We start from the raw sequence: 115,343 nt of genomic DNA, 5'->3' as shown, positions 1-115,343 counted from the left end.
GCGGCGCACCTGGCGCAAGTCCACCGGCAGACACAGCCGCCGCCTTCTCACAGCGCACCTGTCCATGAAAAGCCGGCCGGCGTGGACATGCAGGAACAGGCGCGGATCGCGCAACTCCAGCAGCATGAACAGCAAGCACAGGCAGCGCGCGAACAGCAACAGCGCCTCGCGCAGCACCACGCGCAGTTGCACCGCCAAGCCATGGAGGCGCAGCAACACGAACACGAACAGCGCCACAGCCAAGACCCCCGGTTGCATCAACACGAACAGCGCCAAGCGGGCGAGACGATGTTGTACACCCCGCCGACACGCCCACCGCGTTCGGATGAGCATCTCCAAGACTTCCGTCACCCGGACCACCCGCTCCACGCACGCTATACCCTGTTCAAGGACGCCCTCGCGCAGTCCCACGCCGTACCCAGGAATGGCGACAAATTACCCTACGGCCCAGAGCAGCAGGAACGACTGGCTGCCGCGTTCACCAATACCCTGGGCATCGATAAGAATTTCGAACACAGCATCAAAGGCTTCAAGCAACACGAAGGCCAATTGCTGGCATACGAAAATCCCTTCTCGGTGTACGAGAAAAGCAAGGTGCTGCGGATCGATCCGCAGCAGGCGTTAGCGCAATCGCCCGAACAGCATGCCGCCACCTGGCGGGCACGGGAAGCGACCCATGCACCGGCGCCGCCAAGCCGTGCCATCGCCCCTGTGGCGATCACCGCCGAGGATATGCGCCATCCGGCGCATCCGAGTCATGCGCTGTTCGAACAGGCGCGCGATGCCATTGCCGATGCGCATGAACGCTGGGGTCGTCCCGTGCCGGATGCGGAGCAGTTGGACCGCCATGCGGCACAAGTCGTCGTGGAGACGCGCAAGTTTGGCCATACCGAAGTTGACAAAATCTACCTGGACATGCCGCAAGGCCATACGACTCAGACGCCGAATTACCTGGCGAAATCCCACGGACAGCTATGGGCGCGAGTCGATGCGCCGCAACTGACGCAAGCGCCGGACGTGACCCAGGCTAGCCAGCAATTGCAGAGTGTGGAGCAGCAGCGGCTCGCCGAGCAGGCGATGCAGGCCCAGCGCGCGGCGCAGATGCAAGGGCAGGGCATGGTCATGAAGCTGTAGGCGGCAACCGTAGGCTATACAGGCAACACCGCATGGACGAGCATGCGCCAAGCCGCATTCCTCACACCCGATTTCCACCGATTCCCCAAGGACGACTCCCTCGATGAATTCGCGTACCAAAGGCATTACCGCCGTCATCGCGTTGCTACCCGTTGCCATCGCTGGGCTGTATCTGTCTGGCTTTTTGGTGCTGACTCTGCTCGGAGAACACGCACAGGTCCAACTACTGACCTATTGGCGCTATTGGCAGGTGGTCGATCAGCCTGCGTGGCATCCGTATGCGCCGAAAATCAAGCTGGCGGGTATCTGCGGCTTCGGTTTGCCCGTGATGCTCTACCTCATCATGGTGTATGCCATGTTGCGGACGAAGGCGCAGGAGTTGTATGGCAATGCGCGCTGGGCGCGCAGAGACGATCTGTCCCGGCACGATGTGCTGAAGGACGATCCGCGTGGATTGATTGCCTGCCGCTTCGGTCGCCGCTTCATCCGCATCCAGTCCAAGCACTTGTTGCTGGCGGCCAGTACCCGTGGCGGCAAGGGCGTGAGCGTGGTCATTCCGAATTTGTTGGCATGGCTGGAGTCGGCGGTGATCCTGGACGTCAAGCGCGAGGCATGGGAAAAAACCGCCGGCCAGCGCGCCAAATACGGCCAGGTGTATATGTTCGATCCGTTCAGTGATGACGGCAGCACGGATCGTTGGAATCCACTGGGCTACGTGCGCCTGGACCCGAACCATCGTAACGGCGACATCGTCGCCATCGCCTCCACGCTGTACAAGGAGATGAGCGGCGAGAATCCGTTCTGGCCGGCAATGGGCCGCAAGACCTTTGTGGCTGCCTGCGAATGCCTGTTTGACGATTATGCTTCCAAGAAGGGGACTGCATTTGAAACGGGCTTGCCCACACTTGGGGGCGTCTATCGGCTGCTCGCCGGCGCACACCTCAAACCCGGTCAGTCGATGCAGCACTACCTGGGCGAGCTACTCAGGCAGCCCACGCTCGGCACGCATGCGCGAACCGGCCTGAACAACCTGGTCGGCCTGGCGCCGGAGACGTTCACCTCCGCCATCGAAACGGCGCTGGCGCCGTTGAACATTTTCAGCAACCCGATTGTGGACGCGGCGACCAGCGCAAACGATTTCGACTTGAGCAAGTTGCGCAAGACCGTCCAGTCCATCTACGTCGGCGTCAGCCCGGCCAAGCTGATCGAAGCCAAAGGGGTGTTGAATCTGTTCTTCGAACAGGCGATCAAACTCAATGGCCGCGAACTGCCCGAGCACAACCCAGAACTGAAATACCAGTGCATGTTCATGCTCGACGAGTTCACCGCGTTGGGCCGGGTGGAGATCGTGCCGGTGGCCGTCGGCTGGGTGGCTGGCTATGGCATCCGTATCGTGATCGTGATCCAGTCGATTGCGCAGCTGGAGTCGGTCTATGGCGCCGACACAGCGCGCGGCTTGATCACCAATCTCGGCGTGCGGATCGTGTTCACTCCCCGAGAGCAACGCGATGCCGAGGAATATTCGAAGATGCTGGGCGAGACCACCGTGCGCCGTCGGCAGCGCACGCAGTCATACGGCCCAGGCAACAGCCACAGCTATACCGAGGTGCTGGATCGGCGTCCGCTGATGAATCCGGATGAGGTGAAGGGACTGGCGCCGGACAAGGCCATCGTGTTCATCGAGGGGATTGGCTATCCGATCCTGGCGAACAAGATTTTTTACTACAAGGACAGCTACTTCAAGAAGCTGTTGCTGAAAGCACCGCAGGTGCCTCGGCTCGCGCTGGGCGGAGCGTAATCACGTGAGATTTTTCGGTCGAGGGCCTGCTGACCTCAAACAGCGGCTGGATGTCCTGGAAAAGGCGTTGGCTGAGCAACATGAGCGCACGCATTTCCTAGAATGTCGTGAGTCGCTGTCGGGTAGGCGTGGACAGCGCACAGAAACCACAGTGTATAGGGGGTACATGAGGATTCCGAGCACTGCCCGCGCCCGCCCGACGGCGACGCAGTCGTTTTGTTAGATACTCTTATTCTAAAATCCGCTTATATAAAAGGAATTAATTAAATGAATGATTGTCGTCCGAATGAATTATTGGCAGGAATGTGCAAGAGAAAAATCGCTCGCTATATTTTATATTTTGTGGCGATTATTTTTTTGATCCCATTGGTTGCAATCGCTCAGTCTGGTGGAAAATATATAGTCTGTGGGACGGCGGAAAGCTGTCTTTCTTTCAACGACTTTGCCTCGGCTTATGCAACATTTGACAAAAGATTTCCCACCTACTTTGACACAGCATCATATGGACAGGGAGTGTGGATTGGACATTGGGCTGTCCCACTTAGGGGGCCATCAAGCATACAGTACATGTATGGATATGAGCCTGATGAGGCGGTGTATGGGCTTCAGTTTGCGACCGAGCAGGAAGATATTGATTATCTAATTGAGTATGATAAAGAACACTCCGGGTATACGCCTACCGACATTCAGGTTATGGGAAGTTATCTGGATGCACCTAACTTCGCATCAGCATCCATCCAGAGAATTGATTTTGTCAATATAAATGACAGGCGGCGAGTTGAGATTTCACACGATAATGGCGTGAAATTAATTTATGACATCGGCAAGCATGGCGTCATCACTTGTCCGGATGGTTATTATTCTGACATTCCGAGTTGGCAGCACAACCTGAATTACGTATGCAGGACCACTTACGCACCAACTATTTCAACAAAGGTGGTGCAGGTAAATAGTTGTCCGGTCAATGGGCAACCTTGTTTCCCTGGGACCGGAGACAAGGCGCGCTTCGAGAAAGATCTAGATTTCCCATCTGGTGCTTTTGTCCGTAACTATCATTCTATGCAGCAAACAAGTGTGCACGGAATGGCACGTGGCTGGACACATAGTTATGGGCAGAGTTTGCTGTTTTCGGGATATGAGGTGAGTGCTATAGATGAAAAGGGTAATATTGAACCCTATGTTATGACAGATAATGAAGGTGGGAGCGGATATTCTGTGTCGACTCCAGGCAGAGTCATCAATAAAATTGGCGGCGAGTATCGAATGGTGGATACTGGAGATCTGATCAAGACATTCGACATCGACGGAAAGTTGATCCGCATCGAGTCCATATCGACACCTCAAAAGAACGCAACACTCGCATACAACAAAAGTGGCCGACTTGAATCTGTGACTGACGCCGTTGGGCATCAGCTGCTATTCAAATATAGCGATGATGGAGAAATGGGGTTGCTGACTGAGGTAGACTCAAGTGATGGACAGTCCGTCACTTATGACTATGACAGCGCGGGCAATCTTTCCGCCGCTAAAATAGCAGACTACAAGCGAGACTATCACTATGCTGACGCTGGCCAGGCGCCAGGGCTGACACCTCACCACCTCACGGGGATTTCCGAGAATGGGGTAAGTTATGCGGCCTTTTCCTATGACGCCAAGGGTAGGCCAATTAGTAGCACCTTAAACAGCTCGAATAACAGTCTGGCCGACACGACAAACATCGAATACGACGACTACTATGGCCATGCAACGGTTACGCGGCCAAGCGGAGAAAGAAGACTATACGATTATGACGGCCCCGATGTCTATATTATGAGTTATGGCTCGAAAAGCTATCAGTATTATTATCAGTTGTACCAAAACTACAATTGGCTAACGGGATATAAAGACCCCAATGGAAACTTCACGGATTATAGTTATGCGAATTCATTCTCATATCCTAACGTCTTCACTGAAGCTTCAGGTACCGAACAGCAAAAAAAGACGACCATTGAGCGTGATAATTCCATGCAGGTGGTTCGTTCAGTTGTGGAAGGCGGCGCTGACTCATCCACAAGACGCCTGAGTACTGCCAAACGAGACGACACGGGCCGTACGTTGGCCTATTGCAATTACGACAATGGCGTATCTGATGATAGTTATGTGTGTGGAAGTGCTGTAAACGCCCCGTCGGGTGTGCGGCAAACTACACTTCAATACTGCCTAGGCAGCGACATCGATGCCGGACGCTGCCCGTTGCTGGGAGTTGTGACGTCTGTCGACGGCCCTCGCACCGACCTCAACGACACCACCAGTTACACCTACTACTCCAGCGACGACAGCGCCTGCGCCACATCGCCGACCACCTGCACGCACCGTAAGGGCGAATTGTGGAAGGTGACCAATGCCTTGGGCCAGGTCACAGAGTACCTGGCCTACGACGGCGCCGGTCGCCTACTGTCGGTGAAGGACACCAACGGTGTGGTAACCGACTACACCTACCACCCGCGCGGCTGGCTCACCGCCCGCAAGGTGCGCGGGAGCGACGACAGCACCGAGAGCGATGACCGCATCACCCGCATCGACTACTGGCCGACCGGGCTGGTCAAGCAGATCACCCAGCCCGATGGTGGATTCACTGCCTTCACCTACGACGGGGCGCATCGCCTCACCGACATCGCCGACAATGCCGGCAACACGGTCCACTACACCCTGGACAATGCCGGCAACCGGCTCAAGGAAGACACCCTGGATGCATCGGGCACGCTCAAGCGCACGCTGTCGCGGGTGTACAACCAGCTTGGTCAACTTGCCACACAGGCCAGCGCGCAGGGCAACCCGACCGACTTCGGCTACGACGCCAACGGCAACATCACCACAATTACAGACGCGCTGGGCCACATCACGCAGAACCATTACGACCCGCTCAACCGTCTGGCGAGCACGCTACAGGACGTGGGTGGCATCGCGGCGCAAACTACGTTTGCCTACGACGCGCTGGATCACATCACCCAGGTCACCGACCCCAAGGGGCTGAATACCACCTATGCCTACAACGGTCTGGGCGACCTGACCACGCTGACCAGCCCGGACACCGGCACGACCACGTACACCTACGACAGTGCGGGTAACCGCGCCACGCAGATCAACGCGCGCAAGCTCAATACCGGCTACAGCTACGATGCGCTGAACCGGCTGAGCAGCGCGGTGTACCCGGATACGCGCTTGAACGTCAGCTACACCTACGACATCGCCCCCAGTACCTGCGCCAGCGGCGAGACCTATGCCATCGGTCGCTTATCGCACATGCAGGATGGCAGTGGCGGCACCGATTATTGCTACGACCGCTTCGGTAATCTGGTGCGCAAGGTGCAGACCACCAACGGCAAGGTGTTCGTACTGCGCTATGCATACACGCAGAGCGGGAAATTGAGCCAACTGACCTATCCCGACGGCGCCGTGGTCGATTACGTGCGCAACGCACGAGGCCAGACCACGGAAGTGGGTGTGACCCCATCCGGCGGCACACGCCAAGTGCTGTTGACCAAGGCCACGTATTATCCGTTCGGCCCGGTGGCTGGGTGGAGCTACGGCAATGGTCGCCCGATGCAGCGCGTGCTGGATCATGATTATCGTCCGCAGACGATTACTGACACGCGCCGCGATGGTTTGGCGGTGGGCTTCGGCTTCGACCCCGGAGGTAATCTCAGCGCATTGACCGCGCCGGGCAATACTGCGGCAGTGGTGAGCCTGGATTACGACGCCCTGGGCCGGCTGACTGCATTCAAGGACGGCCCGACCGGCACGGTGATCGACGGCTACACCTACGACGCTACCGGCAACCGATTGAGCGCCAAGGTCAACACCATCACTCAGACCTACGCCTATCCGACCAACAGTCATCAATTGAGCAGCGTCGGCAGCACCGTGCGCAGCTACGACGCGACTGGCAACACCACTGCAATCGGTGGCACGGCGGAGCAGTTGGTGTATGGCGCCAACGGCCGGCTGGCACAGGTCAAGCGCAATGGCGTTGTGGTCGCCAACTACGCCTACAACGGCCATGGCGAACAAGTGCGGCAAGTGGGCAAGACCAACACCTACACGCTGTATGATGAAGCCGGCCATTGGCTGGGCGATTACGACAGCAATGGTGCTGCAGTTCAGCAAGCGATCTGGCTGGACGATCTGCCGGTAGGCGTTGTGGTAAAGAAGAGCGTGAACTACATTGAGCCCGATCACCTGGGTACACCACGCGCGGTGATCGACTCGGTGCGTGACATTGCAATCTGGCGCTGGGACATGAAGGGCGAAGCGTTCGGCAACACCCCGCCGAACCAGGACCCGGACAAGGACGGCACCGCATTCGTGTTCAACCTGCGCTTCCCTGGGCAGCGGTACGATACGCTGAGCGGGCTCAACCAGAACTACTTCCGGGATTATGATACGAGCGGTGGCCGCTATGTGCAGAGTGATCCGATTGGGTTGGTTGGTGGTCTCAATACCTATGCATATGTCATGGGGAATCCATTGATGTACACCGATGCTGGAGGGTTAGAGGTCCAAGTCTGGGCGCGGCCTATTAATATTAATGGGCCTCTTAGTTTTCTGAATGATTCGGGTGTTGAGCATTGGTGGTTTAAAACTGATACGGCCGAAGCAGGTATGGGTCCAGACAATGGTGACGTACCTGGTCAGGCTGCTCCAGATATGCCTTTCTCGGCTACTCAAGTCGTTGATCATACTGGTGAGTCGGAGAAGCCAGGGTCTCATCAGCTTCCTATACGTGGATTGCCTGTGGATGAGGATTGTGTTAATAAAAAAATTAAAGTTGGATTGAAAACTGGCCCATTTATTCCATTTGCTCATGATTGCCACATGTTTGTTAATGATGTGCTTGAGCAATGCAGAATTGTTGATCCGGCACACAATTAAATTCAACAGGTCAATGGGTGAAGCGGATGGCGATATATTATTAGGGTTTGGATATGAATAAATATCTGATTTTGGCGGTTTCTATAATTTTTTTTCTTATTTCATTGGTGTTTGTTGCGTGGTCGATACAGGCTGCGTGGTTGACATTTTTCGCTCATGATAAGGCGGTTGTCCAAGAGCTTTCAGTTCGTTTTTATATCAGAGGTGGGATTGGATTTTTGTTTTTTATTGCATCAATTTTTATGGGCTTCAAGGCATTAAGAGTGCGGAGGTATAATAATTCCTTTAAATAATAATTGGCTTGATTTTCAGTAACTTGCATGCGGCCGCCTGTCTCAGGTGAGCCGCCAAGCCACCGACATCTTGCCGTACCAGGCGCGGGATGAAGTTAGCGATGGCCGCTCAGATGTTCACTAAATCCTGGTAACTCAAGATTCAGTTCGATTTGACGAGCAATTAATATAAATTAAGATGCATAAATAAATGATGGGGATTTAATCATGAGGCAATGGGGAGGCATCATTACTGCGTTTGCAGGATTATTAGGTACCGTATTGGCATTTTGGCAGTGGTGGGGCGCCCCTAAAGGAAATTTGCGTGCCTCTATATCCGTTAATCAGTTCTTATTGCCACCAAATACCTCAGAAGATCTTGTGGAGGCTCTCAAGCTGAGGTTAGCCGAGGATGTCAGGAACGCACTTCAAGATCCTAAGGCGATGGATGCAAGGATGAGGATAGGTCATTATAAGAACGACATGCCAAGTCTTGATGATATCTATACAAAAAATATTTTGTCAGATATGATGTTGTCTTGCATGGTGCAAGTTGTAGTGGAAAACACGGGTGATGCTCCTTCTAGGAATATTGTGCTTCGTCTTCCTGAAAAGGAAAAGGAAATTCTTATAAAAAAAGAAGATGGAGCATATGCGTCTATTGAAAATGAGCGAAATATTAAACTGGGGGAATTGAGGAAGGCCGAAAAACTACTGTATGGTATTGGGATTATTGTACATACATGAATTTAATTGCTGGTGCGGAATTTTCTATATCTGTTACTGACGATGTTGCTGCCGGATCTGTCGCGGTAGTGGCGCCTATGCAATACGATCAATATGAGAATATTATTTTTCGCGAAGGGTTTCATATTTTATATGCGTACTTCCTGCGGTTCTACTTGGCATTTTTCTGATTTATGGATTTACTTTTCGGCGGCGGAAACGGTCTGATAAAAGTCAGAATAATGGAGGGCAAGCGGGCACGGAAGATAAATCTTCTTAAGTCGCAAAATCACTACTTTTTTCTATAACTCCCTGGGTCTATTGAACCGCCCCGGTTTCCGCGGAGGCTGTTTGGTTTAAGTCAGGCCGCCACGGCGGCGGTCTGACTGGCGAGTTGCCGGTAGTAGTTTGCCTCGGCCTCGGCTGGCGGGATGTAGCCGATGGGTTGGAGCAGGCGTTGGTGGTTGAACCAGGACACCCACTCCAGCGTGGCGAATTCGACGGCCTCCCTAGTTTTCCAGGGTGCCCGGCGGTGAATCAGCTCGGCTTTGTACAAGCCGTTGATGGTCTCTGCCAGCGCGTTGTCGTAGCTGTCGCCCTTGCTGCCTACCGACGGCTCAATGCCGGCCTCGGCCAGCCGCTCGGTGTAGCGGATGCTGACGTATTGCGAGCCCCTGTCGGAGTGGCAAACCAAGCTGTCATCGCGCTCAGGTTGCCGGGCATACAGGGCCTGCTCCAAAGCATCGAGCACGAAGTCCGTGCGCATAGAACTGCTCACTCGCCAGCCTACGATGCGACGAGCGAACACGTCGATGACGAAGGCCACATACAGCCAGCCCTGCCAGGTTGAGACGTAGGTGAAGTCGCTGACCCACAGCTGGTTCGGCCGCTCGGCACGGAACTGCCGATTGACCCGGTCCAGCGGGCATGGGGCCTTGGCATCGCCGATGGTGGTGCGCACGACCTTGCCGCGCACCACGCCGCGCAGCCCCATGCTGCGCATCAACCGCTCGACCGTGCAGCGGGCCACGACGACGCCTTCGCGTGCCAGTTGCCGCCACACCTTCTCGGCACCGTAGACCTGCATGTTGGCTTGCCAGACGCGCTGAATCTGCGGCATTAGCCGCTCGTCGCGTCTGGCGCGGATACAGCGCCTGCTGGGCTCGCGCAGTAGCGCGGCATGACGTCGATAGGCCGACGGGGCAACCTGCAGAACCTTGCAGAGCGGCTCGACCCCGAAGGCATTGCGATGCTGGTCGATGAAGGCCTTCACGACTTCAGTCGGCGGTCGAGCTCCGCCTGGGCGAAAAACGCACTGGCCAGCTTCAATATCTCGTTGGCCCGGCGCAGCTCCTTGACCTCGCGCTCGAGTTCCTTCATCCGCTGCGCCTCGCTGCTCGTCACGCCCTCACGCGCACCGGCATCGACCTCGGCGCGCTTGACCCATTCGTTCAGGGTCTGCGGCACGCAGCCAATCTTTGGGGCTATGGATTCAATGGCCGCCCACAGCGATTGGTACTCTCCGCGCTGCTCCTGCACCATCCTTACCGCGCGCTCGCGTACCTCGGGCGAGAACTTGTTCGACTTGCTCATGGCTCAATCCTCTCAGAGTGTTGAGCCTCCGCGGAAACCGGGGCGGTTCACCTACCAACGTTAGGATCCCAAGTCCATAGCACGCTAACTACGTTCAAATCCCCTAAGTAAATCCCAATCGGTGACATGCCTGTCGTATTCGGATTGTTCCCATTGCGCGGCATGGACGTAATGGTCGACAATCTCGCTTCCTAGCACCTCGCGGAGCCAAATCGAGCTCGAACTGATATCGATGGCAGCTCTTAGTGTTTTCGGGATGTCCGGCAATCCCGTGTCGCGATATGCGTCGCTCTTGCACGGCTCGCCCAATGGCAGTTTCTCGTCAATCCCCGCCAAGCCGGCTGCAATCAGTCCGGCGAACGCAATGTAGGGATTCATATCGGCACCACCAATGCGGCACTCGACGCGCAGATCATCAGAGCCATGGCCACAAACGCGTAAGCCGGTCGTTCGATTGTCACAGCCCCATGCGATCTTAGTGGGTGCGAACGTGTCAATCTGGAATCTTTTATAGGAGTTGATGTAGGGTGCTAAAAGGAGAGTAATATCACCCGCATACTTAAGGATTCCAGCCAGATAGTTCCTCATTATAATGGACATTCCCTGCGGTTCTGCTTCGTCATAAAATAGGGATCGGCCATCAGACGACCATAGCGACGAGTGCACGTGGCTGGACGACCCTGCATAATTATCGTTCCATTTCGCCATGTAGGTGATCGACTTGCCGTGCTGTGCTGCTATTTCCTTGCTGCCGTGCTTGATGATTGTGTGCTGATCGGCCATCGACAACGGGTCTGAATGCCGGACATTGATTTCTCCCTGGCCAGCGCCTCCCTCACCCTTTGTACATTCAATTGCGACTCCAGCGCCATATAGACCTTTTCTGATCGGACGCATGACGCACTCCTGTCGCGTTGTCGAAAGAATATTGTAATCCTGATTATAACTTCCAAATATCTTTGGAAAATTATAATTTTTTCTTGAAATTTCGGAGTAAGACTCGTCGAAAAGGTAGAATTCAAGCTCCGATGCAAAACAGGCACGCATTCCGCGGTCGGATACCCGGCGTAACTGCCTCTGCAAGATATGTCTGGGCGATTGCGCCACTGGCTCGCCGTTGTCATTGTAGACATCGCAAATCACCAATGCCGTTGCGTCCAGCCACGGCAGCAATCGCAAGCTGGAAAAGTCAGGCCTGAGGAAGAAATCGCCGTAACCCGCACTCCAGCTGGCATTCGCGTAACCAGGCACCGGGACCATTTCCATATCATTGGCCAATAGATAATTGCAGGCATGGCCTTGGTCGTAACCGTGACGAACAAATGTAGCGGCATGATAGCGTTTTCCCATGAGCCGGCCTTGCATGTCGACCATGCATACCAATATCGTATCGATCGCGCCGGACGCGACCAAATTCCGGAGTTCATCGAAGTTCATAACAGATTACCACCGCTATTTAAATAACTGCTGTATATATGAGAGTCCCACGAGAGCTACGCATCTGCTGGTGGTAATTCATCGACATCGACCGGCCATGTCCATATCCGCCAAGGACGTTTTATACATATGGCTGATCCAGTTCTCAAACAATAAAAGTGCATGACTGCGCCATCGATTCGTCGGTGGCAGATAGTGGCAATCGTTTGGAAAATAGTTCCTGGGTAGCTGAATGTTTCTTTCTGTGCCAAGATCGCGGAAGTATTCGTCTGCAAGGGTATTCGAATCGTATTCGATATGATTAAAGAAATGCAAAGTATGATGCTTAGGATCGCTAAGCAAGCAAAGTCCGGTATCGAGCGAATCAATGAGAACGGAGACGCCGCTATCAACAGGGATGTCGGCGCGACGCATTTCCGTCCAGCGCGACACAGGAATGTAAAGTTCGTCGGAAAAACCTTTCAAGTAAGGGGATCCGCTATCATAGATATGATGCTTGAATACGCCGAATAATTTCTCTTTCAAGACGTACTTTGGCACCCCATAGAAAAAATACATAGCAGCTTGCGCACCCCAACAGATGTTCAAGCAACTATGTACGTTGGTCTGCGTCCACCGAAATACTCCAGTGAGCTCATCCCAGTAATCGACGCTGCGGAAAGGGATTTTCTCAACTGGCGCACCGGTTATTATAAATCCATCAAATTTCTGATTATTAATATTCCGCCAGTCCTCGTAGAATGATTTCAAGTGTTCGACAGGTGTATTTTTCGATGAGTGGCTGGATATCCTGACAAGCGTCAACTCGACCTGGAAGTGGGTGGAACCCAAAAGGCGCGCTATCTGAATCTCGGTATTGATTTTATTTGGCATTAGGTTAAGCAACCCCACGCGTATAGATCGGCACTGCGGATGGATCATTGCTTCATCTTCTAAGACCGTGATGCCTTCGTTTTCAAGAACACGACCTGCCGGTAGCCCTTTAGGGATTATTATTGACATGAGGTTGGGGCCCTCTTCAACGAACGGCCTGCATCAGCCGTTTCTAGCATGAGAAATCTTGACTCAGTCAGGAAAGCACCAGGAAAACGGCGACAAGCAGATAGATCGCGCCGGTTACCCGGCTTATATTACGTTCGTTCCTGAAAAGGGTGCGTGCCCTTTGTGCAAGCAACGCATATCCACCATAGATCAAGAGAGAAATAAGCAGTCCCGCCAAACTCAATGCAATTGCTTGGTGCATGTAAGAATAGTAAGGACTTATAAAACTTGGATAGGTAAGCAAGGTGGCTAGCCATCCCTTGGGATTAGTTAGGGCGACAAGTGATGAATCGATGAACACCTTTCTCGGACTAGAATCGATTATTTCCGTGCTGTGATGTTCCGGTTGGGACAGAAAAGAGGCCAAACCAAGGAACGTGAGATAGATCGCTCCTATAAAACGCAGATAACCGAGAAGCGATGAGTGCTCGTGAATGATCAAGCCGACTCCAGAGAGCGCGACAATCGCGTGAATCGCAGTAGCCAGTCCAAAGCCCAACGAACAGGGAGCTATAATCTTATGGCCATACTTGAGAGCTTGAGCCACGACAAATGCTACGTTCGGTCCCGGCACAGCGACCGCGCAAGTGAACGCAATGGCGAACAGAATCATCAGCTGGAGATCCATTATCTTGCCACTGTATTATGTAAAGTTGGACAGGCTTCAATCTATTGCCTTGCAGAAGGATTCCGAATTATTTCCGACATGCCGCCTCGCTTCATATGCCTGGCAAGCATCGCCAAAGAGGTGGAATATTTTCTGACTCACGGGATCGTGCCCGACATGCCATTCCGGATGCCATTGCACTCCGAGCTGAAAAGTCGAGGAGCGACAGGAAAGTGCCTCGACGACGCCATCGTCAGCGATGGCCTCGACTCGAACCCCGGGTGCCGGCTCCGACACTCCCTGATTATGAAGCGAATTAACTTGGAACCGATCCTTTCCCTCTCCGAGGATATCGGCAAGTAGTCCGTCGGGAACGATCCGAATTCCGTGCGATGGCAGATACTGTTGATCGCGGGGTACGTGCATGGGCTCGCTGTGCACTATGCCAAACTCCGTGGCCGGCAGATGTGTAACAAGCGTTCCGCCTTGCTGGACATTCATTTCCTGTAACCCGCGGCAAATGCCGAGGATCGGCATATCTAGCTCTCTTGCGATCGACAACGCGACGCACGACAGGCGATCCCTAGGCCGGTCTCGTTCCCTAGGGATAACGTCGTCGTCGGCACGTTCCCAACGGCGCTGTCGTCCATCGAAGATGTCTGCATCGAGATTTGATTCGTCGCCAGTCAAGACTAGGCCGTCTAGACGATGCATCAGGTAACGAAATTTTCTAAGGCTTGCCTCCCAAGAAAGATTCCCGTCCACAGTCGGAAGAATAACGCATTCAACAGCAGCGTAGGTATCAAGGGCCTCAATGTAGCGTCGTCGCAACCTGTCACGATGAACGCCATCATCGATATGGCGATTTGATGTCACTCCAACAATAGGTCGAATCACGCAATCGGAAACATGTTCCATTGTGTATGTGCTCCGGATCATTTGCGCAGGCTAATTTCGTAGAGGCGACGGTTCCGATCAAGCAATTGCGAGATCACGCTTGGCTGCCCCTCGGGGCCGCGAAAAAATAGACCTCCCCAGGATTTTCCAATATTTGCATATGTTGGCTCGCGCATTCGAATTTTCTGTGCTTTTTTTAACAACCAGAATGGGACCGCCGGCGAAAGATGGTGCTCAAGATGGTACTCATCGTAATTGACGCCGAACAACAAGCGCTCTATAAATCCACCTTTCCTATTCCTTGTCAAATAAACATTTTCCACCTCACTTTCACACATGGGCGAGTGCTCAGCCAGCTCGGTGAACCAACCCAATACCTGAAACGTGGTGAGATAAGGAATTAACCAAAAAAACACAAGCAGGTGTAGAGCATTTGCTGCAGTAAAGCCAGCAACTGTCGCTATCCAGAACGCCGCGAAACCGTACGAATCGATAAGGACGCCCCGCTTATCGACGATCTTCTCCTTATCTCCCAAAACAAAGAATCGGTTACTCCATAGATAGCTCAAGTAACGAAACGTGGCCCCACCGAAGATCGCTTTCCAGACAATAAAGGATTTGTACTCGCGAGGCTCGCGAACCGTATAAACCCCGGATTTGATAAAGAACTTCAAGTCAGGATCTTTCTCCGGATCACCAAGGTGCGGATGATGTAGATAGACATGGGATACGCGATATGCCCAGTGCCGCTGGAATATAGGGTAAGCTGCGAACGTCGTCCCGAGGAAGTTGTTCCATACTCTATTCTTTGCTAGTATTCGGTGCGCCGCATCGTGTGAAATCGTCGTCAGCCCGCGCTGGTGCGCGCCAATGATTAATAATGCCAATGGGTAAAGCCACCAGCTGAGTTGAACCGTCGCAACTGCGCAGGACACCATTATCGCGTAGTCTTTAATTATGTATAAAGCGCCGGTCATATTGTCGGGACGCAAGCCAGCCAGCTCACGCATGATTTCGCGAGAAAAATGGAATGTGTCGAATCGCTTATTTCTGAGCGCCCAAGTATTCTTTATTTCCATGATATTTCTCCAGGCTAATCAGCCATTAAATGGCATCAAGACCGCGTTTAATATCATTAATTATGTCATCAATATTCTCTATACCGACGCAAAGGCGGATCGAGCCATCGAATATTCCAGCTGCCTCACGCTGAATTTTAGGAACGGTAGTATGAGTGGTCGAGACCGGATGAGTCACGAGCGTGCGTGCATCCCCCACATTCGACACGTGATACATGAGACGGATGTTCTGCACGAACTTTCTGCCTGCAGTCTCATCGTCCAACTCGAACATGATCATTGCGCCGTAGCCGACTTGCACATCGACTAGTTCATCTACAACGTCTCTGTCGCGTCCAGCAGCAAGGCCGGGATACGAAACGCGTCTGACCTTGGGATGAGCTTCCAGGAAACTGGCAACCAACGCAGCGTTCTCGCAGTGGCGCTGCATGCGCAGGCTTAGTGTTTCCAGACCTTGTATCAGCTGAAAGCTTGCGAATGGGCTGATTGCCGCACCTGTATCGCGAAGCCAAGTCATACGTGCTTTCAAAAGATAAGCACTATTCCCTAAGTCTTTCAGAAGGCGCACAGCATCTCGCCAGCATATGCCGCCATGCGCCTCGTCAGGGCCATTTAGCAGTGGGAAGCGAGAAACATCATCAAAAGCAAAATTTCCATTGTCGACGACTAGTCCTCCCAGTGTGGTGCCGTGGCCACAGATGTACTTCGTTGCCGAGTAAACGCTGATGGCGGCGCCCAGCGCCCCGGGCCTGCACAAAAGCGGCGTTGTCGTGTTGTCAACCACGAGGGGAATGCCACGCGCCTTACCAATTGCGGCAAGCGCCGATACCGGCAAGGGAATGACACAAGGATTGGAGAAGACCTCGCCGAACAACGCGATGGTCCTGTCATCGATTTGCCTCTTGAAGGATTCTGGCTCCTGCGGGTCAGCCGATCTTGCTTCAATGCCTAAGCGCTTGAAGGTATTGAACAGCAAATTCCAAGAATTTCCGTATAGATACTTCGAAGTAACCACGTTATCGCCCGGTCGACCGCTGCACAAGTTCACCAGCGCAAGAAAGGTGGCGGCTTGTCCGGAAGCCACGGCAAGCGCATCCGCTGCGCCATCCACCCGGGCGTATCGGCGCTCGAGGACGCGAGTGGTGGGATTAATGATCCGAGTATAGGTGAAACCATCGCGCTTTACATTGTAGATATCCGATACGCCGGCCAGATCATCATTGAGCTCATAAGCCGTGGTCTGGTAGATGGGAACGGCAATAGCGTTTGTGACTGGATCGTGCCGATACCCTGCGTGCAAAACGGCTGTTTCCGTCAAAAAGTCTTCTTCGTGAGTGCGATATGACATCAAACAGCTCCACCTGCAAGCGCAGGATTTGCAGATGTCGCTTCTACCAGGCGGCGTTTGTGATCTTCGAAAAAATCACGGAACGCTGTCGCTAGAGTGAGTATCCATGCCGGTTTGATTGCGCCTATACAGCCGATTCTGAAGCTTCGCGTCTGAACATGGAATTTTGCATAGATGTAGATATTGTAGTTTACAAGATGCCGATAAAATTCATCGAAATCCTCTTCGGTATCAATCACTCCTTTCGCGGTGAGCGCCAAACATACCGGGGATCGTGCCATGGCACTTAGTAACGGAGCAGCGTATCGGCCGGTTGCACGGATGATCTCTTCTCGCACCAAACAGTACCGCCTTCTGCGATTGGCTACACTTTCAAGGGTCAACAGTTCGAGCGCCTTGGTGCATGCCTGTACCACATGAGTAGGAGGAGTTGATCGCCACTCTCCCGTCTGCTCAAAGCTTTTCCATTGGTCTCGAACATCCAGGACGAAAGAATTGACCGGATTTGTTCTTTTTCTTCTCAGCAGGGCCAACCTGGCGATCACTAATGAAATACCAGGCGGCCCTTCGATGCACTTGTTGCTTGAAGTCACAAGAACGTCGAAAGGTGTAATTTTTACACTAATATCGACTGCGCCAAAAGAGCTCATCGCGTCTACAATCGTAACAATTCCATATCTTTTTGCCAGATGGACAATTTCATTAAGCGGATTGATGACACCAGTTGTCGTCTCGCAATGAACGAAGCAGATATGGGTGATCGCGCGATCTTTATCAATATATCCCGCTATATCGGCGACAGAAAGTGGCTCATCGCTAGGAACCTTCATGCTGATGGCGCTTATTCCGCGTAGTTGAAGTATTTTCAGAATACGCTCGCCATAGATGCCGTTTATGCATACAAGCGGCTTATCGGACGGACAAATAAAGGTTGCTAACGCCGCCTCGATACCGTATGTTCCACTGCCTTGAATAGGTACAACCGAATGCGAGTCCTGCCCTTCAACTAGGTTGATCGCTAGGTTGCGCATCAAGGCAGTCATGATCCTAAAGCTTTCGTCCCTTGAGCCCATGTCAAATTGCATCTGCGACTTTACCTCGTCGCATAAAGCCAAAGGACCTGGTGTCAATAAGAAATATTTCTCTGGACACATATAGAAACCTCAATATATATAGAATAGGCTCATTTAGCTCACTACGCTTATATCGCCTATAACTAGTGGTGATGAGGAAGCTAGCTGACGACGATGATGTCTATTTAGGCTACCTCGAACAACCAAGTCGTAGTCGGCAGCATATCGGCCTGCTGCAATCGCGCCAGACCCAACAGGTTATGACCGGAAAATTCAGCCCGATCACCACCTTCGCACTTGCTAAGCCGAGCGTGCGTAGACACTTGCAACCTTGTTGCGTCAGTCGCGCGAACGCGTGTTCGACAAACACCCGATCTTTCGCAATGCGATGATTGCGCCGCTGCTGTGACTGGTTCAAAGTCCTGCCGCGTGTGTCTTTGTGCTGGATATCCACCCGATATCCCTCTTCCTTCAGCCGGGCTTCACGGTCTCGGTCGGCATAAGCGCTATCGGCACGAATCGTGCGCGCGGTATTACCTGTATCCAGCAAACGCTCTAAATACCGGCTGTCATGTCCGTTCACGCTGCTGACCTCGTCCACGCGGATAAATCCCCAGCGACGATCGACATTGGCGTGCAACTTATAGCCGTAATACGAGTTGCCGTGCTTGCTAGTCCGCGTGTATCCACATCCTTCTGCGCGACCTTGGCATCACTCCACTGCCCTGGAATCTCGTCCTGCTTGATGCGTGCGTTCTCCTCGCGTGTGTTGCGCTGGATTGGTGCGCTGACAATGGTGGCGTCGATGATTTGCCCTCCACGGGCAATGTAACCGGCGCACACCAGTTGGCGGCTGATCGCCACACTGATGTCGCCCATCACGTCCTTGTCCTTCAGGCACTCGCGCCATACCCAGATCGTCTTCGGATCTGGCACCTTGCCGCTGCCCTTCAGACGAACAAACAGCACGAAGTTAAGCCGATTCAGCAACTGATACTCCAGCGCGTCGTCGGAAAGGTTGTACAGCTGCCGCAAAAGCAACAGCCTGACCGTTACCTCGGTTGGCCACGCTAGCCGGCCACCTTTAGCCTTGGGTCCCAGCGCCAGCTTCTCATCCACCACATCGGCAATCCGGCCAAAGTCGATATGGCGCGACGACAATGCCAGCGGGTTATTGAACTGCAGGCGCTTGGCATCGCGTTCTTCACCGGCAGACAAACTGATCATTTGTGTCGCTCTCCGCTGGCATCGCACCAGGTCAATGGTGATAGAGTGCTGAGGTTTTTAGAGAAGCCACTTATTTTATTTAATATAATCCATATTAAACTATGCAAACGATGTTTCATCGGCCGATTCGGATCATACCCTGCGCATGAGCTGACGCAAGGAAATTTAGCCGACACAAAAATGAAATTTTTCTATAAAACTCACGTTACTATTTTACAAGTATCTTTTGGATTTTATATGAGATATACATCTAGGAAGTATTTTTTAAATTTTATATGAGATATGCATCTAAGGAAGGTCTGAACAAGCGACCGTTGTTCTCGCAGGTACTCAGACCTGCTAACAATTTCGCGTCCTTGTCGTCAAAAGTCGCTTCCCAACGTCCATCCGTCGGGCCGTCGCCGGCCCGATCACCTTATTTTCCGATTTCCAGCGTAAGCTCCCCTGACCTGCACCCACTGAGCCGTACCAGTTAAAGCTGTAAAGTCCGTCATCCAAGAGGACGGACATGAAAGAAAAGCAGATTCACTACCGAGCAGATCATCGGATTCATTAAGCAAGCCGACGCGGGCATGGCCGTCGCCGAGTTGTCACGTCAGTACGGCTTCAGCCCGGCCAGCTTCTACCAATGGTGTTCCAAATACGGCGGCATGGAGGCCGAAGACGCCAGGTGCCTGAAGGACCTGGAGACGGAGAACCAGCGGCTCAAACGACTGCTGGCCGAAGCGCATCTGGACATCGAAGCGCTGAAGGTCGGCTTCGGGGTAAAACGCTAGCCCCGCAACGCAAGCGCGAGGCAATCCGGCGCATGCGTGAGCTGATTGCGATCAGCGAGCGCCGGGCTTGCCGCCTTGCCGGGTTGTCGCGCGATGCGTTCGGCCATGAACCTGAGCCAGCGCCGGCCACACAAGTGCTGTCGGCCCGTCTGGTCGAGCTGGCACAGACCTACCGCCGCTTCGGCTATCGCCGCCTGCACGATGTGCTGCGCCCGGAGTTTCCGCGCGTGAACCACAAAAAGGTTTACCGCTTGTACTGTCGACTCCCCGCAAAACCCGAGATATAACCGAATGGCCCCGGCGCATTCTCGATGGTCATCGTGATACGGTACGCTTGGGTAGGGTGCGGGTTTTTGCGGTAGATGGGGTCGCCATCGGCATTCGCCTGCGCCGCGCCTATCTTGTCAGGTGTGGCGCTCATGGGGTTGCATCCAGTCAATAAAAGGCAAAGTAGAAGAATGCTGTGCGTCTTAGGCTCCATTCACGTCACCGTGATGAGTTGTGTCGCCTGCATGGTGGTGTACATACTTGAAAATCTCCGAAATTTCCATATTTCTCGGTGGTGTATTCTCCTTGATGTTGCGAGTGGGGCTTAGTACGCGGGCGTGGTAATTAAAGTCTCTGGAATATTTGTTTGGTGCAGTTACTGTAGCCAATCACGCATTCACTTCCTGGATTTTTCTTCTTGCACTCTATCATTGCCTTACTACTTGTCTCCTCAAGGGAGGGACCAGAAGCGAAACTACTAAAGCCGGCCATCAGCAGCGCGCGGCCTTTCTGCTCGATGGCTTCCGTGTCGCGCGAGCCACATGCACCGCATCCAGCATGCTAAGCGCCAATTGCGTGTAGGTGAGGTTCTCGTCGATGGCGTCGGCGGCGGTGCTGTCCTTCTGGCCGGTGAACAGCCAATGGATTTCTTTATCCAGACCGTCGGTCATGGTTTTATGCAGCAGTGTGCCGTTGGCGCCGATGCCGGCGGCAATGCCCAGGATGACCGACACCTTGCCGGCCTTGATCATGGTCGCCATGGCCGATTCGCGTAATTGTCCGCTGGCGATGCGATAGCCCAGCAAGAGCACCCAGAAAGTGGTGGCGGTCAACGCGATGACGCTTATCCACTGCATCGCGCGGGCCATCACGTCCATGCCGAAGGTGGCTATCTGATTGCTGAGGTAGTTGTTGATCAGCCGGAAGAAGACGTAATCCCCCAGGCTGGTGTCTGCAAGGGGGCGTAACCAGCTCATCGATCCGTCGAACATGCTCATGGCCATGCGCCTTTATTTGAGAGTGGTAAACGAAATCTAGTTAAGGTGGTGATCCGTGGGGCAGGCGCGCTGCCAGTGCGGCCTTGGCACGATCCGACCCAGATGCAGCGTGCGCGGCAGGTGCCTGGCGCAATGGGCGCGCCGGGGACTGGCGACATAGGTGAGCGCCCACGGCCGACTAGGATCAGGTACGTTCGGGAACCGATTCGGGCTGGGATACCTGCTCAAGCCATGGTCCTTATGAGCAGGTGGATGCCGTTGTACAAACCGTTTGATAGTGGATACGGCATTGTGCCGAGGCTGTCAAACGCAGGCCCATCCTGGTGATGCAGCGCGCGCTCATGTGTCCGGCACTGGATCACAGTGCCCACCGCCATGCTGACGCTGCCGGCAATCAACCGACACGGTTTGGCGTCTGCGGTCGCTGACAGGGGCTCAGGCATGCCAGGGCTTCCCAGTAATCGTATACGGCGCGAAAAGCCGGCCACCCTGCCGGCCTGACGGGGGCTCTTCTACAAGGACGAGGGTACGCGCAGATGGCACACGACGATCCGAGGGATACGTTCCCCTATGACGCGGCCGCATCCCGTGGGGTGCCGCCGAAACCGCCGAGGAAAATTTCGAGTGCACCGCCACCGCCGCCTACGCTTTCGGGCAGGGGCGTGGGGCCGCCACCATTGGGTGAATCCAACCTACCTGCCGTGTGTTGGGACTTCTGGAAGAACATGGCATTTGTACGCTATCAGGAGGCCTGCCTGCTCTCGTGTGGCGTCGATCCGCGATGCATCCGAAGCGGGAGTGAGTTTGACAGGCCGCTTCGAACCAAAGTCGAGCAACGCATATAACGCATATAAGGTTGCGGAATCGCATCTTGGGTTAGGGCTGGCGACCCATGAGTTACACGACTACTTACCCGACCAGGTCAGGCTCGTCGAGTTCCGCGCTTGGGGTGAGTCCTTGCCGGCCCCTTTTACCTTCCCCGAAAGCTTCCCCAGGGCATTGACGCGGCCTGAGGCAGTGCTATCCGAGCCGACCAAGCCTGCTGGTATGCTGGCCGTGGGGCGAACACGAAACTGAGTTGCTTAGGCATCTAGCTGCCGTTGGGGAACGGTTTTGGAAGCGATACGACCCTGCGGATCCGACCACTGCACCGACCAATCAGGTCGTTGCGGATTGGTTGAAGGGGCGGGGTGTGGCCGAAAGGAATGCGCAAGTCATGGCAACTCTGCTGCGCGCCGACAGTCTCCCGACCGGGTCGAGGAAATAGTTCTCGTCACCTACCTGGATTGGTGTTTTTAAGGGGTTTTGTGTGACTTTGAGGGGTTCCCGACACCCACTGGGTGCCGGGTACTGCGCCTATTCAAGCCGCTTCTCGTGAGTAGCTTTCTCCATACGCTGCATTTCGCAGTACCGCAAGGCATCTCGCCTGTGGTGACTGATACGCCCGGGATTCCCTAGACACTCAGGATCCTCGTTGCGCGCAGCGCCGTTCGAACTCTACAGGCGACAGATCGCCATTGGAACCATGGCGGCGCTCGGGGTTACATGACGCGGCGCGAGTGCATGGTCGGGTTAGAGGTGGGGCTTGCGTGGCCTGGCCGGCAATCGCGGTCGCGGGCAACAGACACGTTGCGCCCAGGGCAGTATCCCTGCTATAGTGACCCTCTTGTCCAGCAGCCACCTACGGTGCGAGCCCATGAAGGCCGACATCCATCCCCAATACCGCGACGTCGTATTTCACGATGTCACCTCCGATTTCAAGATCCTGACCCGTTCGACCATGTCCTCGAAAGAGACCATCAAGTGGGAAGACGGCGTAGAATACGCCTTGATCAAGGTCGAAATTTCCTCGGCGTCTCACCCGTTCTACACGGGCAAGCATAAGATGATCGACACCAGCGGTCGCATCGATAAGTTCCAGAAGCGCTACGCGCGCTGATCCCACCGCCTATGTGTCATGCGACGGCTGCGTTTTGCGCGGCCGTTTTGCTATGCGTTTCATGCATTGTCTTTCCGATGTGATGGTGACGGTGTCATGCTCCAGGCCGGGCATGGCGAGGATGTAACGTTGTGTTGCTTTCTTGCTCATGTTCTGCGGCGCGAGGGATGAGCACGCCACAAATGCTGCTGTGCAATAATGCGTCGATCCATGGTAACGACCGTGGACTTTCTTCACGCGTCTGTTCGCAACGTATCGGGCAGGCGCCTTCCATCGAGGAGCGCACACTGTGTCCGATCTTGATCAGGTCACGCTGAATGCCGGCGACAAGTCGGTCGTTCTGCCGGTACTCAAACCCACCTTGGGCAACGATTGCGTCGATGTTTCCAAGTTGACCAAGGAAACCGGTCTCTTCACCTACGATTCGGGCTTCACCGCCACCGCCAGTTGCAAATCGGCGATCACCTACATCGACGGCGACAACGGCGTCTTGTTGTACCGGGGTTACCCGATCGAGCAGTTGGCCGAGAAGTCCAACTTCCTTGAGGTGGGCTATCTGCTGATGAACGGCGAGTTGCCCAGCGCCGACGAATTCAAGAAGTTCGAACACGAAGTGACGCATCACACGATGATGCACGAGTCGCTGAAGAACTTCCTGGGCGGTTTTCGCCACGACGCGCATCCGATGGCGATGTTGGCCGGCTCGGTGGCTTCGTTGTCGGCGTTCTACCACGACACGCTCGACTTGAACGATCCGGAGCAGCGACGCCTGGCCGCGATCCGTCTGATCGCCAAGGTGCCGACCATCGCTGCCGCTGCCTATCGTTATTCGATCGGCTGGCCGATCCGCTACCCGCGCAACAACCTCGGTTATGTCGAACGCTTCCTGCATCTGATGTTCGAGGTGCCGAGCGAGCAATTGCAAATGAATCCGGTCGTGGCTAAGGCACTGGATCTGTTGTTCATCCTGCATGCCGACCACGAACAGAACGCATCGACCTCGACCGTGCGTCTGGTCGGTTCCACCGGCGCCAATCCGTACGCGTCGGTTGCTGCCGGCATTACAGCGTTGTGGGGTCCGGCTCACGGTGGTGCCAACGAAGCCGTGCTGAAAATGCTCGAGGAGATCGGCACTGCGGATAACGTCGAGAGCGCCGTGGCAAAGGCCAAGGACAAGAACTCCAGCTTCCGTCTGATGGGTTTCGGTCACCGTGTTTACAAGAACTTCGACCCGCGCGCCAAGATCATCCGCGAGATGACCCACAAGGTGCTGGGCGAACTGGGTGTCAACGATCCGCTGCTGGAAGTGGCGCTGAAGCTGGAAGAGGCGGCGTTGAAGGACGACTACTTCGTGCAGCGCAAGTTGTACCCGAATGTCGATTTCTACTCGGGCATCATCTACAAGGCGCTCAACATTCCGGTGGAAATGTTCACCGTCATGTTCGCCATCGCCCGTACTGTCGGCTGGGTGTCGCATTGGTTGGAGCAGCAGGTCGATCCGGAAATGAAGATTGGCCGTCCGCGCCAGATCTACACCGGTTACGACAAGCGCGACTACACCAGCGTCGGCAAGCGCTGATCGCAGCGTCGCTGTGGTGTATCTCTGAAACGCCCCACGTTGTGGGGCGTTTTTTTGTATCTGGTAGCGGCGATGATTCGACGTGAACGTTCCTGCTGGGCGTACTTTGCAAGGCAAGTGGGGCGAGGCGATGTCGATGACGAAGCGCCCAGGCTTGGCGGTGTAGACGGCGGGTTTGTCAGGCGCGTTGCTGGTTCTCGGCGAGATCTTGTTCGATGAGCAATTGCCGCAACTGGCTTGCGGAAGCGCGCCGCATCGGTTTTTCGTAGATCTGCGACAGCGGTGCCTGACGCAGCGCGTCGTAAGGCAACACGGTCAGGTCGAAAGTCAGATCCTCGGCGCTGAATAGCCACACCGGGAAGTCCTCGCTGCGCTCCCGATCCAGGCGTAGCCGACGGCTGCGCAGTTCGGCCGGAATACGCTGTTCCTCAAGAAAACGCGCGACCGCTTCCGTATCGTCGCTGTGCAATTGTAATTGCACCGGACTGTTCGCATCGGCGGTGCCGTCGTGCACTGGTCCGGTCAGGCGGGGAACGAATGCGTGCAGAAACTCCATTGCGCGCAGTGCCGCCTCGCGCCGCCGGCGTAGGCCATCGGCATGGCCGGGGCCGGCGAACAGGCGTTGGTGCTCGCGTAACGCGTCTTCGATTTCGCTGTTGCGTGGCAGTGAGGCGTCGTCGTGGATGCCGAGGCGTTCGGCAGCTTTCAGTTTGGCTTGGTGGAAGTCGCGGATACCGCTTTCGGCCATCAATCGCGCGGCTTCGTGGGCCAACTGGCGGCGGCGTTCGTGCGAGCGGGTTCGGGCGTGTTGCCGAGCATGATGCATGATGCGTCTCCCCTCAGAGCCTGGCCCGACTGTACAACACTCCCATGAATATTCGAGTGCAGTCGCAACGGCATCGGATCCTGCTGCTTGCAGCGGGCGCCGCAGGTTCGCATCGCCCGCGCTGACAGGGGGGGGGGGGCTGTCAGCGCTGGTTCACTGCGCGAGGTGAGCAGCGCAGGGGTCAGAAGATGTCGAATGCGGCGTCGTCTGTCTTTTGGTTCTGCAGGCTCTCGTCGAGCTGTTGGATATGGTCCATGTCTTCGGCCTTGACCCATTCGGTGGCGCCGTTGAGGGTGGCCTGGACCATGCCCGCCGGTGGGTCGTTGCGGACGATTGGTTGGTCCTTTAGCGCTACGCGCATGTAGTCGATCCAGATCGGCAGCGCCGCCTTGCCGCCGTATTCGCGATAGCCGAGCGAGCGGTAGTCGTCGCGACCGACCCAGACCGTACTCACGTAGGGGCCGCCGAAGCCGGAGAACCATGCGTCGCGATGATCGTTGGTGGAGCCGGTCTTGCCGCCGACGTCTTCGCGGCCGAGGACCTTCGCGGGGGTGCCGGTGCCACGTTGGACGACGTCGCGCATCATCGAGATCAATTGGTAGGCGATGCGCTCGTCTATCACGCGTGGCGCGACCTTGGCTTGGGCATCGACGGCTGGCGGGGGTTGGTTTGCCGCAGGGCTTGCGGTGGCCGTCGCAGTCGACTTGGCGGCCGGCGGCGGCGCGGCGGCGCCGAAGTTGAAGCCGTCGACCACTTGGTTGGCCGGGGGCGCATGACTGCCGATGCTGCCGCAGCTGCGGCACGCGGTCGCCGGGTGTTCTTGGAACAGTACTTGGCCGTCGCGGTCGGTGACTTTGTCGATGATCCAGGTGTCCACGCGCGAGCCGCCGTTGACGAAGGTCGCATAGCCGCGCGCCACCGACAGTGGGGTCAGCGATGCGGTACCCAGCGACATCGACAGGTTCGGCGGCAATTCGGCCTCCTGGAAGCCGAACTGGCTGATGTATTTGCGTGCGAAGTCCACGCCAATACTGTCCAGCAGTCGCACCGAGACCAGGTTGCGGGATTGCACCAGCGCTTCGCGCAGCCGCATCGGGCCGCGGAAGGCGCCGTCGTCGTTCTGCGGCGACCAGGTCTTGCCGCGGCGGTCGCGGAACACCACCGGCGCGTCGAGCACGATCGAGGCCGGGTTGAAGCCTTTTTCGAACGATGCCGCGTACAGGAACGGCTTGAAGCTGGAGCCGGGCTGGCGTCGCGCCTGGGTGGCGCGGTTGAACTTGTTGCCGGCATAGCTGAAGCCGCCGACCATGGCGCGCAGCGCGCCGTTGCTTGCATCCAGCGACACCAGTGCGGCCTGGGCGTGCGGGATCTGAGTGAGTTCCCATTCGCCTGGCTTTTCGCCTGCCTGGATGCGCACCAGATCGCCGCGCTTGAGCAGGGTCGCGGGGCTGCGTCCGGTCCAGCGGCTGGCCGCGACCGGCAGCACCACGTTGGTCTTGTTGGCGAGCACCACAGTGGCGCTGCCGTCGCTGCTGGTGGCCGCGACGATGCTCGGCAGCATCCCGCCTTGGGCGTAGATCCCGGCCAGGTGGCTGGCCAACGCGGCCGTGTCGGCCGTGGCGGGTATCTCGAAGTGCTTCTCCACGCCATGCCAGCCATGGCGTCGGTCGTAGACCACCAGGCCCTGGTGCACCGCATGGGTGGCTGCGGCCTGCAAGGTGGAATCGATCGTGGTGAAGACGTGGTAGCCCTTGTCGAGCACGTCGCCACCGAAGCGCGCAATCATTTCCTGGCGGACCAATTCGGCCACGTAGGGGGCATCGACCTCGACCGGGCGCTCGTGCGGCGTGGCGTGCATCGGCACCGCCTTGGCTGCCTCGGCCTCGGCCGGTGTGATGAAGTCCAGCGCCTCCATCCGGCTGATCACATAGTTGTCGCGGCGCTGCTTGGCGCGTTCCGGGTTGCTGATCGGGTTGCCGCTGGAGGGAAACTTGGGAATACCGGCCAGCGAGGCCATCTCGTCCAGGCTCAGTGCATTGAGCTGCTTGCCGTAGTAGTACTCGGCGGCTGCGGCAATGCCGTAGGCGCGGTTGCCGAAGAAGCTTTTGTTGAGGTACAGCTCGAAGATCTCGTCCTTGCTCAGTTCGGCTTCGATCTTGCGCGCCAGCAGGATCTCGGCCAGTTTGCGGGTATAGCTGTACTCGGAACTGAGGAAGAACTGGCGGGCGACCTGTTGAGTGATGGTGGAGCCGCCCGGCACGCGTTTATCGTTGGTGGTGGCCAGCAGCCAGACAGCGCGGGCGATACCTTTGTAGTCCACCCCGCCGTGCTCGTAGAAGCGTGCGTCTTCGGTGGCCAGGAACGCTTGTTTGAGCCGTTCAGGCACATCCTTCATGGTGATCGGATAGCGTCGGGTCTCGCCGAACAAGGCCATGAGCTTGCCATCGCTGGCGTAGACGTACATCGGCTCCTGCAGTTCGACCTTGCGCAGCGTCTGTACATCGGGAAGCTTGGATGAGACAACGTAGTACAGCCCGCCGACAGCGGCGGCTCCGACCAGGATGAGCAAGACCAGCGCTGCCAGCGCCCAGAGCAGCCAGCGACGAAAACGGGGCATCGCGAGAGATTCCGATTGCAGATTTCTTGGGCGCAGAGTATAGAGTACGCCGGGGAGCGGCTGGGGTCGTTTCTGGGGATGCGAAGGGTCTCCCGCCGGAGGACATGCCGTGACACGGATCACGACATGGCCTGGGTGGTTGCCAATTGCAAAAAAATCGTTGTTAATTGGCCGGCGTAATATTCTCGTCCAAGTGCCCGTCGGCAGGGGAAAATCCGTGGGGCTTATCCCGAAAAGTCAGCAGCCGCTGATCGGCATCGATATCAGTTCGACTGCGGTCAAACTGTTACAGCTGTCGCGTAGCGGCAACCGGTTCCGTGTCGAGCATTACGCCGTCGAACCCTTGCCCCCAAACGCCGTGGTCGAAAAGAACATCGTCGAGGTCGAGGCGGTGGGCGAGGCGATTCGTCGCGCCGTGACCCGCTCCGGCACCCGTGCCAAGCATGCCGCTGCGGCTGTTGCCGGTTCGGCGGTGATCATCAAGGTGATCCCGATGCCGGCCGAACTGGACGAGAACGAGCTGGAAGCGCAGGTCGAGCTGGAGGCGGTGAACTACATCCCATACCCGATCGAGGAAGTAAACCTGGATTTCGAGGTCCTGGGTCCCGTCGCCAACAATCCGGAGATGGTGCAGGTGCTGCTGGCCGCGTCGCGCTCGGAGAATGTCGAGCTGCGCCAGTCGGCACTGGAGTTGGGCGGTCTGATTGCCAAGGTGATGGATGTGGAGGCCTTCGCGGTCGAGAACGCTTTTGCGCTGGTGGCCAGCGAGCTGCCTGTGGCCAGCGACGGTATCGTCGCCCTGGTCGATATCGGTGCGACCATGACCACCCTCAACGTGCTGCGCGGCGGGCGTAGCCTCTACAGCCGTGAGCAGGTGTTCGGCGGCAAGCAACTGACCGACGAAGTGATGCGTCGCTATGGGTTGACCTACGAGGAAGCCGGTATGGCCAAGCGCAAGGGCGGCCTGCCGGAGAGCTATGAAATCGAGGTGCTGGAGCCGTTCAAGGAGGCGACGGTGCAGCAGATCAGCCGTCTGCTGCAGTTTTTCTATGCCGGTAGCGAGTTCAATCGGGTCGACCATATCGTATTGGCGGGCGGTTGCGCAGGACTGGCCGGGTTGCCGGAGATGGTCGAGGAACAACTGGGCGTGGCGACCATCGTTGCCAACCCGTTGGCGCAGATGACCCTGGGGCCAAAGGTCCAGGCGCGTGCGTTGGCTCAGGATGCGCCGGCCTTGATGATCGCCACCGGCCTGGCGCTGAGGAGCTTCGACTGATGGCGAAGATCAATCTGCTGCCCTGGCGGGCAGAGCGGCGCAAGCAGCGCGAGCGTGAGTTCTACGGAATGCTGGGTCTGGCCGCGGTGGTTGGGGTGCTGTTGTCGCTGATGATCTGGTTTTACTACGACCGCCAAGTCAGTGGCCAGAATGTGCGTAATGCCTACTTGCAAGCCGAGATCGATAAGGTCATGGCGCAAAACAAGGAAATCGACAGCCTCGATGAGCAGAAGCGGCGTTTGCTGGCGCGCAAACATGTCATCGAAGAGCTGCAGGCCAAGCGTTCGCAGATGGTGCACCTGTTCGATTCGCTGGTGCGCACCATCCCTGATGGTGTGGTACTGACCTCGGTGAAGCAGGAGGGCGACATCCTCACCTTGGAAGGCCGTGCGCAATCCAACGCTCGGGTCAGCACCTATATGCGCAATCTCGAAGGCTCGGGCTGGATGACCAACCCGGAACTGTCCGTCATCGAGGCCAAACCACAGGATAAGACGGTCAAGGGGCCGATCGTCGACGCCAAGGCGTTGCCTTATGTGTTCACGCTTAATGTCAAGCTGCCGGTTCCCGGCGACAGCGCGGATGCGGCTCCAGGCGACCCCGGGCGAGCATCTGGAGCGAAGACCTCGGTGCCGACACCGGGCGCCAAAACGGCGTCTCCGGCGAATGCGCCTGCCGGTGCGGTCGTTGCGCCGATGCCGGGTGGGGCCTCGCACGCGGCCATCGCCACGTCAACGCAACAGGGGCTGGCGTCATGAGCAAGAAATTCAATATCAAAGACCTGGATTTCAACAACATCGGCAATTGGCCCCAGCAAGCCAAGATCGGCTTCTGCGTCTTGTTGACGGTGTTCATCCTGATTGTGTCGTGGTTCCTGCTGATTAGCGGTAAGAGCGATGAATTGCAGTCGTTGGAGCATAAGGAAACCGAGCTGCGCGCTTCGTTCGAGAAAGAGCAGAGCCGTGCGGTGAATCTGCAGCCGCTGAAGCAGCAATTGGTGCAGATGGGCCAGGTATTGCAGCAAATGCTAAGGCAGTTGCCGAGCAAGACCGAAATGCCCGATCTGATCATCGATATTTCGCAGACCGCGCTGTCTAGTGGTCTGAGCAATGAGCTGTTCCAGCCGGGTCCGGAAGTGCCGAAAGAGTTCTACGCGGAAAAGCCCATTGCGCTGCGGATGGTCGGGAGCTACCACCAGTTCGGCGCATTCGTCAGTGGCGTGGCCTCGTTGCCGCGTGTCGTGATCCTGACCATGCACGACATCAACCTCAAGCCACGCGACAAGGCTGGTGGCAGTGGTGGCCGGGGCGAACTGGAACTGTCCGGCACCGTCAAGACCTATCGCTACCTGGACGATAAGGAAATGGCCGACCAGGAGAAGGCGGCGGCAGCGAAGAAGAGCGCAAAGCAAGGCGGTGGCGCATGAGCCGACATGGCACGGTCTTCAAGGTCGTGGTGGCGGGCGTGCTGGCGTTGTTGCTCGCAGGATGCGCTCGCGACGTGACCAGCACTCCCGGCGATGCGCCGAACCTGGAGAACTGGGTCAAGGAAGTGCGGGCGCGTCCTGCGCAACCGCTGGAGCCGCTGCCGGTGATGCAGCAGTTCGAGACCTTCGAGTACACCGCGCAGGGGTTGCGCGATCCGTTTAGCGATGCTTGGGCCAATCCTGACGGCAACAACGGCCTGCGCCCTGATCCGAACCGGCGCAAGGAGCCACTGGAACAGTTTCCGCTGGACGGTCTCAAAATGGTCGGCACCCTGGGTGGAGGCTCCGGTCAGGTGGCGCTGGTGATGGCACCGGACAAAGTGACCTACCGGGTGCGTCCGGGCGTGTATATGGGCCAGAGCGATGGCCGTGTGACCGCGGTGCACGATGATCGCATCGATTTGATTGAACTGGTGCCGGATGGCGCTGGCGGTTGGCTCGAGCGTCCGGCCTCTGTGGCGCTGGACGATCAATGATTGATTATGGGGATAGCACGATGACTTTTTCCAAAGCCCTGAGCCTGCGCCCTATTCGGCGCCGCGCGACGATGCGGCTATGCGCGTTGGGGGTGGTGGCGGTGCTGGGGAACGCGGTTGCCGCCGCTGTTACCACTCCCGCTCCCGCCGCTGCTGCGGCGCCGGTGTCGACCAAGCTCACGGTGTCGAAGATCGACTTCAAGCGCGGCGATGACGGTACGGGACGCATGATCCTGTCCTTCAGCGGTGCCGGCGCCAGCCCGGATCTGCGGACTCAGGGAAATAGCGTGGTGGTCGATGTCGGCAACGCGGTGCTCCCGCCGGAGTTGCAGCATTCGCTCAATGTCACCGACTTCGCCACCCCGGTGCAGCGCATTGATGCCAAGCCGTACGCAGGGGGCGTGCAATTGGTGCTTAACACCAATGGGACGTTCGAGTCGCTGGCCTACCAGTCCGGCAACGAGTACGTGGTCGAGATCACCCCACGCGCTGCTGCGCCGGCGGTGGGCGCGGTCACCGCGACCACGGTCAGTCAGGCCGCTGCGAAGGTGGCCGCGCGCGGTTATAGCGGTAAGCCGGTGACTTTCAACTTCCAAGATGTGCCGGTGCGCACGGTGCTGCAGCTGATCGCCGAGGAGTCCAACCTCAACATCGTCGCTTCCGATACCGTGCAGGGCAGTGTGACCCTGCGTCTGGTCAACGTGCCGTGGGACCAGGCGTTGGACATCGTGTTACGCGCCAAAGGCCTGGACAAGCGCCGCGACGGTGCGGTGGTCTGGGTTGCCCCGCAGCAGGAACTGGCCAAGTTCGAGCAGGAAAAGGAAGACGCACGTATCGCGATCGAGAACCGCGAGGATTTGGTCACCGACTACGTCCAGATCAACTATCACAGCGCCACGGCTATTTTCAAAGCGCTGACCGAGGCCAAGGGCATCGGCGGTAGCGGTGGTGCTGGTGCAGGCGGTGGCGGTGGCAGCGGACAAAGCGACAACGGCTTCCTGTCGCCGCGCGGTCGCATCGTCGCCGACGAGCGCACCAATACGTTGATGATCAGCGATATCCCGAAGAAGATCGCGCAGATGCGCGAGCTGATCAACGTGATCGACCGGCCGGTCGATCAGGTGCTGATCGAGGGGCGCATCGTGATCGCCACCGACACCTTCGCGCGCGATCTGGGAGCGCGTTTCGGCGTGGCCGGGCGTCGCAGCTACGGCAGCAACACCGGCGTTGTCAGTGGCAACTTGGCGGACAATAGCTCCATCCTCAACAACAGCCTGCATAACATCCCGAACGGGCTGAACGTCAACCTCCCCGCAGGCACGTTTACCACCGGCAACGCCGGCGCCATCGCCTATACTTTGCTTGGTGCCAACTTCTCGTTGGACATGGAGCTATCTGCGCTCCAGGAAGAGGGCCGTGGCGAGGTCATTTCCAACCCGCGCATCGTGACCTCCAACCAGCGTGAGGCGGTGATCCGGCAGGGCAAGGATATCGCCTATGTCACCATCACCGGCGGTACGGGTGGTGCGGCGGCCACCCCGAACGTGCAATTCAAGGAAGTGCTGCTGGAGTTGAAGGTGACTCCGACCATCACCGACGACAATCGTGTCTTCTTGAACATGAACGTCAAGAAGGACGAGGTCGATCACTACGTCACCTTGCAGAATTACGGCACCGTGCCGGAGATCAACCGTCGCGAGATCAATACCGCGGTGCTGGTGGACGACGGGCAGACCGTGGTGATCGGTGGCGTCTACGAGTTCACCAATCGCAACAGTCTGGCCAAGGTGCCGTTCCTGGGCGATGTTCCCTTCCTGGGGAATCTGTTCAAGCAGCGCGGCCGTAGCAAGGCCAAGGCCGAGTTGCTGATCTTCGTCACGCCGAAAGTCATGCGTGTGGCCAAGCGCGCCGGTTGAGCACAGCCGAGCGCTCGGGTTGCCCGACGGGAGAGACGCAGGTCTCTCCCGTTGTCGTTTGTGGCGCTGGATGCTAAACGAGAAAAGTCTGGATTTGCGGCGCGCGGAACCATTTCAGTCAGGATCGGTCAAACTCGGCACATGAACACGCCATCCCCAACTTTCGATTCTTCGTCTGCCGCGTCCGAGCAGCAGCGCTTGCACGCCGCGTTCGTCGCCTTGCGCGAGGGCTTGACCCAGACCATCGTCGGCCAGTCGGCCTTGGTGGAGCGCCTGCTGATCGCATTGCTCGCCGATGGTCATCTCCTAGTGGAGGGGGCTCCCGGCCTGGCCAAGACCACCGCGATCCGTGCACTGGCCGCGCGCCTGGAAGCGGATTTCGCCAGGGTCCAGTTCACCCCGGATTTGCTCCCGGCCGATCTCACCGGCACCGAAGTCTGGCGTCCGCAGGAAAGCCGTTTCGAGTTCCTGCCAGGACCGATCTTCCATCCGATTCTGCTCGCCGACGAGATCAACCGCGCACCGGCCAAGGTGCAGTCGGCCTTGCTCGAAGCGATGGGCGAGCGCCAGGTCACGGTTGGCAGGCACACCTATGCCTTGCCCAAGCTGTTCCTGGTGATGGCGACACAGAACCCGATCGAGCAGGAAGGCACCTTTCCGCTACCGGAGGCGCAACTCGACCGTTTCCTGATGCACGTGCGCATCGGCTATCCGGAGGCGGCGGCCGAAGCGGAGATCCTGCGTCTGGCCCGCGAGCGTGCGCGCGAGACGTTGGAGGCTGGCGAGGCGTTACCACCGCGCATGCCGCTGGACGACGTATTCGCGGCACGCCGCGCGGTGCTGGCCTTGCATATGGCGCCGCCGCTGGAACGTTATCTGATCGAACTGGTGCTGGCCTCGCGCGATGCCAGCGGCTACGACGCGACGTTGGCGCGGCGGATCGCTTGGGGCGCGAGCCCGCGTGGCTCGATTGCGCTGGAGCGTTGCGCGCGTGCGCGCGCCTGGCTTGCCGGGCGCGATTTCGTCACTCCCGACGATGTACGTGCGGTCGCGCCGGATGTGCTGCGCCACCGCGTGTTGCCCAGCTACGAGGCCACCGCCGAGGGCTGGGACGGCGATCGTTTGGTCGCTGCCCTGTTGGACAAGGTGCCGCCGCCGTGAACATGGCTGGGGAAGATCGCAGCGGCGCGCGGACGCGCGGCGCTGTTGTGCTGGCGAGGTAGGGGGCGATGGCAGTGCAGTCGGCAGCGTCGGGCATGCCTCAGGCAGCGGTTTCGGGCGAGGCGGGGATTCGCCCTAACCTGACCGAATTGGTGGCATTGCGTGCCGCCGTGGCCAGGGTGCCGCCGCCGCGTCGCGGTCGGCATTGTCTCAGCGGCACTGCGCCATCGGCATTGCGTGGGCGCGGCATGGACTATGCCGAGTCGCGCGAATACGTGGTGGGCGACGATGTGCGTCATATCGACTGGCGGCTCACCGCGCGCAGTGGTCGCACCCATACCAAGGTGTTCCAGGCCGAACGCGAACGGCTCAGCCTGATCGTGGCCGACACCGCGCCATCGCTGTACTTCGGCACTCGGGTGCGTTTCAAGTCGGTGCAGGCAGCGCGTGCCGGGGCAGTGGCCGCCTGGGCCGCGCAGCGGCAGGGCGATCGCCTGGCGGCCTTGCGTGGTAGTCGCAGCGAAGCGCCGGTGCCGCCAGCATCGGGGCAGCGTGGTGTCCTGCGTGTGCTGGATGCGTTGGTGCGTTGGTATGCGCAGCCGCCGCAGGACGATGTAGGTCTGGGCGTGGCTCTGGAGCATGCGGCCATGGTGCTGCGTCCGGGATCCCGACTGGTGGTGCTGGCCGATCCAGCCAGTGCCAAGGCAGTCCCGGCAGCGCGCTGGGCGACCCTGGCGCGGCACAACGATGTGGAACTGCTGCTGTTGACCGATGCACTGGAATTGCAACCGCCGCGCGCGGCACTGCCGTTTTGGGCCGGCGGGCGTCGGGTCGAGGTCGATCTGCTTTCCGCCCACGCCCGACAACGTTGGCGCGAGCAGTTCGTGCAGCCGCTGGAAACCCTTGCGGCCGAGTTGCCTGGTCGTGGGGTACGCGTGCGGGTGCTGCGCAGCGACGCGCCCAGCGAATCTTGGTTGCTGTCATCCGGGCCACGAGCGGCAAACGTATGAGTCCGCAACACCTAGCGCTGCGTGATGTGCATCTGCCGCCCGCACCGGCCTGGTGGCCGCCGGCGCCGGGCTGGTGGATGGTGGGCGCGCTGCTGTTGCTGGTCATCGGGGTCGCCGTGTTTTTGGCGATGCGCAAGCGTCGGCGTGTTCAACGTTGGCAGCGTCAATTCGATGCCGCATTGCGTGGAGCCGCGCTTCCTGCGCAGGTCGCTGCGGTGTCGGAATTGCTGCGGCGTGCAGCACGGCGTAGCGACCCTGCCGCCGCAATACTGCAGGGCGAGGCATGGCTGCGTTTCCTCGATGGCGCCAAGCGCCAGGAGTTTTCCGCCGGTCCGGGGCGCTTGCTGCTCGATGGGGGGTATCGGCGCACGCTGGAACCCGCACAGGTGCAGACACTGCTACCGTTGGCGCGGCGGCGCTTTCTGGAACTGATGGCAGCGCGGCGCGGATGATGGCGATGAGCATGTTCTCGCACGATTGGCACAGCGCCGCCGACATGTTGGCCGGATTCGCCTGGCCATGGATGTGGCTGGCGTTGCCGTTGCCGTTGCTGGCGCGCTGGCTGCTACCGGCGCGCCGGGGCGATGCACCGGCCTTGTGCGTGCCCTACGGCGAGCGCTTGCAGGCGGTGGCGGCCACATCGGCGCGAGGTGGCCTGTGGCGCGCCAGCGTGTGGCTGGCGTGGCTGGCCTGGTTCTGTCTGTGTGCGGCGGCGGCGCGCCCGCTGCAACTGGGGGAGCCGATCGCACCGCCACAGCAGGCACGGCAACTGATGCTGGCGGTGGATCTGTCCGGCAGCATGAGCGACCCGGACATGCGCCTGGGTGGTCGCGTGGTCGATCGCCTGACCGCCGCCAAAGCGGTATTGGCCGACTTCCTGGATCGCCGCGACGGCGATCGCATCGGCTTGTTGGTATTCGGCCAGCAGGCCTACGCGCTGACTCCGTTGACCGCCGATCTGGCCACCGTGCGCGACCAGTTGCGCGACAGCGTGGTCGGCTTGGCCGGCCGCGAAACCGCGTTGGGCGACGCGATCGCACTGGCGGTCAAACGTTTGCGCGAACAACCGCAAGGTGAGCGGGTGCTGATCCTCCTGACCGATGGCGTCAACACCGCTGGTGTGCTGGATCCGCTCAAGGCTGCCGAACTGGCCAAGGCCGAGCACGTGCGCGTGTACACGATTGCGTTGGGTGGCGACGGTGGTGGCATGTCGCTGTTCGGTATGCCGATCCCTGGCAGCGGCGGCGACGACGAGGTCGACGAAGACACCTTGCGCAAGATCGCGCAGGACACCGGCGGCCGCTTCTTTCGCGCACGCGACACTGCGCAGCTGGCCTCGATCTATGCCGAACTGGATCGGCTGGAACCGGTGCGCTCGGCGGGCCCGGCGGTGCGCCCACGCATCGAACGTTACGTATGGCCGCTGAGCGCGGCGCTGGTGTTGGCGTTGGCGGCGTTCGTGTGGCCGTGGAGGCGTCAATGAATGCAGTGATGGACGTTGTGCATGCGCTGCACCTGCTGCGTCCACAGTGGTTGTGGGCGCTGTTGTTACTGCCCTTGCTGGGCTGGAGTTGGTGGCGCCGTCGTCGCCGTCGCGACCTCTGGCGGCGCACGGTGGACGCACATCTGCTACCGCATCTGCTTGCGCGTGCTGGGCGCAAGGGCTCGCTGGGACTGTGGCTGGGAGCGCTTGGTTATCTGATCGCGGTGTTGGCGCTGGCTGGACCGAGTTGGCGCGAGGAAGCGCAGCCGCTTTGGCAGTCGCACATTCCGTTAGTGATCGCGCTGGATCTGTCCTCGCGCATCGAGGCCAGCGACCTGCCGCCATCGCGCTTGCTGCAGGCGCGCGCGAAGTTGGCAAGGTTGCTGAAAGAGCGTAGCGGTGGCGAGGTGGCATTGCTTGCCTATGCCGGCGAACCCTATACCGTCGCGCCGTTGACTGATGACGCGAGCAACGTGGCCTTGTTTCTGGATGCGTTGTCGCCGCAGGTGATGCCGGTGGCGGGGCAACGTACCGATCTGGCGATCGATTGGGCGGCGCAGTTGCTGCATCAGGCGGGTTTTTCCCATGGGGATATCCTGCTGCTCAGCGACCAGGCCGATGCTCAGGCGCAGCAGGCGGCCGCGCGCGCGGGCAGCCAGGGCTACCGCGTCTACGCACTCGGGCTGGGAACCGCACAGGGCGCCGCTTACCGTGATGCCCAGGGTGGTTTGGGTCATGCGCACTTGGATGCAGCGTCGTTGCGTGCGCTGGCGGCGGCAGGCCATGGCGATTACGCAGGGGTGACGCCCGACGATGCGGATCTGCGCGCGTTGGGTGTACTGCGGCCACAGGATCAACAGGCGACGCAGGCAGATAAAAGCCAGGGCCGCATTTGGCTGGATCAGGGCTACTGGTTGCTGCCGCCGTTGATGTTGCTGGCGTTGTTCGCGTTCCGCCGTCGTGGCGGTACCGCGCTGGTATTGCTGTGCGTGCTGCTGCCGTTGGCGACGCCACGACTGGCGCAGGCGGCGGATGCGGGTCGCAGCGATGCGCTGTGGCGGCGTCCCGATCAGGTCCGGCAGCAGCGCCTGGATACGGGGGTGCAAGCGTATCGGAAAGGCGATTTCGCCGCCGCGCAACAGCAGTTCGAGGGCGTCGACAGCGATGTCGGCTGGTACAACCTGGGTAATGCGCTGGCGCGTCAGGGCCGTTACGACCAGGCGATCGCGGCCTACGACAAGGCGTTGACCTTGCACCCGCAGATGGCCGATGCGATCGCCAATCGCGCGGCGGTGGAGGCGGCGCGCAAGCGTCAAGCGTCGGCGCAGCCTCCGCAATCGGGCCAGCAGGGGCAGGATCGATCGAAGCAGCAGAAGGGTCAGTCGCACAACGGCGATCAACAAAACAGCCAGCAGCAAACGGGTGAACAAGGGAAAGATTCGCAGCAAAACGCCCAACAGCAAGACGCCAAATCGCAACAAAAAAACGACGCTCAGCAGCAAACTGACCAGCGACACGCGGATTCAGCCGCTGCGCAGAAGCGCGATACGCAAAAAACACCGCCGACGCCTGGCGATGCCAAGGCCCAGCAACAGGCCGACGCTGCGCAGCGCCAGCAGATGCAGCAAGCGATGGCGCGGCAGGGCGCGGCGGATCAGCAAGCAGCGCGTGCCGCCGAGGCGGCTAAGGAAACTCCGCAGCAGCGCGCGCAACGCCAGGCAGTAGAGGCATGGTTGCGACGGGTACCGGATGATCCCGGCAATCTGCTGCGCACCAAATTCATGCTCGAACACGAACGCAGACAGCGGGAAGGACCATGATCGACTTCAAGCGACATTGCCGGAGCGCACAGGGTGTTGCCTTGCTGCTATTGGTCGCGTTGCTGCTGACGGTGATGCCGGTGGCTGCGGCCACGCGTGCATGGCTGGACCGCGATAGCGTCAGTGCTGGCGAAGGCGTCACCCTCAACATCGAAACCGATCAGACGACAGCGCTGCCGGACTACGCGCCGCTGCGTGCGCAGTTCATCCTCAGCAACGAGATCAAGAGCCGGCAGGTGCAGGTCGTCAACGGTATGGTCTCGGTCAAGGCGTTGTTCGGTGTGATGTTGACGCCGCGCAGTAGCGGCACCTTGCAGATTCCGTCGTTGCGGGTTGGTAATGAGCAGACGGCGCCATTGCGTTTGCAGGTTGCGGCGGCAGCAGCAGCGGCGGCGCCGCCGCCGGCCGGTGCCACTGCGGGTGATTCGTCGGCGCTTGGCGATGCCGACATCTTCGTGCAGACGCAGGTGGACGACGCGCAGCCGTATGTGCAGCAGAGCGTAGGCGTGGTGGTGCGGTTGTACCTGGGCGTGCCGTTGAATTCGGGCGAGCTGGATCTGCAGGCGCCTGCGGGTGCGGCGTTGCAACGCATTGGCGACGATATCCAGAGCCGGCGCGAGATCAACGGACGCATGTACACGGTGATCGAACGGCACTATCTGCTGGTGCCTGAGCGCAGTGGTGCGTTGCTGTTGCCCGGCGCACGTTTCGTTGGGCATGGTCCGAGGGGCCTCTTCGACGATGACTTTTTCGGTCGTGGTGGCGACCTCAACGCGCGTAGCGCGGCGCAGACCTTGCAGGTACGCGCGCAGCCGGCCGACGCGCCGCAACCTTGGTTGCCGTTACATGCGTTGCGTTTGCGCTATACGGTCACGCCGCAGCGTGCGAAGGTCGGCGAGGCGGCGGATATCGTTGTCGAGGCGCATGCGCGCGGTGCTACCCAGGCACAGTTCCTGGAATTGCCGACGCCCAGTGCCGATGGCGCGCAGGTGTTCGCCGAGCCGCCGCAGGTGCAGGAGCGTTTTGTCGATGGTGGCCCGGAGCTGACGATCACCCGACGTTATTCGATCGTGCCGCAGAGCGCGGGGCCGTTGCTGCTGCATGGCCTGCAGATGCCATGGTGGGATGTGGCCGTCGGCGCTGCGCGTGAGGCCGTATTGCCGGATCTGACCTTGCAGGTGCAGCCTGGCCAGGGTGTGCCCGCGCCGCCGCCGCCGGTCAGTCCCACGGCACCGCCGCTGAGTGCGGCGCCGGCCGACAGCGCGGTGGTGGCGTCGTCTGCGCAGCCCGCGCCGTTCGCCTCGGTGGCGCTGTGGATGGCGCTCGCGCTGGGCTTTGCGCTGCTCTGGCTGGCGACTTTGGTCTGGGCCTGGCGTCGCGTGCGGCGCGCACGCATAGCCGCCGCGATGCCGGCGATGCCAGTCGCGGCCGCTGCGCTGCCACCTCCGCGTGCCGGCCTGGCCGAGTTACGCAAGGCGTTGGACAGCGGTGGTCTGGATGAGGTCGTCATGTTGCTGTGCGCCCAGGCGGGTGTCTCCGATCTCGATGCGTTGGTGCTGCGGCTGGGCGACACCGCGCAGCGCGAGGCCGTCTTGCGGATGCAGCGCGCGCGCTGGGGCGTCGCAGGCGATGTGCCGGGCGCGCGCGCCGCATTGCGCGCCGCGTTCGCATCCGGGCCGCATTGGCGTGAACAGGGACGGTCTGCGCACGCCCGCGACGATTTGCCACCGCTTTATCCGCGCGACGCGTGAAGGCAGGCCAAGCTCGCGAGTGTGTCTGGCGTGTGTGGTGTATTGCGTCTGCAGATTCGCGTCGGCAGCGACGCTCCGATCCAGTGACTGCCTTGAGCGCATGCGCAGTTCGGGACGTGGACGATGCGCCCTGGCTTCCTTCTGGAACGGCTTGCCTCTGTTGGAACGTGCTTCGGCGCAGATGGATCGCCGTAGCCGATGGCGCCTGGTCCAACGCCGACCAGGGTATCTTCTTGGCTAACTGCGCCAGTGGATGACGCTGAACAATAGTTTTCCAGGCGGGAACGGAACAGGTGCTCGGCAGGAGGCTCATCAACGGCTGGACGACGGTTTCGCATGCTCGGAAAGTGCAAGAAAACTGCAGCAAGCTTAGCGAAAACTGGAAAATACAGCACGCCTGTCGATGCTTACAAGCCTTGTTCTGTAAGAGATTGCGGGGTTCTTAAGGGGCGACCAAGTACCACCCCATGGTTACGATGACAGGCTTCGTCGACCTGGATGACGCACGCCAATGGGCGATGGGCTTCGTGCAGTGGTACAACGTCCAGTATCGCTCAGCGGCATCGGCTACGTCAGCCCCGCGTAGCGGCATGCTGGGGATGACGTGGCAATCCTACAGGCGCGCGATGCGCCGTACAGCCAAGCGCGTCAGGCCAGCCCGGCACGCTGGAGCCGCGTCACGCGCAACTGGAAGCTGGTTGCCGCGGTGGCGCTGAATCCTGAGAAGGAGGCAGTCGTCGCGGCAGTAAGCCAAACGCAACGCGTTGTATGAATCAGGCGACAACTATCTGGACATGTACCGTTATTTTTCCGGGAATCTCTGGAGCGCACACCAAAAATTTACGCAGTCCTGATTTTTCACATTACAATTTTCCCCGCAGCCATAAATAGATATAAATCACATTAGTTCCAATGAAATACAGCGCAAAGAATTTCATGGCCAACAACCAGTCTATTCCAAATAAATAAACAAATGAAGCGAAAAGTAAAAAAATTATAGCCGCTGTTCCCAACTCAAAGACAATGATGCGCCAGAATATAGATCTCATCAGGGTTCCTTATTGAGTTTCTTCTCTGTAACCGCTGCAGTAGTGTCTGTCAATTTTGTAGCTTGCGAAAAAAGAGACTGCACTGTGGTGGCAGCTCGGACTGGACCAGCCGCCATCGTTGCAGACGCGATATGATTACCTATACCTGCGGGCGATGTAGGGCTGGCGTTCGCCATCCGCGCTAAGGTACCGGAGGTGGTACGGGACGATGCGCCTGCTAAAGCACTAACTGCAGAACCTGCGAGACTGCCTAAGGCACTAGCGCCTGCGGCATTGGTCATGCGCTGAACCGTGGGTGTTTTGCCATCCGCAACGTCTCCTGCGACGTTGCTAGCCGCGCCTGCTGCGGCGCCTATTCCTGCTTGTCTAATAACAGCTTGAGTTACGGTGATAGAACCCCTGGCCGTCGCACCAGTCAACGCGGCACCTGTACCGCCGGTCACAGCACCCGCCACACCAGAGATGATCGCCGAAGGAACATTGATATCGCCGTGAGGATCCATGATTTTTTGGGCTACGACGTCAACTACAGCGCCTATAACAAAGCCTGCTATAATGGCCTCACCAACACACCCATCCCAGAAACAGCGGCCATTCGGATCAGTGTATTTGTAGGGGTTGTTGCCGGCGTACCAATAGCGGTTGAAGTTGCCGCCGGTTTTGACCTCAGCAGTAACTGGATCAACACTCAGGAATCGCCCGATACTCTGGTCATAATAGCGTTGCTGCATATAAGTCAGCCCAGTCGACGCATCCATGACATGCCCCGTGTAACCAGGACCATCCGTCACAGGGCGATTGAGCAGACTGCCATACGGCTCATACTCGCTACGCTCAACAACGTTGCGATCCTTGTCTGTCACCATTACGACAGACCCCAGCCCATCCGTGTGGATGTAGCGGACCGTCTGCGCCGAGGCGGCGAACACGACGAGCAATGAAACTGCGGCGACACCCATCAAGCGGATTGCCGAGCGAATTTCGTGAAATTTTGACATCACTCGTCCTTGCGAGTTTGAGCTTTAGATATGCGCTGCAGAAAGAACCTTTTTTGAAAACCCCAACTGGCACCGCATCCCCTATCGAAAATAACATGGCACGGTAAGTCAAACCATCAGCTCGGTGCGCCATGCATCTCATAACACTACTTCAGATACAACAAGCTAGATAAATCAATTGACCATATAGATGAACTGGCCCTTACACGATGTGTCATTATCATTCATGATGAAGGTGATTCTCTTTCCGCTGACGAAAGCCGACATTAGCATTGCATATATTGCTTTTGTGTTTTCTTGATCTTTCGCCCAATAGAGTGGCTTTCCTGCGGGGCAAGTATCGTTTCCTTCGCTTAAGTTAAAGGGAATTTGGGTGGGCATATAGGTCCCTTCGATTTGCGTCACCCTCCCAGTCAAATACTGCAATGCATTTGCAGGTGCAGCATGAAACAGCCACAAGAATGCTAATCCAAAAAACATAACAGAACGCATAAATAAATTCCCTCTTGATGAATTTGAATGATTGCCCTGCTAGGGCTGGTTTTGCACCAGAAAATATTCTCAACTATTCAGTAGCAATTGATACAATAACGGCACGATATCGATCGCTGATCCCTGAATGTAATTGACATTCGGCACCGTACTGCACGGTCCGTTCGCAGTACAGGCCGTCACGCGATACGAATAGCTACCCGAGGATCTGGCCAGCGAGGTCCAGTTCGTTTGATTGCCGTCGTAGATTGAGGTCCAAGTGACACCATCCACACTTTCTTCCACGAGATAGCGGGTTGCGCCGGCCACGGCGCCCCAACTCAGGTAATCCTTGACCAAGGAAGTTTGTCCGAGCGGCCAGTCGGCTTCCGCTACTAAGCTGCCACCAAGCAGGATGTAGTCCGTTGCCTTGGATTGGCGCTGGTTCTTCTGATAGCGCAGCGCGCCAGCCTGATCGTACAGCGATCCGATGTTGCCGGCGTTCTGGATCGCCAGAGTGCGGCGGCCGTTGCCGTCGTAGCGGTAGGTTTCCTTACCGGTCGCTTGGCGCAGGCGATTGCCATAATCGAACTCGAAGCCCTGACCGTTCTTGTTGTTGAGGTTGCCCTGCGGGTCGTAGCTCATGCCGATGACGGTGCTGCCGCCACAGCCACCGGTCTTGACGTTGGCGAGCTGCCAATTCACGTCATAGCAGTAATAGTGATCCCGGCCCGGCGCCACGACATGCGTCAGGTTGTCGAGCGCGTCATAGCTATAACTCGCTGTGCCGAACATCGGCGATACGGCCGAGGTCAGGCGGTCCAGACCATCGTAGGCCATGTTGCGGTTGCCGCGCTGGTTACGCCCGGTTGCGCCGTCGCTGATGCTGGCGACATTGCCACCGGCATCGTAGTCGTAGCCATCGTTGAGGAACGCGATGCCACCATAGGCATCCTGGCTGGTGTCCGGGAGTTGACGTGCGTTTTGCGTCAGCGTGTGGACGATGCCATTGCCATAGTTGAATTGCTTGATCGCCCCGTTGGGGTAGTAACTCACACCCGTGGCGTAACTGCCCGCTTGAGTAGGCTGGCCCAGTGCATTGGGGGCGTAGTCCACCGTCTGCCCGGATGGATAGCGGTGTGCTGCCAGATGGCCATTGGCGTCGTAGGCATAACCCATCGCCCAAGTCTCGCCATCAGCTTGGTCCTGGCTTTCCCCGATCAATAGGCGGCGTTTGTTGTAGGTATAGCTGTTGTAGGTGGGAATGCCGTTATTGATGGTGGTGATTTGTTTGACCAAGCCATCCGGCCAGTAGCTCCAGGTCTGGTTGCCGTTGCCATCCGGGAAATTCAGCGTTTTGATTCGGTTGCGCACGTCATAGCTGCGATCGACTCGGCGGCCGGATGCAAAGGCCGCATCCGCGTCACATGACGAAGTGCTCGGCAAAGACAGGCCAGCCGCGCTCCACACCAGATTGCCTGCAGCGTCGTAGCCTTTGGCGGTGGCGCCAGTCTCCGGTTCGACCGTCTTGCAAAGTTGCTGATAGGTGTCGTAGACGTAGCTGCGGGTCACTGATACCGTGCCGTCGGCATTGCGGCGACGGATGGACAGCGGTTTACCGAAGATGTCGCGGTTGATGTCAGTGTTGGCGCCTTCCGAGTGTTGAATCCAGACCGGCGCATCGTAGCCCGGTTGATCGAATACCTGATAGCCGGAAAGCGTTTGATTGCCGCGCGGGTCGGTGACGCGCATCTGATAGGCCGATAAATATTCAGTCTTGGTCGTCAACAGGCCCTGTTCGGAGTCATGAGAAACCGACGTCGGCCGGCCCAGTGCGTTGTACTGCGTCCAGGTTCCGGTCGACAATTGATCAGACGTGCCGGGATAAGAGGCGAACAGCGTATGTCCCTGATGATCGTAGATGAACCGGTCGAAACGCCGCGTGCCGTCGATATTCGCTGCGTCGTATTCCTGCGTCAGCACCGGCCGCCATAGGCCATCGAGGTAGGTGATTTTCGTCGCATTCCCGGTCGACACGGTATGCCGCCAGTGCCCGGCAGGAAGGCCGAACTCGGCCACGTTCACTTGTTCGAAGGTCAGCCCAGTCGTCGCCCAGTCGACGGTGTCGCCCCAGGGATAGGTGATACTGGTCAAACGCCCCATGGCATCGTAGGTATAGCTGGTCGTATATCCATTCTCGTCGGTCGCCGAGCTGATCAGGCCACGGTCATCAATGACCGCGCTGTCGCTACTGCCATCCGCATAGGTGATGCCTTGCGGCAAACCGCGCTTCCAACCACTGAGGCTGGTGGCATTGCCGTTACCGTCATTCACTCTCGACACCGTACCGTCAGCGTTGTAGGCAACCGACTGGATGGTCTTGCCGAACCGGGAGAAGCGCGTCGGCAGTGCAGTCGCCGCATCATAGGTGCTGGCGTACATTTCCTGAGCATCACCAGGCGCTGTTTTGGTCACGGAGGCAATCTGGCCAATCACCCACAGGTTAACGTTGTCGTAGTACGCCGTGGCCTCACTACGGGTATTGAACGCACTGGAGCGTGTCACGCTGGTCGGGCGCGCGAATACATCGTAGCTGTTGACCGCCATCTGAAAAGTTCCACCATCTTGGGTGATGGTGGTGCGCTTCAGCGGCCTTAGACCCGCGATGGATTGATCGTCGCTATTTGCTCCATGACCAGAGCCGACGAAACTTGGAAACGGCTGATTGGCAACTTCCTCATTCCCAATGTACTCATTCTCACTTTTGCTCAGGATATTCGCTGTGTCCCCGGACGAGCTGGTCGTGATCGAACCGGTTTCGACACCGAGATCCCATCCTTCGTTCACATTGTACAAGACGCCAAAGGTATAGCGCTTGAAGTCATTATCCGGACCGCGCACCTCGGTTTGCACATATTTATGGCATTGAAAGGTCGGACGTTGACAATCTTGCTGGAACGGACCCCCTTGGGAGCCGATGTCGTAAGTGTACGACCATTGCATCGTCGGCAGGCCAGGGCCGCTGATCGACTTGCTGAGCAGGGTGAAGGTATCCGAAAAGTTGGGGGTAGTCAGATATTCATAACTTACTAACTGGGTTTTTGGAACCAGGCCCGCGTTACAAATTTTATAAATGTTACTGCGAAAATGACGCCTCACGGAAAAAATATATGTTGCCGTAGCATTGCTTGGCAAAGTCACGGCGTATGTGAAGCCGCCCGCTGACTCTGCAGGAGGTTCGCATTGTGGAGGATTCTCATAAAATAATTCCGACTCTAAAGGGGTAATATCCATTAGGCCTGTTTGGACATAACGCGACTGCGCATTATCCGGCTGATTCACCACCAGCGACTGGTCCCCATATGCGTAAGTCCAGGTTCCAATACTGGACCTGACCGAGGTGATATTGTCTCCTGACGTGCCGGTCACGAGGATGTAGCGACCATCGCTGGCATCGATACGTGACAATTGGTCGCCATTGTAGGTATACGTGACCCAATTGCCAAAGCGATCCTCGACACGAGTGGCTAGGAAAAAAACAGCCAAACGAGGCATGGACAAGCTGCCGTTTAAGTTGCCAACTTGCTTAGAAAGTCCCGAATGGATCTTGCTGACCACCCAGTCGAAGTAGTACTTATCCCCTTCGGGTGACAGTGCAACGAAACCTTCGCCTGGATAGCCGTTCTTGGTATTGGCCAGGCAAGAGAACCGCCAGAAACCTTTGGTAATCCAAGGATAGCGGGTGCCGTCGCCTGGGGCCGGCAACTGGCTGGCGGGATCCATCAGCATTTGTTGTTCATTGGAACCCGGAATATGCAGCCAATTTCCTGAAGCGTAATCCACTGCGGTCAACTGATTGTAATTCGGTGGCTGTGCCGGCTGGCTGCAGCGGCTGTTCGGACTCGATCCGTAGACCTGCCAGCCATCCGGGCTGAATATCCCTTTGAGATACGGCACATCGAGCGAGCCGCCGACACCGAAGCCGCCGAGTTTGCCGCTACGCCCAACGCCCTGATCTTCCACCACTATCGAGCGCTGCAGGCGAACAGGGAGCTTGCTGTTACCGGCGATGTCGATATCGGTCCAATTGAACACCACCCCGCCGTCCTTCAGATTGACTTGCTCTCCGAAGGAATCGACGCTCAGGCGTGCGGTCTCCTGCGATTGCTTGATGCGTTCGATGTACTTCTGGTCGAACCGCAGCTCATCCGCGTAAGCCGTCGCCACAAACCCTAGGGTCAGTAATGCCACGCATGCACGCAACTGGGAAAACGCCTGGAACCTATCCATAGTGAAGTCTCAAAAGAGCAGTCGGTAATCAATGCGAAGACTGCAGCAGCAGGCGTTGCACTCACTGCAGAGGCATGGTTAATTTTAGCTGAACTTTGATGGGAAGCCCCTGGAGCTGTCAAGAAAATTTTACGGTTGCAGCAAGCGCTTTGTTCAAACGGGTCCTTGTACCGCTCCTTCTTACGCCAAATTAAGCGATCGACGATTCTCCATCGTGCTTGATTGAACTTCGGCGTCGAAGCCATGACTTAACAGATATTTCAAGGTCAATCAAGTTGAGTAATGGTCCAGCAGCCTGCCCATATGGCGCGTTTGGCGATGCAGATGAGCGTCGATCGCGGCGCCAGGGCTGGTAAGTGGCCTCAGTGCATCAAAACAGTAACGCTTGTCGGGTACAAACCGGGCCAATGTGCCTGGTGTCGGTCAGCAGGCTCTAGCAATCCTTGACGAATTTGATCAGGTCGGGAGTGTGCGCGATCAGGGGCTGGCGACGATCAGGTCGAACTTCCCCTCGCCGCGCAGGTTCGACAGATCAATCGTGACGAAGTCAACCGCCTCCAATGCTGCTGTTGTTGGATGCGTGATCGCTCACATCTTGCGAGTTGCGATCCCGCGTCTGTGGGACAATGCCAGACCCGACGCCACGCGCCCGCTGCCGACAGAGCCCTCATGACGACGCCTACCCGCCGCCAACTCGCCAATGCGATTCGCTTCCTTGCCGCCGATGCGGTGGAGGCCGCCAAGTCCGGTCATCCTGGCATGCCGATGGGCATGGCCGATATCGCCGAAGTGTTGTGGAACGACTTCCTGCGCCACAATCCGAACAATCCGCAGTGGTTCAACCGCGATCGGTTCGTGCTCTCCAACGGTCATGGCTCGATGTTGCAGTACGCGTTGCTGCATCTGTCCGGCTACGACCTGCCAATCGAAGAACTCAAGCGCTTCCGTCAGTTGCACAGCAAGACCGCCGGCCACCCCGAGCGCTGCGAAACCCCTGGCGTGGAGACCACCACCGGTCCGCTCGGCCAGGGCTTTGCCAACGCGGTCGGTTTCGCGCTGGCCGAGAAGCTGCTCGCGCAGCGCTACAACCGGCCCGAGCATCAAATCGTCGATCACCGCACCTGGGTGTTCATGGGTGACGGCTGCCTGATGGAAGGCATCTCGCACGAAGCGGCGTCGCTGGCCGGCACCTGGGGCCTGGGCAAGTTGGTGGCGTTCTGGGACAACAACCAGATCTCCATCGACGGCAACACCGCCGGCTGGTTCAGCGACGATACCCCGGCGCGCTTCGAGGCCTATGGCTGGCAAGTGGTGCGCGACGTGGACGGCCACGATGCGGAGGCGATCAAGGCCGCGATCGAGAGCGCGATGGCCGAGTGCGACAAGCCGACCCTGATCTGTTGCCGCACTACCATCGGCTTCGGTGCGCCGAACAAGGCCGGCAAGGAGTCCTCGCATGGCGCGCCGCTGGGCAAGGACGAACTGGAGGGCGCGCGCAAAGCGCTGAACTGGCCCTATGGCCCGTTCGAAATTCCGCCGGAAATTTACGCCGGTTGGCGCGCCGGTGGCGCAGGCACGCTGCGCCAGGCCGAGTGGGAGCAGGCGTTCGACAAGTATGCCAAACAATATCCTGCCGAAGCGGCGGAACTGATCCGGCGCTCGCACGGCGAATTGCCGGAGGACTTCATCGCCCAGGCCGATGCCTACATCGCCAAGCAGGCGGCCGAGGGCCAGAGCATCGCCTCGCGCAAGGCATCGCAGATGGCGATCGAGGCATTCGCGCCGCTGCTGCCGGAATTGGTGGGCGGCTCCGCCGACCTGGCGCACTCCAATCTCACCTTGTGGAAGACCAGTAAATCGGTCGCCAGCGACGATCCGAATGCCAACTACGTGTACTACGGTGTGCGCGAGTTCGGTATGACCGCGATCGCCAACGGCTTGGCGCTGCATGGCGGCTTCATTCCGTTCGATGCTACCTTCCTGGTCTTCAGCGATTACGCGCGCAACGGTGTGCGCATGAGCGCGTTGATCCCGGCGCATGCGATCCACGTGTACACCCACGATTCGATTGGTTTGGGCGAAGACGGCCCAACCCATCAGCCGGTCGAACATCTGGCTGCGCTGCGCTATATCCCCAACAACGATGTGTGGCGTCCCTGCGACACAGTCGAATCGGCGGTAAGCTGGAAGGCTGCGATCACCCGCAAGGACGGCCCGAGCTGCTTGGTGTTCAGTCGGCAGAATCTGCCGCACCAGCCGCGCAGCGACGCGCAGATCCAGCAGATCGAGCGCGGTGGTTACGTGCTGGCTGATGCCGCAGGTGGCGCGCCCGAGGTGATTCTGATCGCCACCGGCTCGGAAGTCGGTTTGGCGATTGAGGCCAAGCAGGCGCTCGACGCCGCGGGCTTGAAGACCCGTGTGGTGTCGATGCCATGCACCGATGTGTTCGATCGCCAGGACGCTGCCTACCGCGAGTCGGTGCTGCCCAACGCGGTGCGCAAGCGCGTGGCGGTGGAGGCCGGTGTCACCGGCTTCTGGCGTGCCTATGTGGGATTGGACGGCGCGGTGGTTGGCATCGACAGCTTCGGCGCCTCGGCGCCGGCGGATGTGCTGTACAAACACTTCCAGATCACCGTCGAGCACGTGGTCGCGGCGGCGCGCGCGCTGTAGGGCGAACGCGTCGCGTGCGGGCAACAGCGGGCCGATACAGGCTGGCCCGCTGTGTGTGTGCCGCGTTAGTTCGTTACGCGGCTATTTGCAGCGTTGCTGTTTAGATTGGCTAACAAAATTCGTGAGTCGCTGTCGCGTGGGCGCGGACAGCGCAGAGCCCAATACGCGGATTTTGAAAAAACGCTTCGAATGGATTCCCCGATACCTTGTGACTCCCTTTCAGCGTTCCTAGGTCTGGGAGAGCGCTCAGCCGCGCTTGCTCGATTTGCCGCGTACGGGCTTCGCTGTGGGTGTGCTGTTGGGGGCGGGTGCCTTGGCGAGCACACCGTCGTCGTGCAGTTGCTGCAGCCAGGACAGCGTATCGACGTAGGATAGGAAGTGTTGCAGATAACCGGGCGAGAGCGTGCGCATCAGCGTCAGTGCACGGTGTACCAGGACCCCGGAATTCAGTGGTCCAGCGTCGGTTGGCGCCTGCCGCAGCGATTGCCGCAATTGGCTGCGGCTGCGCAATTCGGTCCACAGCTGGCGCGCGTCTTCGAGTGCTTGGAGTTGCGGCGTTGGGATCGGGGTGAGCGGAGAGGCAATGGCATCGGTGCGCAGCATGTCTGCGGCGAGCATGCTGCGTTGTGCAAGCAGTGCGCCGAGCGGGCCAGGTTGCGGTGTACGCGCGTTTGTCTGTGTGGTGGAGGCCGCAATGGCATCGGACTCGGCGGCAGACGCCGCCATCGCTCGGATCTGCGGCGGCACCTTGGCCGGTTCGTCGGCATCGGTATCGAGCAGCGCGACCAGCTTCTGTTCCAGTAGGTGTCGCGCCTGGCCTTGGTGATACCCGATCCGTCGCGCCAGTGCGTCGATGAAGCGCGAGTGCAGGGTGTCCTGACGCTCGCGTTGTTGCGCGTGCCAGGCAGCCAGACGCGTGGCGAGGTCGGTGGGATCAGGGTGCATGCGCTGGTGCAGCGGTTTTGTTAGGACGCGGTAGCGGCGCCATCTCCACGCGCCGGTTGCTGGCGCGTCCGGCGTCGTCCGCGTTCGACGCCACCGGCTGTTGCGCGCCGAATGCGGCGGCGAAGATTGCGTCGGCCGGCACACCGGCATCGATCAGGGCGCGGGTCACGGTCAGTGCGCGCTCGGCGGACAGTTCCCAGTTGTCGACGAACTGGCGGTTACCTACGCGCACCTGCCGGTCGTCGGTAAAGCCGCTGACCATCAGGATCTCGTTGCGCGCTTTCAGGTAGCCGGCCAGCGGTGTGGCCAGGCTGTCGAGCAGGTCGCGGCCTTGCGGTTGCAACTGGTCGGAGTTCAGCGCGAACAGCACGTTGCCGCGGATGCCGATGCGGCCATCGATCAGGGTCACCCGGCCTGTCGCCAGCGGTACGGCCAGTGCCAGCTCCAGTGTCTTGCGCTGTTGCGCTTCGCGTTGCTGCTGGCGCATCTGCGCGTCCAGTTTGCTCGACAGTTGCAATTGCACGCCAATCACGCCGATCAGGATCAGCACGAATGCGCCGAACAGCACCGACATCAGGTCGCCGAACACGGCCCAGATCGGCGTGCCGGCATCGGTTTCGATGTCCAGCTCGTCGCTCATGCCACGTTGGCCTGGTCAGGTGCGTGAGGTGCGGCGAGTTGGCGTAGTTCCTCGGTGATCTGTCGCTGCGAAAGCATGCTCAGGTCGATGACCTCGCGCGCTTGCGCCACGTAGTAAGCCAGTTGTTCGTCGCTGCGTGCCAGGGATTTGTCCAGTGCTTGTTCGATGCCATGTAGCCGCTCCAGCAAGGCGTTGTTCGATGCGTCGAAGGCGTGCACGGCGCCGGCGAATGCCTCGCCGAGGCTGGCTACCTCGGTGGCGCTGGCGGCGACCTGCGCCGCCGCGTTGCCGAGCTTGTCGGATTCCGCCTCGATGCGATCGCTGAAACGGCTGCCGACGCGTTCGAGCAAGTCCGCCGAGGTGGCGACCAGCGCATCCACCGCGCTGCGTTGCTCGGTGGAGGCGTGATTGACCGCGTCGAGCAAGGTGTGCAGCGTGGTCAGTAAGCGGTTGCGTTCGTCCAGCATGGCGGTGTCGCGGACCATGCTGTCGGACAGCGCCTGGCGCAGTTCGGCGAGGACATCGGCGGCGGCCTTCGGCGCTTCCGATGCGATTTGCACCAATCGTGCGATTTCGGCGATCGTCTCGCGCGCCTGCGCCTGACTGTGTGCGGAGATTGTCGCGGCGGTGGTTTGCAAGGTGTCGCAAATGTCTTGCTGACGCTGTGCGATGCGCTCGCCATTGTGTTCCCAGTGTTCGCCGAGTGTGGTGCTCATGCGGGCGAAGCTGTCGGTCCACGCGCTCAGACGCGCCTGATCGCGTGCTTCCAGCGCGTCCTGCAATTCGGTGTGTGCGTGCCGCAGTGTCTCCGCCAGTGCGACCGTGCGTTGCTCCAGGTTCGACGCGGCCGCGTCCAGCGCCTTCGCGTTATCTGCTGCGAGACTGTCGTTGAGTACTTGCTGTCGCGCTAGCGCATCGCCCCAAGCTTGCCGGGCATCGTCGCTGGCGGCTTGCAGGCGGGCCGAGACGGTCTCGACCAGCGTGGTGGCGCGTTGTTCGAGTCCGTCGCCAGCGCGTTGCAGGGCGCTGGCCATTTCCTGCAGCAATGCGCTGTTGGTGCGGTGTTGTTCGGCCAGCGCGCTGTCCCAGCGCTGCGCGGCATGTGCGGCGGTGTCCGCGAAGCCGCTCGTCAGTGCGTCCAGTTGCCGTTGCACCGCCTGTCCGACGCTGGCCTGCAGCGTCGCGCTCTCGTGTGCCACACCTTCCAGCGTGCGTTGCACCACCGGCTGCAGCGCCTCACCCAGCGCACGCGCGTGCGCGTCCACGCCGGTCTGCAGCGCATGTTCGACTGCGCCGGCCAGACGCGTGTAGGCAACCTCGGTCCTGCGGTGAAAGGCGTCCTGGTGGGCGGCGAGGCGTTCGCCGCTGGCCGCGCTATGGTGTTCGAGTGCGCTCATCATCGTGTGCAGCCGCTCGACCAGGGTCGGCATCAGTGCGGCTTGGGTTTGCAGCAGTTGCAAGGCTTCGTTGCGTTGATGCGCTTGCGAATGCGCGCGCAGCGCGGTGGCGCCGAGCAGGTCCAGTCGCTGCACCGCGTGTAGCCGTTCGCGTCGGCATAGTGCGGCAAGCAGACCGAGCATCGCCGAACTGGCCACGCCGGCGATCGAGGTGCCGAAGGCGAATCCCAATCCTTTGAGTGGCGCCGCCAACGCGGCGCGGATGGCGTCCAGGTCGTTCGCGCTGTCCAGCGCCAAGCCGGTGCCGCGCAGCGTGGCCATCATGCCGAGGAAGGTGCCGAGCATGCCCAGCAGGACCAGCAAGCCAACCAGATATGCCGTCAGAGCGGGGACCGGCAGGCCCGCGCGCGCGCCTTCGATACGCAGGCGCACTGCGTTGCGCAGGCTCGGGTCCAGCCGTTGCAGCCAGCCGTCCAGATCGGTGCGCGCGGTGTCGGCATCGTCCAGTGCCTGCACCAGAGTCGCGCTGGCCTGGCGGTAGCGGTACAACTCCGCCACCCCAGCCAGGTAGCACACGCCGATCAGCGCGGCGAAGCCGGCGCCGAGCGGATTGGAGTCGAGATAACCGAAGCCGATCCAACAGACGACGGCGAGGCCGGCGAGGAAGACGGCGATATGGAAAAGAGTCTTGTGCATGAAAGTCCGGTCAGCGGCTGCGAAGCGCGGAGAGCAGCGCCTCGATGGGATGGAAGCGAACGTCCAGTTCGGCGCGCAGGATGTCGTGCAGGTCCTGGCGGAAGCGCTCCAGCCATGCCTCGTCGGGCGTTGCCGGGAGTGTGTGCGTGGTGGCGTTGTCGTTGGGCGGTGACGCGGCGGCGCGCAGGCGCTGGAAATGCTGTTCCAGCAGGTTCGGCACGTTCGCCAACAGGGTTTGCTCGCGCGGACTCAGGGTCTGTTCCATGGCCGCATCCACGTCGGCCAGCCGTGCCATGTCGGCCGAGACCTGAGCGAGCGCGTCGCGCAGCAGGCCGCGCAGTCGCCCGCTGGCGCTGAGGATCGCGCCTTGCAGCGACAGGTAGCGTTGCCGGAAGGGGGCGTAGTCGATCGCGGCAACGGTCGTGTCGGTCTGGTGGGTACGCTTGGGCCTGCCGGTTTCCTTAGCGAGTTCGGTGGCAATGGCCGCTTCCAGTGTCGCGCGCGCGTTGCGGCATTGCGCTTGGAGCGCGGCGACGTCAGGCGGGTTGGACGCGGTGGCAGGGGCGGGCAATGTCCCGTCCAATGCCCTGGACACGGCGACTGCGCGGTTCCAGTCGATCCATTGGCCGAGCCGCTCGGCCAGCGCGGGGCTGGACGCGGGTAGCTGCGCGTCGCCGAAACGCGCGAGTTGGCGAATGAAGGCCGGGCCTGGGACAGGCGACCGTGGAGAGTGTTTCTGCATGCGAGCGATCAAAACGCGTCATTTTACACGTCAATGAAAGGCTCGCTTGGAGGTGTTGTCGCACTCTGTCAAAAATGGGCTGGGCAGACCCTCACCGTTCATGTCGGCGGGCTGCGGATGCAGCGGCGGTACGGCCCACCAAATTGACTTGCCGAAACATCTCGGAAGTGACCTGATTGCCAGTGTCGTGTTGGTACGAAACCACGCTGTAGGAAAATTCCTACCCAGCAGCAGCCAGTTCTCTGATGTCCATCGCTTGCCGCTTACGCGATGCTACGCATGCCGGACGCGGGTGCCATGATGGCAGCTCATCTCGCGTGGCGCCTGAGCAGCGCCAAGCCGGCACCGCGCTATTGCGATCACGCACTGGGTAGTAGGCTGTTTCTTTCCCTTCCCACAGGTGAAACCATGGTTGTGCGATCTCCTGTTGCCACGCCGTCCCATGCCGCGCCCACGCTTGTCCTGACCGCCGTGCCGGCCACGCACCTGGGCGACCGATCTGGACTGACCGCATGAAAGTACGATCCGTCCTGATGGCATCCCCCCTTCTCCAAGGCCGAGGTCTCGCGCGATGAGCCAGGACACCGACGATCAAGACGATCAAAGCGACAATCCCTATCGCCCGCGCAAACTCAAGGTGCGCGATCCGCTGCACGATCTGCAACTCCTGCGCGATATGGCGATCATCAATGCGCGGGTGCGCGCCGAACTGGGGCCGCTGCCACCTGGCGGATTGCCGGTGGAACCCAAGCGTAAACCCGCGCCGTGGCCATTCCAATCGACAGCCGCATCCGCGCCCCATTCCCCCGAGGACGACCCGATGAAACTGCAACACCTTGCCGCCACCGCCATCATGCCGCTGGCCCTGACCGCTGCGGGCTGCTCCAAAGGCATCGATGTCGGCAATGACGGCGCCACCGGTCACCTCAATCCGCATCCGGTCAAACGCTACGAAGTGATTGCCACCTCGCATGCGCCGGGGCCGTGGGATACGATTGAGGCATACATCGGGTATGACGTCATCAATGAGAAATGCGTGCCGCTGATCCCTTTCATTGGCCAGCGACACATGCCCAATACCGGACTCGATGTTCCCATGACACAGGTGGACGATCACACGTGGAAGGGATATTTTTATCGGGACGCCTTGCTGGACGAGGACTACTTCAAGCTTGGCGTGTGCCACTGGGATGCAACCGGTGCTGGCATTTCGGCGATTGGCAAGGGGGTTACGTTCAATTGGGGTCGCACGTTGAATTCGCTTCTGCATGCTGACCAGAAGAAGCAGACCTTCTATTTCAAGAAGAGCGCATATGGGGATCAGCATCTCGTTGAGTATGGTGCTGAAACTCTCACTGGAGAAGACGATGAGGTTGTTCAGCATCCAGATGCTCACTTCCAAGTCACGATTACTGTCAGGGAAGCCAAGCCATGAACCCTGCCGATCAAAAGCGCGCCGATGCGGCCAATGACTCGTATTTCAACCGTTCGCAGAGTGAAGTCGGTAAACCCAAGCCTATACATCTAGGAGGTGCAGACTATACCGTCTTCGGCTACGCGAACGATCCTATAACCGGTTTCCATGCAACCGCGTATCGAAGCGTGGAAGTACCACACAACATCATCATCGCCTACCGTGGCACCGACCCTGGTCTATTTACCGGCGAGACCAAAGCGGAAAAAGCGAGCCATGCGCTCACCACCCTCCAGGACATCGCCGTCGATGCCACGATGGTGCGCGACGCCGTCAATCCGCAAAAAGCCGCCGCCGATGCGTTCACGGCGCAGATGCTCGCCAAGGCCGCCGCACGAGGTATACCCAAAGATCACGTGACCGTAGCCGGCCACTCCCTCGGCGGCGCACTGGCGCAGATCGAGGCGGCCAAATACGGTTTGGCCGGCGCGACCTTCAACGCTTACGGCGCGGTGAGCTTGAATCACCACGTGCCCGAAGGCGGCTCGGCGGTGACGAATTACGTCCTGGCAGGTGATCCGGTGAGTGGGGCCAGTCGGCATTACGGTACGGTGGTGACCCTGGCGACTCCAGAGAATGTGCAAGCGCTCAAAGACGCGCACTACCTCGACGCCAGCCACGGCGCATCCTCACCCAATCCGTTGCGTGCGATGCGCCTGGGCGATCACAGCGGCACACACTTCACTGGCCCGCAGAGCGTGCTGTCCCCGGAGAGGCTGACGCAGCTCCAAGCCAACTACGCGCACAACAAGGCCGCTTTCGATCATTTCCGCCAGGACGTCCATCAGGACCGCGAGCTACTGAACATGGCGCTGAATCCTGTCGCGACTACCGCCATGACGGCGAAGGCGGAAGCACTGGCGGTGCAGATGCGTGCCGAACATGCCTACGAGGCCGGTCGTCAAACCGTGGAGCGCGGCATCCATGCGGTCGAACACACCGCCGGGCAAGCCTACGACACGCTGACGCATCCGGGACAGTGGTTCCAGCAGAGCGTACCAGCCGCGTCCATCCCTCCCACATCGACGAACCCGGATACGTCTTCCTCCTCTTCATCATCATCCGCTGCCGCGTCCATGCCGCCGCCGGCCATGGACAGGCACACGGGCCTGCAGGACGACCACGCCTTCCAGCAGCGCCAGGAACACATAAGGCAGGCGCAGCAGCAGGCGGCGCACCTGGCGCAAGTCCACCGGCAGACACAGCCGCCGCCTTCTCACAGCGCACCTGTCCATGAAAAGCCGGCCGGCGTGGACATGCAGGAACAGGCGCGGATCGCGCAACTCCAGCAGCATGAACAGCAAGCACAGGCAGCGCGCGAACAGCAACAGCGCCTCGCGCAGCACCACGCGCAGTTGCACCGCCAAGCCATGGAGGCGCAGCAACACGAACACGAACAGCGCCACAGCCAAGACCCCCGGTTGCATCAACACGAACAGCGCCAAGCGGGCGAGACGATGTTGTACACCCCGCCGACACGCCCACCGCGTTCGGATGAGCATCTCCAAGACTTCCGTCACCCGGACCACCCGCTCCACGCACGCTATACCCTGTTCAAGGACGCCCTCGCGCAGTCCCACGCCGTACCCAGGAATGGCGACAAATTACCCTACGGCCCAGAGCAGCAGGAACGACTGGCTGCCGCGTTCACCAATACCCTGGGCATCGATAAGAATTTCGAACACAGCATCAAAGGCTTCAAGCAACACGAAGGCCAATTGCTGGCATACGAAAATCCCTTCTCGGTGTACGAGAAAAGCAAGGTGCTGCGGATCGATCCGCAGCAGGCGTTAGCGCAATCGCCCGAACAGCATGCCGCCACCTGGCGGGCACGGGAAGCGACCCATGCACCGGCGCCGCCAAGCCGTGCCATCGCCCCTGTGGCGATCACCGCCGAGGATATGCGCCATCCGGCGCATCCGAGTCATGCGCTGTTCGAACAGGCGCGCGATGCCATTGCCGATGCGCATGAACGCTGGGGTCGTCCCGTGCCGGATGCGGAGCAGTTGGACCGCCATGCGGCACAAGTCGTCGTGGAGACGCGCAAGTTTGGCCATACCGAAGTTGACAAAATCTACCTGGACATGCCGCAAGGCCATACGACTCAGACGCCGAATTACCTGGCGAAATCCCACGGACAGCTATGGGCGCGAGTCGATGCGCCGCAACTGACGCAAGCGCCGGACGTGACCCAGGCTAGCCAGCAATTGCAGAGTGTGGAGCAGCAGCGGCTCGCCGAGCAGGCGATGCAGGCCCAGCGCGCGGCGCAGATGCAAGGGCAGGGCATGGTCATGAAGCTGTAGGCGGCAACCGTAGGCTATACAGGCAACACCGCATGGACGAGCATGCGCCAAGCCGCATTCCTCACACCCGATTTCCACCGATTCCCCAAGGACGACTCCCTCGATGAATTCGCGTACCAAAGGCATTACCGCCGTCATCGCGTTGCTACCCGTTGCCATCGCTGGGCTGTATCTGTCTGGCTTTTTGGTGCTGACTCTGCTCGGAGAACACGCACAGGTCCAACTACTGACCTATTGGCGCTATTGGCAGGTGGTCGATCAGCCTGCGTGGCATCCGTATGCGCCGAAAATCAAGCTGGCGGGTATCTGCGGCTTCGGTTTGCCCGTGATGCTCTACCTCATCATGGTGTATGCCATGTTGCGGACGAAGGCGCAGGAGTTGTATGGCAATGCGCGCTGGGCGCGCAGAGACGATCTGTCCCGGCACGATGTGCTGAAGGACGATCCGCGTGGATTGATTGCCTGCCGCTTCGGTCGCCGCTTCATCCGCATCCAGTCCAAGCACTTGTTGCTGGCGGCCAGTACCCGTGGCGGCAAGGGCGTGAGCGTGGTCATTCCGAATTTGTTGGCATGGCTGGAGTCGGCGGTGATCCTGGACGTCAAGCGCGAGGCATGGGAAAAAACCGCCGGCCAGCGCGCCAAATACGGCCAGGTGTATATGTTCGATCCGTTCAGTGATGACGGCAGCACGGATCGTTGGAATCCACTGGGCTACGTGCGCCTGGACCCGAACCATCGTAACGGCGACATCGTCGCCATCGCCTCCACGCTGTACAAGGAGATGAGCGGCGAGAATCCGTTCTGGCCGGCAATGGGCCGCAAGACCTTTGTGGCTGCCTGCGAATGCCTGTTTGACGATTATGCTTCCAAGAAGGGGACTGCATTTGAAACGGGCTTGCCCACACTTGGGGGCGTCTATCGGCTGCTCGCCGGCGCACACCTCAAACCCGGTCAGTCGATGCAGCACTACCTGGGCGAGCTACTCAGGCAGCCCACGCTCGGCACGCATGCGCGAACCGGCCTGAACAACCTGGTCGGCCTGGCGCCGGAGACGTTCACCTCCGCCATCGAAACGGCGCTGGCGCCGTTGAACATTTTCAGCAACCCGATTGTGGACGCGGCGACCAGCGCAAACGATTTCGACTTGAGCAAGTTGCGCAAGACCGTCCAGTCCATCTACGTCGGCGTCAGCCCGGCCAAGCTGATCGAAGCCAAAGGGGTGTTGAATCTGTTCTTCGAACAGGCGATCAAACTCAATGGCCGCGAACTGCCCGAGCACAACCCAGAACTGAAATACCAGTGCATGTTCATGCTCGACGAGTTCACCGCGTTGGGCCGGGTGGAGATCGTGCCGGTGGCCGTCGGCTGGGTGGCTGGCTATGGCATCCGTATCGTGATCGTGATCCAGTCGATTGCGCAGCTGGAGTCGGTCTATGGCGCCGACACAGCGCGCGGCTTGATCACCAATCTCGGCGTGCGGATCGTGTTCACTCCCCGAGAGCAACGCGATGCCGAGGAATATTCGAAGATGCTGGGCGAGACCACCGTGCGCCGTCGGCAGCGCACGCAGTCATACGGCCCAGGCAACAGCCACAGCTATACCGAGGTGCTGGATCGGCGTCCGCTGATGAATCCGGATGAGGTGAAGGGACTGGCGCCGGACAAGGCCATCGTGTTCATCGAGGGGATTGGCTATCCGATCCTGGCGAACAAGATTTTTTACTACAAGGACAGCTACTTCAAGAAGCTGTTGCTGAAAGCACCGCAGGTGCCTCGGCTAGCGCTGGGCGGAGCGTAATCACGTGAGATTTTTCGGTCGAGGGCCTGCTGACCTCAAACAGCGGCTGGATGTCCTGGAAAAGGCGCTACTCGATCACAAGAAGAGCATCCACTTCCTGGAAGGTCAGCGCATCCGCACTGTGCGGCAGTTCGCGGCGATGCAGTCGCTGGTGGAGTCGCTGATACGCACACATCCGCGACCGGACATGATGCTGCGTTGGTGGAATCATGAAGTCCCGAAGCTGATCGATGAGGTTAGCGAGGTGCCGGAGGATATCCACGTCGAACACCAATTGGAGGCGCTTGCTTGGCAGGGGATGGTGAAGCGCTACACCTACCTGATCGAGGCGGCGGCAGACTTCTATGCGCAATGCCATGAAGGTGAAGACTGAAACGGCGATCTATCGCCTGTAGAGTTCGAACGGCGCTACGCGCAACGAGGGCAATGAGTGTCTACGGAACCCTGAGCGTATCAAAGTCAATTTGTTACTATTGCCAAGAATGGAACGGCATGGGTCGGGTTTGGAGCCATAGTCGGGTGAGCTTAGAGCCTAAGACATGGCGCATCGGTAGATGCGCCGTGCACTCCTGAACTATCGTCGTACCCGTCCTCCAAGAATCAGCATAAGGACTTAGGCATGACCGAGGTGCCCACCGATAAGTTTTCAGCCGCCGAGCAGGGTCTGGGCTATATCTACCAAGCACGTCTCGCGCTGCTGCAACTGCTTCAATTGCCTGAAGACACTGCTATCTTCCTAGAAAAGGAGGACGACCTCGACTTTGTCGACGGCGACGGCGGCAAGTCCTTGGCCTCACTTAAACACAAGGCAATGGGTGAGAGGTTGACCGACCTATCGACGGATTTTTGGAAGTCCGTCAACATCTGGCTGGCACGGTACAAACGGTATGGTCGCGCTGCATCTAATCTGCGGTTCTTTCTGTTCACCACCGGCATGGTATCGACTGGCTCGTTCCTTGCCCGTCTTCTCCCCGATCAGCCCCCCGCCTCCGGCGATACGACAACGCTGACCGAATTGGCCGATGCCGCGCTTGCCAGATCAGCATCAAGACTCATCGCGCCGATCGCCAAAGAGTTCAACGAACTGAGTGATCCCGAGAAGCAGGATTTTCTCGAACGCATCCTGATCCTTGATCGCAGCCCACGCATCGGTGACATTCCGGTGCTCATAAGGGACAAGCACATGCGAAGTATCCGGCGCGAGTACCGTGAGTTCGTCTTCGAGCGGTTGGAAGGTTGGTGGACCGATGCGGTGATCAAGCAGCTGACTGGCGCTAAATTGGAAGCGATCTTCGGCTACGAAGTCTCGGACAATCTCTCGAACTTCGCCGAGGAATACAAGGCGGACAACCTGCCTATCACCTTTCGTGGAAAGGAGCCCGCCGACGAGATAGACACTGATGCCGATCCTCGCCTGTTCGTGGCGCAACTGCGCGAGATAGGCATTTCCTCCAATCGGATCAGGAGCGCGATTCTGGATTACTACCGAGCGTTCGAACAAAGATCGGCTTGGGCGCGGGAAAACCTGCTTGTGTTGGGGGAAGTCGAGGAGTACGAAGATCGCCTCACCGATGAGTGGGGTCGCTACAAGGATCTCGCTTTCGAGAAGCTGAAGGACGACAGCGCGGAAGAAGCACTGCGCGAAGCCGGTGCGACTCTATACAACTGGGCGGAATTTGAGACTGGGAAGATCGAATCCCTACGCATTCGCGCACGGGTGACGGAGCCCTATGTCCTTCGCGGCAGCTTCCACATCCTGGCGGATGCCACGCCCGAACCCAAGGTCTATTGGCATCCCAGATTCCTCGACCGCCTTGGCGAGGTGCTGGGGGTGGCTTCGTGAAGCGATGGGATCAGCGACCCTTTGAAATTCGGAACCTGTTCAATCCTGCATTCTGCGGCTTGATCTTGTTCCGCGCCCTGCATGGCTACGAGGAAAAAAACGCTCGTGGTATGCCATTCTCGCTGTCTCTTCTTGTGCTGCCTCTGTGCCTGCATAAGGATTCACGCGAAGTGATCGCCAGCAGTCCACGCAGTTACTTGCTTAAGATTGCGGAGAAGAACCAGCAAATCATGGTGGGCTTCACCCACCGGACCACGCAGATGCTGCCGTATGCCTTCGAGGGGTTCGGTCTGCTGATGGAACGGGGTTGCATTGCCGTCGCAGACGACGGCCGCATCCAGACCGTACCCAAGAAGGTCCGCAAGACCATCGATGGAACCACCGAAACTGTCGCTTGCCAGAAAGTGGCACGCATCGTCGGAAAGGAATTTGCACGCATCGCCGACCGTGCGACGGTTTATACGACTTTTGGGATTCGTCCATGAAGATCAAATCCATTCACATCTACAGCCATGACGGCCAGCGCCGTGACCTCCAATTCAAGGTGGATGGGCTCAACGTCATCACCGGTCGTTCCTCCACCGGTAAATCTGCGCTCTCCGAGATCATCGAATATTGCATGGGACGTTCCTCGTTCAACGTCCCCGAAGGCATTATCCGCGAAAAAGTTGCCTGGTTCGCCGTGATCTATCAATTCGAAAAAGAACAGGTGCTGGTTGCCAAGCCGACCCCGCCCGCCGGCGCAGCCAGTTACAGCATGGCAATGCTGCGAAGGGGTGCCCAAATGCAGGTACCCGAGTTCGGGGATCTGGTGTTCAACACCGACGACGAAAACATTGTGGAACTGCTGTCACGCCTTCTTGGAATTCCCGAGAACCGCACCGAAGTCCCGCTTGAAAATAGCCGCAATAGTTACGGTGCGACTGTCAAGCACACGTTCTACTACCTGTTCCAGAAACAGGGGTTGGTTGCCAACAAAGATCAACTTTTCTATCGGCAAAACGAGCAGTTCCAGCCACAGGCGATCCGCGACACGTTTCCAATTCTGCTAGGCTTTTCCTCCCATGATCGCTATGAGCTTCAATCCAAGCTGCGCCAGGCGCAACGCGATCTGAAGATCAGCAGCAAAAAGTTGGAGCATGTGCGCGATGCGGTTGGCACGTCGCATGAACAGGCGATCGGCCTCTACTCCGAGGCGAAGACGGTCGGGGTCATCGGCAACACGGACGAGACACCCAACGCTGACGGAATCGTCGACGCATTGAGGTCGGCGCTGTCTTGGAAGCCAGAAACGGTGCCAGACGACGACAGCCGGGTTTCGCTTTTGGAGGATGAATTGGCCCAACTGCGTCAGGATCGCCGTGATACTCAGACTCGGATTGACGCGGCACGACAGTTCGCCAAGAGGGCAGGCGGCTACGAAAACGAGGCCGCCGAACAGATAGACCGGCTGGCCTCAATCAAGGCAATGCCGAAGAACCCCGACAGCGGCGAATGGCAATGGCCGTTCAGCGAACGAAACCTAGCGCTGGAGTCTCCGGTCGCTGTCGTTCTTCTCAACGAATTGCAGTCGCTCGATAAAGAGTTGCGCATCGCCACCGGCCAGCGCCCCAAGCTCGAGGCCTACTTGGCCGAGCTGACCGGCAAGGCAAATGGGATCTTGGGCGACATCAAGCAGAAGGAAGTGGAACTGTCCGCAGCGATCTCGGCCAACGAAGTCATCGCCCAAATGGGAACCCGCAACAACGCGGCCGCACGTGTGGTCGGCCGCATCAGCCTGTTCTTGGAAACGCTCCTCCCGAATGAGGATTTCGCCAAACTGGAAGCAGAGAACCGCCGCCTCAGCAACAAAGTCAAGCAGCTTGAGGAGCAGGTCGGCGCCGATGACAGCAACGAACGCCTAGCCTCGATCCTCAACAACATTTCCGCACAAGTGTCACGATACACACAGAAGTTCAACGCCGAATTCGGCCCTTACCCTGCGCGCCTCAATCTGCCGCAGTTGACGATCATCTTCGATCGACCCGGCCGTCCAGTGCCGATGGGTCGCACCGGCGGCGGCGAGAACCATCTCGCCTACCATCTGTCAGCACTGCTCGCCCTCCATCTGTTCGCGGCGCAGAACAACCGTCCGATTCCACGCTTCCTGCTGATCGACCAACCAACCCAGGTTTACTTCCCCTCTGAGCAGGTCTACAGGGACGCCGATGGATCGGTGCAGAAGACGGAAGCCGACGCCGACCTCGATGCGGTGCGTCGGCTGTTCGAGTTGTTGCTGAAGTTCACGCGGGAAGATGTCCCAGGTTTCCAATTGATCGTCACTGAGCATGCGAATCTGCGCGAGCAGTGGTTTCAAAACGCGTTGGTCGAGGAACCTTGGACCAAGCCGCCTGCGCTGGTCCCGGAGGATTGGCCGACAGAAACGGCGAACTGATCCATTGTCAACAACAACCTCAAAAAACTGACCCCCCGGTGGGTCAGATCAAAAGTGCTGGTGACAGGCTTATCAGTTCATCGAGATGCATCGCAATGAGTTCAGCATTCAAATGATGTGTCGGCTACTCGGCGTTGCTCGTGCTGGCTACTACGCCTGGCTCGATCATCCAGTGTCCGATCGAACTCAAGAGGATGCGCGTCTGCTACGTCTCATACGCGCATCTTTTACTGCCAGTCACGGGATCTATGAACTTGCCCCGCAGGGACGGACGCCAGGAAGCGATACTTTGATCGCACCCTGGAGGTTTCCATGCAACGCATTACCCGTCGTCGCTACACGGACGACTTCAAGGCTCAGGCTATCGCCCTGGCTGAGTCGGTCGGGCTGGCCAAAGCCGCCCGGCAACTGGGCATGTCGGTCAAGACGCTGGCCAACTGGCTTGGCGCATCCCGTGGCGGCCAGCCACTGAGTTCTCCCAGCCGCAAGCCGGTCAGTGAGATGGAGAGCGAACTGGCCCGGCTGCGAGCCGAGAACGCCACGCTCAAGATGGAGCGCGAGATCCTAAAAAAAGCGACGGCGTTCTTCGCCAGGGAGTCCAAGTGAGGTAAGCCTTCGTCGCACATGAACGGACTCGCTATCCCCTGCGGATGCTGTGCCGCCTGCTGGCGGTGTCTGCCTCCGGCTTCCACGGCTGGCTGCAGCGTCGAGATCGCCCGGACCCCGACGCGGCCCTGCGTGCCGACCTGCGCATGCTGCACGCCAGCAGCCGAGGCACGTATGGGCGGCCGCGCATGGTACGGGCGCTGCGCGCCTGTGCCCATGCGGTGGGCCACAAGCGCGTGGCTCGGCTGATGCGCGAGGAGGGCCTGTGCGGCAAGGTCAAGGGCCGCTTCACGCCCCGCACCACCGACAGTCGGCATGGGCGGCCGGTGGCCGGGAACCGGCTGGATCGGCAGTTCGCCGTGAACAACCCGGCGCCGGCATGGGTGGGTGACATCACCTACCTGCCGACCCGCGAGGGCTGGCTGTATCTGGCCACGGTCATCGACCTGCGCACCCGACAAGTGCTTGGCTACAGCTTGTCCGAGCGCATGCCCAACGCGCTGGTCCAGCAAGCCTTCCTCAACGCCTGGTCGGCGGCGCCGGTCGGTGCCGGTGTGCTGTTCCACTCCGATCGCGGTAGCCAGTACGCCAGCGGCGACTTCGGCAAGACCTTGGCCGCGCACGGCTTCGTGCCAAGCATGAGCCGCAAGTGCAACTGCTGGGACAACGCGGTGGCCGAGAGCTTCTTCGCCACGCTCAAGAACGAAGAGGTGACCGGCGTGTACGAAACCAAGGCCGCCGCCCGTGCCGCCATCGCCAGCTACATCCACGGATTCTACAATCCCACCCGCCTGCACTCGGCGCTTGGCTATCTGTCGCCTAACGACTACGCAAAGAAGCCGAAGCAGGCCGCTTGACCCCGTGCTTGTTGGCGTCCGTTCTCAGGGGGCAGGTTCACTATGGCGCCCCCAGGGTGCTGCAGGATCTGCGCGAACGTGGTGAGACTTGCAGCAAACACAGGGTTGCTCGTCTCATGCGCGAGAACGGCCTTCAAGCGCTCCACGGTTACCGCATACGCCATATCCCCACCCCAAAGCCACAGGCATTGATTCCCAATCTGCTGCAGCGCCAGTTCATGGTGTCGAGGCCCAACGAGGCGTGGGTGACGGATACTAACTATATCCGCACCTGGCAGGGATGGCTCTACCTGGCCGTCGTCGTGGACCTTTTCTCGCGCAAGGTCATCGGCTAGGCCGTCAAGCCGACGATCCACCGAGAGCTGGTTCTGGAAGCGATCTTGAAGGCCGTTCGATCCAGGCGACCTCGAAAGACACTGATTCACTCGGATCAGGGAACGCAGTAAGGACGTGACGAATGGCGAGGCTTCTGCAAGGAAAACCATCTTGAGCCCAGCATGAGCAGGCGCGCGAATTGCTGGGACAATGCAGTCGCCGAATCATTCTTCGCAAGCCTGAAGAAGGAGCGCATCAACAAGCGCATCTACGCGGACCGTTAAACGGCTGCGCTGGACGTATCCGATTACATCGAAGGCTTCTACAATCCGATGCGTCGGCACAGCCACCTCGGTGGCGTTAGCCACGTCGAGTTCGAGGTGGCACATCGGCCACGCTGCTTAGGTGTCCATTAAAACCTGGTAACTCCACTGGCAATCGTTTGCTACAGAGGTCACTGCATGAAACGGCGTTCACTGCTCAGCCTCGCCCTGCTTGCGCCCTGGTTCGGCCCTTTGGGGAATCTGGCCGCTGCCGTCACCTCACGCTGGGCGCTGCCTGGCAGCAAGGGATGGCCTTCGGACGTGAAGTGGCAAGGGCTACGCCGTGAGCTGCGCGGCGAACTGATCGCCGTGGACTATCCGTTCTCGCCGGGCAATGCCGGCACGCCCCGTCAGGCCGAGGCGATGGCGAATCTGCGCAATGCCTTCTATGTCGGCGACGAGCCCGCGCTGACCCAGACCAGTGGCTGGGTGGATGGCTGGGTGTGCGCCTCCAGCCCCTACGCTGTCGCTGCGGCCAATGCCCAGGACGTGGCCAAGGCGGTGCGCTTCGCCACCCGTCATGGATTGCGCATATCGATCCGTGGTGGTGGCCACAGCTACCAGGGCACCTCCTGCGCGGAGGGTTCGCTGCTGATCTGGACCCGCCGCATGAATGCTGTGCAGTTGCATGACGCATTTGTCGCACAGGGCAGCCCAGCCGGTACAGCCCCCATACCTGCGGTGACGGTGGGTGCCGGCGCGATGTGGACGGATGCGTACCATGCGGTCACCACCCAGGGTGGACGCTATGTGCAAGGCGGCGGCTGCGTCACGGTGGGCGTTGCCGGCCTGGTGCAGAGCGGCGGCTTCGGCAATTTCTCCAAGCGCTTTGGCACCGCCGCTGGCAACCTGCTGGAAGCTGAGGTGGTCACTGCCGACGGCCAGATCCTCACGGTCAATCATTACCGCCATCCTGAGCTGTTCTGGGCCATCAAGGGCGGCGGGGGTGGCAGCATCGCGGTTATTACACAGATGACGCTGCGCACGCATGAATTGCCGGAATGGTTCGGTGCTGTCTTCGGCACCATTCTCGCCAAGGACGACGAGGCCTATCGCGCCCTGATCGCCCGTGTTGTCGCCTTCTACCGCAGCACCTTGTTCAACGAACACTGGGGTGAGCAGATTTCGTTCCGGGGCAGCAACCGGGTCAACATCTGGCTGGTGTTCCAGGGCATGAGCGCCGACGAGGCCAAGCAGGCTTGGTTGCCGCTGATCGACTGGCTTGCCGAGCACAGCGACCATTACACGATGGAAAAGGACATCCAGTTCTTAGGCATTCCTGCGCGGCACTTCTGGGACATCACGTATTTCAAGCAGCAGGGGCTGGGCCGATTCTTCATGGCCGATCCCCGCAACGGTGCGCCGCCACACCACGTGCTGTGGAAAGGCAATCAGGAAGAGACAGGTTGGTTCATCCACGGCTACCAATCGCTGTGGATTCCCCAGGCCCTACTGGAGCCAGCACAACAAGCCACGCTGGTCGAGGCGCTGTTCACAGCTACCCGCAGTTGGACTGTGGCGCTGCATTTCAACAAGGGCCTGGCCGGCGCGCCGCAACAGGCCAGAGACGACGCCGCCGATACCGCAATGAATCCCGGCGTGCTGGATGCCTTCGCCCTGGCCATTATTTCCGGCGGCAGCGGGCCGGCCTACACTGGCATGCCGGGTGACCCGCCAGACCTGCGTGCCGCACGCGCCGCAGCCACGGACATCGGCAAAGCGATGGAAGCGCTCCGCAAGGTCGTACCGGGTGCTGGGGCTTATGTCTCCGAAAGCGACTACTTCCTGTCCGACTGGAAAACCGCGTACTGGGGCAGTCACTATCCCCGCCTGGCGCGTGCAAAGGCACGATATGACCCTCAGTCACTGTTCGACGTCCACAACGGTGTGTCTCCCGCCGATGCTGTCGGCCACCAGGTGAACCGCTCTGACTCTTGTGGAAGCCGATTGGTGTGAGTCAGGCGTTGGTGGCCTGATCTGCTTGCTGCCGCCGACGTCCCCCCAGGCTGGTGTTCGCCATGGAGTGTAACCAGTTCATCGATCCATCGAACATGCCCATGGCTTTGCACTTTTATTTGAGAGTGGTAAACGAAATTTAGGGAAGGACGAGTCAACTTCCATGAAAGCCAGGCAGAGACTGCGTTTTACTGTTTTATTTGGAGAGTCACGGCGAAGGCGTTGCGGGCATCGATCCCCTTGCCTCCGGCGCGGCGCGCCGGAGGCAAGGGGATCGCTCATCAGTAGGTGTAACTCAAGGTCAACATGTACACCCGGCCTGTTTGCACGTAGGCACCGTCGGCGCCCGGATCGTAGGCCATGTACCGGCTGGACTTGCCTTGGGTCTCGTAGAAGGTCGCGGAATTGAGCAGGTTCTTGGCCGCGATCCCCACATCGATGCCGTGTGGTAGGTGATAGGTCGCGGTGAAGTCCAGCGACTTGACCGGTTGCAGGTAGTAGTTCAGTCGGTCGCTGGTCAGGCCGAGCAATTGCAGGCCGGTGTAGTTATAGGTCAGGTCGGCCCGCAGGCGGGTATCGTCGTAGAACAGGTCCAGATTGTAGAGACGCTCCGGTGCGCGTGGCAGCCAGGTTTTTTCCGGTTGATCGGGACGTTTGCTGTCGGCGGCGCTGTGTTGCAGCGTGAGGTTGGCGCTGATTCCGAAATTGCTCCATAGACCCGGCAGGTTTTGCAAGCGCTTGCTGCCGTTCAATTCCACGCCGTACAACTTGGCCGTGCCGCCGTTTTGCGGCATGGTCACCGGAACGCCGTTCTCGAAGGTGGTGCCAGTAGGGACCAGGCCGCCGAGGGTGTTGTCGTTGCTGGTGGCCGATTGCGAGGTGTAAATGAATCCAGTGATGCGCTTGTAATACGTCGAGGCGCTGAGAACGCCGCCGTTGTGATCGTAGAATTCCGCGGACAGGTCGAGGTTGTCGGCCTTGCTCGGTTGCAGATCGGGATTGGGCTTGGAAATGCCGATCACTTTCTGATTCGGGTCGATCGTATAGACGGTCTCGCCGGAGATCAGGCCGAAAGCGGGACGGCTGAAACTACGACGCAGCGAGGCACGGTAGACGGTGAAGTCGTCCGGGCGATAGTTCAAGTTGATTCCCGGCAGCACTTCGCCGTAGGTGCGGCCAGCACCGACGAAGCGGCCGTTGATGCCATCGCCGTTGGATTGCCAGGAATCGGCGGAATAACGGGTGAGTTCGTAGCGCAGACCGGGCAGGATGCTCAGCGCGCCGACATGCAAGGTGGCCATCGTGTAGCCGGAATAGATCGCCTCGGTGCTGGAGGTGGTATTGGCGTTGTAGTCGTTAGGCGTATAGGCGCCCACGCCGGTTGGATCGTTGAGGTACTTGTAGGGCACCGCCTGCGCCAGCACCCAGTTGCGGTCCAGGATCTTGAATGGACCGTGGTAATGACCATCGAAGGCGTTGTAGGTGAGGCGTCCCGGCAGCGTGCCAAGCGGCGGACCGCCCGCGTTCGGGAACACGTAGTTGGAACCGCCGAAATACGGGCCGTTGTAGATGAAGTTGCCGTCCTTGTGGAAGAACGGATGATCGTAGGCACCACGGTCAGAGTGGTCCACGGCTAGGCCGGTCTTGACGTTGTCCAGCACATCGCCATCCACACGGTAGGTGATGTCGGTGTGCGCATTGATGCGATTATCGTGGCTGCCAGCGTCATGGCCCTGAGTTTTCCAGAACAGCGAGGAATTCAGGTTGTAGAAAAAGTCCTTCAGGTTCTGCGGGCTTTGCTCGATGCTCGGATAGGTCGTGTCGCTGAGATCGAAGGCGAAGCTGCCGGGGGTGAAGCCGTACAGGCTCGCCGACACATAGTCCGGACGGCTGCGCGTGCCGCGTCCGAACGAGGTGCCGTAGTCGAAATGCAGACGGTCCAGCGTGGTCTGTCCACCCAATTGCAGCGTCGCCAGTGTCTCGTCGATGTCGTGCGTATTGAAGTAGCCGCCACGCACCGCCGTGGGTTGATTCTTCACCGTTTCCAGGCGCGCGCTGGATTGATCCTGTTGTCCGGTGACGCTGTAGTTGCCGTAGATGGCGCGTGCATAGAGCGCGCTGTTTTCGCCCTGCCAGTCGAAGCCGAGATTGGCGCCGTAACGTTTGATCTGGCTGGTGTAGATGCTGTACTTGTAGCGGGTGCTGATCAGCGGGCCGACATTACGCAGGTCGCTGGCGTTGGCTTGGCTCGGGTCCAGCGGGACGTACTTGCTGTTGGGCGCAGGTGCCTGCGCCATATTGTCGTTGTTGCCGTAATAGGCCGAGGCATACAGGCCGAACGCATGGTCCTCGCCGAATTTCCAGGCGAGTTCCTGTTGCAGCATGCCGCCTTTGTCCTTGCCGCCGAGTTTGGAGGCCAATGCATTGAGTTGACCTTGTGCGGTGGTCTTGCCGTAGAAATCGCCGCTGAAATCGAAGGCGCTCGGGGTGCGCATATCGATCGCGCCGCCGGTGGCGTCGCCCGGCATGTCCGGGGTCGGCGACTTGGATACGTTGACCGACTGGATGCCGAACGGCGCCAGCATGTTCAGCGAGATCGCACGTGTGGAGGAATCGGTTTCGGGCATGCTGAAACCGTTGAGGGAATACGCGTTGTAGCTGGCGTCCAGGCCACGGATGCTGACATACGCGTTCTCGCCGGTCGTGGCCTGGCCCAGGTGCATATCGCTATAGGACGACAGGCCAGGCAGATGCGCGACCACGTCGGCGATGCCGCCGGAGGGGATCGCGTCGATCTGCTGCTTGCTCATCACGCTGTTGACGCCGGTGGACAGGCGCTGTTCGTCCAGCGAGCCCGGTGCGGCGGCTTGTGCGGCCTGCACGTTGACCGAATCCAGGGTCGTCGTGCTGCGGCCGTTGACCTCGTCCGCATAGGCCGGGATGGAAAGCGCCAGCGCGGTGGCAATGGCGCAGGTCAAACGACCTAGGTGATGCATCTGTTGCATGTTGAAGACTCGTGAGGGTGGGAAAAGAAGCGTCTGCGTCCGTTTGCAGACAGGTGGCGACAGGCGCGCGATCGTCCGCGCTTTCCATTGCGACAGGGGGATGCACGCCGTTGTCGCCGCGCTGCTGCGCGGTGCGGTGTCGATCAGTGGCTCAGATCGACGCCTTGGCAGCGGGTGTTCGGCAGTTGCGGATTGCAGCGTGCGACCATGTGGTCGCCGAAGCGCACCACATAGCCGGAACTGGCGGGCTCGTGATCGGGAAAGTCGGTGCTGAGCAGTTGTGCGCCGCTAGCCAGCATGGCATCGCGCCGCGCGGTGTCCCCGTGCTCGGCTTCTTTCAGGTCCGCATCGGTCCGGGTGCGGACCAGATAGCCGGCTTTGACCAGGCGTGCGATCTCTTCGGCACTGCCGTCGTTGCGCTTGATAAAGGCGGCATCGGCCTCGCCGGGGACCGCATTGGTGAAACACACCCGGCCGCGCAACGCCGGATGGCCGGCCAGATAATCGTGTCCGACGCTGCTCTGGTCGAACAGGAATACGACCTTGCCGCGCGCATCATCCAACGACGGCCAGCCGTGGGCCAGGATGGCGGCATTGAGCGTGGGGGCCTTGCCACGGACTTGGTCGGGGCTGAGGTATTCGCCGGGCTTGAAGACCGAGCGCAGTTCGCGATCCAGCGCATCCAGCGCGGCGGTGTCGAACGGTTCCGGCTGCACCGTCGGGAATGCCAGATGCATGGGCGATTCCTTGGTTTCGAGCAGGATGAAGATCGGCACATGCCCAGGATGCTGTTTCGACCAGGCACGCACCTCGCGCAGGCAGGCCACGAGGGGTTGGCAGGTGCTGCGTTGGTCGATGTCCTGGATGTGCAGCACCTTGAAGCCCGGACGTTCCATCACCCCAGGCGGAGCGAAGGCCGGCGCCGGTGGCAGTCCGGCCTTGGCGATCTGTTGGATGAGTGCCGGGTGCGCATAGCGCCCGCCCTTGGCGTCGGCATAAATGTCCAGTTCGAGCTGTCGCACGCCGTCGTCCAGTTGCTGGGTCAATGGCGGGTGACGGTAGTTGAGTGTCGCGAACATCGACGGATCGATGCGCTGCAACAGCGTGGCTTCGCTAGGCGCGAATCCGGCGTGGTAGCTGTTGTGGCTGCCGATGTATTGCAACTCGTTGAGCTTGGGCGCGGCTTGCAGCGCCATCGGCGCGGCGGCGGCGAGCAACGCGATCAGCATGCGGGCCAGTGCTGTGCGCTGTGGGCGTGGCGTGGCGCAGACGGTGCGATCGGATAGCGGCGGCAACGACGGAGCAGAACAATGAGCGCGCATGCAGCAATACAAGATAAAAATTCATTAACATCATCACAGTCTTGCTTGACGCTATTCTTTCTTTATTGTTTCAGTGTTGTGTAACACGGGCCGTACCTGCCGGTATTGCTGCCGGCACTGTTTGGCATCGACGGCGATGGTTGTAGGGGCCCGAGCACCCGGCGCGGCCACGTGCGAAGGCCATGGGCCACCTGTGGCCTGCGCCAGGGTGTTTGCGATGTCGGCGCAGTGCAAGGGATCAGGGTGATGAGGTTTGTTTCAAAGCATATGTCAGTAAGCGTGCCTGGATGCGCTCGCTGGTCGTGCGTGGGCTGTCCAGCGCCATGCGCTGCATGCAGGCCGGATCTGCGCTGGGGCGTGTCAGCAAGGCACGCGTCAGCGTCAGCGCTTTTGCGCCGATGCTGGCGGTGTGTTCTTGCAGCCAGCTCAGCGCGCGCAACAGGCGTTGCTCCACCTCGGTGAAGTCGCTGCCTAGTGGATAGTCGGGCAAGGTGCCGTCGGCGCGGAACAGCGCCAGCGCGTCGCGCACACGCGTGGCACGCTGGCCTTGCCAGTGCGGCGGCGCGATGAAGTCGGCCGGCAGTTTGCCGTGGCGCTTGGCCTCGGCCAACAGTGCCGGTTGCGCCTGCGCGTCGGCGATCCCAAGCATCGCGGCGATGCAGTCCTCATCGCTCAATCCACGCAGATCGGCGATACCGTACTCGTTGACGTAGAGATCGCGCAGATGCCGCGGGATGGTGGTGTGGCCGTAGTTCCAGCGCACATTGGAGTGCGTCGTGCCGCCGTTGCCGCGAGTGGCGCGGAACATCAGCACGCTGCGCGCATCCTCCAGTGCATGGGCCATGGCGACGAAGTTGTACTGACCACCGACGCCGGACACCACGCGGCCGTCGTCCAGTGCATCGGACACCGCCGCGCCGAGCGCGGTGACCATCATGCAGGAGTTGAAGAAGCGCGCCTGGCGCCGCTGCAGACGGCGCAACGTTTCGTTGCCATAGAGTTGGTTGATCTCGCTGATGCGGTGCATGCCGATCCCCGCACGCGTTTGCGAGTCCATCTCGCGCAGCCAGGCGTAGAACGCGGTTGAGCCAAGATAGAACGCGCCTTGTAGGTATTCGCCTTCGTCCTGCAACCGCTGTAGATCCTGCGCATCTGCACTGCCGTCGGCCACGCGTTGCATCAGCGCTGCGTCGTCGAGCACCTTGCGTCGGATCACCCCGCATTGGACCAGTTGTCGGAAGCCTTCGTTGAGCATCTCGCTGCACCCGAACAGGCCAACCGAGAACGGCGCCAGCCCGCCGCATGCGCGGACCGTCGGATGCTGCTCCAGCGTGGGATCCAGGGCCGCCAGCACCTGTCGGTAGCGCATGTTGTCGGTATGCCGCAGCACCAGCGCGTGGCATAGCGCGTCGGCCAGCGTGCCGATGCCGATCTGCAGGGTGCCGCCGTCGCGCACCAGGGTGCTGGCATACAGACCGATGGCGTAATCGGTATCGGTGACCGGCTGTCGCGGCAGCCCGAACAGGGCGGGATACGGCGCTGGCGGCGTCAGCACCAGGTCGAAGAACGTCGGTTCCACCGCGGCGCTGCCGCCGATCCACGGCAATTGCGGATCGACTTCGGCCACCAGCAGCGGACGTGGCAGGCCGCGCCGTTGCAGTGCGTCCAGCGTGTCCTGGGTGATGTCGTTATTGCACGAGAACGACAGGCCATTGCCATCTGGCGCGCGCGCGACCTTCTGCACGATCAGGTTCGGCGCGCGTTGCGCTACTGCATCGGCGGCGTGGGTGTAGTTGAGGCTGGTGTAGCGGCGTTGCGCCTGGGTCGAGCGCAGCAGCGCGCCGGACTGCATGTAGAACTCTTCCACCTGGATATGCGCCGGCAGTGCATCGCGTTGCAGTGCTTCCACGTATTTCAGTTTGGGGAAATCCTCGCCGAAATGGCGTTGCAGGAACGGACGCGCGAAGCGGCCCTGCAGTCCGCCGCCGGGTGTTGGCGGGTGCAGCGACAGCGCGGTGTAGAGCTGCATGGGCCGCGTGGCATCGGCTTGGACCCGCGCGTACAAGGCGTTGAGCAGGCGGTGCGGTTTGCCCAGGCCCAGCGGTGCGCCGATCCGCAGTGGGCCGGGGATGCGTTGCAGGATGAGGTCGACGGCGGCGTCGAGATCGTCGAGATGGTCGGTCATCGCGATAGCTTAGGCGAGCGTGGCGGGCCGTTGCTGTATTGGCTGGCGAAAGTGCTTGACAAGGGTTTCGTTTACTCATGTAATCGAAAAAAATTACAGGCGTAAATGCATGCCGATCAGCGAGGCGGAAGCCGTGGTCATGGAGGTGCTGTGGGAACGGCACCCGCTCAGCGCCGAGGAGGTGTTCGCGGCGTTGTCGGGGCATGGCGGTTGGGCCGAACCCACGGTCAAGACCCTGCTTAATCGTTTGCTCAACAAGGGCGCGATCCGCGCCGACAAACAAGGCCGGCGTTATTTGTACACGCCGCTCTTGCAGCGCGCGCAATGGGTGCAGCAACAGAGCGAAGGCTTGCTCGAGCGCCTGTTCGGTGGCCGCATCGCGCCGCTGGTGGCGCACTTCAGCGAACGCGGCAAGCTCAGCGATGCCGATGTCGCCGAACTCAAACGACTGATCCAGGAGTTGGACGATGAGCATTGAAGCAATCGTGACAAGCCTTGCAACGACGGCGTTGGCTGGCAGTGTGGCAATCGTGGCGGTTTTGGCGTTGCGCACACCGATGCGGCGCGTCTTCGGTGCTGGCATTGCCTATGCGCTGTGGATCGCGGTGCCGCTGGCGTTGCTCGCCACGCTGGTGCCGGGCGGTTGGCGCCCGCCGCTGCCGGCGACCTTTGCGGTGGCGATGCCGAGCGTGCAGGTAGGCGCGCCGCATGTCGTGGCGGATGCGTCCGCCGCCGCCGCATCGCTGGCAATGGGAGCCGGCGCGGCCTGGCTGTTGGCGCTCTGGGCGTTGGGCATGATGACGATGGCCGCGTTGCTGTGGCGGCAACAGTACCGTTATCGCCGCAGCTTGGGCCGTTTGCAGCCGAGTGAGCCGGGCGTGTCGATCGCGCAACATGCGCTGCATGGTCCACTGGTACTGGGCGCGTGGCGGCCGCAGGTGGTGTTGCCGGTGGACTTCGCTCAGCGCTATCCGCCGCAGCAGGCACAGTTGGTGCTGGCGCACGAACGCATGCACATCGCCCGCGGCGATACGCGCTGCAATCTGTTGCTGGCGGCATTACGCTGCGTGTACTGGTTCAATCCGTTGTTGCACTGGGCGGCGACCCGCTTCCGCGTCGATCAGGAGCTGGCCTGCGATGCCGCGGTGCTTGCACGGCATCCATCTTCGCGCCGCAGCTACGCCGAGGCGATGCTGCAGACGCAGTTGGATGCGGTCGCGTTGCCTGTCGGTTGTCATTGGCGGGCGAGCGCACTGCTGCGGCAACGCATCGTGCTGCTGCAGCGGCCTGTGGTGCGTGGCTGGCGGCGGGGTGTCGGCATTGCGGTGGTCGCGATGGCCGCACTGGGCGGTAGCGTCGCGGCGCTGGTGTTTCCTGCCAGCGTGCCGGCTAACGCCATGGCCCGCGATGTGGTTCCCAGTGGCGTGGTGAAAGACACGCTGGATCAGCCGGCACCGCGCGGGGCGTCGCATCCGGGGACTGCGACGGCGGGCGCCAGTGCGCGGATTCCCACGTCGCGTTTCATGCCCCCGCCGCACTATCCGAATGCGGCCATCCGTGCTGGGATTTCCGGCAAGTTGGTGCTGCTACTCAAGGTGGACGCGGTCGGTAAAGTCCGCGCTGTGCGCGTGCTCGACCACGGCAGCGGCAGCCCGGCGCTGGATGCTGCGGCGGTCGCCGCAGCTTGGCAATGGCGCTTCAACCCGGCCATGGCGCATGGCCGGGCGGTCGCTGCCATGTTGAAGGTTCCGGTCGCTTTCGAGGTCGGCATGGATCCGGTGTCGCCGCCGGCGGGTGTTGCCGATGCCGGGCGGTATCGCTGGTATCGATTGGGCGAGGAGGCTGGCAAGGGGGTGGCAGATTTGTGCGACAAGTTGACTCCAGACACGCGCGGTCGTACGGCGCTGCCGCTGTGCGGCATGACCACGGCGGTGCGATGAGCGCGCACTGGCCGTTGCTGTCCTTGCTGATGCTCTGTCTGGCCGGATGTGCCAGCCAGGCGCCGCGCACGCCGGCGCAACCGCCGCAGCGTCTGGCCTCGGTGGATCAGCAGATGTTGGAGAACCGCGTGTCCGCTGCTGCTGGCGTGGCGAAGGTGCTGCCCTACCAGATGCAGCCGCAGCAGGTCTTCCGCATGCCCCAGCCGCTGCAGGCGCCGACGCCGCAGTTGCCCGCCGATTCGCCGCGACGCAGTCTGTCGCCGACCATGGTGTGCGTACGGGTGATCCTGTCGGCACAGGGCGCGGTGGAACGCAGCGAACCGCTGAACGATCGTCCCGAGTGCAGCGCCGGGGCGCAGGTGGAGATGGCGGATTTGCAGCAGGCGGTGCGCGACGCGGTGGCGGTTTGGCGCTTCGTGCCGGCGGCGATCTGCACCTATGCCGATCCGGCGCAGCAGCCGGCAGTGGAGGGCCGTTGCGAGGATGCTGCGTCCGTGGAAGCAGTGCCGGTGACGCTGGCGTATGCGTTCACGTTCGCGGTACGCGAAGGCAAGGCCACGGTGCGCAGCGGGCGCATGGAGCGTGGTCGCACGCATTGAATGCCCAAGCGCTGATGCTAATCCAGCCGATACACCGCATTGGCGATGCGCGCCACATCCTCGCTTTGGTGGCTGACGTACAGCAGCGGCAGGCGCATGTCGTCGCGTACGCGCTGCAGGTAGGGAATCAGTGCGTTGCGGCGTTCGCCAGAACAGAATGACGGGTCGTAAGGACACGGCCCGTCATTCTGTGGCTACATCATCATGCAGCCCTCGGGATCAAGCACCGCCGGATCCGGAGTCACATGACTTCGTAACATACTTATAGTTGGTCAACTTCCAACCACCGCCAGAGGAGTTGGAAGTCCAGGTATATGACCACGTTTGGCTAACTCCTGAAGAGCATGATGAAACCGAGAATGTGTCTCCCGGATGCCCACTGAGAGGAAGAGAGGCAGGCGGCCCATCGCCAGGAGACTGGACGACATATCTATCAAGCGCAACATCACGACTATATATCACCGTGACATCGCCGACCCGTTCGAATTCACCGATCAGATGTCCTCTCACCCGCTCAGCGTGTTGCCGCAACCACGCCATGATCGCTTGCTTTTCCGCAGAATTTGCAGAATAAGTCGATGTCGTCACCACAAACTGCGATTTCGTGTTCGCGCTCACGACAAACGGAACAGCGATCAACTGAACAGCGAACAGCGCTCTCAAGAGAAATTGATTCATTTTCATGGCTTCATCCTTTGAATAGCACACAGAGCGTTTGCCGCTTGAACCTAGCATTGCCAGCGGCTGTTGGCAATTGGCCCTTTTTACTGAGTGGCTTGCCAGCGCAGTTGCCGATTCCGGCCACTGTGTCCATCAGATCGACGGTAGTCAGGGCTAATCCAGCCGATGCACCGCATTGGCGATGCGCGCCACATCCTCGCTTTGGTGGCTGACGTACAGCAGCGGTAGGCGCATGTCGTCGCGCACGCGCTGCAGGTAGGGAATCAGTGCGTTGCGGCGTTCGGCGTCCAGCGCCGAGAGTGGTTCGTCCAGCAGCAGGATCGCTGGCTGCGATAGCAAGGCGCGCCCGATCGCCACGCGCTGTGCCTCGCCGCCGGACAAGCTGTCCGGGCGCCGGGCCAGTAGCGCGCCGATGCCGAGCAGGTCGACGACGGTGTCCAACATGAAGCGCGGCGCTTGCGCGCGGTGGTGGCGGCCATAGCCGAGGTTGCGGCGCACGTCCATATGCGGGAACAGCCGCGCGTCCTGAAACACGTAGCCGATGCGGCGTCGGTGTGTGGGCAGGTCGATGCCGCTGGCGCTGTCGTAGAACACGCAGCCATCGATGACGATGCGCCCGCTGCGCGGACGCAGCACGCCGGCGATGGCGTTGAGCACGCTGGTCTTGCCGGCGCCGGATGGGCCGATCAACGCAATGGCGCGCGCGGGTTCTTCGATCCGCACGTGTCGCTCGAAGCGCCCGCGTTGCAGGTGCAGGTCGAGGCTCAGCATCGCGGTTGGCGTTCATTGCGACGGCGGATCATGCATCCGGCTCCGGCCCGCGCTGGCGCCGCACCAGCCATTCGGAGGCCAGCAGCGCGGCCAACGAGATCGCCAGCGCCACGAGCGCCAGTCGCCAGATATGGGTCTCGCCACCGGGGACCTGCAACAGGCTGTAGATCGCCGAGGCCAGGGTCTGGGTTTGCCCGGGGATATTGGCGACGAAGGTGATGGTGGCGCCGAATTCGCCCAACGCCTTGGCGAAGCCGAGCACACTGCCGGCGACCACGCCCGGCCATGCCAGCGGCAGGGTGATGCTGAAAAACACCCGCCATGGTTCGGCACCGAGCGTGGCCGCGGCGGCTTCCAGGCGTCGGTCGGTGGACGCGAACGCCAGACGGATGGCGCGTACCATCAGCGGAAAGCCCATCACCGCGCTGGCCAGTGCCGCGCCGGTCCAGCGGAATGCGAACTGCACGCCCAGCTGCGCGAACAACCAGGCGCCGACCGGTCCGCGCAGACCGAACACGCTCAGTAACGCATAACCGGTGAGGACCGGCGGCATCACCAGCGGCAGATGCAGCAGCGCATCCAGCAGCGCTTTGCCGGGAAAGCGGCGACGCGCCAGTAGCCAGCCGCAGGCTACGGCGAAGGGCAGGCTGGCCAAGGCCGCGACCAGTGCGACCTTGACACTCAGCGCGATGGCGGCCAGTTCTTGCGCGGTGAACGCGAACAAGGGCGGACTCAGTGCGCCAGGGTGAAGCCATGGTGGCGGAAGATCGCCTGTGCCGGTGACGTGCCCAGCCAGCGCACGAACGCGCTGGCGGCCGGCTGCTGCGTGCTGGCGCGCAGCGGTGCCACCGGATACACGATCGGCGCATGGCTGTCGGCGGGGAATGTCGCCACCACCCGTACCTTCGATTCGGCCTGGGCATCGGAGCCGTACACGATGCCCAGCGGCGCCTCGCCGCGCGCGACCAGCATCAGCGCGCTGCGGACGTTGTCGGTTTCGGCCAGACGCGCGTGCACGCTATCCCACTGGCCGAGCGCGCGCAGCGCGGCGCACGCGTATTTGCCGGCCGGCACGCTCTCGGTCTGGCCGACAGCCAGGCGCCCCTGCGCGTCGAGCGCGGTGGCGATGGCGCCGGGTTTGCGCAGGTCGATCTTGATCGCACTGCCGGCTGGCGCCACCAGGACTAAGGTGTTGCCGAGTAGGCTGCGGCGTTGCGTCGGATCGATCAACCGCTGTTGTTGCAGCGTGTCCATCCATGCCTGGTCGGCGGAGACGAACACATCCGCTGGCGCGCCCTGTTCCACCTGCTGCGCCAGCGTCGAACTGGCCGCATAGGCGACCTGCACCGGGATGCCGGTCGCGCGTTGGTAGGCCGCGGCGGCCTCGTCCATGGATTCTTTCAAACTGGCCGCGGCGAACACAGTCAACGGCGTTTGCGCCGACACGGGCGCGATCGCGATGACCGCGATGAGCGCATACAGACGCAGCAGGCGGCGTCGCGTCATGGGAATGGGGAACATGATGGTGTTGCGGTGCCTACGTCGGCCGACGGCGCATGCGTGCATGCGCGCTGGCGGCGAACCGCGTGCAGGGTGAGGGCAGCAGGGCAAGAACGGCACATGCCGGCATCCTAGCGCTTTCATCCCGCCGTTGGGGCGAGGTCGTCGGTGCGACCGGCCTGGATGTTGGCGCGGATCGATGGCTGCATCAGTCGTGGTTCGGCCAGGGTCGCATCGCGTGCCTGGCGCAGCGCGATGAATTCTGCTTCGCTGATGCCGTCGCGGACATGGATATTCTCGCGGCGCTGCGCGCCGATGCTGGTTTCGCAGGCGACCGCGCGACCGCCGGGGCCGTAGTCGTGGCACACGAATACGCGTGTGCTGTCAGGCAGCGCGTATAACCTGCGGATCGAGCGGTACAGCGTCGTGGCGTCGCCGCCGGGGAAATCGCAGCGGGCGGTGCCACTATCGGGCATGAATAGCGAGTCGCCTGGGAACAGCGCATCGCCGATCAGATAGGCAATGCTGTCGCTGGTATGACCGGGTACCGCGATCACCTGCGCCTGCAGGTGACCGATCGCGAAACGTTCGCCGTCAACGAACAGATGGTCGAAGCCGCAGCATGTGTCGGCGTCTTCCGTCAGCCCGAACTGCGGCGCGAAGCGCGCACGCACTTGACGGATGCCATTGCCCATCGCCAGCGTTGCCTGTGGCCAGCGCTGCTTGCACCACTGCCCGGCGGACACGTGGTCGGCATGGGCATGGGTTTCCAGGATCCAGTGCAGTTGCAGCCCGCGTTCGGCGAGGCAGTCGGCGAGGGCGTGTGCCGGTCCGTCGTGCAGGGTGCCGGTTGCTGGATCGAACTCCAGCACCGGGTCGATCACTGCCGCTGTGTGGCCGTCCTCGACCACATAGCTCCAGGTGCCGGATCCAGCATGGTGGAACGCATGGACGTGCGGGTGTTGGCTCATGGTCTGGTTCTGCTGGCGGCTGGAGGAGCGGCGCCGCAATAGATGCCGTGCAGCACCTCGAGGATGCGCTGCGCTGGGCCGGGCACCAGCGAATAGTAGATCGTCTGCCCGTCGCGACGGGTTTGCACCAGGCCGTCCTCGCGCAGTAATGCGAGGTGTTGCGATAGCGCCGACTGGCTCAGCTCCACCCGCGCATTGAGTTCGCCGACCGATTGTTCGCAATCCACCAGCAGGCACAGCAGCAACAGTCGTTTTTCGTTGCCGAATGCCTTCAGCAGGTGTGCGGCCTCGCTGGCGTGCGCGCGCATCGCGACTGGATCCAGCAGGGACATTGCACGGTGCGGCATCGGCTCAGCAATCGACCGGCCCGCCGGCCGCGATCCAACCGAGGAAGCCACCTGGCAGTGCGCGCACCGCGCGGTAGCCCAGTTGCCGCAAGCTTAGCGCCGCCAAGGTGGAATGGCCGCCGCTGGCGCAGTACAGCAGGATCGGCTGATCGTGCCGGGCCAACGCCGGATCGCTGTCGAGACGGAATGCGAGGATGCCGTGGGGGATGTTGATCGCGTCGGGAATGTGGCCGATGGCGAACGCGCCGGGTTCGCGCACGTCGATGATGCATTCGCCCGGCAGCGGCGCGGTGGCGGGATCGACATGGAGGGGGAGGTCGTTGGCCTGCGCGTACGCGCGGTCGGCCAGTGCCTGGGTCGAGGAGGCGGGCATGGGTTGAGTGGCTCGGATGGGGGAAAAGATTGGCGCACACTATATCAGTAATTTCTAATGTAAGAAATTTTGAATTTATCGCTTCGCCAAGTGGTTTGGTGCTAGGCGCTCGCTCAGGCATGGGTTGCGCGATGGGGCGCTGGATTCTGCGCTGTTGCCGGTGCCATGGGGGTCTGGCGTGGCGCGTCCGACGTTGCGTTTCACGGGTTCGAGGTGGTTTGCGCAACCGTGTTTATTCGCCCAGGGCAGCGTTCAAGAGCGCGCCCAAATCGGCACCGGCCTGGCGCAACTGCGCCTCGGCGACTGGGCGCCAAGTCGTCACGTAGTCCGCCGGTAGTTTTGCGCTGTGCGGGTAGAAACCTGGGCGTTGCACGATCCTGCACGATGCTTCGGCCCAAGCTACGGCCGGTGGCGGCAAGGCGGGGCCGGCTGGCGATGGCGGGGGCAGGGGCTGTGCTTCCAATTGCTTCAGATAGGCGGTTTCGTCCAGGCCGCGGCTGTCCAGCAAGCCGCTGTCCCATAGTGCGTGCAGGTTACTGCTGTTGCCCTTGAACTGGATCTGCACGGTGTTGGCACCTTTGTCGCGGGCATAGCCGGCGTGCAACGGTTGCCGCACGTCGCCGGCGAAATGCACCACGAACTTCAGTGCCTGGGCGCGGGCCGCCTGCGTTTGGTTGCGGTCGGCAAGGATCGCGCTCTGGTGCCGCAAGGCTTCGACCACGCAGTTGCCCCCGGGACAATCACGGGCCTGTACGTAGTGGCAATCGTGCTCGCCCAGGTTGACGTAGTGCCAGCGCGCGCTGCGTCTGCCCAGGTCTGGATCCTGTTCGCGCACCTGGTCAGCCCAGGTGGCGACACCGGCCAGCGTCGGTTCGGCTTCGCCTTGCAGCAGGGGACGGATGCGCGCGCGGGTCTGCGCAGTGAGTTGGGTTTCGGCGAGGTCGGCGACCAAACGGTGGCCCAGTGGTCCCCAGGCGAAAGCGGCCGCTGGCGCCATGGCGAGTGCCGCGGCGAACGCGGTCCGAAAAAACATGCGGGACGTCATGATGCGCAGTCTAGCCGGCGACGATGCCTTGGCCATGCTGCGCAGTCTTGTCGTTGCGTTGCCGCTCAGGTGCGACCACACAGGTTGTGATGGAGATGTCGGTACCTGCGCCGGCGCAACAAAACAAACGTCCCAAATCCCTGTGTCCGGCGCGTTGCGGCCGGCCTGCTAGAATGCGCTCCCTCTCTATCCATCCGCCGCGGCAGACGCGGCCGCAGGAGCTCTGAAATGGCAATCAAGGTCGGTATCAACGGTTTCGGTCGCATCGGACGCAATGTGCTGCGTTCGGCGGTACAGAATTTCGCCAGCGACATCGAGATCGTCGCCATCAACGACCTGCTCGAACCGGATTACCTAGCCTACATGCTGCAATACGATTCGGTGCATGGCCGTTTCGCCGGCAAGGTGTCGGTCGAGGACAGTCATCTGGTGGTCAACGGCAAGAAAATCCGTCTGACCCAGGAGCGCGATCCGGCCGCGCTGAAGTGGGGTGAGGTCGGTGCCGAGGTGGTGATCGAATCCACCGGTCTGTTCCTCACCAAGGAAACCGCGCAGAAGCATCTGGACGCCGGCGCCAAGAAGGTAATCCTGTCGGCACCGTCCAAGGACGATACGCCGATGTTCGTGTTCGGCGTCAACCATAGCAGCTACGCCGGTCAGGCCATCGTCTCCAATGCCAGTTGCACCACCAATTGCCTGGCCCCGCTGGCCAAGGTGATCCACGACAAGTGGGGCATCAAGCGCGGCCTGATGACCACCGTGCATGCCGCCACCGCGACGCAGAAGACCGTGGACGGCCCCAGCAACAAGGATTGGCGCGGCGGCCGCGGCATCTTGGAGAACATCATTCCGTCCAGCACCGGCGCGGCCAAGGCGGTCGGCGTGGTGATCCCGGAGTTGAACAAGAAACTCACCGGCATGAGCTTTCGCGTGCCGACCTCGGATGTGTCGGTGGTCGATCTCACCGTCGAGCTGGAAAAGCCGGCCACCTACGCCGAGATTTGCGCCGAGGTGAAGGCGCAGAGCGAAGGTGCGCTGAAGGGCATTCTCGGTTACACCGAGGACAAAGTCGTGGCGACGGATTTCCGTGGCGATGCGCGCACCTCGATCTTCGACGCCGACGCCGGCATTGCCCTGGACGCGACCTTCGTCAAGCTGGTGTCGTGGTACGACAACGAGTGGGGCTATTCCAACAAGTGTCTGGAAATGGTCAAGGTGGTGGCGAAGTAACGCGTCCGGCAGGTCGCATACAAAAGAAGCGCCGTTCGGCGCTTTTTTTGTGGCTGTCGCGATGCGTCGGGAGGTCGAGTGCGCGATGGGGGCGATAGCGCCGTGGCGGTGGATCGTCGCACGGGCGGCGGGGGGCGACAACGATGCGTGGACGCGCTGGAAATGCATGGTTGTGCGGACGTCAGCCGATCCGCGCCAGTGCGTCGATTTGCCGCTGCGCAGCCGACACCCGACAATACGGCCATTGCCTCGTCACCGCGCGGCCATTGACGGAGCATCCCGCAACGGACGCTTTCCCGCCGCGCTACGTCAATGGCGCGCTTTTCCCCATGCAACCTCACGATAAGCGAGTAACCACATGCCCATCTTGCGAATGACCGATCTCGACCTGTCCGGCAAGCGTGTGCTGATCCGGCAGGATCTGAACGTGCCGATCGACAACGGCCAGATCACCTCCGAACAACGCATCCTGGCCTCGGTGCCGACCCTCAAGCACGCGCTGGAACAGGGCGCGGCGGTGATGGTGACCTCGCACCTTGGCCGGCCCAAGGAAGGCGTGTGGAGCAAGGACGATTCGCTGGAGCCTGTGGCCACGCGTCTGGCCGCGCTGCTGGGCGTGGAGGTGCCGCTGCTGCGCGATTGGGTCGATGGCGTGGACGTGCAGCCGGGGCAGATCGTGTTACTGGAGAATTGCCGCATGAACGTCGGCGAGGGCAAGGACGACCCCGCGTTGGCGAAGAAATACGCGGCGCTGTGCGACGTGTTCGTGATGGATGCCTTCGGTACCGCGCACCGCGCGCAGGCCTCCACGCATGGCGTGATCCAGTTCGCCCCGGTCGCCGCGGGTGGCCCGCTTTTGATGGCCGAGTTGGACGCGCTGGCCAAGGCGCTGCAGCATCCGGCCAAACCGCTGCTGGCGATTGTCGCCGGCAGTAAAGTCTCGACCAAGCTGGAACTGCTCTCGAATTTGGTGAACAAGGTCGATCAACTGATCGTTGGCGGCGGCATCGCCAACACCTTCATCGCTGCCGCGGGGCACTCGGTGGGCAAATCGTTGTGCGAGCCGGACCTGCTCGACACCGCGCGCAAGATCGTTGCCGACGCCAACGGGCGCGGCGCAGCGATCCCGCTGCCCAGCGACGTGGTGGTCGCCAAGCAGTTCATGCCGGATGCTGCGGCCACGGTGAAGGCCGTCACCGACGTCGCCGACGACGACCTGATCCTGGACATCGGCCCGCAGACCGCTGCGCACTATGCCGAGTTGATTGCCAAGGCCGGGACCGTGGTCTGGAACGGCCCGGTTGGCGTGTTCGAGTTCGACGCGTTTGGCAAGGGCACCGAAACCCTGGCGCGCGCCATCGCCGCCTCACGCGCGTTCTCCATCGCGGGCGGTGGCGACACCTTGGCTGCGGTCGACAAGTACGGCATCGCCGAGCAGGTGAGCTACATCTCCACCGGCGGCGGCGCGTTCCTGGAGTTTCTGGAAGGCAAGACCCTGCCCGCGGTGGCCGCGTTGCAGGCGCGCGGCGGGTGAGCGGCGTCGATACCCTATTCTTCGATCTGGACGGCACCCTGGTCGATTCGGAGGCCGGCATCGTCGGCGGCATCCGCCATGCCTTCGCCGAACTGGGGCGTCCTGCGCCGGAGTTGGCGCAGTTGCGCGATTGGATCGGGCCGCCGTTACGCGACAGCTTCCACCAGTATTTCCAGGGCGATCCAACGCTGGTGGAGCAGGCGCTGTCGTTGTATCGAGCGCGCTACGACGCGCAAGGCTGGCGCGAATTGCAGGTATTCGACGGCATCGCCACGGCGGTGGACGCGTTGCACGCGGCCGGTCACCAGCTGGCGGTGGTGACGTCCAAGAACCAGCGGTTCGCGCAACGCATCGTCGCGCACCTGCCCTTCGGCGATCGTTTCGCGGAGGTGGTCGGTGCCAGCGACGATGGTCAGCGCCGCTTCAAGGCGGACTTGATTGCCGAGGCATTGGCACGGCTGGCCGTGCCCGCAGCGCAGTGCCGCATGATCGGCGATCGACGCATGGACATCGAGGGCGCACGTCACCACGGCATGCGCAGCATCGGCGTGCTGTGGGGCTTCGGCGACGCGGACGAACTGCGTCTGGCCGGGGCCGGCGCGTTGGCGCCGACGCCTGCGCATCTGCCGGTGCTCGCCACCTCCTGAACGTGGCGGGCATCGGGATGGATACGGCGTGGGGTGACGACCTGGGCTGGCCTGTCTGTAGCGCGCTGGCTGAGTTGTTCGCCGCATGCGCGGCTGCATACTGTCGCGCATGGTGTGCGCCCGATGCCGGGGTGTGCGGACGGCCATGTCACAATGCCATTTTGTGTGATGGGTGTGTGTGCTAGCTTTGAATGCTTTTCCGAAGGATGCCGTCATGACCGAACGCCAGCGCCGTACCAGGATTCTCGCCACCCTTGGCCCGGCCACCGACCCGCCCGGCGTGCTCGAGGATCTGTTCCGGGCCGGCGTCAACGTGGTGCGGCTGAATTTCAGCCACGGTGACCCTTCCGGTCAGGCCAAGCGCGCCGAGGAGGTGCGTGCCGCCGCCGCGCGCGTCGGTGCCGAGATCGGCATCCTCGCCGATTTGCCCGGCCCGAAAATCCGCATCGAGCGCTTCGCCGAAGGCAAGGTCTCACTCAAGCTGGGCGCGCGTTTCGACCTGATCGCCAACCCCAATGCCGCGCCCGGCGACGCCACCCAAGTGGGCGTGAGCTACCTTGGCCTGCCGCAGGACGTGGCCCCGGGCGATGTTCTGCTGCTGGACGACGGTCTGGTGCAGTTGCAGGTGACCGACGTGCAGGGCGAGCGCATCGTCACCAGCGTACTCAACGATGGCGTGTTGTCCGACCGCAAGGGGTTGAACAAGCAGGGTGGCGGGCTGTCGCTGGGCGCGTTGACCGAGCGCGACAAAGAGCTGATCGGCATCGTCGCCAAGATCGGCGTGGACTTCATCGCAGTGTCGTTCTGCCGCAATGCCGAAGACATGAACGATGCGCGGCGTATCGCCCGCGCCCACGGTTGCGATGCGCTGCTGGTGTCCAAGATCGAGCGCACCGAAGCGATCGAGAACCTGACCGAGATCGTCGAGGCCTCGGATGTGGTGATGGTCGCGCGCGGCGACCTGGGCGTGGAGATCGGCGACGCCGAGCTGCCTGGTCTGCAGAAGAAGATCATCCGCGAATCGCTGGCGCAGAACAAAGTGGTCATCACCGCCACGCAGATGTTGCAGTCGATGGTGGAAAGTCCGATCCCCACCCGTGCCGAAGTGCTGGACGTGGCCAACTCGGTGATCGACGGCACCGACGCGGTGATGCTCTCGGCCGAAAGCGCCGCCGGCGCCTATCCGATCCGCGCGGTCGAGGCGATGGCGCGCATCTGCCTGGGCGCCGAGCGCCAGTTCGAGACCGAGACCGACTTCGGTATGGCGCCGCGCAACCTGGAGCGCGCCGACCAAGCCATCGCGATGGCGACGATGTTCCTGTCGCAGCACGTGGGCGTGCGCGCGATCGTGGCGATGACCGAGTCCGGCGGCACGCCGCGCTACCTGTCGCGCTTCCGCGCCAAGGCGCCGATTTTCGCGGTCACCCGCCACGATGGTGCGCGCCGGCACATGGCGATGATGCGCGACGTGTTCCCGATCAACTTCGACAGCCGTGGACTGACCCCGCGCGAAGCGGCGCGTGGCGCCATCCGCCTGCTGGTCGATGCCGGCCTGTTGGCTCCGGGCGACCGTGTGGTATTCACCAGTGGCGAGCACATGGAAACCCACGGCGCGACCAACACGCTGCGCCTGCTCGAAGTCGGCGCGGACGGCAACGCCACCGGTCTGGGCGATCTGTAATCGCGCCGCCGCGCCCACCCGCGCGGTCCATCCCGCCGCGCGACGTATCCAGCGTCGCGCGGTTTTCCCTGTACGCTCTGCTTTTCCGACTGCGGACGCTGGCCTCTGTGCGGCGGATGCGGTCAGTGCTAGCCGATGCCCAGGATCCCGCCGGCGGCGAATGAGTTGCCGTTGCGCGGGAGCTGACGCCGGTATGGTGTCGGCAGGTCGGAAAACGCCGCGATAGAGGGTAGGAATTTTCCTACCACGCGTTCTAGAGCAAGATAAACCAAGGGGGGGCGTCTGCACGGCCCATTGGCTGTCGTGCCATGCAGTGGCAATTCAGCAAAGGCTATGCCAAAGTTCTTTCACACTGCCTCATGCGCAGTTCAAGGACGATGCGCCTAGCGGATCACACAAGCGGTCGCTTTCCTGCGGTTTCCTCGAGCGCCGGGGAGGTGTCCCGTGCTCGTCGTTGCGCAAGACAGGGAGGGGGGCTCGCCGCCGCTTTGCCCTGCGCATCGGATCCTGCTGTCATCTGTTCCGCGTGCCTTTATTACCGAACAAGACTTGCCGAGATTCGTCATGAACGCCTCTTCCCGCCTTTTCCGTTCAGTGTGTTCTTTCGCTTGGGTGTTGATTGCCGTTGGACTGATGGCCAAGCCGGCCAATGCCCAGTGGATTGTCCATGACCCACTCTCCATGGGCAAGGCGTTGGAGGAGTACGCACAGCAGGCCACCCGCTGGACGGGGACGCTCGAGCAGTACCAGCATGAGTTGGATCATTACCAGCAGCAGCTCATCAACGTGCAGCGGCTGAATTTCGGCGACTCCAAAATGGCCGATAGTTTCTCTGAGCGCCCGTCGGACTATGGTCTGGAGGATAGCTGCCCCGGTGCCAGCCAGAGCGGGATATCGGGTCTGCTGCAGAAGTTCAGTTCGGCCACGCCCAACTTTCAGGGTGATGGTGTGCGTGAGCAGGGGGAGGTGTGCAAACGCATGGTGCTGGCGCAGAATGCCCAGTACAACGAAACCGTGCGCATGCTCAAGCGCCTGATCCAGCGCAACGATCAGTTCAAGCAGGTGCAGGCCCAGCGTGACAGTGTGGGGACCGGCCAGGGGGCCTTGGCGGCCAATGACAACGAAACCCAGCGCTTCGTCGCCCAGAACGCCATGGACCTGAACTACTGGCAGGCCGAGATGAAGGCCTATGACAACTACATTCTTGGACTTAAGGACGATCAGGCGCGGCTGTCGCGCAAGGCGCTGGATGGCGACAATAATAAAAAATTGATAGGGCAGGTGCTCCAGGCGGGCGCGCTTGCAGCGGCGCTGTCGCAGTGATGGCGACCTTGTGGACGCATCGCTCCCTTCATACGCAGCAATACATGGCTCCAACCAAGGAGAGCGCGTGATGAAATCACATGGATGGTTTACCGCATTGTGCTTGTGCGCGGTTTCCATGCAGGCCTCGGCCCAGTACGTCTTCATTCCTTACTACGACAACAATCCCTTCCTGTTTTGCACCATGGGCGTGCCCGCGGATTGCTGGGCGCCGGTCAATCCTGCCTCTGGTGCATTTGTCGTCACCAATTCGCACTGTTACAACCCGGTCTCCTCGGCGCTGTATGCCCAGGTCTGTCCGATGGCGTTTCCGAATGGGGTGGATGGGAGCGGCGCAACGCCACCTGCGTCTTCGTCTACGCCTGCTGCGACGCGCTGAAGGCGGGCGCCTGCGACCCCAGGATCGAGCAAGAAAAAGCCAGGCCATTGCGACGACGAGATCGGCTTTCGGACCGGCGTCGATGGCAGGTGCGATGTGCTGGGTGAGCGTGTCGGGCTGATGGACGTGGCGGCTTTAGAGAAAAAACCGCGCGATGCTGTTGTCGGGTTTCGCGATCGCCGGTCCGCCTTCCACGATTGCCGTGGGTGACCGGGATATACTGGGCCTTCCCCCGTATCGCAGGAATCCCATGAGCATCGAACAGCTTGCCGAAACCGCACAGGCGATGGTTGCCCAGGGTAAGGGCATCATCGCGATCGACGAATCCACCAGCACCATCGCCAAGCGCTTTGCCAGCGTCGGCATCGAAAATGTCGAGGAAAACCGCCGCGCCTATCGCGAACTGTTGCTGACCACGCCGAAGCTGAGCGAACACATTTCTGGCGCCATCCTGTACGACGAGACCATCCGTCAGAAGACCAAGGCCGGCGTGCCGTTTCCGAAATACATGGCCGAGCACGGCCTGATCCCGGGCATCAAGGTCGACAAGGGCACGTATCCGTTGGCTGGCATGCCGGGCGAGCTGATCACAGAAGGTCTGGACGGCCTGCGTGCGCGCCTGCAGGAGTACTACACGCTCGGCGCACGCTTCGCCAAGTGGCGCGCGGTCATTACCATCGGCGAGGACATCCCTTCGGGCGTATGCATCGAAACCAACGCGCATGCGCTGGCGCGCTATGCGGCGCTGTGCCAGGAACAGGGCTTGGTGCCGATGGTGGAGCCGGAAGTGCTGATGGACGGCGACCACGACATCGAGACTTGCTACGAAGTCACCGAGGCTACGCTGCGCGCGCTGTTCGGTGCGTTGTACGAGCAGAACGTGGTCCTGGAAGGCACGATTCTGAAAGCGTCGATGGTGATCGCGGGTAAGGACTGCGAAGAGCAGGCTGGTGTCGAGGAAGTGGCCGAGTCCACCGTGATGTGCCTCAAGAGCACCGTGCCGGCGATTCTGCCAGGCATCGTGTTCCTCTCCGGCGGACAAACCGACGAGCAGTCCACCGCACACCTCAACGCCATGAATCAGCTTGGCCCGCTGCCGTGGCCGCTGAGCTTTTCGTATGGTCGCGCGATGCAGCAGGCCGCATTGGAGCTGTGGTCGCGGGACATCAAGGGGCATGTCGCCAAGTCACAGCAGGTGGTGTACGAACGGGCCAAGGAAAACGGCCTGGCGGCGCTGGGTAAGTGGCGCGGCTGAGGTGTCGGTCGGCCAGTTCGCGTCAGATGGCGATGGCCGGCGTTCTTTTTTATCGGTGTGTGCGGCGTGACCGCTGTGCTATGCGTTGCGGTGTTTGTCGCTGTGGCGCGGGTCAGGCGACCTGCGCCTGACCACCCGTTTGCTCGATCGTGATCTGGGCCATGGCTTGCTGATAGGCCTTGTAGGCTGTTGCATCGTAGGCCACCAGAATGATTCGCTTGGGCGAGGCATGCGCACGCCGCCAGGCGTCGGTCTCGGTCGCTGCGATGCGTGCTGCCTGGTGCAGCGGGTAACCAGCGGCGCCGCAACTGATCGGGGGAAACGCGACCGACTCCAGGCCCATCTGCTCGGCTAGACGTAGAGCACGCCAGTAGCAGTTGGCGAGCAACGCTGGTTCGTTGCGCTGGCCGTCGCGCCACATCGGGCCGACGGTGTGCAGCACATATCGCGCTTTGAGCCGGTAGCCTGCCGTGGCGTGTACTTCACCGGCCGGGCAACGTACGCCTGGCTTGAGTTCCGGCAGTCGCCGACATTCCTCCAGCAGTTCCGGACCTGCAGCACGGTGAATCGCATCGTCCACCCCGTCGCCGCCGAGCAGTGATTCGTTGGTGGCGTTGACGATAGCGTCCACGTCGAGATGGGTGATGTCGCCTTGCCAGATGTCGATCTTCATAACGCGAATCTTTGTGGGGGGCGAATGATGGAAGTGTGATGCTGCGACCTTCCGTTGCCACGGTCGCTTAACGCGCCCATGGCCAGACTGTCTCGTATCGCCATCTCAACATCTGCGACATGAACCGGAACCTGCCGCCGCCGCTTGTCGCCGACGCCTTGGCGCGTGGCAAGATCATTCAGGCGATCAAACTATTGCGTACCCACCGCGACATGGATCTGCAAAGCGCGAAATTGCAGGTCGAGTCATGGTTGCATGCCGATGCGGCGCAGTTGGTGGCGCAACGACTTGATCGCTATGCCATGGGGAGAGTGTCCGCGGTTGTCGACAAAGACGCGCGCGAACTCCCGATAAGCAGTGCGATCGAACCGCGCCTGCCACCGGCGGCGGAAATGGCGTTGCACTGCGGCGAGCGGCGCAAAGCGGCCAGGCTAATTTTCGATCACTATCCGGAGATGTCGCTGCGCGAGGCGATCGTAATGGTCCAACGTTATCGTCGTCTGGAGCTGTCTGTTGCCGCTGGGCCCACAGTGGCTGCTGGCAAGCGCGCGAGTGTCTGGCGCTGGGGCATACCAGGGTTGCTGTTTGCCGTTGCCGTTGCCGTTGCCGCTGTGGCCTGGTGGCTGTACCGCTAGTTAGGCTGCGTCAGATATGACAGCTTCGCGCGACTGCGTGCTGCCGAGTCGAGTTGCAAGGCGAGCAAGGTCGGTAGTGGCATTGGAGCAGGCACTGAGACTGGCTTCGGCACGCAGGGCAAGCTCGCAGAGTCGTTCCTGTCTTGAAGTCCGATAATGGCGTGGTGTTGATCGGGCAGAGATGCACCTGCCTCGTGTCGGCTTGCTGTGTCGCAATGCTTGCACGAGTTTCTTGTCCAAGTCACCGCGCGGATGCGCGTAGATGCGGCCTGCCTGGAGCTGGACATGGTGCGCTCTTAAGAACTTAAATGACGGTTCTGCTTTTCCATGCGTCCATCCGATGCGATTGCGGAGCGTTACCCTTGAAAGTTGAGTCCAAGGTGCGCGCGGGAACTGATTCGGGAGTGAGATGCTTGCCGAAGTTATGGCCCTCATGCGCAGGTGAGGCCGGTGTGCCAACCGCTTCATTAATGGCCGGCATTGTGCTGTGGCTGTCAAATGCATGGCTTCGTCCCGCCACTCGCATCGCCCACGCTGTTACTCTGCGCTTCGGCCTTCCACTGCATGTGACTTCGTTGCGATGAGCGCTTGCGTCCTGTCCCACCTCGACCGGCTCGAGGCCGAGAGTCTCCACATCCTGCGCGAGGTGGTGGCCGAATTCCGCAATCCGTTGTTGCTGTATTCGGTGGGTAAGGACAGCTCGGTGCTGTTGCATTTGCTGTTGAAGGCCTTCGCGCCTGCGCCGCCACCGATGCCATTGCTGCATGTGGATACGCGCTGGAAGTTTCGCGAGATGATTGCCTTTCGCGATCGGCGTGCCGTCGAAACCGGTGTGGACCTGCGCGTCTACATCAATCCCGACGGGGTCGCGCAGGACATCGGCCCGTTCACGCATGGCGCCAGTATGCACACCGAGGTGATGAAGACGCAGGCGTTGAAGCAGGCGCTGGCGTTGTGGCAGTGCGATGCGGCCATCGGCGGTGCGCGCCGTGACGAGGAAAAGGCGCGGGCCAAGGAGCGGGTGTTCTCGTTTCGCAACGACCGCCAGCGCTGGGATCCCAAGCAGCAGCGTCCGGAGTTGTGGAATCTGTACAACCCGCGTATCCATCCCGGCGAGAGCGTGCGCGTGTTCCCGCTGTCCAATTGGACCGAGCTGGATATCTGGCTGTACATCTACCGCGAGGCGATTCCGGTGGTGCCGCTGTATTTCGCTGCCGAGCGACCGGTGGTGGAGCGTGATGGTGCGCTGATCATGGTGGACGATGCGCGCTTGCCGTTGCGCGAGGGCGAAGTGCCGCAGCGACGCCGGGTGCGGTTTCGCACGCTCGGTTGCTATCCGCTGACCGGCGCCGTCGAATCGCAGGCCGATACATTGGAAAAGATCATCGCCGAGATGTTGCAGGCCACCACCTCCGAGCGCCAGGGGCGCATCATCGATCAGGATCCAGGCGCGTCGATGGAGCAGAAGAAGATCGAGGGCTACTTCTGATGGGTATGAAAACTGGGCGTGCGACGGAGCGGGAGGGCGGAAGCGGTGCATCCGACATCGTGGGCTATTTGCATCGGCACGAATGCAAACCACTGTTGCGCTTCATCACGTGCGGCAGCGTCGATGACGGCAAGAGTACGTTGATCGGCCGGCTGTTGTACGACAGCAAGCAGGTGTTCGACGATCAGCTCGCCGCGCTCGGCGCCGACAGCAAGCGCCATGGTACGCAGGGCGGGGCGATCGACTACGCGCTGTTGCTCGACGGTCTGGCCGCCGAGCGCGAGCAGGGCATCACCATCGATGTGGCCTACCGTTACTTCGATACCGACACGCGCAAGTTCATCGTCGCCGATTGTCCTGGGCATGCGCAGTACACCCGCAATATGGCCACGGGCGCTTCCACCGCCGACGTGGCGGTGGTGCTGGTGGATGCGCGCAAGGGGCTGTTGACCCAGACCCGTCGGCACACGTATATCGTGGCGCTGCTGGGGCTGCGCCATGTGGTGCTCGCGGTCAACAAAATGGATCTGGTCGGATTTGCGCGCGACACCTTCGAGACGATCGCCGTTGAATACCGTGCGTTGGCTACGCAACTGGGCATCGGCCAGGTCCAGTGCATTCCGCTGTCGGCACTGGAAGGCGACAACCTGTTGCAGCCTTCCGCACGCATGCCGTGGTACGCCGGCCCGGCGTTGCTCGAACATTTGCAAAGCCTGGAGCTAGAAACGCACGAGGCCGACCGCGCGTTGCGCCTGCCGGTGCAGTGGGTCAACCGTCCGCACGCCCAGTTCCGTGGTTTCGCCGGCACCGTGGCGGCGGGTGAGGTGAAGCCGGGCGATGCGGTGGTGGTGGTGCCGTCTGGGCGTCGTTCCCATGTCGCGCAGGTGTTGATCGGCGCGACCGAAGTGGCGTGTGCGGTGGCCGGTCAGGCGGTCACGCTGACCCTGGCCGACGAGATCGACATCAGTCGCGGCGACGTCATCGCCGCGGCGGCGGATCCGCCGGAAGTGGCCGATCAGTTCGCCGCGCACGTGCTGTGGATGGACGATGCCGCACTACTGCCCGGTCGTCCGTACTGGCTGAAGATTGGCACGCGCACAGTGACGGCCAGCATCAGCGAGATCAAATACCGGGTCGATGTGAACACCCAGGAGCGGCTCGCCGCCAAGCGTCTGGAACTCAACGAGGTCGGCTACTGCAATCTGGCGTTGGACCAACCGGTCGCGTTCGCGCCGTATGCGCGCAATCGCACGCTTGGCGGTTTCATCCTGATCGATCGGCACAGCAATGCCACCGTCGCGGCGGGTACCCTGGATTTCGCGCTACGCCGCGCCGGCAACCTGCACTGGCAGCATCTGGACGTGGATAAGGTGGCGCGCGCACGGATCAAGGGGCAGACGCCACGGGTACTGTGGTTCACCGGCCTGTCCGGTGCGGGTAAATCCACGATTGCCAATCTGGTCGAAAAACGCTTGCATGCGCAGGGCCGGCATACTTTTTTGCTCGATGGCGACAATGTCCGCCATGGGCTCAATCGCGATCTTGGCTTCACCGACGAGGATCGTGTGGAGAACATTCGTCGCGTCGCTGAGGTGGCGCGGCTGATGATCGATGCCGGGCTGATCGTGTTGGTCAGTTTCATCTCGCCGTTTCGCGCCGAGCGCGAGATGGCGCGGGCACGCTTCGCGCCTGGTGAGTTCGTCGAAGTATTCGTCGATGTGCCGTTGCAGGTGGCCGAGGCGCGCGACGTCAAAGGGCTCTACGCCAAGGCGCGTGCGGGGAAGATTCCCAATTTCACCGGGATCGACTCGCCCTACGAGTCGCCGGCGCAGCCAGACCTGCATCTGCGCGCCGATGGCGAAGAGGTGTCCGCGCTGGCGGAGCAGGTGCTGGCCTGGCTGGAGGCGCGCGATTGAGGGTGCACATGCAGGGCACGGCCCATGCGTTCTGGTGTTTGACCACGCGATAACGCGCGCCTGATGCTGCCCGCTGCTCCGCGCAGATCGGGTACGCGCGTCACGCATGCTAACGATCTGCCGATGCTCGTTCGCACTTCCACTCGGTCGGCGTCATGAACGTTGCGCCGCCAAGCAGCGGCGGCGCGAGGGACGGACCGACTCAATAGTAGATCGTGGCCGAAGTGGAGGTGGTCCCCAAATCGTAGTTGCATTGCACATCAAGACCGGAACTGTCGATGATGGAATTCCACGGCGGCGACTGCACACGTCGTAGTTTGTAGTCGTACACGCCGATGTTGTTGAACGTGATGCTGCCATCGGGTGGATACTGGTCGCAACTGTCCAAGTAGTACACTTCCAGGGCGCCGCCAATCACCTTTTTCGTGCGCTGGTCGCCGTAGTACGTGGTACTGAGCCGCACGCTCTGGCCGCTGGTGAGGTTACGCGTGTCGACGTTCCAGCTATAGCAGGGGCGACCGTCGTTGCAGGTGGCATAGGTGTCGCCCACGATCTGATCGCCGGTCTTGGCCGGAATGGAATCGCTGTACCACACGGTGCCGTCCTGACAGCAATTCCAACTGCTCAGGTCCCAGGTGTTGCTGTCGCCGTAGTAGCCCAGTACCGGTTGCAGGATCGCTTTATAGTCGGTCTCTATGGCGGGGAAGAAGTACAAGACCTGTTGTGTCGCGTTGGTCGGGTTTTGCGGCACTTGCCAGCTTGCGACGATGCGGCCCATCGGGGTTCCCGTCTCGTAACCGGCGGCCTGAATCCAGTTGTGGTCGAGCGCTGCCGGTGGCACCGAGCCGTGAGGTTTGGATGCGGTCAGCGCGGGGCTGCCGCGGACTTGCAGGCCATCCAGGCCACGGCCGTCCGGGTGTACCCGGATGCCTTTGGCGGTGAAATTGTCCTGGGTGCAGACCTGGGGTGGTTCACGCACGCCATTGGCGTGCTGCACGCTGCTATCCCCGAGGATGCGCTCGTCGTTGCTGATGTGGTGGACGCAGGCGGGCGGAAAGTAGCCGAACGGGGTCTGCACGTAGTCGTCGGGGACGTCGACAGGTTTGTATTTGGCTTTCAGGTCGGCGACCCGCATCAGGCGCGCGTCAGGTGCATATTGCTGGGCCAGGGCGGTGCTGACGCTGCTCAGACCCAGTAGCGGAAGTAGAAGTAAAAGCGTGAGTGCGATGCCGGTATGGCGGCGATAGCGGGGTACCACGGAGGTTGCATGATTTGCGTTGAAACTCATTGGAATCGCCTTGTCGTGAGTGGATGCGAGTGTGTTCCCGACAAACCCCGTGTTTGGATCCTGGGTTGCATGTCGACACGCGCAAGCTTGATCGCGGGTGCGGAATTCCCCTGTGCGAAACGAGGGTGTTGAGCGATGTAAGTTGGCTCGATAGTGGCCTGCATTGTTGCCGTAGGAGTGGCGACAATGGGCCAAATTTATGCGGCATTCTTGTGGAAATTCAGCAAATGAATTCGCGAATCCGGCATGGTCGTTAAAAGGCGGAGCTGCGTCACGGTTGCATCTTGTTCGGTGTTTTCTTTTTTGAATTTATGCGTATATAAAGTGCGCGTGCCGATGCAACCATTTCTGTGGTACCCCACTTCGAGCATGGAGATGCCAGGCGATGGAATTGGATGAAGAGCGGAAATCGTCGCTTCGTGTGAGCGCCCTTTAAACCATCGCGGACGAGACTGAGCGCATCACCAAGCGCCGGATTTACACCGTCGCCGCGTGCGCGAGGCTGCGCTCAGCGTGTGCCTGCGCTCTGTCGCGTCTGAGCCGGTGGTGGCGGAGCGCAGCGCGGTTGCTCCAGCAACTGTACGAACTGCGTGGCGATCACTGCGCCACCGAAGTGTTGCTGGACGAACGCACGCCCGGCCTGGCCCATACGCTGGCGCCGCGACGCATCGCACAAGCGCACGATCGCATCGCGCCAGGCGTCCACGTCCCCGGGCGGAAGCAGTTCGCCGCTGATGTCCGCATCCAATGTTTCGGCCACGCCGCCGACGTCGTTGGCTAGTACCGGCACTTCGCTGGCTTGCGCTTCCACCGAGACGCGGCCGAAGGTTTCCGGCGCCAGCGACGGAAACGCCAGCATCGACATTGCGTTGTAGTACGGCGTGGTGTCGTTCACCCAGCCGACGAAACGGTGCCGCGCGCCGTTGCCCTGAGCGGCGGCCTGCGCTTGCAACTGTGCCGCGTCCGGGCCATCGCCCAGCCACAGGCAGTACAGCCGCGGTTCCAGTGCCATCGCCGCCGACGCGGCCTGCAACAGCGGGAAGATGCCCTTGCCGGCGTGCATGCGTCCGCTGTAGCCGAGTACGATTGCATCGTCGGGCAATTGCTGCGCGCGGCGGATGGCTTGGCCCCGTGCTGGATCCGGACGCAGCCGCTCCATGTTCACCGGGTTGTACAACACCTGCACCAGCGCCTCCGGCACGCCACGCTGCAAATAAGCATGCCGCGCGTAGTGCGATACCGCGAAGAACCGCGCCGCCAGACGCGGGATCGCGTAGCCGGACAGCGCGCTCATCGCCGGTGTGCGATGCCGGAACAGCGCCACGCGGATGCCCAGTGCGTGCCCGGCCAGCAGCAGTGGCCAGTATTCCTTGCCGAAGTTGCCAACCAGCCAATCCGGCTTGCTGCGCCGCGCCGCACGCAGCAGCGGCGCGTAACCGGCCGGGTCCAGCACGTTGCGGAAGCGCCCCAGATGCACGGTGATGCCGCTGCGCTGCAGTTCCTCGGCGATCAGTCCGCCCGCGCAGGCGATTACTTCCACATCGTGGCCGACGCCGGCCAGTGCCTGTGCCAGGGCCACGAAATGCGTGGCCGCGCCTGTGTTTTCCGCGTTGGTGCCGACGAATAGAAATTTCATGCGCGGCGATCCTCGTAAGCGGTCAGTGCACGCAGCGCGAAGTGCGGCAGCAGATGGTGGCGTGCGACCTGGATGCGTGGGTAGCGCCATGGATCGGAGCCGGCCAAGGCGCGGCCGCGGCGGGTGCTGGTCGCGGCGGTATAGCCGGCGGCGCGCACGGCCTCGGCGACGCGTTCGTCCACGTCCCCATACGGATAGCAGAATTGCGGCACCGCTTCGCCGAGCAGATCTTCCAGCTCGCGCTTGCAGCCGCCGATCTCCTCGCGCAACACGGCGTCGCTGCAGCCAGTTAGGTGCGGGTGCGAGCGGGTGTGTGCGCCGATCTCCATGCCGCCAGCACGCCATCGGCGCAGCTCGTCCAGATTCATCAATGGTTTTTCGATGCCGAGTTTCTGCGCGTCCCAGACGTTGTGGCGGCCGATACAGCCGCTGACCATGTACACGGTGGCGGTGAAGCCCAGCCGTTGCAGCACCGGCAGCGCCGCGTGCAGGTTATCGAGATAGCCATCGTCCAGGGTGATCGCCGCGATCTTGCCTTGGCGCTCGCCACGCAGATAGGGCATGGCCTCGGACATGGACACGCCGCGGTAGCCCAGCCGCTGCAGCAGGCGCATCTGCCGGGCGAAGCGCGCCGGCGTCACGTACAGACTGCGGTAAACCTTCAGGTGTCGCGGCGCCTCGGCAATGTTGTGGTACATGAAAATCGGAATGCGGGCCGTGGCGGAGGTCTCGGAAGGCATCGGGAACGGTTCGGTGACAGGGGGCGATTGGCAGCGAAGGATTTTAGCGCAGCTTGCGCGTGCGGGGCCGTGGCGGCAAGGGCATGGTGGCTGGCATGACGCGCTGATGCCGGCCTGCGTCGAATGTGCTGATGGACGTGCTCGCGGACATGAGGGTCCGTGGCGGTATGATCCATATCGTCGCCGCCTACTGGACGTTGGCGGTTCCAGCGCTGTGCCTGCGTGGGGCGAGGCCGCCGTGCGGGATAGCAACTCTACCTCGGCGCGGATGCCTTAGAAAAACGGGCTCCCCCACACAGCAAAAGTAAAGTCGATGAAGTGAAGAAATTAATGCGATGCCGGTATGGCGGCGTGCCAAGGATGTTGCGTGGTGTGCATTATTGATGTTCATATTGGAATTCCCTTGCCCCTATGAAATGTGAAGTGCGTTGCCAGGAAACTCCGCGTTCGAATGTCGGTTGACACGTTGACACGCGCAAGCTGGACCGCCGATGCGTGATTCCCCTTGGAGAAACGATTCTGCTGAGAGATGTGGCTCGACTCTATACAGGCCTGCGTGGTTGCCGGAGGAGCGACGACGATAGAGCGTGAAGGTGTAGTATTATTGTAAATATTCAGAAAATTAGTTGGTGAATCTGGTATATTTGTCTATTCTGTTAATTAATTAATTTTTATATTTGTGATTATTTATTATTTTTGGGGTCTAATTTGTGGGCTTGTGCACAGGTCGATGCAACCATTTGCTATTGTGTCCAAGTTCAAGCGTGCTTATGTCGCGATCAGAATGTGCCGATGCGACCTGATTGATGGCGCTGGATGCGTGGAAATTACCGAGTCGCGTCGATCCGACGCGTGGCCTGTGCGCTTTCAGGAGACTCCCATGCGCGCTCTTCTTCGTTGTTTCTGTACTGTCGGTGTGCTGGGTGCGAACCGATGAACTCGCCCTGGGGGAACCGTCCCGGTGGCACGCGGGCGTCTGCACCGAAGCAGCGCAGTGCGCTCGCGCCTGTGGCCGATGCCCATCGCGACGAGTTGCGTCTGTACGGGTTCAATGCCGTGCGCGCGGTGTACGCGCGGCGGCCCGAGGCCATTCGCAAGTTGTATCTGGCCGAGGCGCGGATTCCCGCGTTGCAGCCGTTGCTCAAATGGTGCGTGGCGCATCGTGTCGGTTACCGCGTGGTGGACGACAACGATCTGAACAAGCTCGCCGCCAGCGCGCACCACGAAGGCGTGGTCGCCGATGTGCTGCGCGAAGCGCCCTTGCCCTTGGCCGACTGGCTGCGGACGTTGGCGCCGGGGCCGGCGTTGGCGTTGTGGCTGGATGGGGTCGGTAACCCGCACAACTTCGGTGCCATCCTGCGTTCGGCGGCGCACTTCGGTGCGGCGGCAATTCTGTTGCCGGAAGGGGCGACGTTGGCCTTGTCCGGTGCTGCCGCGCGGGTCGCCGAGGGCGGTGCCGAGGCAGTGCCGCTGGTGCGTTTGCCGGCGCCCGCGCAGGCGCTGGCGCAACTGCGCAACGCCGATTTCGCCTTGGCGGCGACCCTGGTCGAGGGCGGCGACGCGCTGTTCGCAACCGCGTTACCGCAACGCCTGATCTATGTGATGGGTGCCGAGCGCGATGGCATGGACCGCGGCTTCGCGCAGGCTTGCGATCTGCGTCTGTCGATTCCTGGCAGTGGCGCGGTGGAGAGTCTCAATGTCGCCGCCGCTGCCGCCGTGTTGCTGGGGACATGGTGCGGCCTCCACTCATTGCAGATAGATCGATAGAAAGGCGTTTGGGCAGCGGCGTGCGTGACGTAGGCATGCGTCATCGCGTTTGAATGCTGTGGCGACGTTGTCGGCGATGATTTGATTTCATGTGGTGCTCAGCATCGTCGTAGCGGCGATAGCATGCGTCGGCTTGAACCGGTGCAAATTTACGATGCAATTTTGTGCGCAAACATAGGCCGCGACTGATGCCCAGCGGCTCCACCACACGCGTCACGCCCTGACCGGAGATTGCGCGCTCCACCTCAATGGCGACCGCACTGGGAAGGCGGGACTCAAAATTGAGTGGTGTCGCAAGTCAGTAGCACTTGTAAGCAGTCATGCGTTGGGATAAGCAACCTATAAGTTGCGCACGCGTTGTCTCTAAATGTAGACAAATGGAGCGTTCCATCTGTGCTGCCGTCAGCTTCACGGATAGTCTTATGTAGACAAATGGGACCGGCGCAGGCTCGGTTGTTGTTTTATCTTGTCACTGAGCTGGAGCGCTTCATCCATAGATGGATATTCGCAGGAAGGGGATGGCGCATCGTCGCGCCAAGTGGTGTCTTGCCTTGTTGGCAGGAGTTGGGGCGCCGGTGTTGGCGCAACAGGCAAGCGATCCGGCGGCGCAGCAGTTGCTGCTGCAGCAAGAGCGCGAACGGGTGTTGCGCGCGCAGCAGGAGGCCCGGCCGGATGTGCGGCTGCAAGCGGGGCCTGCCGATGGGGTGCAACGCCTGCCGGCCCAGGAGTCGCCGTGTTTCCGGATCCGCCACATCGTGCTCGATGGCACGCAGGCCAAGGCGTTTGCTTGGGCGTTGAAGGCGGCCGATCCGCCGCAGGATCCGGCGACCGGGCGCTGCTTGGGCACCGAGGGCATCAACCTGGTGATGACACGGGTGCAGAACGCGGTGATCGCGCGTGGCTATGTGACCACGCGGGTGCTGGCGGCGCCGCAGGATCTGACCGGCGGGACCTTGCGGCTATCGCTGGTGCCCGGTTACGTCCACGCGGTGGGCTTCACTGCACCGGCGACGGCGCATGCCTCGGTGCGGAACGCGGTGCCCACGCACAGCGGGGCGCTGCTCAATCTGCGCGATATCGAACAAGGCCTGGAGAACTTCCAGCGCGTGCCGACGGTGACGGCGGACATTCAGATCGCGCCGGCGCAGGGCGCGGGCGTCGGGCCGGGCGAGAGCGACCTGGCCATTGCCTGGCAGCAGCATCGGCGCCTGCGCGCCAGCCTGAGCCTGGACGATGCCGGCAGCCAGGCGACCGGCAAGATGCAGGCCAACGGCACGCTGTCGCTGGATAACCCGTTGCGCTTGAACGACCTGTTCTACGTCAGCCTGGGCAAGGGCGTGTTCAACGCGGCGGGCAAGTCCACCGACAGTTGGACGGCGCATTACGATGTCCCCTACGGCTACTGGCTGTTCGGCGTGACCGCCAGCGCCTACGACTACGTCCAGCCGGTCGCCGGGGCCACCCAGACCTACGACTACAGCGGCCGTAGCCGCAATGCCGAAGCGCGTGTGGATCGCCTGCTGTTGCGCAATGCCACGACCAAGATCGGCCTGTATGGACGTGGCTGGTGGCGGCAATCCAATAGCGCCATCGACGACACCGAGATCCTGGTGCAGCGTCGGCGCACCGCCGGCTGGGAACTGGGGCTGACCGATCGGCAGTTCCTGGGCAAGGCCACGCTGGATGGCAGTGTGGCCTATCGTCGCGGCACCGGCGCGTTCGGCGCGTTGCGTTCGCCGGAGGAGCGCGCGCACGCCTTCGCTCCGCAGTTGCCGCTGGACGGGACCTCACGGATGGCCTTGATCCTGGCCGATGCGCAATTGGTGGTGCCGTTCCAGCTGGGCACCCAGCGCCTGCGCTACACCGCGGCCTGGCGTGGACAGTGGAACCGCACGCCGCTGTCGCCGCAGGACCGGTTTGCCATCGGCGGGCGCTACACGGTGCGCGGCTTCGATGGGGAAGTGACGCTCAGCGGCGAGCGCGGCTGGCTGCTGCGCAACGAACTGGGCCTGGTGCTGGGCAGCGGCCTGGAAGCCTATCTGGCCGCCGATACCGGGCGGATCGGGGGGCCGTCGGCGCGCTTGCAGACGGGCCAGGACCTGGCCGGCCTGGCGCTGGGCCTGCGCGGTAATTGGTCGCACGTCAGCGTGGATGGCTTCGTCGGCGCCCCCCTACACACGCCGCCACATTTTCCTACGTCCTACAGCACGTTCGGCGTCAGCCTGACCTGGCACCTCTAAGCGCTCACAAGGAGCAGTGACATGAATCGCATCTATCGACTGGTGTTCAACCGGGCTCTGCGCGTGTGGCAGGTCGCTTCGGAACAGGTGCGCCGCCCGGCGGGCAGTGCGTTGCGCGGCGCGGACGCGGGCCCGACGCGGATGACCCACTTGTGCTGGGCGCTGTGCTGGGTGCTGGCAGGGGTGGGGGTGTCCGGTGCGGTGCAGGCGCAGTCGGCCGGGCGCATCGTGGGCGATCCCACTGCACCCGGCGCGCAGCGCCCGACGGTGCTCAACGCCGCCAATGGCGTGCCGTTGGTGAACATCACCACGCCCTCGGCAGCGGGGGTGTCGCGCAACAACTACAGCCAGTTCGACGTGGGCGGGCAGGGGGCGATCCTCAACAACTCCCCCGTGCAGAGCCAGACCCAACTGGGCGGCTGGGTGCAGGGCAATCCGTGGCTGTCCACCGGTGCCAAGGTGATCCTCAACGAGGTCAACGGGCCGGTCAGCCACCTGGGGGGCTACGTGGAAGTGGCCGGCGCACGCGCGGAAGTGGTTATCGCCAATCCGGCGGGCATCCAGGTCGATGGCGGCGGCTTCCTCAACGCCAGCCGGGTCACGCTGACCACCGGCACGCCACTGGTCTCCAACGGCGCGCTGGATGGGTATCGGGTGAGCGGCGGGACGATCCAGATCATGGGCGCCGGCTTGGACAGCCGTGGCGCCGACTACACCGGCCTGCTGGCGCGTGCGGTGCAGATCAACGCGGGGATCTGGGCCAATCAAGTGCAGGCGGTACTCGGCAGCAACGTGGTCAGCGCCGACCAGCACCAGATCACCGCGCAGGCGGCCAGCGGCGCGGCGCCGGCGTTCGCGCTGGATGTCGGGGCGCTGGGCGGCATGTTCGCCAACAAGATCTGGTTGATCGGTAACGAGCATGGCGTGGGCGTGCGCAACGCGGGCAATCTGGGTGCGCAGGCGGGCGAACTGGTGGTGACGGTGGATGGCCGTCTGGAGAACAGCGGTGCGCTGCAATCGCAGCAGGACACGCAGATCGCGGCCAGTGGCGGCATCGCCAATGCCGGCGTGGTCAGTGCGCGTGGCACCTTGCAGGTCAGCACCGCCGCGGATGTGGACAACCGCGGCGGCACGCTCAACGCGCAGCGCTTGCAGATCGCGGCAGCGACGTTGCGCAACCAGGGTGGCAAGATCGAGCAGACCGGCATGCAGGCGCTGGGAGTGAACGCCGGCAGCCTGAGCAACCGCACGCAAGGCAGCCTGGGCACGGTGCCCGGTAGCGACGGGCAAGGGAACACGCCTGCGCCCGGCCCTGGCACAGGGACGAGCACGGACACCGGCGGCGCTGGCAACACGGCCAGCAGCGGCACGACGCCGAACGCCGGCAGCGGCCAAACCACGGCCGGTGCGCCCCTGGCCCCAGGCTTGTTGACCGTTACCGGTGCGCTCGATAACGACGGCGGGCGCATCGATGGCGCCGGCCCGATCGCCGTGTCGGTGGCCGCCGGGCTGGACAACAGCGGCGGACGCCTGGGCGTGGCCGCGTTGAGCGTGCGCGGGGACCTGCGCAACCAGGCCGGCACCCTGGCAGTGTACGGCGATGCGGATTTGCAGCTCGGTGCGCTGGTCAACGACCAGGGGCATCTGGACGTGGCCAACGCGCTGGGCCTGAACGCGGCGTCGTTGAGTAACCAAGGCGGCAGCCTGCGCCACGGCGGCAGCGATGCGACCGCCTGGCACGTGCAGGGCCTGCTGGACAACACTGGCGGCGTGCTGTCCAGCAATGCGGCGGCGTGGCAACTGGATGCGCAGACGGTGGTCAACGTCAATGGGCGCATCGCCCACAGCGGCACTCAAGGGCTGAGCCTGACCGCGCAGAACTGGTCCGGTGCCGGCGGGCAGATCGCCACGCCGGGCGCGCTGGTCTGGCGTGCCGGCAGCATCGACCATCGCGCCGCCACGGCGAGCGCCAGCGTGCTGGATGTGCAAGCCGACAGCCTGGACAACCGCGGCGGCGGCTTGCTGTCCACCGGCACGCAGGCGGCCAGCGTGCAGGTACGCGATCTGCTGGACAACGGTACCGGTGGCAGCATCGCCAGCAATGGCGATCTGCGCCTGGGGGCCGGGACCTTCGGCAATGCCGGTGGGCAGGTGCAGCAAGCCGGTAACGGGATGTTGCGCATCGCCGCCGGCAGCCTGGCGGGCAGCGGTGGTCGGCTGCTCAGCAACGGCGGGTTGACGGTGAGCGGCGGAGCGATCGACCTGAGCGGGGGCACCACCTCGGCGCAGTGGATCGGGATCAGTGCCGATAGCCTGAGCACCGCCGGCGGCACATTGCTGGCGGCCGGCCACGACGGGGCGCAACTGACCATCGGCGGCACCCTGGACAACACGGCCGGGACGCTGTCGTCCAATGGCGATGTGACGGTGCAGGCCGGTCGCGTGCTCAATCGCGGCGGCAGCGTGGTCGCCGCCGGCGGGGCGGCGTTGCAGATCGCGGCGGCGAGCGTGCTGGACAACAGCCAGGGCGGCCGCCTGGCCGCCAGCGGCGACGTCAGCGTGCGCGCGGCGGCACTGGACAACACCCAGGGCGCGATCGAACACGCCGGCGCCGGCACCTTGAGCGTGGCCGCACAGACCCTGCAAGGCGCCGGCGGCAAGCTGCTGACGCAAGGGAGCTTGCAACTGAGCGGCGGCGATCTGGAACTGGGCGCGGGCAGCACGACCCAGGCCAAACAGATCACGCTCGTCGCCGACACCCTCAATAATGCCGGCGGCCACCTGATGGCCACCGGCGACCAAGCCATGACGCTGCGCCTGAGCGGGGCGCTGGACAACGATGGCGGCAGCATCGCCGGCAATGGTGCGCTGGCGGTGCAGGCCGGCGCGCTGTCCAACCGCGGCGGCACCCTCACCGCGGCGGGCAGCGCCGAGAGCGACATCGTGGTGAGCGGGCAACTGGACAACACCCAGGGCACCGTGGCCAGCAACGGCAGTCTTCTGTCCATCGCCGCCGACCAACTGATCAACGCCCATGGCACCCTCAGCCACACCGGCAGCCAGGGGCTGAGGCTCACCGCTAACGGCGTGACCAACACGCAAGGCAGCATCGTCAGCAGCGCCGCGCTGACCTTGGCGGCCAACACGGTGGATCAACGCCAGGGCACCCTGGGCGCGGCCAGCCTCCAAGTGCAGGCCGGCACGCTGGACAACAGCGGTGGCGGGCGGATCGTGGCCAGCGGCAATGCCGCCAGCGTGCTGCACGCGCAGCGCTTGAACAATGCTGGCGGCACGGTGGCCAGCAATGGCGACCTGACCCTGCAAGCGACATCGCTGGACAACACCCAGGGCGCCATCCAGCACGCCGGCAGCGGGCAATTGCAGATTGCGGCGGACACGCTGAGCGGCAGTGGTGGCAGCATCGTCAGCAACGGCACGCTGGGCATCACCGGGCAGAACACCGACCTGAGCCATGGGACCACCTCGGCGCAGACCATCGGCATCGCCACTGGTACGCTCAGCACCGCTGGCGGCCACCTGACCGCCAGCGGCACGCAAGCCCTGAACCTCAATGTTGGCGGCACGCTGGACAATACCGGCGGCACGATCGCCGGCAACGGCGTCCTGGCCTTGAACGCACAGCGCCTGCTCAACGCACAGGGCAGCGTGCAGGCGGCGGGCCAGGGCCTGTCGACGCTGCGTATCGCCCAGGATGTGCAGAACCAGCAAGGCAAGCTCCTGCTGGGTGGCGCGGGGCAGTTCAACGCGGCCAGTCTGGCGAACCAGGGCGGCATCGTCTCCGCCGCCGGCAACGCCTTGCAGATGCAGGTGGATGGCGCGCTGGACAACCATGCACACGGCGTGATCTCCAGCGCCGGCCAACTGGCCCTGACGGCGGGCACGCTGGACAACAGCAGTACCGGCACGGTCGTGGCTGGCAGCGACCTGAGCGGCCAGATTGGCGGGGCGCTGGACAACGACGCAGGCATCCTCCAGGCGAGCGGTGCTGTGCAACTGCAAAGCGCCGGGTTGTCCAACCGGGCCGGCAGCGTGGTCGGCGGTACGCTGAGCGTGGACACCCAGGGGCAGGCACTGGACAACAGCGGCGGCACCCTGGGCAGCCAGAACGGCGCGCTGGCTCTGCACAGCGGTGCCCTCATCAACGCCGGTGGGCGGGTGCAGGCCAAGACCGACCTGTCCGTGCAGACCGACGGCCAGGCCATCGTCAACACCGGCTCCGGCGCCAACGGCGGCCTGCTCGCCGGTGGTCATCTGCAAGTGGACGGTGGCCGCCTGGACAACCGCGGCGGTGTCGTCTTTGCCCAGGGCGATGCGCGGCTGGGCCTGGGCAGCGTGGACAACAGCGCCGCCGGCAGCCTGAGCGCGGCTGGCAATCTGGCGCTGAACGCGGCGACGTTGAACAACGCCGGCGGTCGGGTCCAAGGCGGACAGAGCCTGGCCCTGGCCCTGGGCGGGGACTTGAACAACCAGGCCGGGCTGCTCGCGGCCAACGGTCTGCTCAGCCTCACCGCCGCCACGCTGGATAACCGCAACACCTTCACTGCCAGCAACGCGCTGGGCGTGCAGGCCGGGCAACTGCAACTGCGGGCGCAGGCGCTGAACAACCAGCAGGGCCAGCTGCTCAGCAACGGTGCCAGCAGCATGCAACTGAGCGCGTGGCTGGACAACAGCGGCGGTCGGATCGCCTCCGGCGGCAGCTTGAACACCCATGCCGACGCGGTCACCAACACCGCCGGGATGCTGCGCTCGCAAGGCAACCAGTTCCTGGCCGCGCGCGCGCTCAGCGGCGATGGACAAGTGCAATCCCAGGGCGATCTGGGCCTGAGCCTGCACGAGAGCCTGACCAATACCGGGCAACTGATCGCCAACGGCAATCTGTCCGTGCACACCGACGGCGATCTGCTCAACCAAGGCGTGCTGCGCGCGAACACTCTGGATTTGTCTGCCGCCAATGTGGACAACGCGGCCAGCGGGGAGATGAGCAGCCAGGGCGTCACCCACGTGCAGGCGAGCGGGCAACTGACCAATCGCGGCCTGATCGACGGCGCGCTGACCCAACTGCAAGCGGGGACCGTGGACAACGTGGGCACCGGGCGGGTGTATGGGGACCACGTCGCCATCGCCGCCGGCACGTTGCTCAACCGTGCCGAGAGCGTGGCCGGGGTGACCCATGCGGCCACGGTGGCCGCGCGCCAGCGTCTGGACATCGGCGTGGGCCAATTGACCAACACCGACAGTGCCTTACTCTACAGCGATGGCGATGCGGCCATCGGCGGTGCGCTGGATGGCAACAGCCAGGCCACCGGCAATGCCAATCGGGTGGACAACCTCGGCTCCACTATCGAAATCGCTGGCACGCTGGCGCTGCATGCCAGCGCGCTCAACAACATCCGCCAGAACGTGGTCATCACGCAGACCACGACCACCGCCGCGCCGGTGCGGCTGGATCAACCCAGCTGGCGCAACAACGGCCAAAATGCCCATAACGATCTGCGCTCCACCAGCAACTACAGCGCGTACGAGGTCTATTACCTCAACCCGCAGGACATCCTGCAAGACACGGTGTACACCACGCCCGATGGCTATCAGGTGCATCAGGCGACGATCCGGCTCACGCCGCAGACCAGCGCGTACTTCTTCGCCAGTGGCGCGCTGTATGGGGCCACCGGCGAGCGCTCGCGGCTGGACCCACGCACAGGCACGGTGACCATCTATTACACGGGTCGGGACGATAACAACATCAATCCGGACCAGGTGAGCAGCGGCGCCAGCGATCCCTTTGCTGGGATGAGCGAGCACGAGCCTGGCGCACCCGAATTCCACTACGAGAGCGACACCCTCACATACTCCAACGCGTATGGCACCTGCACGCGCAACTGCGTGCGCCTGATCGCGCAATACGCCTACACCGATCCAAACCACATCCTGAGCCATCCGCAAGGCACCGGCGGCGGCGGCCTGGACGACAACGAGCAATACCGTATCGCCACGCGCACCACGATGCAGGACGTGCTGCAACCGGGCGTGGGTCCGGATGCGGTGATCCACTCGGGCGGCGCGATGCACCTCGTTACCGACAACCTGCACAACACCTATGCGCGCATCGCCGCCGGCGGCGACCTGAGCATCGACGGCATCACCGGCGCGGCCAGCGTGACCAACCTGGCGCAGACGCTGTACCGCACCGACAGCTTCAACAACGTGTCGCACGCGTACAACGGCACCACGCGGCAGTGGAGCAATCCATCGATCTCGGTGCAGATCGGCCAGATCGGCGGTTCGATCACCAGCGGCGGCACGCTGCACATCGACGTGGGCACTCTGAGCAACCTCAACCAGGGCCGCGCCGCGCCCAATGTGCAGGACGGGTCGGTGCTGGCCAACCTGGGCGTGCAGGGTGCGCAGGGCGCGGTGAGCGGTGGCGGGGTCGGTCCGCTGCACGGCCCAGGCGGGGTGTCCGGGAGCAGCGCGGCGCAGGCCCAATCCAGCGGTGCCCAGCGCGCCAGCACGGGCAACGCCAGCGCCATGGACGCGGTGAGCGGGCAGGGCACGGTCGGCGGCAGCGTGGCGGTCAACGCAGCAGGCGGTTCGCCGGACCGCATCGTGATGGGCACGCCGAACACGCAGCTGCCCAGCGCAAGTTTGTTCAGCGTGCAGCCCAACGGCGGCCACGCACTGGTGGAGACCGATCCACGCTTCACCAACTACCGGGTGTGGCTGAGTTCGGACGCGCAACTGCGGCAACTGGGCTACAACGCCGACACCATGCAGCAACGCCTGGGCGATGGGTACTACGAACAGAAGCTGGTGCGCGAGCAGATCGGGCAACTGACCGGGCGTCGCTTCCTGGAGGGGTATAGCAGCGACGAAGCGCAATACCAGGCGCTGCTGGAGGCCGGCGCGACGGTGGGCAAGGCCTGGGGCCTGCGTCCGGGCGTGGCGTTGACGGCGGCGCAGATGGCGCAATTGACCAGCGACATCGTGTGGTTGGTGGCGCAGACGGTGACGCTGCCCGATGGGCGCACCACCACCGCGCTGGTGCCGCAGGTGTACCTGCGTTTGCATCCGGGCGATCTGGACAGCGGCGGCGCACTACTGGCCGGTGCCAATGTTGATGCACATGTGAGCGGCACGCTGACCAACACGGGCACCATCGCCGGTCGTCAACTGGTGTCCTTGGAGGCGGGTCGGATCGAGCACCTGGGCGGCAGCATCAGCGGCAACCAAGTGGCGTTGAGCTCGGCCAGCGACATTGACATCCATGGCGCCAGCGTGAGCGCGGTGGATGCGTTGAGCGTCCGGGCGGCGGGCAACATCGACGTGGCCTCCACCGTGGAGACGCTGCAAGGCGGCGGACATCAAGAGGCGATCACGCGCGTGGCCGGGCTATACGTCACCGGAGCCAATGGCAGTGGCATCCTGTCGGTGGTGGGTGGCGGCGACGTGACCTTGCAGGGCGCACAGGTACGCAACGCCGGCACCGATGGGGTGACCCAACTGGTGGCCGGTCACGACCTGACCCTGGGCGCGCAGACGCTCACGCACAGCACCGACGCCACGCACGATGCACGCAACTACCAGCGCAGCAGCGAGACCACGCATGCGGTGAGCAGCGTGCAAGGCGCCGGCGACGTGGTGCTGGCGGCGGGCCACGATGTGACCCTGCAAGCGGCGCAGATCGGCGCCGGCAAGACGCTGGCGGTGCAGGCCGGCCACGACATCGATAGCCAGGCGGTGGTGGACAGCCGCACGCAGTCCAACAGCAGCGTGAGCAAGCGCCACTCGCTGGTCACCTCCACCCACGACGAACACGTGCAAGGCACGCAACTGGGTGCCGGTAGCGACATCGTGATGCGCGCAGGCAACGACCTGACCCTGGCATCGACGGTGGTGGCGAGCCAGACCGGCGGCATCGCCCTGGCGGCCGGCCACGACGTGGCGCTGACGGCGACGCAGGAACAACACGACAGCGTGGTGGACGAGCAAACGCGCAAGAAAAAGTTCCTCTCCAGCAAGACGACGACCACACACGACGAGAGCCACGACAGCCTAGCGGTGACGAGCAGCCTGAGTGGCGACACGGTGCAGATCGCGGCGGGCAACGATCTGTTGTCGCAAGGCGCGCAGATCGTCGGCACCGGCGACGTGGTGCTGGCCGCCGGCAACAACCTCACCTTGGAAACGGCACAGAACACGCACAGCGAGGAGCACGACAGCCAGCGCAAGAAGAGCGGCCTGTTCGGCAATGGTGGCCTCAGCGTCACCTACGGCAAGCAATCGCTCAAGACCGATACCACCAGCAGCACGCTGACCCACACCGGCAGCACGGTGGGCAGCCTGGACGGCAACGTGACGCTGGTGGCGGGCAACACGCTGGCGATCACCGGCAGCGATGTGATGGCGTTGCAAGGCGACATCACCGCCAAGGCCAAGGACATCGCGATTACCGAGGTACATGACACCCGCGACAGCACGCAGAAGACGGCGTTCAAACAAGGCGGGTTGACGGCGTCGGTGACCTCGGCGGCGCTGAACCTGGCGCAGGGGGCGGTGCACAGTGCGCAGGCGGGCAGCCAGGCCAAGGGCGATGCGCGGATGCAGGCGCTGGCCGGGGCGTCGGCGGCGTACAGCGCGTATGGGGCGGGCCAGGCGATGGGCAAGCTGCTCTCGGCCGATAGCGCCAAGGGCGTCGCGCAAGGAGCGGGCCTCAACGTCGCCATCACCGTGGGCGGCAGCCGCAGTCATAGCGAGAGCACACAACACAGCGACACCAGCAAGGGCTCGACCCTGCACGCCGGCGGCAACGTCACCCTGATCGCCACCGGCGGCGGTGACGACAGCAACCTCTTGATCCGTGGCAGCGACGTCAAAGCGGGCAACAACCTGTTGCTGGCGGCCGACCACGACATCACGGTGGAGTCGGCACAGGACAGCAGCGAGCAGCACAGCCGCAGCAAGAGCGGCAGCGCGGCGATCGGCGCGGCGATCAGCTATGGCGCCAAGGGGGCGGCGATGGGCTTCACCGCCAACGCCAGCACCGCGCATGGTCAGGGCGATGGCACGGACGTGACCCAACGCAACAGCCACCTGTCGGCGGGCAACACCGCGACCATCCTCAGTGGCAACGACACCACGCTGGATGGCGCGGTGCTGTCGGCGAACACGGTGATGGCGGATGTGGGGGGCGACCTGCACATCCACAGCGAACAGGACACCAGCCACTACGCCAGCCACGACACGGCTGCCAGCGCCAGTGTCACCGTGGGTATCGGCGCAAGCGGCAGTGCGAGTTATAGCCACTCCAAGGTGGATGGCGACTTCGCCAGCGTGCGGGAACAAAGCGGCATCCAGGCCGGCGATGGCGGGTTCGACATCACCGTGCACGGCAACACCGACCTGAAGGGCGCAGTGATCGCGAGTACCCAGGGCGCCATCGACCAAGGGCGCAACCGGTTGAGCACGGGCACGCTGACGGTGGCCGACATCACCAACACCAGCCATTACAAGGCCACGGGCGTGAACCTGTCCGGGGGGTATGCGGCGGGCGGCAGCGATGGCAAGAGCGATGGCAAAAGCGACGGCAGCAGTGGCGACACGGCCAGCAGCCAAATGCCCTCGACGGTGAATAATGGCAGCGCTTGGTCCTGGCAGAACCAGGGCAGCGGGGCGAGGGGAACGGCCGCGGGCTACGACAGCAAGAGCGGCAGCCAGACCTCGATCACCCACAGCGGGATCAGCGGTGGCGACCTGACGATCACCGATGCAGCGGGGCAACAAGCCAGGAGCGGCCACAGCATCGCCGACACGCTGGCCGCACTGAACCGCGACGTGCATACCGGCGACAGCGGTAACGGCTTGGTCAAGGACTGGAACGGGCAACAACTGCAACAGCAAGTGAAGGCTGGTGCGGAAATCATGGCGACGTTCGGGCAGCAGGCCAGTAAGGCGATTGGGGATTACGCTTCGCAAAAGGCGTTGGAACTACGTGCGCAGGGCAACGAGGCGGAAGCGGCCAAATGGGACGAAGGCGGGGCTTACCGTGTGGCGGCGCATGCGGCGATGGGCGCATTGGGCGGCGGCGTGCAAGGCGCGCTGGGCGCGGGTGCGGCCGCCAGCGCGGCGCCGAGGCTGAACGAGCTGACGAAGGACCTGCCCGACGGCGTGCGTGAAGCGGTGGGTGCGGGCCTGGCAGCGGGATTGGGGGCGGTCACCGGCGGTGCAAGCGGTGCGGCCACGGCGTTCAACGAGGATACCAATAATCGGCAGTTGCACCCCGTCGAGATGAGCTTCCTTGCTGCTGAGGCTGCCAAGTACGCGGAGTATGCAAAAATCAGTGAGAAAGAGGCAATGCAGTTGCTGATTGCTGCCACTTTGGATCAGATAGACAGTACTGCGCAGGCAAAAACCAGTGATCAGGATGCTGCAAAGTATCAATCGGCTGCAAACTGGCTTGCCAGCGAAGCGGCCGATGCGCACCTTGGGTTTGTCAATGAGAAGGGCGAGCTTCAGCAGGCGTTTACCGCGACCAAAAGCCAGTTCTACGACCCGACCCTGTACGACCAACCATATCGTGGGAATATTCTCAGCAAGATCGCGGACAAGGTATTCGATACGCATCTGACCGCTGGGCATTCGATCACGATGGACGACTATCTTGCGGTGGCGTCTGATCTCAAGTTGGAGGGGCAGTATCAACTTTGGCGGTCGACTCGACCTGCGGATATGTCCAAGTGGAGTGCAGACGATTTGCAGACGATGTCCGCATTTGTTCAGAAGAACGATCTGCGGTTGATGGCGAAGTTGGGGATTTTGGGTCCGATAGGTGCCAATTGGGTGTCCTTGTCGGATGGCGATTACAAGGGCGTAGTTGATAGCGCGGCGCTCAATATCGCTGGCGGCGTGGTGCCTGTTGGTTCAGTCGGTCGGTCATTGGAGCATGGCGCAGAGACTGCATCTGAAATATCGGGTGAAGTTAGGGGGGTAAATGGAGCAGCTAATGCTGGGGCTGATGGCCAGGCTGCTGCTAATGCAAAAATAAAAGACTATGTGAGACCAACCCATCGAGAGTCAGAGTTGGATGTTGGGGGAGATTTGGGAGCTAATGCTCGCGCACAGGTCAGCTTCAAAGATGGTCAAGAAGTTCCCTACGGTACTCCTGGTAGCGTGCGCCCAGATTGGTGTTTAGGTAATGTCTGTAGTGTTGAAGTTAAAAATTATAATATAGATAAAAATCAGCAAGGGTTAATAGATAATGTTTCTAAACAGGCTGTGCAGAGGGCGGAAAATCTTCCGCAAGGAATGGCGCAGCAGGTAGTTATTGACGTTCGTGGGCAGACTGTGACTCCTCTTCAGCGCGTGCAAATTATTCGTGGTATTGTAGATAAGTCGGGTGGCAGAATTTCCCCTTCATCAATAAGGTTTAAGACGGAATGATTAACGTAGCCATTATCTCAGCTATGACTGTCTCTGTGCTGGGTCCTTCGACTGATGTTTTAACTTTCTTTAATTCTGTTGTTTATTTGCTGGAGGGTGGTGATAGGGGTAGTAAATTTCCTGGGGTTACGGATAGGCTTTATTGCCGGTCAATAGATCTTAATGAAATATCTGAAGTAAGAGGTGAATTAAGTAATTTAAATTTAATTTTCTCGGGAATTTCGGTTGAGGATGTTGATTTAAGTAATTTTGGATTTGTAGAGAGTGGTACCTGGCTGTTGTTAAGTGGGTCTACTCTTTCGGATGTTTTTTCGAAATTATTTATTAAATTCCACGAAGCGCTGGAGTGTGCTGAGATATTTTATAAGGAATTTAAGGATTATTCT

82 protein-coding genes, 4 pseudogenes and 1 other annotated feature (2 of these 87 cut by a window edge) are annotated in these 115,343 nt (G+C 61.3%); of the genes and pseudogenes, 49 read left to right on the top strand and 37 right to left on the bottom strand.

All coding sequences use genetic code 11. The annotated features are described in order from the left end of the window. The 5 genes from XaFJ1_RS11555 to XaFJ1_RS11530 form a co-directional block, all read left to right on the top strand. On the top strand, window positions 1-1,134 hold the end of the coding sequence (locus XaFJ1_RS11555; protein WP_238988310.1) for an XVIPCD domain-containing protein. 1,509 nt of this gene lie to the left of the window's left edge; only the last 1,134 of its 2,643 coding nucleotides appear in the window; the start codon falls outside the window, past its left edge; the stop codon is at window positions 1,132-1,134. A gap of 103 nt (window positions 1,135-1,237) precedes the next feature. Continuing rightward, on the top strand, window positions 1,238-2,932 hold the full coding sequence (locus XaFJ1_RS11550; RefSeq protein ID WP_012916808.1) for a type IV secretory system conjugative DNA transfer family protein: 1,695 nt from the start codon (window positions 1,238-1,240) through the stop codon (window positions 2,930-2,932). 267 nt (window positions 2,933-3,199) lie between these two features. Further along, window positions 3,200-7,843, top strand: coding sequence for an RHS repeat-associated core domain-containing protein (locus XaFJ1_RS11545; RefSeq protein WP_012916854.1), 4,644 nt, complete (start codon window positions 3,200-3,202; stop codon window positions 7,841-7,843). Window positions 7,844-8,343: 500 nt separating this feature from the next. Next, a complete protein-coding gene (locus XaFJ1_RS11535) occupies window positions 8,344-8,862 on the top strand; it encodes a hypothetical protein (RefSeq protein ID WP_012916852.1) in 519 nt (172 codons plus the stop codon). Next, the gene (locus XaFJ1_RS11530; RefSeq protein ID WP_012916851.1) at window positions 8,859-9,032 is read left to right on the top strand and encodes a hypothetical protein; all 174 of its coding nucleotides are present in this window, start codon (window positions 8,859-8,861) and stop codon (window positions 9,030-9,032) included. The genes XaFJ1_RS11535 and XaFJ1_RS11530 overlap by 4 nt, the downstream gene beginning before the upstream one ends. Window positions 9,033-9,202: 170 nt before the next feature. Here the strand turns inward: XaFJ1_RS11530 and XaFJ1_RS11525 are convergent. From XaFJ1_RS11525 to XaFJ1_RS11480, 10 genes are all read right to left on the bottom strand, one after another. Further along, window positions 9,203-10,434, bottom strand: a protein-coding gene (locus XaFJ1_RS11525) for an IS3 family transposase (RefSeq protein WP_425478926.1) whose coding sequence is annotated in 2 segments (ribosomal slippage) — window positions 9,203-10,143 and window positions 10,143-10,434 — 1,233 coding nt in all. Because the reading frame shifts where the segments join, the coding sequence is not laid out codon by codon here. Next, window positions 10,040-10,156: a sequence feature (AL1L pseudoknot), on the bottom strand. (Overlaps the previous gene by 117 nt.) 84 nt (window positions 10,435-10,518) lie before the next feature. Further along, window positions 10,519-11,871, bottom strand: a complete 1,353-nt coding sequence (locus XaFJ1_RS11520; RefSeq protein ID WP_012916850.1) for a glutamine synthetase family protein — start codon at window positions 11,869-11,871, stop codon at window positions 10,519-10,521. Window positions 11,872-11,949: 78 nt separating this feature from the next. Then, the gene (locus tag XaFJ1_RS11515; RefSeq protein ID WP_012916849.1) at window positions 11,950-12,873 is read right to left on the bottom strand and encodes a homoserine O-succinyltransferase; all 924 of its coding nucleotides are present in this window, start codon (window positions 12,871-12,873) and stop codon (window positions 11,950-11,952) included. A 67-nt stretch (window positions 12,874-12,940) separates the two neighbouring features. Continuing rightward, the gene (locus tag XaFJ1_RS11510) at window positions 12,941-13,540 is read right to left on the bottom strand and encodes a LysE family translocator (RefSeq protein ID WP_012916848.1); all 600 of its coding nucleotides are present in this window, start codon (window positions 13,538-13,540) and stop codon (window positions 12,941-12,943) included. Window positions 13,541-13,576: 36 nt separating this feature from the next. Next, on the bottom strand, window positions 13,577-14,437 hold the full coding sequence (locus tag XaFJ1_RS11505; RefSeq protein WP_012916847.1) for a gamma-glutamyl-gamma-aminobutyrate hydrolase family protein: 861 nt from the start codon (window positions 14,435-14,437) through the stop codon (window positions 13,577-13,579). A 17-nt stretch (window positions 14,438-14,454) separates the two neighbouring features. Further along, a complete protein-coding gene (locus XaFJ1_RS11500) occupies window positions 14,455-15,495 on the bottom strand; it encodes a fatty acid desaturase family protein (protein WP_012916846.1) in 1,041 nt (346 codons plus the stop codon). A gap of 25 nt (window positions 15,496-15,520) precedes the next feature. Then, the gene (locus XaFJ1_RS11495) at window positions 15,521-16,843 is read right to left on the bottom strand and encodes an O-acetylhomoserine aminocarboxypropyltransferase/cysteine synthase family protein (protein WP_012916845.1); all 1,323 of its coding nucleotides are present in this window, start codon (window positions 16,841-16,843) and stop codon (window positions 15,521-15,523) included. Beyond that, on the bottom strand, window positions 16,843-17,928 hold the full coding sequence (locus XaFJ1_RS11490; RefSeq protein WP_230596821.1) for a 2-aminoethylphosphonate--pyruvate transaminase: 1,086 nt from the start codon (window positions 17,926-17,928) through the stop codon (window positions 16,843-16,845). The genes XaFJ1_RS11495 and XaFJ1_RS11490 overlap by 1 nt, the downstream gene beginning before the upstream one ends. Window positions 17,929-18,106: 178 nt before the next feature. Continuing rightward, complete coding sequence (locus XaFJ1_RS16550; protein WP_012916843.1) at window positions 18,107-18,556, bottom strand: transposase; 450 nt, start codon at window positions 18,554-18,556, stop codon at window positions 18,107-18,109. Beyond that, on the bottom strand, window positions 18,496-19,143 hold the full coding sequence (locus XaFJ1_RS11480) for an IS5/IS1182 family transposase (RefSeq protein WP_012916842.1): 648 nt from the start codon (window positions 19,141-19,143) through the stop codon (window positions 18,496-18,498). Before XaFJ1_RS11480 ends, XaFJ1_RS16550 begins: the two co-directional genes overlap by 61 nt. A 572-nt stretch (window positions 19,144-19,715) precedes the next feature. Here XaFJ1_RS11480 and XaFJ1_RS11475 point away from each other — a divergent pair. Next, window positions 19,716-20,176, top strand: a pseudogene (locus XaFJ1_RS11475) (transposase); the annotation flags it as partial. 469 nt (window positions 20,177-20,645) lie between these two features. On the opposite strand, the pseudogene XaFJ1_RS11470 reads toward XaFJ1_RS11475, so the two are convergent. After that, window positions 20,646-21,184 (bottom strand): annotated as a pseudogene (locus XaFJ1_RS11470) (type IV secretion system protein); the annotation flags it as partial. A gap of 1,696 nt (window positions 21,185-22,880) precedes the next feature. Here XaFJ1_RS11470 and XaFJ1_RS11465 point away from each other — a divergent pair. Both XaFJ1_RS11465 and XaFJ1_RS11460 read left to right on the top strand, forming a co-directional pair. Next, window positions 22,881-23,123 (top strand): type B 50S ribosomal protein L31, encoded by a 243-nt coding sequence (locus tag XaFJ1_RS11465; RefSeq protein ID WP_012916835.1) that lies wholly within the window; start codon window positions 22,881-22,883, stop codon window positions 23,121-23,123. 289 nt (window positions 23,124-23,412) lie between these two features. Beyond that, window positions 23,413-24,702, top strand: coding sequence for a citrate synthase (locus XaFJ1_RS11460; protein WP_012916834.1), 1,290 nt, complete (start codon window positions 23,413-23,415; stop codon window positions 24,700-24,702). Between the two features lie 178 nt (window positions 24,703-24,880). Here the strand turns inward: XaFJ1_RS11460 and XaFJ1_RS11455 are convergent, their stop codons facing one another. After that, window positions 24,881-25,528, bottom strand: coding sequence for a hypothetical protein (locus tag XaFJ1_RS11455; protein ID WP_012916833.1), 648 nt, complete (start codon window positions 25,526-25,528; stop codon window positions 24,881-24,883). A gap of 181 nt (window positions 25,529-25,709) precedes the next feature. Continuing rightward, a complete protein-coding gene (locus XaFJ1_RS11450; RefSeq protein ID WP_012916832.1) occupies window positions 25,710-28,145 on the bottom strand; it encodes a penicillin-binding protein 1A in 2,436 nt (811 codons plus the stop codon). 217 nt (window positions 28,146-28,362) lie between these two features. Here XaFJ1_RS11450 and XaFJ1_RS11445 point away from each other — a divergent pair, with 217 nt between their 5' ends. From XaFJ1_RS11445 to XaFJ1_RS11390, 12 genes are all read left to right on the top strand, one after another. Continuing rightward, the gene (locus XaFJ1_RS11445; protein WP_012916831.1) at window positions 28,363-29,421 is read left to right on the top strand and encodes a pilus assembly protein PilM; all 1,059 of its coding nucleotides are present in this window, start codon (window positions 28,363-28,365) and stop codon (window positions 29,419-29,421) included. After that, window positions 29,421-30,179: a PilN domain-containing protein gene (locus tag XaFJ1_RS11440; protein WP_012916830.1), complete on the top strand. Its 759-nt coding sequence runs from the start codon at window positions 29,421-29,423 to the stop codon at window positions 30,177-30,179. The genes XaFJ1_RS11445 and XaFJ1_RS11440 overlap by 1 nt, the downstream gene beginning before the upstream one ends. Then, window positions 30,176-30,847, top strand: a complete 672-nt coding sequence (locus tag XaFJ1_RS11435; protein WP_012916829.1) for a type IV pilus inner membrane component PilO — start codon at window positions 30,176-30,178, stop codon at window positions 30,845-30,847. The genes XaFJ1_RS11440 and XaFJ1_RS11435 overlap by 4 nt, the downstream gene beginning before the upstream one ends. Next, window positions 30,844-31,383: a pilus assembly protein PilP gene (locus XaFJ1_RS11430; protein WP_012916828.1), complete on the top strand. Its 540-nt coding sequence runs from the start codon at window positions 30,844-30,846 to the stop codon at window positions 31,381-31,383. Before XaFJ1_RS11435 ends, XaFJ1_RS11430 begins: the two co-directional genes overlap by 4 nt. Window positions 31,384-31,403: 20 nt before the next feature. Then, window positions 31,404-33,299 carry a type IV pilus secretin PilQ gene (locus XaFJ1_RS11425; protein ID WP_045756968.1) on the top strand — a complete coding sequence of 632 codons (1,896 nt, stop codon included), beginning with the start codon at window positions 31,404-31,406 and terminating at the stop codon, window positions 33,297-33,299. Window positions 33,300-33,440: 141 nt separating this feature from the next. Beyond that, entirely contained in the window at window positions 33,441-34,460 is a 1,020-nt protein-coding gene (locus tag XaFJ1_RS11420) for an AAA family ATPase (protein ID WP_012916826.1), read from the top strand. A gap of 95 nt (window positions 34,461-34,555) precedes the next feature. Then, window positions 34,556-35,470: a DUF58 domain-containing protein gene (locus XaFJ1_RS11415; RefSeq protein WP_045757370.1), complete on the top strand. Its 915-nt coding sequence runs from the start codon at window positions 34,556-34,558 to the stop codon at window positions 35,468-35,470. Next, window positions 35,467-35,922, top strand: a complete 456-nt coding sequence (locus XaFJ1_RS11410) for a DUF4381 domain-containing protein (protein ID WP_012916824.1) — start codon at window positions 35,467-35,469, stop codon at window positions 35,920-35,922. Before XaFJ1_RS11415 ends, XaFJ1_RS11410 begins: the two co-directional genes overlap by 4 nt. A gap of 11 nt (window positions 35,923-35,933) precedes the next feature. Beyond that, on the top strand, window positions 35,934-36,953 hold the full coding sequence (locus XaFJ1_RS11405; RefSeq protein ID WP_187388450.1) for a vWA domain-containing protein: 1,020 nt from the start codon (window positions 35,934-35,936) through the stop codon (window positions 36,951-36,953). Next, on the top strand, window positions 36,950-38,773 hold the full coding sequence (locus XaFJ1_RS11400) for a VWA domain-containing protein (RefSeq protein ID WP_012916822.1): 1,824 nt from the start codon (window positions 36,950-36,952) through the stop codon (window positions 38,771-38,773). The genes XaFJ1_RS11405 and XaFJ1_RS11400 overlap by 4 nt, the downstream gene beginning before the upstream one ends. Continuing rightward, complete coding sequence (locus XaFJ1_RS11395) at window positions 38,770-40,524, top strand: BatD family protein (RefSeq protein ID WP_012916821.1); 1,755 nt, start codon at window positions 38,770-38,772, stop codon at window positions 40,522-40,524. Before XaFJ1_RS11400 ends, XaFJ1_RS11395 begins: the two co-directional genes overlap by 4 nt. 604 nt (window positions 40,525-41,128) lie before the next feature. After that, window positions 41,129-41,296 carry a hypothetical protein gene (locus XaFJ1_RS11390; protein WP_012916818.1) on the top strand — a complete coding sequence of 56 codons (168 nt, stop codon included), beginning with the start codon at window positions 41,129-41,131 and terminating at the stop codon, window positions 41,294-41,296. Between the two features lie 276 nt (window positions 41,297-41,572). On the opposite strand, the gene XaFJ1_RS11385 is transcribed toward XaFJ1_RS11390, so the two are convergent. The 3 genes from XaFJ1_RS11385 to XaFJ1_RS16225 form a co-directional block, all read right to left on the bottom strand. After that, complete coding sequence (locus XaFJ1_RS11385; protein WP_012916817.1) at window positions 41,573-42,571, bottom strand: RHS repeat-associated core domain-containing protein; 999 nt, start codon at window positions 42,569-42,571, stop codon at window positions 41,573-41,575. Between the two features lie 174 nt (window positions 42,572-42,745). Then, a complete protein-coding gene (locus XaFJ1_RS11380; protein WP_045756965.1) occupies window positions 42,746-43,063 on the bottom strand; it encodes a hypothetical protein in 318 nt (105 codons plus the stop codon). A 69-nt stretch (window positions 43,064-43,132) separates the two neighbouring features. Next, complete coding sequence (locus XaFJ1_RS16225; RefSeq protein ID WP_238988309.1) at window positions 43,133-47,293, bottom strand: RHS repeat domain-containing protein; 4,161 nt, start codon at window positions 47,291-47,293, stop codon at window positions 43,133-43,135. 708 nt (window positions 47,294-48,001) lie between these two features. On the opposite strand from XaFJ1_RS16225, the gene tkt reads away from it, so the two are divergent. Continuing rightward, window positions 48,002-50,002 (top strand): transketolase, encoded by a 2,001-nt coding sequence (tkt, locus tag XaFJ1_RS11370; protein WP_012916815.1) that lies wholly within the window; start codon window positions 48,002-48,004, stop codon window positions 50,000-50,002. Window positions 50,003-50,248: 246 nt separating this feature from the next. Here the strand turns inward: tkt and XaFJ1_RS11365 are convergent, their stop codons facing one another. From XaFJ1_RS11365 to XaFJ1_RS11350, 4 genes are read right to left on the bottom strand one after another with little or no spacing between them, the layout of a single operon-like run. Continuing rightward, complete coding sequence (locus XaFJ1_RS11365) at window positions 50,249-50,947, bottom strand: DUF2894 domain-containing protein (protein WP_012916814.1); 699 nt, start codon at window positions 50,945-50,947, stop codon at window positions 50,249-50,251. Continuing rightward, entirely contained in the window at window positions 50,937-51,587 is a 651-nt protein-coding gene (locus tag XaFJ1_RS11360) for an OmpA family protein (protein WP_012916813.1), read from the bottom strand. Before XaFJ1_RS11360 ends, XaFJ1_RS11365 begins: the two co-directional genes overlap by 11 nt. Continuing rightward, on the bottom strand, window positions 51,584-53,680 hold the full coding sequence (locus XaFJ1_RS11355; RefSeq protein WP_012916812.1) for a DUF802 domain-containing protein: 2,097 nt from the start codon (window positions 53,678-53,680) through the stop codon (window positions 51,584-51,586). The genes XaFJ1_RS11360 and XaFJ1_RS11355 overlap by 4 nt, the downstream gene beginning before the upstream one ends. Before the next feature lie 10 nt (window positions 53,681-53,690). Further along, window positions 53,691-54,422 carry a DUF3348 domain-containing protein gene (locus XaFJ1_RS11350; RefSeq protein WP_012916811.1) on the bottom strand — a complete coding sequence of 244 codons (732 nt, stop codon included), beginning with the start codon at window positions 54,420-54,422 and terminating at the stop codon, window positions 53,691-53,693. 571 nt (window positions 54,423-54,993) lie between these two features. Between XaFJ1_RS11350 and XaFJ1_RS15930 the strand changes: the two genes are divergently transcribed. The 11 genes from XaFJ1_RS15930 (at window position 54,994) to XaFJ1_RS11290 (ending at window position 68,331) form a co-directional block, all read left to right on the top strand. Then, window positions 54,994-55,857: a hypothetical protein gene (locus XaFJ1_RS15930; protein ID WP_012916810.1), complete on the top strand. Its 864-nt coding sequence runs from the start codon at window positions 54,994-54,996 to the stop codon at window positions 55,855-55,857. Further along, window positions 55,854-58,199, top strand: a complete 2,346-nt coding sequence (locus tag XaFJ1_RS11340) for a Tle-like phospholipase domain-containing protein (protein WP_012916809.1) — start codon at window positions 55,854-55,856, stop codon at window positions 58,197-58,199. The genes XaFJ1_RS15930 and XaFJ1_RS11340 overlap by 4 nt, the downstream gene beginning before the upstream one ends. Before the next feature lie 103 nt (window positions 58,200-58,302). Further along, the gene (locus tag XaFJ1_RS11335) at window positions 58,303-59,997 is read left to right on the top strand and encodes a type IV secretory system conjugative DNA transfer family protein (protein ID WP_012916808.1); all 1,695 of its coding nucleotides are present in this window, start codon (window positions 58,303-58,305) and stop codon (window positions 59,995-59,997) included. Between the two features lie 4 nt (window positions 59,998-60,001). Continuing rightward, the gene (locus tag XaFJ1_RS11330) at window positions 60,002-60,370 is read left to right on the top strand and encodes a hypothetical protein (protein ID WP_012916807.1); all 369 of its coding nucleotides are present in this window, start codon (window positions 60,002-60,004) and stop codon (window positions 60,368-60,370) included. Between the two features lie 246 nt (window positions 60,371-60,616). Beyond that, entirely contained in the window at window positions 60,617-61,840 is a 1,224-nt protein-coding gene (locus XaFJ1_RS11325; protein ID WP_012916806.1) for an ABC-three component system protein, read from the top strand. Further along, window positions 61,837-62,325 carry a three component ABC system middle component gene (locus XaFJ1_RS11320; protein ID WP_045756962.1) on the top strand — a complete coding sequence of 163 codons (489 nt, stop codon included), beginning with the start codon at window positions 61,837-61,839 and terminating at the stop codon, window positions 62,323-62,325. Before XaFJ1_RS11325 ends, XaFJ1_RS11320 begins: the two co-directional genes overlap by 4 nt. Beyond that, window positions 62,322-64,274, top strand: a complete 1,953-nt coding sequence (locus tag XaFJ1_RS11315; protein ID WP_012916804.1) for a DUF3732 domain-containing protein — start codon at window positions 62,322-62,324, stop codon at window positions 64,272-64,274. The genes XaFJ1_RS11320 and XaFJ1_RS11315 overlap by 4 nt, the downstream gene beginning before the upstream one ends. 312 nt (window positions 64,275-64,586) lie before the next feature. After that, complete coding sequence (locus XaFJ1_RS11305) at window positions 64,587-64,880, top strand: transposase (protein WP_012916802.1); 294 nt, start codon at window positions 64,587-64,589, stop codon at window positions 64,878-64,880. A gap of 44 nt (window positions 64,881-64,924) precedes the next feature. Further along, window positions 64,925-65,737, top strand: a complete 813-nt coding sequence (locus tag XaFJ1_RS11300; protein WP_012916801.1) for an IS3 family transposase — start codon at window positions 64,925-64,927, stop codon at window positions 65,735-65,737. Window positions 65,738-65,793: 56 nt separating this feature from the next. After that, window positions 65,794-66,072 (top strand): DDE-type integrase/transposase/recombinase, encoded by a 279-nt coding sequence (locus XaFJ1_RS16545; protein ID WP_203417797.1) that lies wholly within the window; start codon window positions 65,794-65,796, stop codon window positions 66,070-66,072. Window positions 66,073-66,513: 441 nt separating this feature from the next. Then, window positions 66,514-68,331 (top strand): FAD-binding oxidoreductase, encoded by a 1,818-nt coding sequence (locus tag XaFJ1_RS11290; protein ID WP_012916800.1) that lies wholly within the window; start codon window positions 66,514-66,516, stop codon window positions 68,329-68,331. A gap of 281 nt (window positions 68,332-68,612) precedes the next feature. On the opposite strand, the gene XaFJ1_RS11285 is transcribed toward XaFJ1_RS11290, so the two are convergent. From XaFJ1_RS11285 to XaFJ1_RS11275, 3 genes are all read right to left on the bottom strand, one after another. Continuing rightward, complete coding sequence (locus tag XaFJ1_RS11285; protein WP_012916799.1) at window positions 68,613-71,336, bottom strand: TonB-dependent receptor; 2,724 nt, start codon at window positions 71,334-71,336, stop codon at window positions 68,613-68,615. Between the two features lie 143 nt (window positions 71,337-71,479). Further along, the gene (locus XaFJ1_RS11280; RefSeq protein ID WP_045757367.1) at window positions 71,480-72,565 is read right to left on the bottom strand and encodes a phosphatidylinositol-specific phospholipase C1-like protein; all 1,086 of its coding nucleotides are present in this window, start codon (window positions 72,563-72,565) and stop codon (window positions 71,480-71,482) included. A gap of 331 nt (window positions 72,566-72,896) precedes the next feature. Next, entirely contained in the window at window positions 72,897-74,843 is a 1,947-nt protein-coding gene (locus tag XaFJ1_RS11275) for an acetyl-CoA hydrolase/transferase C-terminal domain-containing protein (RefSeq protein WP_012916797.1), read from the bottom strand. Window positions 74,844-74,952: 109 nt separating this feature from the next. Here XaFJ1_RS11275 and XaFJ1_RS11270 point away from each other — a divergent pair, with 109 nt between their 5' ends. The 3 genes from XaFJ1_RS11270 to XaFJ1_RS11260 are packed head-to-tail and all read left to right on the top strand — an operon-like array spanning window position 74,953 to window position 77,382. Beyond that, the gene (locus tag XaFJ1_RS11270) at window positions 74,953-75,321 is read left to right on the top strand and encodes a BlaI/MecI/CopY family transcriptional regulator (RefSeq protein ID WP_012916796.1); all 369 of its coding nucleotides are present in this window, start codon (window positions 74,953-74,955) and stop codon (window positions 75,319-75,321) included. After that, the gene (locus XaFJ1_RS11265) at window positions 75,311-76,783 is read left to right on the top strand and encodes a TonB family protein (protein WP_012916795.1); all 1,473 of its coding nucleotides are present in this window, start codon (window positions 75,311-75,313) and stop codon (window positions 76,781-76,783) included. Before XaFJ1_RS11270 ends, XaFJ1_RS11265 begins: the two co-directional genes overlap by 11 nt. Then, the gene (locus XaFJ1_RS11260) at window positions 76,780-77,382 is read left to right on the top strand and encodes a hypothetical protein (RefSeq protein ID WP_012916794.1); all 603 of its coding nucleotides are present in this window, start codon (window positions 76,780-76,782) and stop codon (window positions 77,380-77,382) included. Before XaFJ1_RS11265 ends, XaFJ1_RS11260 begins: the two co-directional genes overlap by 4 nt. Window positions 77,383-77,399: 17 nt before the next feature. Here XaFJ1_RS11260 and XaFJ1_RS16215 read toward each other — a convergent pair. The 9 genes and pseudogenes from XaFJ1_RS16215 to XaFJ1_RS11220 all read right to left on the bottom strand — a co-directional run. Beyond that, window positions 77,400-77,525, bottom strand: a pseudogene (locus XaFJ1_RS16215) (molybdenum ABC transporter ATP-binding protein); the annotation flags it as partial. Between the two features lie 76 nt (window positions 77,526-77,601). Next, window positions 77,602-78,066 carry a hypothetical protein gene (locus XaFJ1_RS11255; RefSeq protein ID WP_012916793.1) on the bottom strand — a complete coding sequence of 155 codons (465 nt, stop codon included), beginning with the start codon at window positions 78,064-78,066 and terminating at the stop codon, window positions 77,602-77,604. Between the two features lie 150 nt (window positions 78,067-78,216). Continuing rightward, window positions 78,217-78,834 carry an ATP-binding cassette domain-containing protein gene (locus tag XaFJ1_RS11250; protein ID WP_012916792.1) on the bottom strand — a complete coding sequence of 206 codons (618 nt, stop codon included), beginning with the start codon at window positions 78,832-78,834 and terminating at the stop codon, window positions 78,217-78,219. A 28-nt stretch (window positions 78,835-78,862) separates the two neighbouring features. Then, window positions 78,863-79,558, bottom strand: coding sequence for a molybdate ABC transporter permease subunit (modB, locus tag XaFJ1_RS11245; protein WP_012916791.1), 696 nt, complete (start codon window positions 79,556-79,558; stop codon window positions 78,863-78,865). Between the two features lie 8 nt (window positions 79,559-79,566). Beyond that, the gene (gene modA / locus XaFJ1_RS11240) at window positions 79,567-80,340 is read right to left on the bottom strand and encodes a molybdate ABC transporter substrate-binding protein (protein ID WP_012916790.1); all 774 of its coding nucleotides are present in this window, start codon (window positions 80,338-80,340) and stop codon (window positions 79,567-79,569) included. A 134-nt stretch (window positions 80,341-80,474) separates the two neighbouring features. Then, on the bottom strand, window positions 80,475-81,305 hold the full coding sequence (locus XaFJ1_RS11235) for an MBL fold metallo-hydrolase (RefSeq protein ID WP_012916789.1): 831 nt from the start codon (window positions 81,303-81,305) through the stop codon (window positions 80,475-80,477). After that, window positions 81,302-81,652 (bottom strand): ArsR/SmtB family transcription factor, encoded by a 351-nt coding sequence (locus XaFJ1_RS11230; RefSeq protein WP_045756959.1) that lies wholly within the window; start codon window positions 81,650-81,652, stop codon window positions 81,302-81,304. The genes XaFJ1_RS11235 and XaFJ1_RS11230 overlap by 4 nt, the downstream gene beginning before the upstream one ends. A gap of 4 nt (window positions 81,653-81,656) precedes the next feature. Further along, window positions 81,657-82,025, bottom strand: a complete 369-nt coding sequence (locus XaFJ1_RS11225; RefSeq protein WP_012916787.1) for a rhodanese-like domain-containing protein — start codon at window positions 82,023-82,025, stop codon at window positions 81,657-81,659. Between the two features lie 232 nt (window positions 82,026-82,257). Beyond that, window positions 82,258-83,058, bottom strand: coding sequence for a S1/P1 nuclease (locus XaFJ1_RS11220; RefSeq protein ID WP_230598084.1), 801 nt, complete (start codon window positions 83,056-83,058; stop codon window positions 82,258-82,260). Window positions 83,059-83,298: 240 nt separating this feature from the next. Here XaFJ1_RS11220 and gap point away from each other — a divergent pair, with 240 nt between their 5' ends. The 7 genes from gap to XaFJ1_RS11185 all read left to right on the top strand — a co-directional run bounded on the left by gap (window position 83,299) and on the right by XaFJ1_RS11185 (window position 91,119). Further along, window positions 83,299-84,300, top strand: a complete 1,002-nt coding sequence (gene gap / locus XaFJ1_RS11215) for a type I glyceraldehyde-3-phosphate dehydrogenase (RefSeq protein ID WP_012916785.1) — start codon at window positions 83,299-83,301, stop codon at window positions 84,298-84,300. Between the two features lie 358 nt (window positions 84,301-84,658). Next, window positions 84,659-85,834, top strand: a complete 1,176-nt coding sequence (locus XaFJ1_RS11210; protein WP_012916784.1) for a phosphoglycerate kinase — start codon at window positions 84,659-84,661, stop codon at window positions 85,832-85,834. Beyond that, entirely contained in the window at window positions 85,831-86,481 is a 651-nt protein-coding gene (locus XaFJ1_RS11205) for an HAD hydrolase-like protein (protein WP_012916783.1), read from the top strand. Before XaFJ1_RS11210 ends, XaFJ1_RS11205 begins: the two co-directional genes overlap by 4 nt. Before the next feature lie 214 nt (window positions 86,482-86,695). Then, window positions 86,696-88,162 carry a pyruvate kinase gene (gene pyk / locus XaFJ1_RS11200; protein WP_012916782.1) on the top strand — a complete coding sequence of 489 codons (1,467 nt, stop codon included), beginning with the start codon at window positions 86,696-86,698 and terminating at the stop codon, window positions 88,160-88,162. A gap of 681 nt (window positions 88,163-88,843) precedes the next feature. Beyond that, window positions 88,844-89,485, top strand: coding sequence for a hypothetical protein (locus XaFJ1_RS11195; protein WP_045756958.1), 642 nt, complete (start codon window positions 88,844-88,846; stop codon window positions 89,483-89,485). Between the two features lie 70 nt (window positions 89,486-89,555). Next, a complete protein-coding gene (locus XaFJ1_RS11190; protein WP_155393138.1) occupies window positions 89,556-89,864 on the top strand; it encodes a hypothetical protein in 309 nt (102 codons plus the stop codon). 250 nt (window positions 89,865-90,114) lie between these two features. Continuing rightward, window positions 90,115-91,119 (top strand): class I fructose-bisphosphate aldolase, encoded by a 1,005-nt coding sequence (locus XaFJ1_RS11185; RefSeq protein WP_012916780.1) that lies wholly within the window; start codon window positions 90,115-90,117, stop codon window positions 91,117-91,119. Between the two features lie 112 nt (window positions 91,120-91,231). On the opposite strand, the gene XaFJ1_RS11180 is transcribed toward XaFJ1_RS11185, so the two are convergent. Then, window positions 91,232-91,792 (bottom strand): O-acetyl-ADP-ribose deacetylase, encoded by a 561-nt coding sequence (locus XaFJ1_RS11180; RefSeq protein ID WP_012916779.1) that lies wholly within the window; start codon window positions 91,790-91,792, stop codon window positions 91,232-91,234. A gap of 119 nt (window positions 91,793-91,911) precedes the next feature. On the opposite strand from XaFJ1_RS11180, the gene XaFJ1_RS11175 reads away from it, so the two are divergent. The 3 genes from XaFJ1_RS11175 to cysN all read left to right on the top strand — a co-directional run bounded on the left by XaFJ1_RS11175 (window position 91,912) and on the right by cysN (window position 95,832). Further along, entirely contained in the window at window positions 91,912-92,427 is a 516-nt protein-coding gene (locus XaFJ1_RS11175) for a hypothetical protein (RefSeq protein WP_012916778.1), read from the top strand. 580 nt (window positions 92,428-93,007) lie between these two features. Beyond that, a complete protein-coding gene (gene cysD / locus XaFJ1_RS11170) occupies window positions 93,008-93,916 on the top strand; it encodes a sulfate adenylyltransferase subunit CysD (RefSeq protein WP_012916776.1) in 909 nt (302 codons plus the stop codon). Window positions 93,917-93,921: 5 nt separating this feature from the next. Beyond that, window positions 93,922-95,832: a sulfate adenylyltransferase subunit CysN gene (gene cysN, locus XaFJ1_RS11165; RefSeq protein WP_045757365.1), complete on the top strand. Its 1,911-nt coding sequence runs from the start codon at window positions 93,922-93,924 to the stop codon at window positions 95,830-95,832. Between the two features lie 202 nt (window positions 95,833-96,034). On the opposite strand, the gene XaFJ1_RS11160 is transcribed toward cysN, so the two are convergent. From XaFJ1_RS11160 to XaFJ1_RS11150, 3 genes are all read right to left on the bottom strand, one after another. Then, a complete protein-coding gene (locus XaFJ1_RS11160) occupies window positions 96,035-97,120 on the bottom strand; it encodes a hypothetical protein (protein ID WP_012916774.1) in 1,086 nt (361 codons plus the stop codon). A 508-nt stretch (window positions 97,121-97,628) separates the two neighbouring features. Then, window positions 97,629-98,756 carry a glycosyltransferase family 4 protein gene (locus XaFJ1_RS11155; protein WP_012916773.1) on the bottom strand — a complete coding sequence of 376 codons (1,128 nt, stop codon included), beginning with the start codon at window positions 98,754-98,756 and terminating at the stop codon, window positions 97,629-97,631. Next, window positions 98,753-99,496 carry a polysaccharide deacetylase family protein gene (locus XaFJ1_RS11150; protein ID WP_012916772.1) on the bottom strand — a complete coding sequence of 248 codons (744 nt, stop codon included), beginning with the start codon at window positions 99,494-99,496 and terminating at the stop codon, window positions 98,753-98,755. The genes XaFJ1_RS11155 and XaFJ1_RS11150 overlap by 4 nt, the downstream gene beginning before the upstream one ends. 933 nt (window positions 99,497-100,429) lie before the next feature. On the opposite strand from XaFJ1_RS11150, the gene XaFJ1_RS11145 reads away from it, so the two are divergent. Next, the gene (locus XaFJ1_RS11145; protein ID WP_012916771.1) at window positions 100,430-101,263 is read left to right on the top strand and encodes a TrmH family RNA methyltransferase; all 834 of its coding nucleotides are present in this window, start codon (window positions 100,430-100,432) and stop codon (window positions 101,261-101,263) included. 145 nt (window positions 101,264-101,408) lie between these two features. Here XaFJ1_RS11145 and XaFJ1_RS16210 read toward each other — a convergent pair. Then, window positions 101,409-101,522, bottom strand: a pseudogene (locus XaFJ1_RS16210) (IS3 family transposase); the annotation flags it as partial. Between the two features lie 238 nt (window positions 101,523-101,760). Between XaFJ1_RS16210 and XaFJ1_RS11140 the strand changes: the two are divergent. The 3 genes in view from XaFJ1_RS11140 to XaFJ1_RS11130 are tightly spaced (at most 21 nt apart) and all read left to right on the top strand, a layout consistent with a single transcriptional unit that may run on beyond the window. Continuing rightward, window positions 101,761-103,503 carry a ShlB/FhaC/HecB family hemolysin secretion/activation protein gene (locus XaFJ1_RS11140; protein WP_045756956.1) on the top strand — a complete coding sequence of 581 codons (1,743 nt, stop codon included), beginning with the start codon at window positions 101,761-101,763 and terminating at the stop codon, window positions 103,501-103,503. 21 nt (window positions 103,504-103,524) lie between these two features. Then, entirely contained in the window at window positions 103,525-114,957 is an 11,433-nt protein-coding gene (locus XaFJ1_RS11135) for a hemagglutinin repeat-containing protein (RefSeq protein WP_161525185.1), read from the top strand. After that, on the top strand, window positions 114,954-115,343 hold the 5' portion of the coding sequence (locus XaFJ1_RS11130) for an Imm70 family immunity protein (protein ID WP_080931574.1). The gene runs 141 nt beyond the window's last position; the window shows 390 of its 531 coding nt (coding positions 1-390); its start codon is at window positions 114,954-114,956; its stop codon lies beyond the right edge, outside the window. The genes XaFJ1_RS11135 and XaFJ1_RS11130 overlap by 4 nt, the downstream gene beginning before the upstream one ends.

Source organism: Xanthomonas albilineans, assembly GCF_009931595.1.
Taxonomy (GTDB): domain Bacteria; phylum Pseudomonadota; class Gammaproteobacteria; order Xanthomonadales; family Xanthomonadaceae; genus Xanthomonas_A; species Xanthomonas_A albilineans.
Note: the sequence above shows the minus strand (reverse complement) of the source record. Positions and strands in the feature narration are given on the sequence as shown.

Bases quoted from the DNA above. Each gene is read 5' to 3' on its own strand.
- XaFJ1_RS11550 (WP_012916808.1), top strand. From the start codon at position 1,238: ATGAATTCGCGTACCAAAGGCATTACCGCCGTCATCGCGTTGCTACCC.
- XaFJ1_RS11545 (WP_012916854.1), top strand. From the start codon at position 3,200: ATGAATGATTGTCGTCCGAATGAATTATTGGCAGGAATGTGCAAGAGA.
- XaFJ1_RS11535 (WP_012916852.1), top strand. From the start codon at position 8,344: ATGAGGCAATGGGGAGGCATCATTACTGCGTTTGCAGGATTATTAGGT.
- XaFJ1_RS11530 (WP_012916851.1), top strand. From the start codon at position 8,859: ATGAATTTAATTGCTGGTGCGGAATTTTCTATATCTGTTACTGACGAT.
- XaFJ1_RS11520 (WP_012916850.1), bottom strand. From the start codon at position 11,871: ATGAACTTCGATGAACTCCGGAATTTGGTCGCGTCCGGCGCGATCGAT.
- XaFJ1_RS11515 (WP_012916849.1), bottom strand. From the start codon at position 12,873: ATGTCAATAATAATCCCTAAAGGGCTACCGGCAGGTCGTGTTCTTGAA.
- XaFJ1_RS11510 (WP_012916848.1), bottom strand. From the start codon at position 13,540: ATGGATCTCCAGCTGATGATTCTGTTCGCCATTGCGTTCACTTGCGCG.
- XaFJ1_RS11505 (WP_012916847.1), bottom strand. From the start codon at position 14,437: ATGGAACATGTTTCCGATTGCGTGATTCGACCTATTGTTGGAGTGACA.
- XaFJ1_RS11500 (WP_012916846.1), bottom strand. From the start codon at position 15,495: ATGGAAATAAAGAATACTTGGGCGCTCAGAAATAAGCGATTCGACACA.
- XaFJ1_RS11495 (WP_012916845.1), bottom strand. From the start codon at position 16,843: ATGTCATATCGCACTCACGAAGAAGACTTTTTGACGGAAACAGCCGTT.
- XaFJ1_RS11490 (WP_230596821.1), bottom strand. From the start codon at position 17,928: ATGCAATTTGACATGGGCTCAAGGGACGAAAGCTTTAGGATCATGACT.
- XaFJ1_RS11480 (WP_012916842.1), bottom strand. From the start codon at position 19,143: ATGATCAGTTTGTCTGCCGGTGAAGAACGCGATGCCAAGCGCCTGCAG.
- XaFJ1_RS11465 (WP_012916835.1), top strand. From the start codon at position 22,881: ATGAAGGCCGACATCCATCCCCAATACCGCGACGTCGTATTTCACGAT.
- XaFJ1_RS11455 (WP_012916833.1), bottom strand. From the start codon at position 25,528: ATGCATCATGCTCGGCAACACGCCCGAACCCGCTCGCACGAACGCCGC.
- XaFJ1_RS11450 (WP_012916832.1), bottom strand. From the start codon at position 28,145: ATGCCCCGTTTTCGTCGCTGGCTGCTCTGGGCGCTGGCAGCGCTGGTC.
- XaFJ1_RS11440 (WP_012916830.1), top strand. From the start codon at position 29,421: ATGGCGAAGATCAATCTGCTGCCCTGGCGGGCAGAGCGGCGCAAGCAG.
- XaFJ1_RS11435 (WP_012916829.1), top strand. From the start codon at position 30,176: ATGAGCAAGAAATTCAATATCAAAGACCTGGATTTCAACAACATCGGC.
- XaFJ1_RS11430 (WP_012916828.1), top strand. From the start codon at position 30,844: ATGAGCCGACATGGCACGGTCTTCAAGGTCGTGGTGGCGGGCGTGCTG.
- XaFJ1_RS11425 (WP_045756968.1), top strand. From the start codon at position 31,404: ATGACTTTTTCCAAAGCCCTGAGCCTGCGCCCTATTCGGCGCCGCGCG.
- XaFJ1_RS11420 (WP_012916826.1), top strand. From the start codon at position 33,441: ATGAACACGCCATCCCCAACTTTCGATTCTTCGTCTGCCGCGTCCGAG.
- XaFJ1_RS11415 (WP_045757370.1), top strand. From the start codon at position 34,556: ATGCCTCAGGCAGCGGTTTCGGGCGAGGCGGGGATTCGCCCTAACCTG.
- XaFJ1_RS11410 (WP_012916824.1), top strand. From the start codon at position 35,467: ATGAGTCCGCAACACCTAGCGCTGCGTGATGTGCATCTGCCGCCCGCA.
- XaFJ1_RS11405 (WP_187388450.1), top strand. From the start codon at position 35,934: ATGTTCTCGCACGATTGGCACAGCGCCGCCGACATGTTGGCCGGATTC.
- XaFJ1_RS11400 (WP_012916822.1), top strand. From the start codon at position 36,950: ATGAATGCAGTGATGGACGTTGTGCATGCGCTGCACCTGCTGCGTCCA.
- XaFJ1_RS11395 (WP_012916821.1), top strand. From the start codon at position 38,770: ATGATCGACTTCAAGCGACATTGCCGGAGCGCACAGGGTGTTGCCTTG.
- XaFJ1_RS11385 (WP_012916817.1), bottom strand. From the start codon at position 42,571: ATGTCAAAATTTCACGAAATTCGCTCGGCAATCCGCTTGATGGGTGTC.
- XaFJ1_RS11380 (WP_045756965.1), bottom strand. From the start codon at position 43,063: ATGCGTTCTGTTATGTTTTTTGGATTAGCATTCTTGTGGCTGTTTCAT.
- tkt (WP_012916815.1), top strand. From the start codon at position 48,002: ATGACGACGCCTACCCGCCGCCAACTCGCCAATGCGATTCGCTTCCTT.
- XaFJ1_RS11365 (WP_012916814.1), bottom strand. From the start codon at position 50,947: ATGCACCCTGATCCCACCGACCTCGCCACGCGTCTGGCTGCCTGGCAC.
- XaFJ1_RS11360 (WP_012916813.1), bottom strand. From the start codon at position 51,587: ATGAGCGACGAGCTGGACATCGAAACCGATGCCGGCACGCCGATCTGG.
- XaFJ1_RS11355 (WP_012916812.1), bottom strand. From the start codon at position 53,680: ATGCACAAGACTCTTTTCCATATCGCCGTCTTCCTCGCCGGCCTCGCC.
- XaFJ1_RS11350 (WP_012916811.1), bottom strand. From the start codon at position 54,422: ATGCAGAAACACTCTCCACGGTCGCCTGTCCCAGGCCCGGCCTTCATT.
- XaFJ1_RS15930 (WP_012916810.1), top strand. From the start codon at position 54,994: ATGAGCCAGGACACCGACGATCAAGACGATCAAAGCGACAATCCCTAT.
- XaFJ1_RS11340 (WP_012916809.1), top strand. From the start codon at position 55,854: ATGAACCCTGCCGATCAAAAGCGCGCCGATGCGGCCAATGACTCGTAT.
- XaFJ1_RS11335 (WP_012916808.1), top strand. From the start codon at position 58,303: ATGAATTCGCGTACCAAAGGCATTACCGCCGTCATCGCGTTGCTACCC.
- XaFJ1_RS11325 (WP_012916806.1), top strand. From the start codon at position 60,617: ATGACCGAGGTGCCCACCGATAAGTTTTCAGCCGCCGAGCAGGGTCTG.
- XaFJ1_RS11315 (WP_012916804.1), top strand. From the start codon at position 62,322: ATGAAGATCAAATCCATTCACATCTACAGCCATGACGGCCAGCGCCGT.
- XaFJ1_RS11305 (WP_012916802.1), top strand. From the start codon at position 64,587: ATGCAACGCATTACCCGTCGTCGCTACACGGACGACTTCAAGGCTCAG.
- XaFJ1_RS11300 (WP_012916801.1), top strand. From the start codon at position 64,925: ATGCTGTGCCGCCTGCTGGCGGTGTCTGCCTCCGGCTTCCACGGCTGG.
- XaFJ1_RS11290 (WP_012916800.1), top strand. From the start codon at position 66,514: ATGAAACGGCGTTCACTGCTCAGCCTCGCCCTGCTTGCGCCCTGGTTC.
- XaFJ1_RS11285 (WP_012916799.1), bottom strand. From the start codon at position 71,336: ATGCAACAGATGCATCACCTAGGTCGTTTGACCTGCGCCATTGCCACC.
- XaFJ1_RS11280 (WP_045757367.1), bottom strand. From the start codon at position 72,565: ATGCTGATCGCGTTGCTCGCCGCCGCCGCGCCGATGGCGCTGCAAGCC.
- XaFJ1_RS11275 (WP_012916797.1), bottom strand. From the start codon at position 74,843: ATGACCGACCATCTCGACGATCTCGACGCCGCCGTCGACCTCATCCTG.
- XaFJ1_RS11270 (WP_012916796.1), top strand. From the start codon at position 74,953: ATGCCGATCAGCGAGGCGGAAGCCGTGGTCATGGAGGTGCTGTGGGAA.
- XaFJ1_RS11265 (WP_012916795.1), top strand. From the start codon at position 75,311: ATGAGCATTGAAGCAATCGTGACAAGCCTTGCAACGACGGCGTTGGCT.
- XaFJ1_RS11260 (WP_012916794.1), top strand. From the start codon at position 76,780: ATGAGCGCGCACTGGCCGTTGCTGTCCTTGCTGATGCTCTGTCTGGCC.
- XaFJ1_RS11255 (WP_012916793.1), bottom strand. From the start codon at position 78,066: ATGAAAATGAATCAATTTCTCTTGAGAGCGCTGTTCGCTGTTCAGTTG.
- XaFJ1_RS11250 (WP_012916792.1), bottom strand. From the start codon at position 78,834: ATGCTGAGCCTCGACCTGCACCTGCAACGCGGGCGCTTCGAGCGACAC.
- modA (WP_012916790.1), bottom strand. From the start codon at position 80,340: ATGACGCGACGCCGCCTGCTGCGTCTGTATGCGCTCATCGCGGTCATC.
- XaFJ1_RS11235 (WP_012916789.1), bottom strand. From the start codon at position 81,305: ATGAGCCAACACCCGCACGTCCATGCGTTCCACCATGCTGGATCCGGC.
- XaFJ1_RS11230 (WP_045756959.1), bottom strand. From the start codon at position 81,652: ATGCCGCACCGTGCAATGTCCCTGCTGGATCCAGTCGCGATGCGCGCG.
- XaFJ1_RS11225 (WP_012916787.1), bottom strand. From the start codon at position 82,025: ATGCCCGCCTCCTCGACCCAGGCACTGGCCGACCGCGCGTACGCGCAG.
- XaFJ1_RS11220 (WP_230598084.1), bottom strand. From the start codon at position 83,058: ATGTTTTTTCGGACCGCGTTCGCCGCGGCACTCGCCATGGCGCCAGCG.
- gap (WP_012916785.1), top strand. From the start codon at position 83,299: ATGGCAATCAAGGTCGGTATCAACGGTTTCGGTCGCATCGGACGCAAT.
- XaFJ1_RS11210 (WP_012916784.1), top strand. From the start codon at position 84,659: ATGCCCATCTTGCGAATGACCGATCTCGACCTGTCCGGCAAGCGTGTG.
- pyk (WP_012916782.1), top strand. From the start codon at position 86,696: ATGACCGAACGCCAGCGCCGTACCAGGATTCTCGCCACCCTTGGCCCG.
- XaFJ1_RS11195 (WP_045756958.1), top strand. From the start codon at position 88,844: ATGGGCAAGGCGTTGGAGGAGTACGCACAGCAGGCCACCCGCTGGACG.
- XaFJ1_RS11190 (WP_155393138.1), top strand. From the start codon at position 89,556: ATGAAATCACATGGATGGTTTACCGCATTGTGCTTGTGCGCGGTTTCC.
- XaFJ1_RS11185 (WP_012916780.1), top strand. From the start codon at position 90,115: ATGAGCATCGAACAGCTTGCCGAAACCGCACAGGCGATGGTTGCCCAG.
- XaFJ1_RS11180 (WP_012916779.1), bottom strand. From the start codon at position 91,792: ATGAAGATCGACATCTGGCAAGGCGACATCACCCATCTCGACGTGGAC.
- XaFJ1_RS11175 (WP_012916778.1), top strand. From the start codon at position 91,912: ATGAACCGGAACCTGCCGCCGCCGCTTGTCGCCGACGCCTTGGCGCGT.
- cysD (WP_012916776.1), top strand. From the start codon at position 93,008: ATGAGCGCTTGCGTCCTGTCCCACCTCGACCGGCTCGAGGCCGAGAGT.
- cysN (WP_045757365.1), top strand. From the start codon at position 93,922: ATGAAAACTGGGCGTGCGACGGAGCGGGAGGGCGGAAGCGGTGCATCC.
- XaFJ1_RS11160 (WP_012916774.1), bottom strand. From the start codon at position 97,120: ATGAGTTTCAACGCAAATCATGCAACCTCCGTGGTACCCCGCTATCGC.
- XaFJ1_RS11155 (WP_012916773.1), bottom strand. From the start codon at position 98,756: ATGAAATTTCTATTCGTCGGCACCAACGCGGAAAACACAGGCGCGGCC.
- XaFJ1_RS11150 (WP_012916772.1), bottom strand. From the start codon at position 99,496: ATGCCTTCCGAGACCTCCGCCACGGCCCGCATTCCGATTTTCATGTAC.
- XaFJ1_RS11145 (WP_012916771.1), top strand. From the start codon at position 100,430: ATGAACTCGCCCTGGGGGAACCGTCCCGGTGGCACGCGGGCGTCTGCA.
- XaFJ1_RS11140 (WP_045756956.1), top strand. From the start codon at position 101,761: ATGGATATTCGCAGGAAGGGGATGGCGCATCGTCGCGCCAAGTGGTGT.
- XaFJ1_RS11135 (WP_161525185.1), top strand. From the start codon at position 103,525: ATGAATCGCATCTATCGACTGGTGTTCAACCGGGCTCTGCGCGTGTGG.